This window comes from Pseudomonas poae (assembly GCF_001439785.1).
Taxonomy (GTDB): Bacteria; Pseudomonadota; Gammaproteobacteria; order Pseudomonadales; family Pseudomonadaceae; genus Aquipseudomonas; species Aquipseudomonas poae.
Window position 1 is genome coordinate 1 of record NZ_JYLI01000014.1, and the last position, 115,343, is coordinate 115,343.

Below are 115,343 nucleotides of genomic sequence, written 5' to 3' on the forward strand. Positions count from 1 at the left end.
CAGACCAGGTTGAATTTATTGGGGCTGCCACGCTGCCGAAGGCGAAACCACGACGCCGTTCACTTAAGCGCAGATTCTCTGTGGCGAGCGGGCTTGCCCCGCGTTGGGCTGCGCAGCAGCCCCAAAACCAGGCGCTGAGCCGTATCAGGCAAACCGCGTTTTGCTGGATTGGGGGCGCTTCGCACCCCAACGCGGGGCAAGCCCGCTCGCCACAATAAGCCCACACATTTTCCTTGACTGAACGGCATTAGGGCTTGCCCGCTCGCCACAGGAATGGGATTGGCTGAAATAGCTCACTTCCACATCGGATCTGCCGGCTTACCGAAACATCTGCCACAACGACGCACCCACGCCGGTGATGCTCTCACCGGCTATCAACCCTGCCGCCGCCGTGATCGCAAAGCGCTGCGTCACGCTCGGCCAGCGCAGGCTGACGAGCCAGGTGAGCACCGCGCCCAGCGCCATCATCAGTGACACCGAGGCCGGCAGCACAAATGCCAGGCCCAGAGCGGCCGCACTCGGCAGGTAGCGCGCGCGATGGGCCGGCAAGGTGCTGTCCAGCACGCCCAGCAACACGCCGATCAGGCCCGCGATGCCAATGGCCCAGCGAATACTCGGCGACAATGAATCCAGGCCGAGGGTGAGGGTTTGCGCCACGGCTTTCCAGGTGGCCACGGCCGGTGCCGGCCACTCCTCGGTCAGCAGCATGCCTTGCGGGTCGGGGATCAGCGCAAGGTAGGCGAACACCCCGACGATGCTGCCGACAAAAATCCCCAGGATCTGCGCAATCATCTGCTTGCGTGGCGTCGCCCCAATCGCTTTGCCCACCTTGAAGTCGTTCATCAGGTCGGTGCACTGCCCGGCCGAACCGCCGGCGGTGTTGGCGCTCATCAGGTTGATCGGCACCTGCCCCGGCGCGACGATGCCGAAACTCAACTGGGACAATTGCCCGATGGCCCCGATCGGCGGAATGCCGGTGGCGCCCACTACCCGCGCCGCCACGGCAGCCAGGCAGATCGCCAGAGGGATGGTCAGCAGGGCCATGCCCAGATTGATGCCGAACAGCAGCGCCTGCAGGCTCACCACAAGGATGATCGACAGCGCGAAACCCGCGGCCGGCCCAGGCTTGGGCAAGGTCCAGGGCGTGCCGCCGCCAGCTTTGGTCGAAGCGTGCAACGCCCACAGACGGATCGCCAGCGAAGCCAGGGTCGAGCACACCATCAGGCTCACCCCCGGCCACAGCAGCCATTCCACCAGCGCGGCGAACTGCGGGCCGCTGCTGCCTTCGGGCAGGCTCACCAGATGCTGCGCCAGCAGCCAAGGCCCCAGCCCGCCCCAGGCGAGCAGCGCACCGAGCAACAGCGTCAGGCCCACGCGCAGGCCGATGATGCCGCCAAAGCCGAGCAGCAACAGCGACGGGTCGGCGGTAAAGGTGAGACGTTCGAGCTGCGCGCTTGGCGACCAGCGCGGGAACGCCCACAGGAAAGTGTCCACCCACTTGACCAGCCCGGACAGCAACGCGGCGCCGAGCAACACTTGCAAGCGCGTCGCGGCTTCGCGGCCATGGTTGTAGATGTGCAACAACGTCTCCAGGGTGGCCATGCCTTCGGGAAATTTCAGCGCCTTGTCATTGAGCAGCGAGGGCCGCAGGTACCAGGCGATCCAGATGCCGAGAAAACTCACCGAAAACACCCAGGCGATCATCGGGATCGGGTCCAACTGGTGGCCGGTCAACAAGGTGTAGGCCGGGATCGGTGCCACCAGCCCGCCGGAAATGATCGACGCCGCCGCCGAAGCGACGGTCTGGTTGATGTTGCTCTCGTGCAATGTCCACGGCAGTTGGGTGGTGGAGCGCCTGGCGAGGCCTTGCCAGATCGCGTAACCGACCAGCAAGGCGATGATCGACATGTTGAATGACCAGCCGATCTTCAGGCCGGCGTAGACATTGGAGGGGGTCAACAGGATGCCGAGCACCACCCCGGTGATGACCGCACGCGGGCTGAGTTCACGTTCGACGGGGCCGTGCAGCGGGGATGTGGGCGGGGTTGAAGGCATGCGGATTCCTTTCGGCAAGGGCACAGGGCGACTTAACAAGTGAGCCCCGTAACCCCCGAAGGTTCATCCGCAGGCTCAGCCCAGACGGAACCGCGCGGTGTTGTCGCTCAAGGCGCGGCTGCCTCTGCTCAAGGTATCCGCCGCCTGGTTCACCGCCCGTGCGCCGTCGAGCAAGCGCCCGGCGGCCTGGTCCACCTGCTGGATATTGCCGCTCACTTCATCCGCGGTGGTGGCTTGTTCTTCCACCGCGGCCGCAATCTGCGCCAGGGTGTCGGTGACGTTCTGCACGGCACCTGCAATCTCGCCCAGGCGCGCGCCCAGGCCGGTAACCGACTCAGCGTCGGTGAGTGCCTGCTCGCAGGCGGCGCCCATCAGGCTGACGGCTTGGCTGACCGTGGCGCGCAGGCTGTCCACCGTGCTCGCGATTTGCGCGGTGGAGGCCTGGGTGCGTTGCGACAGGCTGCGCACTTCGTCGGCCACCACGGCAAAGCCCCTGCCCTGCTCGCCCGCGCGGGCGGCTTCGATGGCGGCGTTGAGCGCCAGCAGATTGGTCTGTTCGGCGATGCCACGAATGGTATCGACCACCGACTGAATCTGCTGGCCCTGCTGGCTCACCTGTTCCAGCGCGTTGGCGGTGTCGGTGAGACGCTGGTTGAGCTGCTGAATGCTGGCCGTTGTGCGCTGGCTGTCGCGGCTGCTGTCTTCGGCAATGCGCCGGGTGTGCTGGGCACTGCCGGACGCCTGTTCGCAGCTTCTGGCCACGCCCATCGAGGTGGCCGCCAGCTGGGTGGCGGCGGCGGCGATCTGGCTGATCTGGTGCTGCTGGTCTTCAACCTCGTTGAGGGTGCTGCCCGACTGGGTATTGAGGGTGAGCACGGCCGAACCGAGCTGCTCAGTCTCGTGGTTGACCCCGAGCAGGCTGGTGCGCAACTGCGCCACGGCAACGTTGAGCGCAGCGCTGATGGCGGCCAGTTCGTCACGGCCTTGCACCGACACTTCCACGCACAGGTTGCCGTCGCGCAACGACTCGGCCAGCGTGGTGATGCCGCTGGCACTGCGTTGAATCGCGGCCTGCAGGCACATGAACAGGTACAGCGCCGCCAGGGCCAGCAGGCTGAACGTGGCTGCCACCGGCACGAATTGCTCCAGGGAGCGGGCGTGGTAATAGCTCAGGCGTGCGTCCAGCGAGTTGAGCGACTGGTTGCGCAGCGCCCCCAGGCTGCCAAGCATGGCGTCAACGCTGCGGTCGAAGGCGGCGCTGTCGAGCTTGATGGTGCCGCCGAACACGCCGTCGTCGAGGATCTTGAGCTCACTGTCGAGCAGTTGCAGGCTGTTGTCGTACTGCGCGCTCCAGGATTCCAGGCCCGGATACGGCTTGGCCTTGAGCGAGGCGGCGGCCTTGATCAACTGATCCCGCGCGTCGCCGATGCGGCTACGCAGGTCGCGCATCTGCAAGCGGCTTTGCAGGGTGAACTGCCCGGATGCGATGGACGACTGACCCACGCTGGCCATGCGCCCCACTCGTTCGATCAGGTCCGGCGTCTGCTGGGTGGAAATCTGCATCAGCAGGTAGGTTTCCAGCCACGGGTCGAGAATCAGGCCGGTGTCGAGGGCGATTTGCTCGCGCAGGCCCTGCATCGCGGTCAGCGCCGAGGTGAAGCGGTCGTAGCCGTCCGGCCACCAGCCGACGGTGCGCAGCGATTGCGTGTCCATGCCCTTGACCGTCGCCTGCAACGCCGTAAAACGGGCCAGGGTTTCGGCGCTGGCCTGCTGGGCAGCGAGCGTGTCGCCCAGGGCTTGCAGGCTTTGCTGGATCATGGGGTTCAAGGCGTCGACCTTGTCCATCGCCGCCTTGGCCGCGGGCGTCGGTTCGCGCAGCAGGTCCACTGCCTTCCATCGCGCGGCGAGGTTACGCTGGGCGGTGAGCTGGCTGTCGAGGGAGTCCATGGCCAACAGTTGCTGAACGCCGGACTTTTCGCTGGAGATGACCGCACTTTTCTCGCGATAGTCCGCCGCGATCATCCACAGGCTGCCGACCAGCGGCAGCATGAACAGGAGGAACAGAATCTGGAACTTGCGCGCGAAACCGAAGCGCCCGAGCAGGCGCATACCGGGTGATAACAGACTGTGCATTGCCGACAACTCCTGGAACAACCCACACCGTGCACGGCGAGGCGAAGCCTTGAAACGACTAACGGCAAAATGCCATGTCATTGATTAGCCTGGCACAAGCAAGATATGGGCCGTTGGCTACAGGCCCGTAATTGGCGATGCGGCGAGACGCTGTGCAGTGGGCGGTGCGTAAAAATGGGGCAAAAGCACTCAGTGTGTGGCGCAAACTGTAACCGGGCACCCAATCGGTGCAGTGCCCTGTAGAGATCCGCTCTTAGTGGCCAGGTATTACTCCAGCAAAGCGGTGATCCAGCCAACCTGCCGCTGGAGTCCTCGCAGCCGATCTTCAGGCCCCCCTTGCAACGCTCGTTCGAAGCCTGCCAGGGTACGCTGCTTCAGGCGCAACAGGCGCTGCCACTTGGCAAAAAACACCGGGCTGCGCACCTGCAGGTTCAGCGGGCCGAAGTACAGTTGCTCGGGCGTATAAGTAAACGGCCCGGTGCGTTCGGCCACGATGATTTCGTAGTAGAAACGGTTCTCGTGTAACAGCTCCTCATGAAGAATGCGGTAGCCGTTGTCCATCAGCCACTGACGCAGCGGTTGCTCACCGCCGTTGGGCTGCAGGATCAGGCGTTCCTGGCCGGACAGACGCGCCTTGCCAGCCTCAAGAATGTCGCGAATCGTCTCCCCGCCCATGCCGCACACGCTGATGGCGGTTATCCCGTCGTCTGGTTCGATAGCCGCCAACCCGCTGGCCAGGCGCACCCTGATCAGGTGCTGCAGACCATTCTCACGCACGCTGCGCGTGGCCGCCCGAAACGGCGTCTCGGCCACCTCCCCCGCCACCGCCGCCGTGATCACCCCGCGGCGCACCAGCGCCACCGGCAGGTAACCGTGATCGGAACCGATATCCGCCAGGCGCGCCCCGGCCGGAACCTGCGCCGCCACGCGCTCAAGGCGTCGGGATAATGTGTGTTCGTTCAACTGTGGATCCTTCGAATCATGAATCGCCAGCAACGGCGCGTTTGGCCCCTGCGGTTTTTTGACTGGCAGGCGCAGCCATTGGCCGCACCGTCAGCTCGACGCTCAGCGTCGCCATCAATTTCTGGACAGTCTCATAGCGCCTTCATCAGCACTGCCGTCAGCGGTCACGCCAACTGCTATCATCCGCGCCTGCACACATCCGGGCTGGAAACCATGAACCGTCAAAAGAAACTGCAGCAACTCTTCAAGGCCAAGGCCAAGAAAGCCAACGCGAAATTGGCGCCCAAAAGCAAAGACAAATACATCAGCAAGGCCGAGCGGGAAAGGCTGGCGAACGAAGCGGCTCAAACACCCGACGCTTCCCCACAGAGCTGACTCAGCAACCGTTCAACGCCACCTGCGGTCTTTCACCTGCGAAGAAAAACGGCCGCAGGCGCACACCGACGCCGTTGCCGATAAACGCCGCCACCAGCCACACCCAGCCATGCAGGCTGCCTGAGGCGATGCCACTGAAGTACGCGCCGATGTTGCAACCGTAGGCCAGGCGCGAGCCGTAGCCGAGCAGCAGCCCGCCGATCACTGCGGCTATCAGCGAACGCGTGGGGATTTTCAGGCTGGGGGCGAAACGTCCGGCCAGGCCTGCGGCCAGCAGCGCGCCGAGGACAATGCCGATGTCCATCACGCTGGTGATGTCTTCCCACACTGGCGCGGCCAGGGCCTTGGCATTGCCCGGCATCTGCCAGAACGCCCAGCTGGACACGTCCACACCCAGCCCGCTCGCCACCTTGGCGCCCCACAGCGCGAACGCCGAGGTGATGCCCCAGGGTCGGCCGGCCAGGGCCAGGGTCGCGTAGTTGAGCAGCGCCAGGCCAATCGCTCCCCACACCAGCGGCCACGGCCCGCGCAGAAAGCGGCGCAGCCCCTGGTGCTCGCTGGTCACACCTTTTTCAAGCTGGCCGTGGCGGGCTTTTTCCAGGCGCACAGTCAGCAACGCAATGGCCGCAAACACCCCCAGGCTCAGGACCAATGCCGGGACCACGCCAAAATGCTTGACGATGGACACCGCCGGCAACGCCGGCAGCGCAAACCACCAATCCACATGGTGCGTGGCGATCAGCGAACCGCAGATAAAGAACAGCAGCGTCACCAGCATGCGCGCATTGCCGCCGCCCACGGTGAACAAGGTGCCTGATGCACAGCCGCCCCCCAGTTGCATGCCGATGCCGAAGATAAAAGCGCCAAACACCACCGACACCCCAGCCGGCGCCACCAGTCCCACCACTGGCTCGCCGAACAGCGTGCCCGCCCCCAGGGCCGGGAAAAACAGCAGCACCGCCACCGCGAGCATCACCATCTGCGCGCGCAGTCCGGCACCGCGCCGGTCCTTGATGAACACGCGCCAGGCTGAGGTGAAACCGAAGGCGGCGTGGTAGAGGGTCAGGCCCAGGGCGGCGCCGACCACCAGCAACAGCACCTGGCGCGCGCCAACCGTGTTTTGCAGGAACAGCGCGCCGGCGATCAGCAGGATAAAGGCCAGCAACGGCGCCACGGGCTTGCGCGTGGGCGTGAGAGAAAGGGAGGTGCTCATGGGGATCTCGTTTGGCATTGATTGCAGGACGGCAAGTATGCCGTTTTTCGTAGCAGCCGGCTCACTCGCTCCTACAGTGGGGCGGTCGATCAGCCACGGCCTATCGAACCGCTCACCGGCAGGTTACCCAACAACTTCAGCCCGGTGGTTTTCACGAAGCTGTCGTAATCCATCGGCCGTTGAATGCGGGTTTCCGTATTGGGCAGCACATAGGCCCAGGCACGTTTGGAAGAGGCGTCGTACACCAGTTTGAACAGCCGCGTCGGCACCCACACCTTATTGCGGCCAATGGTGGCGTAGCCCGCGTCGAACAATGGCCCGGTGAACACGAACACATCGCCGCCCGCGCGTGCGGCGAACTTGCGCACGTCGGACTCGACTTTGCTCCAGATCTTGCGATTGTTGGTGGGGTCTTGCGGCACCATGTTCGATAGCGCGAACGACTGCGCCATGGCATGCGCGTTTGGCGCGTCGGCGGCCGGGGACTGGTGGCCACGGTCCACCGCTGGGTGCTGGGCATGGTAGTCGCTCAGTTCCGCACGACCGTCTTTGGGGATGCGCGGGTCGGCGTAGAACTGGTTGGTACGCTCTTCGCCTTTCGCATCTTTCAACAACGCGGCGTTGAGGCGTTCGACCACCACCAGCGGCGTCTTGCTGGTTTGCGAGTAGAGCACGGCAAAGTTGTCGGAACACAGCGCCAGCGGTTTCAGGCTGGCGGGTACGGTGGCGGTGTTGATCGGTGCGGCGGGGAACAGATCGGCGCAGCTGTCAAAGGACAGGCGCTTCTCGTCGTTCGAGTAGAGGGCTGACAGGTTGCGGGCCTGGGTGACAGGCGCGAGAAAAACCAGGGCAGAGAGGGCGACGGCAATAATACGTAAGTGCATGTTTCATATCTTGAAAGTGGGGGCCTGTTGACCGCCCTTTTTCACTTTAGTGCCTGCCCGGTCTGATCAGTTAACGACGGCAAATCCCGGGCGAAAAAAAGCCTGCATCGCTGCAGGCTTTTCTTTATCTGGCTCCACGACCTGGACTCGAACCAGGGACCCAATGATTAACAGTCATTTGCTCTACCAACTGAGCTATCGCGGAATGCGCCGTATGTTACTGATTAAAAAGAAGAAGTCAACCCTGCCCTGCTGACTGCCAGGTTTGCAGCGAGTGGCCTTTACAAAGCTGCTGTTCCTCGGCCAGATCCAGCCAGGCCCGCGCCGCCGGCGGCAGGTGTGCGCTGGTGCGCCAGGCCAGGGCGATGTGCCAGTCCGTGAGCGGTTCGTCGAGGTGGACCAGGGCAATGCCGGCGTGCTGGTGCTTGCGCGCGAGCATGCGTGGAAGGAAGGCAACACCGAGCCCGGCCGCTACCAGGTCAACGATGAAGTCGATCTGGCCGCTGCGCGCGGTGACCTTGGGTGTCACGCCTTTGTGCTCGCAGGCAGCGAGGATCTTGGCGTTCAGCGCGAAACCGGCTTCAAAGAGGATGAACGGTGAGTCGGCCAGATCCGTGAAATCGAGGCGCTGGCGCAGCGCCAGGGGGTGGCCGACCGGCAAGACGGCGATCAGGGGTTCATTGCGCACCGGCTGATAGTCGAAGCCTTCATCCACGGGCAACAGCAGGGCCGCGAGGTCGACTTCACCGGCCTGCAGGCATTCGCGCAGCTTTTTGCTGCCGTATTCGGTCAGCTCAATCTCGATGTCCGGGTAGCGACTGCGGTAAATCGCGAACATGCTCGCAAACAGCAGGCCGCAGCCCACCGGCGGCAAGCCGATACGCAATAGGCCGCGCTTGAGGCCGCGCAGGTCGTGAATCTCGGCCACGAGGTTGGCGTGCTCGGCGAGCAGCACCAGCGCGTGACGGTAGGTCATTTCGCCGGCGGCGGTGAGTTCGTTCCTGTGACCGAGCCTGTTGAGCAGCGGCATGCCCAACTCCTCTTCCAGGGTCCTGACCGCCTTGCTCACCGTGGACTGGGTAAGGGACACCACCTCGGCCGCCTGGGAGAACCCTCCCTGGCGCACCACTTCAACAAAAGCCCGCAGTGTGCGCAGGTTCATCAGCATTCCTTTTGCGACTTGGATGTAGTGATAAAAGTTGTTTTTATCATGCCAGATCTTTGCCTATGGTTATCTCATCCTGCCGGAGACATTGCCCATGATCATCTCGTCCGCTTCCGATTACCGCACCGCCGCCAAGCGAAAGTTGCCGCGCTTTCTGTTCGACTACATCGACGGCGGTGCGTACGCCGAACACACACTGCGTGCCAACTGCTCGGACTTGACCGAAATCGGCCTGCGTCAGCGGGTGCTGCGCAATGTCGACAACCTGAGCCTCACCACCTCGTTGTTCGGCCAGACACATGCCCTGCCGGTGATCTTGAGCCCGGTGGGGCTGACCGGCATGTTCGCGCGGCGCGGTGAGGTACAAGCGGCCAGCGCGGCGGCCAACAAGGGCATTCCCTTCTGCCTGTCGACGGTGTCGGTGTGTTCGATCGAGGAAGTGGCGTCGCAAAGCGCGCAGCCCATCTGGTTTCAACTGTATGTGCTCAAGGACCGTGGCTTCATGCGCAATGCTCTGGAGCGTGCGCAGGCTGCCGGTGTGACGACCCTGGTGTTTACCGTCGACATGCCGACACCCGGTGCCCGCTACCGTGACGCGCACTCGGGCATGTCCGGGCCATACGCCGCTCAGCGCAGGATGCTGCAAGCCATCACCAGGCCGCAGTGGGCCTTCGATGTGGGGTTGATGGGCCGCCCCCACGACCTGGGCAACATCTCCAGATACCTGGGCAAACCCACGCACCTGGAGGATTACATTGGCTGGTTGGCCAACAACTTCGACCCGTCGATCAGTTGGAAAGACCTGGAGTGGATCCGCGATTTCTGGAAGGGCCCGATGATCATCAAGGGCATCCTCGAGCCGCAGGATGCCAGAGACGCGGTGAGTTTCGGCGCGGACGGCATCGTGGTGTCCAACCATGGCGGGCGCCAGCTCGATGGCGTGCTGTCCACCGCCAGGGCGCTGCCACCGATTGCCGACGCGGTGGGCGATGAGCTGACCGTGCTGGTGGACTCGGGCATTCGCTCCGGGCTTGACGTGGTGCGCATGCTGGCATTGGGTGCCAAGGCCTGTCTGCTGGGGCGTGCCACTGCCTATGCGCTGGCCGCCGCTGGTCAGCAGGGCGTGGAAAACCTGCTGGATATCTTCGCCAGGGAAATGCGCGTGGCCATGACGCTGACCGGCGTGACGTCGATTGAGCAGATTGATCACAGCATTCTCGTGCATCAGCCAAATAACCGGCGTGATAGTTAGGCGGGTGTTTTCGCCTGTAGCAGCCCCCATTGATTTGTAAGACGTTTTTTTTAATTAAACGAATTGGCATGAATCTCGCTCTAACACTCCCCAAGCAGGTCAAGTAATGGCACTCGCCACGCTGGCTTAGCCCGTACGATGTTCAAGCGCACAGAGGCCGATTGCTGATGAAGACACCTGACAAGACCCACGCAATCGACTTCGACAGCGCCAAACTGCAACGCCTGGGCTTCGGTCAATCTTCGGCACTGCCGCATCGCCCCGTGACCCTGGCGCAACTGCGCCAGCAACTGGGGCAGCATCTGCAAACCAGCCTGGAGCCGGAGCGCATCCTGGGTCTGTTCTTTCGCGAGATTCAGCGTCTGGTGCCCCTCGATGCGATGGTCTACAGCCATCAAGCCAGCGATCTTCGTCTGGAGTTCGGCCAACGCGGGCATCACTCGGTGAGTTATAGCCTCAGCCATGAGGGCGAGCCGCTGGGCGAACTGGTGTTGCGCCGCAACCAACGCCTGGCCGAGGAAGAGCTGGGGCAGCTCGAATCGCTGCTGTCCACCCTGCTCTACCCGATGCGCAACGCCCTGCTCTACCGCGCCGCCACCCGCAGTGCACTGCGCGACCCGCTGACCGAGACGGGTAACCGCATCGCCATGGACCAGACCCTGCAACGCGAAATCGACATGGCGCGCCGGCATCTGCATCCTTTGTCGCTGCTGATGCTGGACATCGATCATTTCAAGCACATCAACGACACCCACGGCCACAGCGCTGGCGACAAAGTGCTGCGTGCCGTGGCGGCCTCGATAAAGGGCCAGTTGCGTAATGTGGACATGGTGTTCAGGTATGGCGGGGAAGAGTTTCTGATCCTGCTCTCCAACACCAGCCGGGAGGCGGCGCAAATGGTCGGTGAGCGACTGCGCCAGGCGGCACAGGCTGAGGATTACTGGGCGGACGACACGCGAATCGAGCTAACGGTGAGCCTGGGTTGCTCCACGCTGCTGACGGCAGAATCGCCCGAAAGCCTGCTGCGTCGCGCCGACAACGCCTTGTACGTGGCCAAACGCGAAGGTCGCAATCGTCTGGCAATGGCGGGGTAAGTCCCCCGCCACCGCGATTTACATCAGGCCTGGCTGGCCACGCGTACCGGGCGTTCGCGGGCGACTACCGGCGCTGTTTCCTGCTCCAGGCGCATGCAGCTTTCCAGGAACAGGTACATGTAGTCGTAGCTCTTGCACACCGCCTGGCGCAGCTCTTCCTGCAGCGCCCTGGTCGGGTTCATGCCGGCCAGGGTGCAGATGATTTCGAGCGCTTCCCATGGGTGAGCATCGTCGTACTGGGCATGCATCTTCAGCCACTTCATCGCCCGCTTGCGGTCTTCCTCAGGGAAGGCCGCCGCATAGACGCCGGTTGAACACACCACAGCGGACCACTCCCCGGTCGCCCCCTCGATCGCATAGTTGGTGGCGGCAATCGCGACGATCAACGCGTCGGAGGAACTGGTGTGCCAGCACCAATGGCTCAGTGCGTGCAACTCCGGCGGTACGTTTTGCGCCTGCAGCTCTTCAAGACTGACGCCATGGGCACGCGCCCAGTGAACCCAATAGTCGGCGTGGTTAAGCTCCACACGAATATTGCGCATCAGCCAACGTCGCGCCATATCCTCCCCAGGATGGCGCGCGAACTTGGTTTTGGTGAGGTTTTGTGCCATGTACAAGGCAAACTGTTCCACCACGGGCCAGCCACCAATCAGGTAGTGACGCATGGTTTTGGCGCTGAGCGTATTGTCGCGCATGCGCTGATACAGTTCGTGTTCGACAACCCGGCGCTTGCTCTCGCTACAGTCCTGGATCAGTTGTTGCGCCCAGGCGGGGTAACTTGAGGCTTCCATAAGCGGGCCGGTTCGGTTGAATGTGTCGATCACTGTAGGGCTCCTTTTTAAGTGTGATTGTACAGACCAGCAAATGTTTCAGCGGAATGTGCCGGGCGCCTTGAATAACAGTGGCTGCGGCCGCGCGGGTCGGCACTGCAAGCTATCGAAGGTAAACAATTGCGGGCGTTCAATCAGGTAGCCCTGAGCGTAATCCACACCAATCTCCAGTAACGCCTGTTCGATCTGGGGTGTCTCCACAAACTCGGCAATTGTGCGCTTACCCATGACATGGCCAATATGGTTGATCACTTCGACCATGGCACGGTTAATCGGGTCGTCCAGCATATCCTTTACGAAACTTCCATCGATCTTCAGGAAGTCTACAGGTAAATGTTTCAGATAAGCGAATGAGGACATTCCGGCGCAAAAGTCGTCCAGGGAAAAGTGGCAACCTAAGGCTTTGAGTTCATTAATAAAGCGGATGGCACTGCCCAAATTGGCGATAGCGCTGGTCTCGGTTATTTCAAAACAAATCATTTCCGGTGGAACACTGTAAGTGTTGAATTTCTCACGTAAAAAGCCGAGAAAATCATCATCGCCAATGGTAATGCCTGACAGATTGATCGCACACATCGCCATGGGCCGGCCCGGGCGCTCATGCAGGCAGCGGGCGATAATCTTGAACACGTTTTCCACCACCCAACGGTCCAGGGACGTCATGAGCCCGTAACGTTCTGCCGCCGGAATGAAACTGTCCGGCAGGATGATGCGACCGGTTTCATCGTGCAGGCGCAGCAGGATTTCGATGTGGCCGCTGCCACCCTCCGTCTGACCCAGCGGCGCGATTTCCTGGGCATACAGGCAAAAGCGATCCTCTTCCAGGGCCATATGCAGACGCTGCACCCAGGCCATTTCACCAAAGCGCATGGACAGCTCGGAGTCGTCGGCGTGGTAGACCTGCACGCGGTTGCGGCCTTTTTCCTTGGCCATGTAGCAAGCCATGTCGGCAGTGCGCAACGAGGTCTCCAGGGTGGTGGGCGTGCTGGTGATGTGCACCAGGCCGATGCTCACGGTGGTCATGAAAGGCCGGCCCTTCCACACGAAATGCAGACTTTGCACGGTGTGACGCAGGCTTTCGGCGATTTTTTCCGCCACCGGTGCCGGGCAGTTCTCCAGCAGGATGCCGAACTCGTCGCCACCCAGTCGCGCCAGGGTGTCCTCTTCACGCAGGTCCGATTGCAGCAACGCGCAGATATGCCGCAGCAGTTCGTCGCCGGCCGCATGCCCGCAGGTGTCGTTGACCAGCTTGAACTGGTCCAGGTCGAGGAACATCAGGGCATGCCGTGCATGGGGTTGGCGCCCCGATTGCTGCAACACCTGCTCCAGGCGGTACTCGAACTCGCGGCGGTTGGCCAGGCCGGTCAAGGCATCGTGGGTCGCCTGCCACGACAGGTTGGCGATGTATTGGCGCTCCTGGGTCATGTCGTGCAGCACCAGCACCGCGCCACTGACTTTGCCGGCGCTACGGATCGGCGCCCCCACCAGAGTCACCGAAACAGTGCTGCCGTCCAGGCGCTGGATCAAGGTGGAATGATCACTGCCGCCACTGAGCTGGCCCTTGATGATGTGTTCGATCAAGGTAAAACCATCTGGCTCCGGATTTTCATCCAGCAGCTTGAACAACGCCGCCAGCGGCAAGCCCTGGGCCTTGGCCGAGGTCCAGTGAGTGAGTGCTTCGGCAGCCGGATTGAGGTAGGTGATCGCGCCATCGACATCGGTGGTGATGACGCCGTCGCCGATCGACTCCAAGGTGATCTGCGCGCGCTCCCTTTCCAGTTGCAGCGCATCGGCGAACGCGTGACGCTGGGTCAGCAGCTTGTGCGTGCGCAGCAGCGCCAGCGCGATCAATACCAGGGCCGTGGCCAGGTTGGTGATCAACAGCAGCCGCAGGATCATCCGCGACCCTTCGCCCAAGGCATCACTGAAGGCCATGGCCGCTGGCGTCACACCATCGTTGATCGCAAAAATATGCGCCTTCCAGCGCCGCACATCGTCCTCGCTGACCTGGCCGCTGCTGATCGCGCCGTGCATCGAGCGGGCCAGATCATCCAACTGCAGCAGGTAGCCATCGCCCACCGTCCACAGCTCGATGGCTTTTTCCAGGTAGCTGAAATGACGAAAGTTGAGGTACAGCCATATCAGGCTGGACACGTCATCCGGGTGATTGCCACCCTTGAGGATACCCTGGCGGGCAGCCTCGACGTCCGGCACGGGCTGGTCGAGCGCGATGCGCAGTTCATGCCCGCCTTGAGGCACGGCAAAGGCTTGCTGATATTTGAGGTAGGTGGCTGCGTCACGGTTATCGGCGTAGAGCGTCAGGTAATAGATGGCGTCCTTCTGGCCCTTGGACCACAAGCTTTCACCTGCCACATAGCCACGCACCGCCGACAGCACATACAGACTGAGACAGCCTAACAGTGCCTGAAACAGTACAACGGCGATGAAGGGCCAGACGATGCCCAATAGCCGTGGCGTTCCTAAAGTCCGCTTTTGCTTCATGAAGTCCCTTGCACATGCACTGCTGGGTAAGCACGCGAAAATTCGCTTCCGATAGCTCAGCCTAGGCCAATTCAACGCACTTGTTGCAGGTGCCCGTAAAGTTTGGCGTAAAGCCCGCCATCAGCGATCAGTTGCTGGTGGTCGCCATCTTCGGCAATGTGACCGCCATCAAAGACCAATACTCGATCAGCTTGTTTCACCGCCGACAGACGGTGGGCGATGATCAGTGTAGTACGCCCGCTGAGAAACCGCGCCAGCGCCTGATGCAGGTTGTACTCGGTCGCCGCGTCCAGCGCCGAGGTGGCCTCGTCGAGTATCACCACCTTGGGTTCGGCCAGCACCATGCGCGCGATTGCCAGCCGCTGGCGCTGCCCGCCGGAAAAGCGCACGCCAGAGCGCCCCACCACACTGTCCAGGCCCAGGGGCAGCGCCTTGACGGTCACGTCCAGTTGAGCAATTTCCAGGGCCTGCCAGCAGGCCTCATCGCTGCGCTCGCGGCCCATGGTCAGGTTGGCGCGCACCGTATCGTTGAACAGTGCCGGATGCTGCAGCACCACTGCGACGTTTTCGCGGATGGTTTCAAGGCCAATGGCCTGCTGGGCTGCACCGCCGAATCGGATACTGCCGGCCTGCGCCGTATAGAGCCCGAGCAGCAGTTGCACCAGGGTGCTTTTACCGCCGCCGCTGGCGCCGACAATCGCGACTTTTTCACCGGGTGCGATGGTCAGGTTCAACTGGTTCAACACAAGGTCTTCGCCATAGCCAAAATCAAGGTCGCGCACCTCGATACCGACCGTCTCGCGCCCGCTGAACGGGTCTTCGCCACCGGCATACTGCGGCTCGTCGGCACGCGCCAGCAACTCGTTGATCCGCGTCAGCGCACCGCCCGCCGCATAGTAGGCGTATTGCAGGTTCAGCAACTGTTCCACCGGGCCGATCATGAACCACAGGTAGCTGAACACCGCCAGCATCTGGCCGATGGACAGGTCGGAAAACAGCACCGTGAGCATCGCCGCTGCGCGGAAAATATCGATGCCGAACTGGAACAACAGGCCACTGGCGCGGCTGGAGGCATCAGTTTTCCATTGCGAGTGGATCGCGTAGTCACGCACTTCCCGGGCACGCTGGCCCAGGCGCCCAAGGAAGAAGCCCTGGCGATTGCCGGCGCGCACTTCCTGGATGGCATCCAGGGTTTCGGTCAGCGCCTGGGTGAAGCGCGAGGTGCTGTCGTTTTCCAGCTTCTTGAGATGCTTGACGCGCTTGCCCAACTGCACCGTGAAGTAGATCACCAGCGGGTTGAACAGCAGGATCAACAGCGCCAGTTGCCAATGCATCCACACCAGGATCGCCGAAGTGCCCACCAGCGTCAGCATGGCCACCAGAAAGCGGCTGAGGGTTTCGCCGACAAATTTGTCCAGCGTATCCAGATCGGTGACCAGGTGCGTGGTCACGGTGCCGCTGCCCAGGCTTTCATACTCACCGAGGGAGATGCGCTTGAGCCGTTCGATCAGGCGCACGCGGATGCGGTACACGATGTCCTTGGCCAACCGCGCAAACAGGCGCGCCTGCACCACGTTGAACACCAGTGCGCCGCAGCGCAGGGTCAGGGTCACCAGCAGCATCAGGCCGATGTAGCCTGCCGCTTTTTGCCAACCCAAAGGCAATGCGTGGTTCATCACCTTGAGTGCGGCATCGCCGCTGCCCAGCAGCACTTCGTCCACCAGCAGCGGCAGCAGCAAGGGAATCGGCACGCTGCACAGGGTCGCCAGCACAGCGACGCCATTGGCGATCCACAGGGATTTCTTGTGACGCAGGGCCAGGCGGCGGATTTCCGCCCAGGTCAGGCGGTCGATGCGGGCAGACAGCTCAGGCACTGGCGGCTCGCTCAAGCCATCGGCTCAACAACGGCGAAAGCTCGGACAACGGCTGGTAGCCGTTGGTCAGCAAGGCCAGTTGACCGTCGCGCTCGGCCAGCAGCGTCGGGAAACCGGCGATGCCCAGGTCTTGCACCCAACTGAAATCCGCTGCCGTCGCCGCATGCTGCTCGGCGCGGTCGAAGGCACCGGCAAATTCGATGCGCGGGATGCCCGCCTGCTCGGCCAACTCCACCAGCACGCTGGCAAGGGTCACATCGCGGCCCTCGACATAAAACGCGCGCTGGATCAGCCCCAGCAGGGTCCACGCGCAATCGGCCGCCAGGCTGCGCGCGGTGACGATGGCGCGGCAAGCGGGTTCGGTGTCGTAGACAAAGCCATCGGGCAACGCGCCTTCGCGCTTGAACGGCTGGCCGGTGGCGTCGGTGACGGCCTGCCAGTGTTCAAGGATGTAGCGCCGGGTGGTCGGCTCCAGCGCCGCGCCACTGCCGGTGCGCAGCCCGCCCACCACCAGGTGCACATCCACGCCGGCCGCCTGGGCCTGCTCAACCAGCGCCTGCGCCACCGGCGCAAAGCCCCAGCACCAGGAACACATCGGGTCCATCACATAGAGCAGGCGCGCGGACATGGGTCAGGCCTCGGAAGGGGTTTGCTTGTAGTTGAAGCCAATCGGGTGCGGCAGGTTGCGGGCCTTGGCCAGCTCGATCTGCTTCTGCCGGTCGATGGCACTGCGACGGGTTTTCTCCGGCAGCTTATCCCAGCAATGTGGACAACTGATGCCGGCCACGTAGTGTTCGGATGCGCGGTCTTCAACGCTGACCGGTGTGCGGCAGGCGTGACACTGATCGTAGTCGCCCTCGCTCAAGTCGTGGCGCACGGTCACCCGGTTGTCGAACACAAAGCAGTCGCCCTGCCATTTGGTCTCTGCCTGCGGCACCTCTTCGAGGTACTTGAGGATGCCGCCCTTGAGGTGATAGACCTCATCGAAGCCCTCGCTGAGCATGAAGCTTGAGGCCTTCTCGCAGCGAATGCCGCCGGTGCAGAACATGGCGACCTTCTTGTGTATCGCCGGGTCGAAGTGGGCCTTGATGTAGTCGGGAAACTCGCGAAAGCTGGTGGTCTTCGGGTCAATCGCGCCTTCGAAGGTACCGATGGACACTTCGTAATCGTTGCGGGTGTCGATCAACAGTACTTCGGGGTCGCTGATCAGCGCGTTCCAGTCCTGCGGTTCAACGTAGGTGCCGACCTTTTTGTTCGGGTCGACGCCTTCGACACCCAGGGTCACGATCTCTTTCTTGAGCTTGACCTTGGTGCGGTAGAACGGCTGGTCGTCGCAGTAGGACTCCTTGTGGTCAATGTCGACCATGCGCGGGTCCTTTTTCAGCCAGGCGATCAGGCCGTCGATCCCTTCGCGGCTGCCAGACACGGTGCCGTTGATGCCTTCTTCGGCAATCAGCAGGGTGCCCTTGATGCCGTTGTCGACCATTGCCTGCAGCAGTGGCTCGCGCAGAGCGACGTAATCTTCGAGGGTGACGAACTTGTACAGTGCCGCCACGACAATCGGTTGGGTCATGGATGTTCTCTCCAGGTGGCTACCCTCGTAAGGGGTGAACCGGATGCAAAAGGACGCCGGTGACCGGCGCGGCGCGCAGTCTAACAAAACCGCAGCGTCACCGCATCGACACTCAACCGCTGACAATTCTCCTGCGCCCTGTCGGCACTGGCCGACCTCGTTGCGAACAATCGCAGTGATAGCGTCTTGCGTCGCCCAATGGATCCACTTTTGGGCTTACTGGAAGATCGTCGACATGGAAACTTCGAACAGTCCCTTACTGGACAGGCTGATGGAAAAGCCCGTCACACCTGGCCCAGGCAGGCTCGACTTCATCACCGCCTTGAAGCGCCTCAACATTACCGATGTCGTTGCAATCGCTGCTTTACCCAAAGCCCAATTCATCAAGGAACTGGCCAGGTTCAATGATGACGATGGCGCTCAGGCTTACGACAAAGCGCTGTCCTTCACCACGCAGTTGCAGTGGCTGTGCGACCAACAGCAATTCACCGTCGACCCCGCGCTTAAACGCAGTAAACGCGAGCTTGGGTCGCCCTATTCCAGCCTGTTGGAAGAGAACTGGGAAGATGTTTGCGACCCGCACGCCATCGCCGCCGTCGACTCGCCGGTGGCCTACTTGCGCACCCTGTACCTGTTCGCGATACATCTGGAGAACAAGGGCGCCCCAAACGAGAAGAGAATCCCCCTGGGCGTGCGGCGCCCGGATCTGCAAAACCTGCTCATCGACCACGACGCAACGTTTCGCCAGCGCCCGATGCTGTCGATTATCGATGACGTGCTACGCGAGCAGATCCGCCAGCATCAGCCTGGGCAGGACCTGCACCTGCTGCTTAGCGAGCAGCACTACCCGCTGACGCAGCCCTATCACCATCATCACTATCAATGCCGCCTCGGCCTGTCGGGCACCGGTTATGGGCCGGGAGAATTGAACCATCGAATCGGCAAACGAGCGCCGCTCAATGCAGCCGACAGCGCGATCCAAGCCGATGTCGTCAGCCGTAACGATGACGCGCAGTGCCTGCTGAGCGAATTGAACCCGACACAACAGAGCTTGTTGCGGCAACCTCCGCTCGACGCTGTGGCACTGCTCGCCACGCACTTCAACTGGTCACAGCCACCCGGGGCCGGCGAGACGATTTTTCCCACCCGGATCGACCCACTCCTGCGCTGCACGGGCTTGGACAGCGTTCAGTTGCAAGCGCTTCTGGCCCAGAACAGCTTCGCCCCCCACGCCTCCCCTTCGGCCAAGGGTCAGACCCTGGCGAACTTTGGCGCCCGCTACATCAACGGCAGCGGCGCTATCCCGATGGCCGTCGCCACCGTCGACAACGTCACGACGCTGCTGCATGGGTCAGCCGAACGGTTCGATCGCATGCAACGGATGATCCGACTGCACAACGGGTGCGGTCTGTCTTTCTGCGAACTGGACACCCTGATCGTCAGCGCCAGGACCTGTGAAGCAAATACCGCAAACCCATCGTCACTCAACCACAACACCCTGCGTGTGCTGGGCGTCTATCGCTACCTCAGCCGACGCTACAGCCTGTCGCCGCTGGAATTCTGCGCATGGCTGGATCAGTTGCCGGTGCAGGCCAGCGCCAACGAACAGCCCTTGTTCGATCAAGTGTTCAACCGCAATCCGGTGGCCGAGCAGCCGCTGCCGCTGGATGGCAAGCCCTTCGATGCACCGACGCGCCAGCATCTTTGCCAGGCGCTGGGATTAACCGATACGCCGGATTCCCTGGAATTGTTGTTGGGTGCGGCCCCTCCCAGAAGAGACCTTGCCACTTACTCCTCTATCTACCGGCAAGCCCATATCCCGAAGGTTTTCGGCTTGTCTGCGCTGCATTGCAAACAACTGGCCGATCTGCTCGGACCTGCCACCTGGAGCCTGCTGACCACCCCCAGATTGCGTGCGAACGGTGAAGCGTCGATAGACGTGCTCGACGTACTCATGCAGTTGGACTGGGCGGTCACCTGGCTCAAGGACAACCACATCAGCGTGCCGCAATTGCGTCAACAACTGCTGGCGGAGCCGATCATTGACAACCCGACGCTGGCGCGGTTGACCGACTCGCTGCAGGCCTCGCTCAGTAAGCTGCCACCGACCGACGGCGATAGCCCAACGACCGAGCAGTGGATACAACTGCAGACAAGCCCGGTGCCAGCGCGCGATGCCCACGCACTGTTTCTGATGTACTCCAGCTTTTTGAAGATCACCGCCGCGGCTCCCCTGCAGCGTCTCACGCTCCACCACTTGATCCTGCTGGGCAAGGATATCGCCAGCCTGTTGGCGTTACCGGTGAGCAACGCCACCTTGCATGCGTTGCTGCTCAATCCGCGCTGGCTTGACAGCAAAAATCCACCCAACGGCGTAATCGAGTTGAACCTCGGCACCGTCTATTTTCTACGGCGTTTCAGGGACTTCTGCGACAACCATGACCTGGCGCAAGAGACGCTTCTGGAATACTTCCGGCACGCCAATGCCAAAGCCGCCGGTGCGCGCACTCCGTCGCTTACAGCCCAATTGAGCCATTGGCTGGGCTGGAGCGAAACAGAACTGGAAGCGCTCGCCATGACCCTCCCCCACGGCATGGTCCGGTCCATGGATGAACTGGATTGGATCATGCGTTGCCGACAAGCCTGTGCGCGCACTCGGCTCTCCAGCCAGACACTGCTCGACGCCTGCGAACTGAACATTGCCAGTCCATTCAGCCAGTGGAAGTCCGTGGGCGAAGCCGTGATCGGCGCACGCCAATGATGTTTTTTCAACCTGCATATTCAGGGAATGACTATGTCCGAGATCCAATCACACCTCAATGAGGCCCGCCGCGATGCCATGCTCAGTTACTACCTGACTCGCTGCATCAGCGCGCCGCTGAAAAACTCACTGCGCACCCTCAACGACCTGCACGACTATTGGCTGCTGGATGTGCAGGTCAGCCAGGCGGTGCCAAGCAGTCCGGTGGCCAGTGCCATAGCGAGCCTGCAGCAGTACATCAATCGGATTCACCTGGGCCTTGAACCCGGTTATGAAACCCAGGGCATGTCGCCCGACGAAGCCCGCGACTGGCAGGAGTCCCTGAGTACTTACCCCGTTTGGAGCGCCAGGCAGCAGTTGCGTTATCACCCGCACAACTTCCTGGACCCCACGCTGCGCGAGGACAAAAGCGCGAGCTTCGAACAACTGGAGAATGACCTCAACCAGAACCGAATGCAGCCCGACACCGTGCGCAATGCGGTACAAAACTACCTGTCGCGCTTTGAGCGCATCGCCAGTATCCAGACCCTCAACGGTTACATTGACGGGGACACACGGGCCCTGGAAGCCAGCACTTATTACTTCGTCGGCAAGGCCGCCACGGATGACCTCTATTACTGGCGCTCACTGGACCTGTCGCAACGCTCCAGCATCAACCCGAAGGCACCCTCGCCCCTGGCCTGGAGCGACTGGGAAAAAATCAACCTGACGTTTTCCGCCGACACGCCCACTCACAGCATTCGCCCGGTGCTGTGCGATAAACGCCTGTTCATCGTGTGGGCCGAGTGCGTAAAACCTGCGCCCCATAATGCATTCCAGACCGCTGATGACGTGGATCCCGACGCTCAGGATGAGGGCGAAAAACACCGCATGGCGGAGTGGCTGAACAGCCGGTTCGTGAAATTCCGTCTTTGCTTTTCCTACAAAAAACTCGACGGCAGTTGGAGTCTTCCGCACACGGGTCTGGAAACACACTGCGTGACCCAGGACATCAATGCGCTGTCCCTCACGCAACTCAAGCACATCACGCACACCGTGGCGGTGATGGACAGTCGCTCCCCGCCTTCATTGTTTCTCGGTATACAAGCCAGTTCCCGCAATGACGGTGCCTCGCTCCTGGGGGCATTCTTCCAGGCCATTTCCGTGGATCAGTCCCTGAACATCCAGACCGTCGCCTCCGGCGCCAGCCCGGACAGATACACACTAGTGCCGGGCTCGGCGGTTGCACGGGAAACCATACGCCTGCTGGAAGCGTTTGACGCCTCGGTAAAAAACCCCTTGCAGACGGCCTTGCTGGGGGGGCCTGACAAGGACAATATCTTTTCAAGCACCGTGTTGCCCCCGTTTGCCAGTCGGTACTTCACGTTGTTTCTGGACATCAACAAACACAACCTGCAGTTCCAGGTGCAGCCTGCGGGCGAGCAAGATAACAAGGTAATCAATCTGGCACCCGTGCTGCATCCGCCCGGCACCATGCAAAGCTGGGACTTTGAAACCAGGAGCCAGGCGATAGCGCCTGCAGATACCACCGGCACCACGTATGACGCCAGCACCGGCGAGATTGTGTTTACTTCAAAAACGTCAACCAGCTTTCAGCAGACTTACACGCTCACCTTCAAACAAGAATCCGGTCAAGCAAGCATTACCCTGGTCACCAACTCGGCATTGCACGATCCAGCCACCACCGAAATTGAACTGGCCAGAGGCTCGCACCTGACCCTGCAGGCTGAGGTGGCGAGCGCCGAAGCCGTAACGCACCATGCAATGTTTTTTAAATCCATCAGGACGGGCAAGAGCTTTTCCAACGCGCTTTATGACAGTGGCTCGGTCCTGTTGACCCTTACCCATCAGTCCAAACAGATACCGGACCCAAGACCCGGGCACGATGCAAACGCCACCGTCAACGTCTTTGAATACGCTCTGGAAGGCAAGCGCCTTAACCGAAACCTGTTCATTTACTTATATGACCACCCTCAGGAAAAGTTCCTGATGGTTCTTGACCGCTATAGCGGTTATCACCTGCCCGGCGATGACAAGGCGATTAAGAAGCTGCACTTCATGAGTGACCTGAGGGTCGAGTTCGAATCGGCAAGGTCCAATACTCGCGCCTACAAACACGTCATTCTGCAGTCCAAGCTGGCTGATATCCCGGCGCCCGAAGCCATTAACAACAACACCGCCCTTATCCTCAATCTCTCCAACAGCGAACATGAAAGCGAGGCGGACTCCGCACCGGAATTGCCGCCCGGACACAGTGCAACGGCGCGGATAAAACTACCCAACGGGAGAGACCTGTCATCCGTCACGGTTATCCATGGCGTCATCACGCTGGAGAGTGCCGGCAACGGGATGACAGTGCTTGGCTACGCACTCAAGGCCGTCACCTGCACGTTGAGCACCGTCCATGCCGACTCCGAGCCGCCGCAGGCACCCGGCATTCGTCGCCAGCAAAGCCTGGGTGCCGGCAACATCGAGTTCCTGGAGTTTCCCGCGCGCACCAGCCCGAGGATCCCGGCGATCCGGCTCAACACCTGCTTTGCGCGACAGTTGGTCGAGTCGGCCACGCCGAGCCTTGATCCGCTGTTTTCCAAGCCCCTCGCCGCCTGGACAGAACCGCCGCTGTCTGCAGACCTTGCGCCCCACCCCCTGGACTTGCAGGGTGCACACGGCAAATACTTTCGTGAACTGTTTATCTACCTGCCCTGGACCATCGCCCATTACTTCAACCAGCAACAGCAATACGCGCACGCACGAACATGGCTGCATTACCTGCTCGATCCCAGCCATCCCCAAGCCGGCACGCTGCACGGGCTGAACAGCCAGCCGCCTGAACTGAGCTACACCTGCCAGCACCCCGACAGTGCACATTACAAGGCGCTCAGTTTCCCGTTGTACCTGCGCAAGGCCCTGAGCCTGCTCCATGTGGACATACTGCTCAACCGCGGCGACGCCGCCTATCGACAATTGAGTCCTGACCATCTGGTCGAAGCCAGGCTCTGGTACAGGCAGGCCAGCAACCTGATGGGCATGCGCGCAACTGTTACCCGTGCCGATACCTGGACCCCACTTTCACTGGATGAACTGGCCAGCGCCGCCTCAAAGACACTACGTGCGCTTGAACGTGACCCGGCCCACACCAAGACGCTTCTCCCACACTGCAAAACACCGGGCCAGCGCACTTGGCTCAAAGACAGCCCGCACCTCTACCGTCCTCTGAACACACACCTGGTTACCCGCTGGGACGCCCTCGAAAGTCGCCTGCACGGGCTGCGCAATCACCTGGACATCAACGGCAAGCCCATACGCCAGTCGCTGTTTGCCCCGCCGCTGGACCCCGCAGCATTGTTGGCGCGACATGCGCAGAGTGGCGCCGCTGGCGACAGCACCCTGCAACTGCTGCGCCCGGAAGTCGGTCACTACCGTTTCCAGACCCTGGCAAGCCATGCCCAGAGCGCGGTAGACAGCCTGGCGCAGTTCGGCAGTACCTTGCTCACGCTGATCGAACGCAAGGAGCAGGCGCAATTGCTCGAGCTGCAACAGCAGCACGCCTGGGAACTCGCAGAAGGGGTCGTGACCCAGCAAATCCAGGCGCTGGCCATTGATGAGAAAAACCGCGAAGCATTGCGCCGCAGCCGCGAGGTGATCAAGGCGCGCCTGGACTTCCTGACGCTGAGGCTGCACGACGGCATCAGCGCTGGCGAAACCGCCGCTGGCCAGCATTATCTGGACAGCGCCGCGTGGGAACGAAAAGTCGCCATTGCCGGCGTAGGCGCCGGCGCAGCGATGCTGGCGCCGAATATCTTCGGCACCTCGAGCGGCGGCATGCGCTGGGAAGGCGCGTTTCATGCCTTCCAGGCCTTCGCTCAGGGTGAGGCCAACGCTGCGCGCGCCATCGGCAATGATCTGGACCGTGCCGAGCAATTCAATCGCCGCGCCCAGGAGTGGAGCCACGCCGAGCAACAGGCGCAGCTGGAATTGGCTCAGATCGATGCCCTGCTACAGACCCAGGCAGAACAGGAAAAAGCCACCCGCCTGCAATTGCGCAGTGCCCGCAGCGCACTGGCACAGGCCAGGACGACCTACCAGGCGCTCGGCCGACGTTTTTCCCAGGCCCAGCTTTATCAATGGCTCAATGCTCGGTTGGGCACTTTCTATTACGCGCTTTACGACAGCGTGCAATCACTGTGTCTGGCCGCCGAGGCCTGCTGGCAATATGAGACCGCTGACAACCGACAGTTTTTCAAGGGCGATAGCTGGCACCACGCCTCCCGCGGACTGCTGAGCGCAGAATCGCTGAAATTGAATCTGGTACGCATGAGCACGGCGTACCTGCAACACACCCCACGGGAACTGGAAATCAGCAAGACCGTATCGCTGCGTCACCGCCTGATCGAGACGGCGGCCAGCCCTGACGATGCCGAAAAACAACCGCCTTCGGGCAAAACCTGGGCAGATCACAAGGCAACATTGGTCGCCAACGGCACCTTGTACTTTGATCTCACCCCTGCCCTGTTCGACGAGGACTACCCAGGCCACACACTGCGCCGCATCAAGCACATCAGTGTGTCGCTGCCCGCGACCCTCGGCCCTTATGAAGACATCAAGGCGATGCTGACCCAGACCAGCAACGAACTGCACATGCCCGATGGAAGCTTCAGGAAAGACTGGCGGGCGCACCAGCAAATCGCCTTGTCACGGGGCCTGGATGACAACGGCCTGCTGACCCTCAATTTCGATAACGACCCGCGCTACCTGCCCTTTGAATACACCGGTGCGGTGTCGTCCTGGAGCCTGAGTTTCCCCCAACCCGCACTACAAAAGCGCCTGTTGGAATCGATCAGCGACATCATCCTCCATGTGCGCTACACCGCACGTCCCGGCAGGAGCACGCCATGAAGACACCAGAGGCGACCCCGTCGCCCCTCAGCGTGCCGTCGCTGCCCGACGCCGGCAGCGCTGTCAAAGCCAGAAGCAGCGACTGGGGTTCTGTCGGCGCCAACGGTACGGCAACCCTGGCAATCCCCCTGCCCGTTTCCGCCGGCAGGGGTTATGCGCCGACGTTGGCCTTGCGCTACCGCAGCGGCGCAGGCAACAGCCCGTACGGGTTCGGTTGGGAGCTGAACCTGGGCGCCATCACCCGCTGCACCCGGCGCGGCGTGCCGAGCTATACCGCAGCCGATAGCATCCTGGGACCCGACGCGCAGACCTGGATGCCCGAATGCGACGCCAACGGCACGCCACTGCAGCGCCGGCGCGAGCGCTTCAACCAATTACCGCTGCCTGCGCCCTGCACCGTCACCCGCTACTTCCCCGCAGTCGAAAGCGACTTCGCGCGCATCGAACACTGGCGCACAGCCGCTGACGCCGTGGGTTTCTGGCTGATACAGGCGCGCGATGGCAGTCAGCATGTGTATGGCAAGACGGCCTCGGCACGCATTGCCAATCCCGATGCGCCCGATCAAGTGGCGCAATGGTCGCTGGAGGAAAGTCTCAATCGCCACGGCGAACATATCGGCTACCACTACCTGCGCGAAACCGAGGCTCACACCTTTCCCTACGATTGCCGGGCGCAGCACTACCTGCACGCGGTGTATTACGGCAACGTCAAGGCCAGGGAAAAGGAGACGCTGTATCTGCTGCATGCCGATGACCTCTCACGTCAGGACTGGCACTTTCACCTGCTGCTCGACTACGGGCAACGCAGCACGGCCATGGATCAGGTGCCGCCCTACGCCTCGCCCGGTCTCTGGCCTGTACGCCAGGATGCATTTTCCAGCTACGCCTACGGCTTTGAACTGCGCACCCAACGCCTGTGTCGGCAAATCCTGATGTTCCACTGCTTTCCCGCCGAATCGGCCATGGGCCCGGCCCCGGTGCTGGTCAAGCGACTGTTGCTCGAGCATCAACCCGCCGCCCCCTGCCGACTGATTGCCGTACACGAGCAAGCCGTCGATAGCCAGGGCCAGCTCGCGTCCTTGCCGCCCCAGGAGTTTCATTATCAAAGTGCCCGGCTGAAGCTGAACAAAGGTCGCTATCAACGCCTTGAGGATTTCCCAGGTCTCAATGACGGGCAACGCTATCAAGTGGTGGACCTGTACGGCGAAGGGTTACCGGGGCTGTTTTACCGGGGCGATAACGCCTGGTTTTACCGCGCCCCGCAACGAGATGAAAACCGCGCAAACGCAGACGAAATCACCTACGCGCCGCCTGAGGCGATACCCATCAGCGCCATGGCCGACATGCTGCGGCCCGTCTATCAGACCCTGCTGGATGTGGACGGCGATGGCCGGCTGGAGTGGGTCTTGGCGCGACCCGGCCTGAGTGGCTTTTTCAGGTTGGGCGCGCAATCGGACGCCGCCGGCTTCGTGCCGTTTGACGCGTTTCCAGCAGAGTACTTGCACGCGGACGCGATGTTTGCCGACCTGTTGGGCAGCGGCTTTGCCGACATGGCCCTGGTAGGCCCGCGCAGCGTGCGTTTGTATGCCAATCAACAGGCGGGCGGGTTTGCCGCAGGCATCGACCTGCCACACCGCATCGACGGTGACGATTTGCCCACCGTGACATCGTCTGCGCGTGACTGGGTCGGTTTCAGCGACATACTGGGCAGTGGTCAGCAACACCTGGTGCGCATCCGCCATGACGAGATCAAGTATTGGCCCAATCTGGGGCGCGGCAGGTTCGGCAAAGGGCGAGTGCTGACGTCCCTGCCCTTTCGCGAAGCAACGTTCAACGCGGCCAATATCGTGCTGGCCGACCTGAACGGCTACGGCGGCGCCGACCTTCTTTACCTGTCTCACGACGCGCTCAGCATCTACCTCAACAAGGGCAGCAAGGGCTTTGCCGGCAACCCGTTGAAATTGCCCTGGCCATCCGGTGTGGCGTATGACGCTTTGTGTCAGGTCAGTGTGGTGGATATACGCGGGCAGGGCCTGGTCAGCCTGATCATCAGTGTCATGCATCCACGCCCACAGCATTGGCGCTACGACTTTTTCAATAAAAGACCCGGCTTGCTTCGCTACCTCTACAACAACCTCGGCGCAAAAGCCCGCATCACCTACCGCAGCAGTGCCCAGGAATGGCTCGACGAAAAACAGGAACTTCTTCACCAGGGCAAACCTGCCGTCAGCCGACTGCCGTTCGCACTCGACCTGGTGAAAACCCATGAACAGCGCGACGAGACCACCGGCGGTGCGCTGATCCAGCGGTATCAGTACCGACGGGCGTATTACGACCCTGACGAGCGAACCTTTAACGGCTTCGGCCTTTTGCTGCAAAGCGATCGCGAAACCGCCTACCACGCAAGTCACACGCGTAGCCTGTTGAGCAAGCGCTGGTTTCACACCGGCCAGTTCCTTGACAGCCCCGGTGACGGCTACAGCGCCCACGACCGGCACAGCGTCACCTTGGGGCCCACGCTGTTGGCAAGCTATGAGGCCGGCGCCGGAGCGGCCGAGCCCACCGCTCATCACGACCGCTTGATCACCCGCCCTTCATCCCAGGCCGTGCGTGACGCAACCCGCGCCCTCAGAGGTTTGCCATTGCGAGTGGAAGTATTCGCCCTCGATCCGCCAGGCGCCGTGCCGTACTCCGTGCAACACCATCGTTACCTGGTGCGTCAATTGGCACCGGTATCCGGCGCGCTGCAACGGGCGCGCATGCTGCCCCTTGAAGTGGAAACGGTGACATCTCTCTATGAACAGGTCGCAGACGATCCGGTTTGCGAGCATCGGCTCAATTTGCGCTGGGATGCCTATGGCAGCCTGGTGCATGGCGTCACGGTCCATCATGCCCGCCGCAAGACACCGGACGATCCGCCGCCTGATGTGCTGACCGACGCCCACCCGCAGCAATGGTGGCGCGATACCCACGACACGGCGCAACAACAGTATTACCTGAGCGAAACCCTGGCGCAGTGGATTCACCATACCCAGGAGGATCAATGGCAGCTGGCCCTGCCCTACCGGCAACGCAGTAATGCCTGGACATTGCCCAAGGGCCTGCCACCGTCAGGCTTGAACACTCAGGCCATCAGCTATGAAGGGTTTATCCAGGCGCAATCAGGGCCAATGGGGCCGCGGGCGCCCCGGCAACTGAGCGGCTTGTCGGTGCAGCACTACCGCGAGCCTGGCGGCAAAGGCCAGGTGCTTGAACCAGGCGTGGCCACGTTCCAGGCACTGACCAGTTACCTGGAAACCGCTGAACTGGACGCCGCCGCGTTGCAGGCTCTGCAAGCCATCCCTCGCATGCCGGGCCAACTCGCCTGGGACCTGCCGCAGCGCTTGAAGGAAATCGGCTATCAGGCCATGACGGTGTTTTTTTGCGCCAATGATGAGGAACGCCAAACGCCGCCCACCCTCTGGTCCATCCGCCGACAGTTCCCCCGCTATCGCAACGCCAAGCATTTTTATCGCCTGCACGCCTGGCGCCTGACCCAGGCCGAGGATGAGACCAGCGTGACCCACGACCCTTACGACTGTCAGGTCATTGAAGTCAAACAGGCCGACGGCTGCGTGACGCAACTGCACCATGACTATCGCCTGTTGCAACCGGTCAAGCTGACCGACGCCAACGGCACAGTGCAGCAAGCGCTGCTGGATGCGTTCGGACGCGTGATTGCCAGAAGCATCATGGGCAATGAGTCTGGCACGCAGGTCGGCTTCGGCGCATTGACGGCCCCCGACGCGGCTTTGCACACCTCTGTCGAAGACGCTATCCAGAGGCCTGAAACCGTACTGGGCCACGCAGCCCGCGCCGCCTGTTACGCAGTGTTCTGTTGGATGGGCAGCATCGCCAGGCAGCAGATACGCCCCGAGTGGATCAAGCGGCGTTACTTGCTGCCCGATGGGCACATCCGCAGCGCCGCCCGCCCTTACCTCAAAGCCAGGTCGCGCCAGTTGACCGAGTCCGAGCGGGCCTTATCGGCGTTGATCAAGCAAGCGCGCCGCACGCCGGTGCACAGCCTGGAACTGGCAGCGGACCGTTACCCGGGCGACGAGGCGCGAATCATCCACATGACGCTGGCGTTCCAGGACGGTGCTGGCCGCACCTTGCAGCGCACGCAAAAAGCCGAGCCCGGGCCCGCGTATGTGATGGCGGACAATGGCGACCCGGCGATTCAAAACAGTGCGCTGCAAACCGCACACGCCGACCCGCGCTGGTGCGTCAGTGAACGCACCGACTACAGCCTCGAAGGCCGTATCGTGCGTATTTACCGGCCGTTCTTCAGCGATCGCCATCACTTCGTCAACGCTGAACCCTTGCGTAAGCTTTGGCACAGCGACACCCAGCTGTACGACCCTCTGGGCCGACCTGTACGCACCCTGACCGCCAACGCAACGGTACGACAAACCACTTACTGGACCTGGTACACCATCAGCGAGGATGAAAACGACACCGGGTCGCCGGAGCCGACGCCACCATTGCCCCCGGCGTGAGACGTGGCGCCACCGTGGCGGCGCTGGCACCGCCACGGTGATTCACTCACTTACCGGCGCGCCCGCACACCGGCCACGCGCGTGCTTCTGGGCGTATAACGGCGCCACAGGCCTGCGTCAGTCTCCCAAGGCGCATCAACCCTGATCTGGCCTTGATAGAAGTTCACCCTGCCGGCCAGTTGCGTTCGGTGCCGATATAGCCAGCGCAACTCCGATGCGGTGATCGATGAGCGCGACTTGTCGACCACCGCCTCTATGTCCAGATCATCGAGGGCAAAATGAACCACTGCGCTGCTCTGCTCACCGGTCAAGGTGCGCAACGCGGATTTGCTGCTGCGACTGACCATTTTTTTCTGGATATCCGAGAGGCCGCTGCCGATGTAGTGAATAGCCGTCGCCTCGAGTGAATAGGCACCTGCCTTGAGGTCCCTGACAAAGGCTCTGGCAAACTGCTGGTTGCATGCCGTGGCCGCACATCCGGAATACCGCGACACAACGCCCTCGTAAAACGGTTGGACACTGGTGGATATTTCCCCAATGAGCTCGCGCTTGAGACGGGTATAGACAGGGTCTTCATGACGGACCGGCGTTAGCAGGTTCCGGAAGTGCTCAGGCGCCACTTGTCTGAAGCTGCTAAAGGCTCTGACCTGGGACGCCAGACCGGCAGTCCAGGCTTGCAACTGCGAACCCGAGAAGTAAGCCGCCATCGTGTCGCCTCTCCCGCTTAGCAGCGACCACCAGCTCCTGTAGGTAAAAACGGTCGCGGACAAGCCAAAAATAATATCCCCTCGCCCCGGCTGGAATTGCTCGCCAAAGGTGGCCTGCCCGCCGTCGGCATCCCTGAACCGCAATGGATTGCCTCGGGCCATTGCATACAGGTTCAAACCGTCCACGTCGCCCAGCGGGTCCGGGCTGATCCAGCGTTGCAACCACGGCGCGTAATAGCGCGCCCCGTAGTAGTAAAGACCCGTCGCGTCGCGCTCCTTGTCCGAATAACGACGCACCTTGTGGTAGCCGCGCACAGTATTTTGCACGGCCCACCACGCTGTGGCGCCATAGGGATAGTAGTGCTCCTGACTCAATAGCCGAGCCTGTTCGTCCAACGTGAGCGAACAACTCTTGAGGTGATCCTGGAGGCAGAAATGCAGTGGGTGCGTGTCCAGGTAAGCGGGTTTGCCAGAGTGCCATTGCACCACGGTGACTCGCCCACCGCCCGTGTCGATATCCAGCAGATTGAAGCGCTTGCCTCTTTGCTTGTGGACTTGCAGACCGGGCAGGTAATACGTCAATCGTGTCTCCTTTGCGTCACCCTCGCCTTTGCTGCGAAGTTTCAGGGCCCGCTGACCTTGACTGTCATACACGTAGCTTTCCCCATCGGAATCACCGCTCTGACGTTGCACCTGCACCAGCTGGTTGCGCACATTCCAGACCGTCAGTTTGCCGGAACCCAGTGACTGTAGATTGCCATTGGCATCGAAGGCGTCTGCCAGTCGAGCCGACCTGTCTTGAGCGGCAGGCAAGGCGCGGTTGCTCAGCGCAGCGATCTGCAGCTCTCGGGTATAGCCCGTGCCGCGGGAAGGCAGATGTTGGAGCCGCGTCAGATTGCCGGCCTCATCGTGCTCATAGTGCTGAGTGTAATTGCGCCATAGCCCTTGCTCCGTTGCACCCAATTGCACGGCTGGCGGGAGTGCCGGGCCACCTGTGGCGACGGCGCTCTCCCTGCCGCTGGCCTGGATCAACCGATACAACGTGTCATACCGGTACGTGCTGACCGCCTCGATCCGCGCATTGCTGTGCCACCGCGTCGGCTGGGCCAGGTCGCTGATGCTGAGAATATTGCCCACCGGGTCATATTGATAAGCAAGCTGCTGCAGCGGCGTGCCAGCCTCGCCTTGACGATAGGCTTTCAGTTGCACCAGACGACCATCGCGTTCGGAATAGTCGGCCACCTTGATCACACCATTGCCCGCCCGCTCGGACATGACCTGGCCACTGGCGTTGTACACCCGCTGATCCATCAATACCTGGCGGTTCTCGTCCTTGAGGGTCAACGCCATTTCCAGCAGCCGTCCCTGTTGCCCGTAGCGCCGATGTTGAGCGTTGCCCCTGGCGTCGACCTGCTCCAGCAAGGCACCCAGCGCGTCGTAGCGCCAAGTGGTGGTATAGGCGTGGCTTTCCACCTGAGCGTATTGAGCGGCATCGCTTTGTGGCCAATCGACAGGCGAGAGGTCAGTACGAAATTGCCGGGTTTGTCTGATCACCTGTTGTTCGATCGAGTACGCCTCTATCTGCAGCACGCCGGCCGGGTCCGTATGACGAATCAACCGACCGCAGCGTCTGGCGACTGCGTCGGAGGGGCTCGCGGCCGCGTACTGCATGCGCTCGACACAACGAGGCGAAGCATCGCCTGCCGATTGCTCGAACACCGCAGTCGGGCGCAGCAGGCGGTCGTAATGAAACGACTGCTGTGCACCGCGCGAATCCCAATCATGCAGCCGTTGCCCCGCAGTGCCACGCAGGACCAGTCGCCAGCCGGCATCCCCGGTTTCGGTGCGCACGGTTTCGCCGGACAAGCTATAGAGATTGGATTGCGCAGCCACCCCGCTCTCGCCACGGGCAAACTGGCGGGGATCCCATTGTTCAAGCAGCAGGCCACTGGCGCCAAACACCTGGCGATTGACCCGTGGCTGCGGCGGGTCCGTCGGCTGGGTGCGCAAATATTGCACGGTGCGTACCGCCAATCCACGTGGGTCGACAGCGGTCAAAGTGGGCGTGTTTCGATGAAGAGCAGCAGACATGAGCGTTGACCTGTTTTGCACTAAGGTCAAAAAAGACTAGGGGGGGTGATAGTGAGGGAGGGGGTAATGCACCTCGGTTTAATGTAACCGGATTCTCAAAATGCGCACCGACATCCGCAGGCATTGCGCCTGCGGGTGTCGGTCAGGCTCAGTGCCCGCCGGCGCAGGTCGGCGAAGCCGGGGCTGCGTCGATGGTCGCCCATTCCTGCGGCGTGTAGGTATGCAGCGCCAACGCATGAAACTCGGTCATCAGGTCACCCAAAGCGGCGTAGACCTTCTGGTGGCGCTTGACGCGGTTGAGCCCCTCGAACTGCTGGCTGACCAGCACGGCCTTGAAGTGGGTCTGCAACCCACGGCTGTGCATGTGGCTTTCATCCAGCACGCTCAAGTGTTCCGGGCTCAAGGCGCCAAGCGCCGTTTCGATACGCGGTTGCATGGTCATCGCTGCTTACTTCTTCTTGGCCGGTGCGGCGGCTTTGGGCGTCAGCTCGTTGGTCATGTCTTCCAACAGCTTGTTGACCACCGGCACGGCGCTTTCCAGTTTGGCCTGGGTCATCTGGGCCGATTGCTGGGTCAGCTGCGGCATTTTTTCCAGGACCTTCTTGCCCAGCGGGGACTGGTAGAACGCAACCAGGTCCTTGAGCTCCGACTCGCTGAAGTTGGTGGTGTAAAGCTTGACCATGTCCGGCTTCAGCTTCGGCCAGCCAATGGCCTGGTCGAGCGCGGCGTTGGCCTTGGCCTGGTAGCTGTCCAGTACGGACTGCTTGGCGGCCGGCGCCTTGGTTTGTTCGAAGCGCTGGGCAAACATTTGCTGCACTTGCATGTACACCGGGGTTCCCAGCTTGTCGGCATGGGCCAGGGTAAGGAAGGCTTCGGCACTGGCGTTGTGGCTGGCGGTATCGGCAAAAACCTGGCCGCTGGCGCAAACCAGAGCAACCGCGGTACAGATGGCACGAAGACGAGTCATCGAGTTTCCTTTTCTACAGGCGAGGTAAAACCCCAAGGGCGACCATTCTGCGCCTAAAAAACCTCGCGGCTCAACCCCAGGCCTTGTCGGACAAGGTTCAGCGCCGCGTTAATCCGATGAAAAGTCTTTTATGGAACCCCCCTGGCCCATCACGGCCTAAACTGCGCTGACTGACTTCAAGGAGAGTGCCCGAATGAGCCGTATCGAAACCGACAGCCTGGGAGACGTCCACGTCCCGGATGACGCGTACTGGGGCGCCCAGACCCAACGTTCGCTGGTTAATTTCGCCATCGGCGAGCAACGCATGCCGCTGGCGGTGTTGCATGCCCTGGCCCTGATCAAAAAGGCCGCCGCGCGGGTCAACGACCGCAACGGCGACTTGCCCGCCGACATCGCCCGCCTGATCGAACAGGCCGCCGACGAAGTGCTCGACGGCACCCACGACGACCAGTTCCCACTGGTGGTGTGGCAGACCGGCAGCGGCACCCAGAGCAACATGAACGCCAACGAAGTGATCGCCGGGCGTGCCAACGAACTGGCGGGCAACAACCGTGGCGGCAAGAGCCCGGTGCATCCCAACGACCATGTGAACCGATCCCAGAGTTCCAACGACTGCTTCCCCACTGCCATGAGCATCGCCACGGTAAAGGCTGTGCACGAGCAGTTGCTGCCGGCAATCACCGTGTTGTCCGGCGGCCTGGCCGAGCTGGCGGCGCGGCACATGAAGCTGGTCAAGACCGGCCGCACCCACATGATGGACGCCACGCCGATTACCTTCGGCCAGGAAGTGTCGGCCTTCATCGCCCAGCTCGATTATGCCGAGCGCGCCATCCGCAGCGCCCTGCCGGCCGTGTGCGAGCTGGCCCAGGGCGGCACCGCCGTGGGCACCGGGCTCAACTCGCCGCACGGTTTTGGCGAAGCGATCGCCGCCGAACTGGCGGCCCTTTCCGGCTTGCCGTTCGTGACCGCCCCGAACAAATTCGCCGCCCTCTCCGGCCACGAACCGCTGGTCACCTTGCACGGCGCACTCAAAACCCTGGCCGTGGCCCTGATGAAAATCGCCAACGACCTGCGCCTGCTCGGCTCCGGCCCGCGCGCAGGCCTGGCCGAAGTCAAACTGCCGGCCAACGAACCGGGCAGTTCGATCATGCCCGGCAAGGTCAACCCCACCCAGTGCGAAGCCCTGTCGATGCTGGCCTGCCAGGTGCTGGGCAACGACGTCACCATCGGCATCGCCGCCAGCCAGGGCCACCTGCAGCTCAACGTGTACAAACCGGTGATCATCCACAACCTGCTCGAATCCATCCGCCTGCTGGCCGACGGCTGCAACAACTTCCAGGAGCACTGCATCGCAGGTCTGGAACCGGACGCCGACCAAATGGCCGAGCACCTCGAACGCGGCCTGATGCTGGTGACGGCGCTGAATCCGCACATCGGCTACGACAAGTCTGCGCAGATCGCAAAAAAAGCCTATGCCGAAGGCCTGACGCTGCGGCAGGCCGCACTGGACCTGGGCTACCTCACCGACGAAGAATTCGACAAATGGGTACGCCCTGAAAACATGCTGGAAGCCGGCCATTAAAAAGCGCTTGATCTGCTTTTGATCTTGCTCTTGATCTTGATCTTGATCTTGATCTCAGGCGCCCCGTCAACCACGCTGGCCGAACGCAGGCTTGAATCCGTGGGCAACCCGGCAGGACGCCGGGTTAGCCGCGCTGGGCCAAGGATGGCCCATCGCGGCGGCCCACGGATTCAAGCCTGTGTTCGGGAACACCGAGCCCAAGCGAGGTGCCGAGTGGTGGGGCGAAGCGTTTTTGGTTACTTTTTGCGCTCTTCAAAAAGTGACCCGCCGTAAGGGCGGAACCAATAGCCGCCATAACCGCAGCAACGGATATGTACACAACCAAAACCACCATCGGGAGCAAGCCCCCTCCCACATTTGAACCGCGTAAGCCCTAAGAAGCCAGTCGCACCCGACGAGCCCTGAGCCCCGCAATCAACGAAGGCGCCAAGGCGACCATCGCCGACCCCATCACCACCACCAACGCCCCAAAATAACCCAACGCATTAATCTCCTCAGCCTGCACAAACCCAGGCCACCACCACGCCGCCAGCGCCACCGCCACAAAAGTCACCAACGGCGTCAACGCCAGCGTCGCACTCACCCGCGAAGCCTCCCAGTGCGCCAGCGCCTCCGCAAACGCCCCATACGCCACCAACGTATTCATGCAACACGCCAGCAATAACCACCCCTGCAACGGACTCAACGCCAATGCCTCCAGCGGCTGCGCCCACGGCGTCAATAACGCCGCGCAAAACAGATAAATCACCATCATCACCTGCAGCGAATTCCACACCGTCAGCAGCTGCTTCTGTCCCAACGCGTAAAACACCCAGATCGTGGTCGCCAGCAGCACCGTCAAGACCCCGGCCGTGTAGGCGCCCATGGAAGTCAGCAGTTCAGCCAGGCGCTGGTTGAAGAACAACCCAAAGCCCACAATCAACACCACCAACCCCAGGCCCTGCCCCAGGCTGAAGCGCTCCTTGAACACAAACACACTGGTGACCATCAAAAAGATCGGCCCCATCTGCACCACCAGTTGCGCGGTGCCGGGGCTGAGCATCTTCAAGCCCACCAGGTACAGCACGTAGTTGCCCACCAGTCCACAGACGGCCATCGCCACCAACCCGGCCCCCCTGGGGCCCAGCACTTTCAAACTGGGCAAACGCCGGGTCGTCGCCAGATAGACGAACAGGCAACCGCCGGCCACCGTCAGGCGAAACCAGGTGACGGTGATCGGGTCCATCACCTGCAATACCTGTTTGAGCTTGACCGGGAGAATGCCCCAGAGCAGCGCGGTCAACAGGGTCAGGAGAAAACCGTAGACCCAGCGACCGGAAGAGATGTGCATGAGGAGCCCCGAATGCCTGAGATAGAAGAGCCTGCATTCTAGGGGCAAGCAAACAGATCGGGCTATGCACTAATGCCGTTCAGTCAAGCGCAGATCCCCTGTGGCGAGCAGGCTTGTCCTGCGTTGGACTGCGCAGCAGCCCCAAAACCAGGCGCTGCCGTATCAGGTACACCGCGTTTTGCTGAATTGGGGGCGCTTCGCACCCCAACGCGGGGCAAGCCCGCTCGCCACAGAGGCTCCAGTTTGCTGCGCGACAGCGCTAAGTCGAAGACTTGGCGGAGCCTCCCGCATGGCTTCAGCGCACGGCTTCAAAGAGTCCGCTCGCACCCATGCCGCCGCCCACGCACATGGTCACGATGCCGTAGCGCAGATTGCGCCGTTGCAGCTCGCGCACCAGGTGCCCCACCTGCCTCGAACCGGTCATGCCGAACGGGTGACCGATAGCGATAGCGCCGCCGTTGACGTTGTACCTGGCATTGTCGATCTCCAGCCGGTCACGCGCATACAGGCACTGGGACGCGAATGCCTCGTTGAGTTCCCACAGGTCGATATCCGCCACCTGCAAGCCCTTTGCCTTGAGCAGTTTGGGCACCGAAAACACCGGCCCGATGCCCATCTCGTCGGGCTCGCACCCGGCCACCGTAAAGCCACGAAAAAACGCCTTGGGCTTGAGCCCCAGGGCCAGCGCTTTTTCCAGGCTCATCACCAGCGTCATCGAGGCGCCATCGGACAACTGCGAGGCGTTGCCCGCCGTCACCGAGCCGTCCTCGGCAAACACCGGTTTCAGGCTGCTGAGGCTGGCCAGGGTGGTGTCGGGGCGGTTGCAATCGTCGCGGTCGACCACACCGTCGAGCATCTGCACGGTGCCCGTGTCTTTGTCCTCAACGCGGTACTTGACCGCCATGGGCACAATTTCATCATCGAACAGGCCAGCCGCCTGCGCCTGCGCGGTGCGCTGCTGGCTCTGCAGCGCATACGCGTCCTGCGCCTGACGGCTGACGTGGTAACGGCGCGCGACGATTTCGGCGGTCTGGCCCATGGGGAAATAGATGCCCGGCACCTGCTCCTTGAGCAAGGGGTTGATCAGGTGATCGGTGTTGATGCTCTTCAACGTCAGACTGATGGACTCGACGCCGCCGGCGACAATGATATCGCTGCAGCCCGAGGCAATCTGGTTGGCCGCCATGGCAATCGCCTGCAGGCCCGATGAACAGAAGCGGTTGAGCGTCATCCCCGCCGTACCGGTGCCCAACTGCGACAGCACCGCCACATTGCGCCCGATGTTCTGACCCTGGGCACCTTCGTTGGAGGCGGCACCGACGATGCAATCCTCCACCGTCGCCGGGTCAATGCCGTTGCGGGTGAGCAGCGCATTGACGCAGTGAGCCGCCATGTCATCCGGTCGGGTCTGGTTGAACTTGCCGCGAAACGACTTGGCCAGGCCGGTTCGCACGCTGTCGACGATCACAACTTCACGCATGGGCTACCTCGATCTTGTTGTTGGAAGATCGAGCGAGCATAGATTCAACCCGGCCCACCCGCGATGATCATTCACCCGGCCTATACAAAAACATGGTGATCGGACTGCCATTGGCAAGGCGCCCGATGGCAAGCAAGCGCTTAAGCAGCAAGCAGTCCTGTGATGACAGCAGGCTTTTAATCGTGGCGAGCGGGCTTGCCCCGCGTTGGGGTGCGAAGCGCCCTCAATTCAAGCAAAACGCGGCGTACCTGACACTGCGCAGAGCATGGTTTTGGGCTGCTGCGCAGCTCAACGCAGGACAAGCCTGCTCGCCACAGGGAATCTGCGCTTGAATGAACGGCATTGAGGCTTGCCACAAAAAACGCGGCGACCGTTTATTTCTTCTTCTCGCGCTTGCCGGAGCGATCGAACGCCTCTTCCAGCGCGCGGTTGATGGTGCGCAGCACCTTGACCCGCGCCCAGCGCTTGTCGTTGGCCTCTACCAGCGTCCATGACGCGACGTCGGTGCTGGTGCGGTCGACCATGTCGCCGACGGCGGTGCGGTAGGCGTCCCATTTGTCGCGGTTGCGCCAGTCGTCTTCGGTGATCTTGAAGCGCTTGAACGGAATGTCCTCGCGCGCCTGGAAGCGTTCGAGCTGGGTCTGCTTGTCGATGGCCAGCCAGAACTTGACCACGATCACGCCTGCGTCGCGCAGTTGCTCTTCGAAGTCATTGATCTCGCCATAGGCACGCATCCAGTCGGCGGGGGTGCAGAACCCTTCGACCCGCTCCACCAGTACACGCCCGTACCACGAACGGTCGAACACGGTGAACATGCCGCGCGCCGGAATTTTCTGCCAGAACCGCCACAGGTATGGCTGGGCACGCTCGTCTTCGCTGGGCGCGGCGATCGGCACGATGTGGTACTGGCGCGGGTCCAGCGCGGCGGCGACCCGGCGGATGGCGCCGCCCTTGCCCGCCGCGTCATTGCCTTCGAACACGGTGACCAGGGCGTGCCTGCGCATGCGCTTGTCGCGCATCAGGCCCGAGAAGCGTGCCTGCTCGGTAATCAGCTGTTCTTCGTAGTCGTCCTTGTCCAGGTGCAGCGTCATGTCGAGGCTGTCGAGCAGGCTCTTCTGATCGACCGAGGCCGGCAGCGGCGCCGGGTTCATGCCGCTGGTTTTCGCCTTGGGCAGTTTCAGGGCATTTTGCAGACCGTCGAGCAGGATCTTGCCCACGGTGAGGCTGCGATAGTGCGCGTCGACCCCTTCGATCACATGCCACGGCGCATAGTCGCGACTGGTGCGACGCAGAATGCGCTCACCAAAATGCACGAACTTGTCGTAGGTTTTGGACTGCTGCCAGTCCAGCGGGCTGATGCGCCAGCTGTGCAGCGGGTCGTCGGCCAGCGACTTGAGCCGCGCCTTCATTTGTTTTTTGGACAGGTGAAACCAGAACTTGAAGATCAGCGCGCCTTCGTCGCAGAGCATCTGCTCCAGACGCTCGGCACCGGCAATGGCCTGGTCCAGGCGTGCATCCTTGATGCGCCCGTGCACCCGATTCTGCAACATCTGGCTGTACCAGTTGCCGAAGAAAATACCCATGCGGCCCTTGGCCGGCAGCTGGCGCCAATAACGCCAGGCCGGCGGGCGGGCCAGTTCTTCATCGGTCTGCTGGTCGAAGGTGCGCACCTCGATCAGGCGCGGATCCATCCATTCGTTGAGCAGCTTGACGGTTTCGCCCTTGCCGGCGCCTTCGATGCCGTTGATGAGGATGATCACCGGGAAGCGCTTCTGCTGATGCAGCTCGTACTGCACCTCCAGCAGCGCTTCACGCAGCGCGGGAACCTCTGCCTCGTAGGTGTCTTTGTCGATGGCGTGACCGATTTCGGCGGATTCGAACATGGGCAGCTCCATTTCAAGATGGCTCAAGACTAGCGGATTGGGCAACGCCACGCGGGAGGAAATTCCACAGGCGTCTGTCATGGGACCAATCATTGCCGGTCGATCAGCTAGAATGGCCGCCTTGCCCTTGCCGAGTCGCCCATGAACCCCGTAACCCACGCCCAGCTCGACTGGGACGATCAAGGTCGCCCGCACTCGCGGGTCTTCGACGACGTGTACTTCTCCGACCAGTCGGGTCTTGAAGAAACCCGCTATGTGTTCCTTGAGCAGAACCGTTTGCAGGAGCGCTTTGCCGCCTTGCCCGCGGGCGGGCGGCTGGTGATCGGCGAGACCGGCTTCGGCACCGGGCTGAATTTTCTATGCGCCTGGCAACTGTTCGAACAGCACGCCGTGGCTGGCGCGCGCCTGCACTTTGTCAGCGTCGAGAAATACCCGCTGAGCCACGCCGACCTGCAACGCGCCCTCGCCCTCTGGCCGCAACTGGCGCCGTTCGCCGAACAACTGCTGGCGCACTACGTTGCTATCCATCAGGGTTTCCAGCGCCTGGTGCTGGACAACGGTCGCGTGACCCTGACCCTGTTGATCGGCGACGCGCTGGAGCAATTGCCGCAACTGGATGCGCAGATCGATGCGTGGTTTCTCGACGGGTTTGCCCCGGCGAAAAACCCCGACATGTGGACCGCCGAGCTGTTCGCCGAACTGGCACGCCTGGCCGCGCCGGGGTCGACCATCAGCACCTTTACCAGCACCGGCTGGGTGCGCCGGCTGATCAATGCCGCCGGGTTCAAGATGAAACGCACGCCGGGCATCGGCCACAAATGGGAAATCCTGCGCGGCGAGTTTCTTGGCTGGCCGTTGGAAACCCCGGCGGCGCCCGGCATCAAGCCCTGGTTCGCGCGCCCTGCTCCCGTGCTCGGTGAGCGCAAGGCCCTGGTGATCGGCGCCGGCCTGGCCGGCTGCGCCACGGCCGCGAGCCTCGCGGCGCGGGGTTGGCAGGTGAGCCTGCTGGAGCGTCATGATGCCCTGGCCCAGGAAGCCTCGGGCAATCCACAAGGGGTGCTGTACCTCAAACTTTCAGCTCATGGCACGGCGCTGTCACAGATGATTCTGGCCGGGTTCGGCTACACGCGACGTGTGCTTGAGCACCTTCAGCGTGGCGTGGCATGGGACGGCTGCGGCGTGCTGCAGTTGGCCTTCGATGCCAGGGAAACCGAGCGCCAGGCACAACTGGCCGAGGCCTTTGACCCAGGCTTGCTGCACCTGCTCAGCCGTGAACAGGCCCAGGCTCGCGCCGGTGTCGCACTGGCCCATGGCGGGCTGTTTTTCCCGGCGGGCGGCTGGGTGCACCCGCCGGCCTTGTGCGCCTGGCAGGCACGGCGCGAAGGGGTCAGCGTACTGACCCATCACGAGGTGCTGGACCTGCGCCAGGTCGACGGACGCTGGCAAGCCTGGGCAGGCGAACGCCTGCTCGACGAGGCGCAGGTGGTCGTCCTGGCCGGTGCCGCCGAGGTGCAACGCTTCGCCGACCTGCCACTCAAGCGCATCCGTGGGCAGATCACGTCCCTTGCCCAAACCGCCGAGAGCCAGTCCCTGGCGACGGTGGTGTGCGCCGAAGGCTACGTCGCCCCGCCCCGCCTGGGTGAGCACACCCTCGGCGCCAGCTTTGACTTCAAGAGCGATGACCTCACACCCACCGCCGCCGAACACGCCGGCAACCTGGAACTGCTCAAGGGTATTTCCGTGGACCTGGCTCAGCGCCTGCACGTCGACAGCCTCGACCCGGCGACGGTGCAGGGCCGTGCGGCCTTTCGCTGCACCAGCCCGGACTACCTGCCGATCGTCGGACCACTGGCCGATGCGGCACGGTTTGACCAGGCATACGCCAGCTTGCGCAAGGATGCGCGCCAGGTGCCTGACGTCGCCTGCCCCTGGCTCGACGGTTTGTACGTCAACAGCGGCCATGGCTCGCGCGGCCTGATCACCGCGCCCTTGTCCGCCGAGCTGCTCGCCGCCTGGCTGGACAACGAGCCCTTGCCACTGCCGCGCAACGTCGCCGAAGCCTGCCACCCCAATCGCTTTGCCCTGCGCAACCTGATCCGCAGCACTACGCGCAAGCCCTGACGCAGGCCGTCAGTCGAGGGGCACCTCCAGACAACCGCCCACCTCGGCGTACTTCAACGCGCTCTGGGTCTGGGTTTCCAGCTCGGCCTGTTCTGCCTGGGCCTGCTCCTTGTGGATGGTGGACACCTGCTTATGGTAGGCGGCGTCATCCAGGGTCTCGCGCGTGTCGAACACGCGCTGCAGGCGCCTGTCGAAGGGCTGGTTGATCCGCTCGAAGCGCCCGGCAAAGGTGCGCTTGAGATAGGCGCTCCAGAACGGCAGTTCCACCAGGTACTGCAACAGCTTGGGCGACAGTTCGGCGGTGCGCACCGCGTTCGCCGCATCGGTTAGATCACTGGGGGTGACGCCAGCCAGGCTGGCAAAGCGCATGTGCCGGGGCTGCCCTGGCAATTGCAGGGTATTGGCCAGCCCGGAACGAAACGCCAGGCTGACCTCCAACGGATCGGCCGCCGGATGCGCGAGGCTGTGGTTGTACGCCAGGCGCTCCAGTTGATCGAGGCGAAACAGGCTTTTGGCAAGGTCCAACAACGGCTTGGCGGTCAGCTTGCCGTCCTCGACCAGACGCTCGGCTTCACGAATTTCCACCAGCACTTCCAGGTTGCTGAAACTGACGGCCGCCGCGTCGTCGCAGTTAAGCGGCGTGGCGGCACGCTCGTAAACCTGTTCACGCAGTTGCGCGTCGTTGCCGACCGCCTCCAGCACCCGCCACACGCGGCGGTCCATGTCTTCGCGCACCAGGGCGGCATCCGCCGTGCCGCCCAATTCGGCGAGCAGATTGAACAGGCCATCCGAAGTCGGTTCATCCTTGAATCCGTTCCACAACCGCAGTTTCTCGGTGTAACGGTTTACCCGGTCATCGGCCAGCCAGAGTTCGCGGGCCTTTTGCTCGGTCAGGCGGGCAATGTCATCTTCCAGGTAGCCCATGCCCAGGCCCTTGTCGTTACGGTAATTGCGCAGCGTCTGCCGGCTGCTCGTATCCAGCGGGTTATGCCGCAGGTTGAAGGCCTGGGCAGACGCACGCGGCAATTGAAACAGCCAGCCGGGCAGCACTTTTATATCGTTTTCGCGCAGGTCGACGTAGTGGAGATAAGGCAGGCGGGCGGCGCCCGGGGGAATGCTGGTGAGCCGGCAATCGCGCAGCAACAACTCGCGCAAATCGAACAGGCTCCCCACATCAGGCGGGTCGCGCAGCGGGTTCTGGCTCAGGTTGAGGGTGTGCAGAGTGCGCATTGCGCCCAGGGTCTTGCGCGTGTATTCGGTCAATTGCAGGTTGTTGTTGGCCAGGCACAGCTCCTCCAGCCGAGGTATTTTCGACAGCACCTCGGGCAGGCGGCTGATCTGGTTGTCAGCCAGGTCCACGGCGTGCAGGCCGGGAAAGTGTTTGAGAAAATAGGCGACGTCATCGGTCTGCCCGGTGTTGCGCAAGGTCAACTGTTCGACATGGGCAAAGCTGACGCCCGCCGGCAGCATCGGCAAGGGCGCGCGCAACATGCCGTTGAGCGACAGGCCCGGCACGTTGACCCGGGCCTTGTTCGGCAACACCGTCATGCGCCGCCAGCAGCGCTCCAGCGCCGTGGCCACCTGCGCGCGGCTCAAGCGAAAGTCCTGACGCGTGCCCAGCATGAGGTTGTAGGCCGAGAGGTCGTTGCGCCAGGTTTTCAAGGCTCGGTGCAGGCTGTCAAATTGCTGTTCAAGCGCCTGCACCGCCTTGGCCCGGGACAGGTGGTCCGTGCCGGCCTCCTCCAACAGAGTGGAGAGCTGAACGTCGGTCAATGACGGATAGAGTTTGCGCAGCTTGCGCACCAATTCGCGTGCAAAGGAGGTGAGGCTCGGGGGCGCAGCTTGTACACAAAAATGCTCCTCGCTGGCGACCTTGGCCCGCTCCGGCCACAGATAGCCCGCCAAACGCGGCCGCTCTTCGCGCGCTGCCGCCGGTGTCAGGGCGCGCAAACGTGCGGCGCCCGACGGCCCATCCAGGTTCAACGCCGCACGCTGACGCGCGGACAATGCATTGAGCACTGCGGTATAGAACCCTTCAGGCCCCGTCGCCGTGGCACCCAGGGACTGGCCTTGCGCATCGAGTGCCTGATAGCCCGCCGCCGTCTTGAGCACGGTGCGCTGCACGGCAGGCTCACCCGGCGGGGCCGAGACTTGTTCGCCTGCACGGCCTTCACGCAGGTACAGCAACAGCTCCCGGGGCCATCCGGGCAGTCGTCGCATCACGCCAAGCGCAACACGGTGGCTGGCGTCGGTGGCCAGTTCCGGCGCGTGCAGGCCCATCACTGCCTGGTCCTGCGCCAGCTCATCGAGGGTCTCGCGTGCACGCTGGGCCAGGGTCAGGGGCACGCGACCGGTCTGGGCGAGCAGCCGACGCTCGGCATCCGTGGCCTGGGCCATCAGTTCGCGCACCAGCGGCGACGGCATCTCGGGAAACGCTCGCTTGAGCGGCATCTGCGCGACGGCGCCCTGGTATTCCTGGCTCAGGTAAAGCTGCTCATACACCGGGCGCGGGTTCGCCTTGAGCGAGTCCAGCAAGCGCTGTTGCAACAGGGCTTTGGCCTGCGCAGGCCGGGCCGCTTGTCCCAGCAGCGAGGCTTGCTCCTGCTCATCCAGTTCCTCCAGCAGTGTCTCCATCAGTTGTCCGTCATCGAGCTGCTGGCGGGTGATGTGGATACTCTGGTCTTCGTAATCGAAAGGCGCCAGGTCCGGATGGCTCTCCAGCACGTCGCCCTGCTCATCCAGCAACTCAAAGAAGCGCCCCTTGGGCCAACCCGGCACCAGCGGCAGCGCGAGTAGCTGGGTGTAAGCGGTCTGCGGGGTGGAGGGTTGTTGCCGCTCCATTTGGGCGATCAGGTCGACAATTTTCTGCTGTTGCTTGAAGCGCAGCACGCTGTCATTGAAGCGCGCCGGCAAAGGCTGGTGGTCCAGCGCCAGACGCTGAGCCTTGGGCAAAGACATATCGCTGACCGCGGCAATCGACTCCACTTGCTCATGCTCCAGCGCCCTGAGGCTGGGGTCCAGACGATTCAGGGTGTAGCGCAGGTCCTGCCACTGCTCGGGCTGCTCGTAAATGTGCAGCCAGCCGCCGCGCTTGTTATGTTCCAGGGGCGGGCGAAACGCCGTCGGACGTGTCGGGTGGTTGATCCGCCACTTGCCGAGCGCAGGATCGAAGCCAATGGCGTACGCCTCGCCGTCGATCCTGATATAGGACTGGCCCTGGGCCTGGTAGATACCGTAGGGATTGGTCACCCACTTGTCATCGAGGCTCGACGTTTGTCTGTAGGGCCCCAGGCTCCGCCGCCACAGGCCGGGCTGGCCATTCTGGCGGGTGACCGCTTCGACCTGATCGAAAAAGTCCGATGACCGCGCGCCGCGCCAGAGCGCACCGACGACGCGCCCTCCCACGGCAAACGCCGCCATCGAGGCGAGACTTTGCCCGACATTGCTCAGGTGCTTGAGCGCATCGGCCGTCCGGTGGTGCGCCCAGTCCTCCACGCCGTCGAAGACTTCGCCGAGCAGTTGCCCGACGGCCACGCCCGCCATCAGTTGACCAAGTACCGGCACCACAAAACCGGCGACATTCAACAGCGTCAGGCCCGCCGACAGGTACGTTTGCAGACGTTCCTCGCTGGCTTGCGCGTCCACCTCGGCCACCGGCACCGCCAACACTTGAGCGTCACGCTGGATCTTGCTGAGACAGGCGTGGAAAAAAAACGCCGAGAACCGCACCTTGACCACCACGGTCGCCAGACTGCCCAGCGCCTGCGCCTTGTCGAACCGCGCGAGAAACCCCGGGCGCTGTTCCTCGTCCAGATAGCGCTGGAAAAACCTGCGGTACTCGCTCTCTTGCAGTTTGCGCGTCAGGTACTGCTGGAAATCCTGCAAGGATGAATACTCGTACCAGGCCCGCTCCGGCTCATTGGGCATGTACAGCAAAAACGCACCGCCGGGCAGGCTGCCGGGCGTGTCTGTCGACAGCAGGAGCACGCTCCACAGCGTCGCCCCGTCGATCTCCAGGCTTTGCCAGATCATCGCGGCGTCCTCGGGCGCCAGATGCTCCACTTCACTGGCCGGCCAATCCGTACGGATCAGCTCGAGCACGCGGGTGTAACTCGCCGTGCTGATGTGCTGCCGGGCGCGGGCCAGGTGCAAGTCGACTTCCATGTCCAGGCATTTGGCCGTGCCGACCGTCATCGCCGCCGAGTTCGCGCTCAGGCTCTGCTCCTGGGTGTGATCGGTGCGTGCCGGCAACTTGAACACCTCGCACAGGTGCCGCTGATAGGCCTGGCCCAGGTCCAGCTCGCGGCAATAGGTGACGAAGTCGAGCACGCTGAGGTCCTGCAGCGGTTTGCCGCTGGCGGCGGAGCGAATCAGCGCCGACTCCGGCACGCCGCCCACGGTGGCCTGGGACGCGGGAAAGTTCTGCATGGCGGCCTGCAGCAACGTGGCCTTGTGCACGCTGGGGGTTTGCTTTTGCGCCCAGGTCAGATCCGGCATGACGCTTCTGAAGGCGTACCTGGACACTTCGAGCACATCATGCTGCACGTCGACGCAGTCCACGCCCTTGCTCGCCAGGTACGCGTGCAGGCGCTCGGCGCAGTATTCATCCAGTGGCCGCAGGCGCTCGAGCAGTGCGTTGAGTCGGGCACGGGGCCGCTCACTGGCCCGATGAGCCTGCTCCAGTGCCGCGAGCACATCGGCGTCAGCCGTCACCATCCACGGCGGCAACTGCGTGCGCAGCACGGCGGCTTTATCCAGGTCACCGCTTAAATCCAGCAGGCCTGCCTGTAGTTGGGTTTCGGTGAGCGGTACGACGACTTCAATCAAATCGAGGGTTTGGGTCATTGACATCACTCCTTGATGCTTGGAAATAACCATCCACGATAAGGCGCGTCGGCGCAGAAACGGATTCGAATATCCGTGGAGTTACCCGTCGGAATCAGTGGTTATTCCCATGTTTCGTGCACTTATCTAAGCCCCCGCAGGCACAGGCCACGCCGGGCAAGGCTTGCGGTTTTCACGCTAGCGGCGTTTTGCCTTATAACTTATTGTTCTAAAACTCCACGTATAGCACCGGGTCAGTTTCTGGGTACGCGCCCTCCCGGGCGTATTGAGTGTTGACCCTCCCCAACGGAAAAACCGGTAAGGAATTTATGTGCGGATTAGCTGGAGAATTACGTTTCGATGCCCAACCTGCCGACCTGGCAGCGATTGAGCGCATCACCCATCACCTGGCCCCGCGTGGCCCCGACGCCTGGGGCTTTCATGCCCAGGGGCCGGTTGCGCTGGGCCATCGCCGCCTGAAGATCATGGACCTGTCGGACGGCTCGGCACAGCCGATGATCGACGCCCAACTGGGGTTGTCCCTGGCGTTCAACGGCGCGATCTACAACTTTCCGGAATTGCGAAAAGAGCTGGAAGCCCTGGGCTACGCCTTTTATTCCGGCGGTGACACCGAGGTGCTGCTCAAGGGCTATCACGCCTGGGGCGAAGCCTTGCTGCCCAAGCTCAACGGCATGTTCGCCTTCGCCATCTGGGAGCGTGACGCCCAGCGCCTGTTCATCGCCCGTGACCGTCTCGGCGTCAAGCCGCTGTACCTGTCGCGCACCGGCCAGCGCCTGCGCTTTGCGTCGGCCTTGCCGGCGCTGCTCAAAGGCGGCGATATCAACCCGATTCTCGATCCCGTGGCGCTGAACCATTACCTTAACTTCCACGCGGTGGTGCCTGCGCCGCGTACCTTGCTGGCGGGCATCGAAAAACTGCCGCCGGCAAGCTGGATGCGCATCGACGCCAACGGCAACACCGAACAGAAAACCTGGTGGACCCTGCCCTACGGTCCCCATGACGATGAGAAAAACCTGACACTGCAGGACTGGACCGACCGCGTGCTCGACAGCACCCGCGAAGCCGTCGCCATTCGTCAACGGGCGGCGGTGGATGTCGGCGTGCTGCTCTCCGGCGGGGTCGACTCGAGCATGCTCGTCGGCCTGCTGCGCGAAGTGGGCGTGCAGGACCTGTCGACCTTCTCCATCGGTTTTGAAGACGCCGGTGGCGAGACTGGCAACGAGTTCCAGTACTCCGACCTGATCGCCAAGCATTACGGCACCCAACACCATCAATTGCGCATTGCCGAACGCGAGATCATCGAACAATTGCCGGCCGCCTTCCGCGCCATGAGCGAGCCGATGGTCAGCCACGATTGCATCGCCTTCTACCTGCTGTCGCGGGAAGTGGCCAAGCATTGCAAGGTGGTGCAGAGCGGCCAGGGCGCAGACGAACTGTTTGCCGGTTACCACTGGTACCCGCAGGTCGACGGCGCCAGCGACCCGTATGCGGCCTATCGCGATGCGTTCTTCGACCGCAGCTACGACGACTACGCCGCCACCGTCGCGCCGAAATGGCTGACCGCCAACGACGCCGCCGGAGATTTTGTGCGTGAACACTTTGCCATGCCCGGTGCCGATGCCGCCGTGGACAAGGCCCTGCGCCTGGACAGCACGGTGATGCTGGTGGACGACCCGGTCAAGCGCGTCGACAACATGACCATGGCCTGGGGCCTGGAAGCGCGCACGCCGTTTCTGGACTACCGCCTGGTGGAGCTGTCGGCACGGGTGCCAGGCAAATTCAAGCTGCCCGACGGCGGCAAGCAGGTGTTGAAAGAGGCGGCGCGCCGGGTGATCCCGAGCGAAGTGATCGACCGCAAGAAAGGCTATTTCCCGGTGCCGGGCCTCAAGCATTTGCAGGGCGACACCCTGAACTGGGTGCGCGAACTGCTGCTGGACCCGAGCCAGGATCGCGGCCTGTTCAACCCGGCCATGCTCGACCGCCTGCTGACTGACCCGCAAGGCCAACTGACCCCGCTGCGCGGCTCCAAGCTGTGGCAACTGGCGGCGCTGAACCTGTGGCTCAGCGAACAAGGAATCTGATTGATGAAACAGAATGCCGCGGCTTACAGCCAACGCTTGCTCAAGGGCCAGGCGCCGACCTACGAGCGCCTGCAGGCCCGACTGGCCGAGGACGGCAACCCGCAGAGCCCCGGCCGTATCGCGGTGCATTGCGGCTGGGGGCGGCTGTTGATCGGCCATACCTTCCCGGACCCGGCGAGCCTGGCCGAAGAGCTGCTCAACGAACAAGCCGGTGAGCGCGATATTGCGCTGTATGTGGCCGCGCCCCAGCAGATCCTCGGGATTGATCCACAGCAGTTGTTCCTCGACCCATCTGACACCTTGCGCCTGTGGTTCAGCGACTATCGCCCGGCCACTCGGGTGTTTCGCGGCTTTCGCATTCGTCGGGTGCAGAGCGAGGCGGACTGGCAGGCGATCAACCGCCTGTATCAGGGGCGCGGCATGTTGCCGGTCGATACCGAACGCCTGACGCCGCGCCATCAGGGCGGCCCGGTGTACTGGCTGGCCGAGGACGAAGACAGCGGCGCGGTGATCGGCAGCGTCATGGGCCTCAATCACCAGAAAGCCTTCAACGACCCGGAGAACGGTTGCAGCCTGTGGTGCCTGGCGGTCGACCCGCAGTGCACGCGGCCAGGCGTGGGCGAGGTGCTGGTGCGCCACCTGGTGGAGCACTTCATGAGCCGTGGCCTGAGCTACCTCGACCTGTCGGTGCTGCACGATAACCGCCAGGCCAAGAGCCTGTACGCCAAGCTGGGCTTTCGTGCGCTGACCACTTTTGCGATCAAGCACAAAAACGGCATCAACCAGCCGCTGTTTCTCGGCCCGGGCCCGCAGGCGGGGTTCAACCCTTATGCGCGGATCATTGTCGAAGAGGCGCATAGGCGCGGTATCGATGTGCAGGTGGACGACGCCGATGCCGGCCTGTTCACCCTCAGCCACGGCGGGCGCCGCGTGCGTTGCCGCGAATCGCTGAGCGACCTGACCAGCGCCATCAGCATGACCCTGTGCCAGGACAAGAGCCTGACCCACAAGGTGCTCAACGCCGCAGGCCTGAACGTGCCCTCGCAACAACTGGCGGGCAGTGCCGATGACAACCTGGAGTTTCTCGATGAGCACCAGCGCATCGTGGTCAAGCCGCTGGACGGCGAACAGGGCCACGGCGTGGCGGTGGACCTGCGCACCATCGAGGAGGTGCAGCAGGCCATCGAAGCGGCACGCGCGTTCGACAGCCGCGTGCTGCTCGAAAGCTTTCACGAAGGCCTGGACCTGCGCATCCTGGTGATCGGTTTTGAAGTGGTGGCCGCAGCGATCCGCCGCCCTGCCGAAGTCACCGGCGATGGTCAGCATTCCATCGGTGCGCTGATCGAAGCGCAGAGCCGGCGGCGTCAGGCGGCTACCGATGGCGAAAGCAAGATCCCCGTGGATGCGGAAACCGAACGCACCCTGCACGCTGCCGGTTACGACTACGGCAGCATCCTGCCACGCGGCCAGACCCTAGCCGTGCGCCGCACCGCCAACCTGCACACCGGGGGATGCCTGGAAGATGTCACGGCGATCCTGCACCCGACACTGGTGGACGCAGCCGTGCGTGCGGCCCGTGCCCTGGATATCCCCATGGTCGGCCTGGACCTGATGGTGCCTGCGGCCGATCAGCCGGAGTATGTGTTTATCGAAGCCAACGAAAGGGCTGGCCTGGCCAACCATGAACCGCAACCCACGGCTGAGAAGTTTGTGGATTTGTTGTTTCCGCACAGTCAGCCGGCGACTTAAGTGATGTGTCGCCTGTACCGGCGCTATCGCGGGCATGCCGGACTCCCACAGTTGGCCGCATTCCAATGTGGGAGCCGGGCTTGCCCGCGATGAGGCCGGGCCAGGCGAAGACGCTCGAGCCCCTCATCGAAACCATCGATGCCCTCAACTCATCAGGAGTTTCCATGACCCGAACCATTCCCGAACCGGATCTCGCGTACCTGCAGAAAGTGCTGCTGGAAATGCTCGCCATTCCCAGCCCCACCGGCTTTACCGACACCATCGTGCGCTACGTCGCCGAGCGCCTGGAAGAACTCGGCATTCCGTTTGAGATGACCCGGCGCGGCACTATTCGCGCCACCCTCAAGGGCCAGAAAAACAGCCCCGACCGCGCGGTCTCCGCGCACCTGGACACCATCGGCGCCGCCGTGCGGGCGATCAAGGACAACGGCCGCCTGACCCTGGCCCCGGTGGGCTGCTGGTCGAGCCGATTCGCCGAAGGCAGCCGTGTCAGCCTGTTCACCGATAACGGCGTGATCCGTGGCAGCGTGTTGCCGTTGATGGCCTCCGGGCACGCGTTCAACACCGCCGTCGACGAAATGCCGGTGAGCTGGGACCACGTGGAACTGCGCCTGGATGCCTACTGCGCAACCCGCGCCGATTGCGATTCGCTGGGCATCAGCGTGGGCGACTACGTGGCCTTCGATCCGCTGCCCGAGTTCACCGAGAGCGGGCATATCAGCGCGCGACACCTGGACGACAAGGCTGGCGTGGCCGCCCTGCTCGCGGCACTCAAGGCGATCATCGACAGCGGCGAGCCGTTGCTGATCGATTGCCACCCGCTGTTCACCATCACCGAGGAAACCGGCAGCGGTGCCGCCGCTGCCCTGCCGTGGGACGTGAGTGAGTTCGTCGGCATCGATATCGCCCCGGTCGCGCCCGGGCAGCACTCCAGCGAGCACGCGGTGAGCGTGGCGATGCAGGATTCCGGCGGGCCGTATGACTATCACCTGTCGCGTCACCTGCTGCGCCTGGCGGCGGACAACGACCTGCCGGTACGCCGCGACCTGTTCCGCTATTACTTCAGCGATGCGCACTCGGCGGTCACCGCCGGCCACGACATTCGTACCGCTTTGCTGGCGTTTGGTTGCGACGCGACCCACGGTTATGAGCGCACCCACATCGACAGCCTGGCCGCGCTGAGCCGTCTGCTGGGCGCTTACATTCTCAGCCCGCCGGTGTTCGCCAGCGATGCGCAACCGGCCCAGGGTTCACTGGACCGGTTCAGTCATCAGATCGAGCATGAAACGCAGATGGAGAGCGACACGCGCGTGCCGTCGGTGGACAGTCTGGTCGGGAACAAGGCCTGATACTGGCAACTCGGGGCCCGGCACAGTAGCATCGCCGGGACCCGCTACCTGAGGCTTGTATGCTGATTCCTTACGATGCACTTGAAGTCGACACCCTGACCCGCCTCATCGAAGATTTCGTGACCCGCGACGGCACCGACAACGGTGACGACACGCCCCTGGAAACCCGCGTATTGCGCGTGCGCCAGGCGCTGACCAAGGGCCAGGCGCTGATCGTGTTCGACCCCGACAGCGAGCAATGCCAGTTGATGCTCAAGCACGATGTGCCCAAGCATCTGTTTGACTGACACCGCGCAATCAGGGATTGGGCACCGGCACCGGATGGGTGTTGGCGTCCTGGCTGCGCAGGATTTTCTGGTAGACCTCGGCGCGATGGACGTTGACGCCTGCCGGCGCCGCGACGCCAAACTTCACCTGGCTTCCATTGAGTTCAAGAATGTGCAGGGCGATGTCATCGCCGATGGCAATGATTTCGCCCACAGCGCGGCTTAATACCAGCATGTCGGTTGTCCTTTTCGAATGACAGGGCCTCGACCATGCGCGCTTGGGTGGTGTTGCGACAATGGCGCGCGACCAAATCAGGCTTTACCTACATCGGCGGGTAATTTGCCTGACAGACCGCGCTCAAATCAGCCTTTAACGGCTTGCGCCTTGGCGCGCATCTTGTCGGCCATGGTGGTCATTTCGTCATACAGCAACTGGGGATTTTTTTGCTTCAACGCCCAGGCCATGCGCCCCTGCTCATGGGGCAGGATCATGAACTCGCCTGCGGCCACGCGCTGATAGATGTAGTCGGCGATGTCCGCCGCCGAAATCGGTGAGCTTTCGAGCAACTTGCCGACCTGCGCTTTCATCGCCGGGGTCGGCCCACGGAACGAATCCAGCAGGTTGGTCTGGAAAAACGACGGGCATACCACATGCACCCCCACTTCCTGCTGCTTGAGCTCCACCAGCAGGCTTTCCGACAGCGCCACCACGCCGGCCTTGGCCACGTTGTAGTTGCTCATGGCCGGGCCCTGCATCAAGGCGGCCATGGACGCGATATTGATGATGCGGCCCTTGCTCTTTTCCAGTAGCGGCAGGAACGCCTTGCAGCCCTTGACCACGCCCATGAGATTGATCGCGATCTGCCAGTCCCAGTCTTCCAGAGACAGCTCGGCGAAGAAGCCACCCGAGGCCACGCCGGCATTGTTGACGATCACATCGATGCCACCCAGCTTGACCTCGCACGCCTGGGCGAAAGCGGTGAGCTGACTGTAGTCGCGCACGTCGCAGCGCTGGGTAAAGCCGTCACCGCCCGCCTCGCGCACCTTTTTCAGGGTTTCCTGCAGGCCCGACTCGCTGACATCCGACAAGGCCAGCTGCCATCCCTCACGGGCCCAGCGCAGAGCGATTTCACGACCCAGGCCGGACCCGGCGCCAGTGATCATCATGCGATTTTGCATAGGAGAGCTGCCTTGTGGTTCACAGAAGAAGTGAGCGGCAGTGTAGCGAAGGATTTTGCGCCAACCACGCACCATCAGGGTGATGAATGCCCCAGGCAAACCCTCGGCTCGGTCGGGCGCCGATCTAACGTTCAAAGGTCATTTTTTCAACTAACGGGAAGGGACTTTGTGCAGTAAAAAAGAAATAAGCGACTGATCGAAATACTTTAAAAAATTTCTGAATTTTTTCTCACACCCTCTAGTCCGAGTTGTTAAGGCGTACGCAATTAAAGGTGCGAGCCTATTGTTAAATAACCGGTCTCGCTGAAGGCCTATAAGGAAATAAAACCATGAGCCTCATTCTGATCATTATCCTGATTCTGCTGCTGGTCGGCGGTCTGCCAGTGTTCCCGCACTCGCGTAACTGGGGTTACGGCCCGTCGGGCATCCTCGGCGTTGTGCTGGTAGTGCTGGTGGTGTTGTTGTTGCTCGGCCGCATCTAAAAGCCGGACAAAAAAAGAGGCCTTTTAAAAGGCCTCTTTTTTATTGCCCGTCAATTAGTCGGGCTTGCCGTCCACTACGCCGGCGGTGTTATCCAACAGGCTCTTGGTGGCCGTTTGCAGGAACGATTCAAGTTTCTGCTTCAGTGCGGCTTCGTCCGGCGATTCAGAGATCACTTTGCCGGTGGGGTTGGCGCCCAGTTCGTATTGCCACAACTTCGGCGGCATCTCCTTGGGCAATACCAGCACGCGGTCGCCGGTGAGCAGGGCCACGGTCTGGTCGCTGCCCGAAGGCTTGATCACGCCAAAGCCCTTGTCGCCTTCCGGCAGGTTCAGCAGGTCGCGGCCCCAGCACTGGTGCAGGGTGTCGCCACCGAGGCGGCCCATGATGGTCGGCACGATGTCGATCTGGGTGCCCACGGTGTGATCGCGCTCGCCGAACTTTTCCTGCATGCCGGGTGCGATCATCAGCATCGGCACGTTGAAACGGCCCAGGTCCATTTCGGTGATCTGCTGCTCGTTGCCAAACCCGTGGTCACCCACGATCACGAACAGGGTTTCCTTGAAGTAAGGCTCCTTGCGCGCCTTCTCGAAGAACTGGCCCAGCGCCCAATCGGAGTAACGCATTGCCGTGAGATGCTCGTCGAGGCTGCCACGGCCGGTGACTCTGTCCACGGGCAGAGGGTTGGGCAACGCGTACGGCGTGTGGTTGGACAGGGTTTGCAGCAGCGCATAGAACGGCTTGCCGCCTTCACGGGCTTTGAGCTCTTCCAGACCACGGTTGAACATGTCCTGGTCAGACACGCCCCAGGTCGGGTCGGAGAACACCGGGTTGACGAAGTCGTTGCGCCCGATGAAGTTGGTCATGCCCTGGTTGCTGAAGAAGCCCGACTGGTTGTCCCAGGCGAAATCGCCGTTGTAGACATACACGTCGTTGAAGTCACGCGCGCTGAGCAACTGCGGCAGGCCCGACAGTTTGTGGCTGCCTTCCGGGGTCTGCATCAGGTATTCGAAGCCCGGCAGGTTCGGGAAGCAGGCCATGGTGGCGAACATGCCCTGGTGGGTGTGGGTGCCGTTGGAGAAGAAGCGGTCGAACAGCAGGCCTTCCTTGGACAGCTTGTCAAAGTACGGCGTGATGTTGCCCGGACGGCCCAGTGCACCCACCGAGTGACCGGCGAAGCTTTCCATCAGGATCACCACGACGTTCTTGATCGGCAGGGTCTTCTCGGCCGGTGGCGTGTAGTCGCGGCGCACGGCGGCGGTGTCGGTATCCACCAGTTTTTCGCTTGGCAGCACCAGCATGTCGCGAACGGTCTGGGTGGCCAGCGGTTGTTCCAGGGTGGCCTTCCACACGTTATCGCGGTGCTCGGAAAAACGTGCCTTGGCCGCGCCGATCAACGACAGCGTACCGTTGAGGCCCAACTGGTTGGCGAAGTTGGAATCGGTGGTGTACACGTCACCCCAGCGCAGCGGCGGGCCCTGACGCAGGGTGCCACGGGCGGCAACCACGGCGATCAACAGGCACACCACGAATACGGCGATGCGGCTGTACCATGGCGCCACCTGGCGGGTGCCGATACTGCCGCCGCTGAACGGGCCGCGTGGACGCGTGGCGCGGTCGGCGCCCTTGAACGCCATGCTCAGGACCAGCGTGCCCACAGCCCAGGCCAGCAGGTAGCGCACCACCGGAAAACCGTACCAGAGCATGCTGACTACGGTCTTGGGGTCTTCCTTTACGTACTGGAACACCAGACCGTTGAGGCGCTGGTGGAACTCGCGGTAGAAGTCCATCTCCATCAGGCCCAGGAACAGCGCGATGCTCGACGCAACGGTGAGCCAGAAACGGAAGAACCCGCGCGCCGCCATGGCTCGCACGCTGAACAACGCCAGCAACAGCGGAATCAGCAGGTACACCACCAGGCGCAGATCCAGACGCAGGCCATTGGCGAACGCTTCGAGGAAGGTCGCGGCCGGTGTGTCGAGGATCATCTCGCGGTTGTAGACCAGCAGCGCCAGGCGCAGCAGGGAGAACATCACCATCATGACCAGTGCACAGAGCAGCGTGTAAGCCAGATGGGATTTGACGGTCGGTTGCAGCAGGCGATTCGAAGCTCGCTGCTGACTCAGGGCGTCCGGGTTTGCCATGTCGTTTTCAGGACCCATTGGAAGTTAAGTGACGAAGCATTGCAGTGGCGCGAATGGTGCCCGATCAGTGCCGGCAAGGCTATTAATTACTGAACGAGTACCGCTACCCCGCCTTTAAAGGCGCCCAAGGCAGACCCTTGGCCGAGAGATTAAAGCCGGCGAATTCTCTTAAATGAAATGTGAAAATTCTGTGCAGCGAATATTTCGACACACAAATATCCCCAGGTGCCGTCATGCAAATGTGGGAGGGGGCCTGCTCCCGATAGCGCAGTTTCAGTACCAGATTGACTGGCTGATACACCGCTATCGGGAGCAAGCCCCCTCCCACAATTACCGTACCCACTCTATATAGAGGGTGTCAGATCCGCACGTTGCCCCGTGGCCCGGCGATTGCCCAGATGATCAGGCCAAGCACTGGCAGCAGCAGGATCAACAGGATCCACAACACTTTGGCGCCGGTACTTGCGCCGCTTTTGAACACGTTGATGATCGCCCAGATATCCAACGCCAGGATGATCAGGCCAATCAGGCCATTAAAGGTGGAACCCATGGTGTCGCTCCTTAAGTGAGGTCATGCCTGCTTAGGATAGGCGTGACCGGCCATCGTTCCGTTTTAATTCAGACGTGCACCGCCACACGCAGCGCTTCCAGGGCGGGTTCGGCCTGGATGCCGACCTCGGCGCAGCGTTGCAACAGGCCCGGCAGGTGATTGCCATGCACCAGCACCACCTGAATGGCGTCATCGAGCAACTGGCTGAAATTCACCAGCACATAGCCACCGTCTTCGGCGCTCAACGCGCTCATCTGGATCTGGATGCGATTGAGCGCCGTGAGGTCGTCGGCCTTGGCCAGTTGCTTGGGCTTGAGGTTGAACGCCACGCCCGGGCCGAACGAGGCAACGATCTGCGCGAAGAGGTCGCCGTAAGTGTCCGCCTGGAACAGCACAGTGTCCGGCAGGCTGCCGACCACCACCCACTCGCCCAACGGGATCGTAAAGCTGTCGTCGTAGTTGATGTCCGGGTTCGCCGCCAAAAACGCTGCCGGGTCGGCATACGCCTGGGCGGCTTCATCGGCGATGCGCGCCACCTCGTCTTCGCCCATGACGCCGGCGCTGATGTGGCTGATGAGTTCGACGAGGGCGGTTTTCATGAGGCAATCCTGTGGCGGGCGGGTTTTCGAGGGCGCAAAGCCTACACCAGTTTCTGCAACTTCGCCGCCGCGTCCACCGCGCCCATGGTCTGCGCGGCCGCCAGCGCCGTCGCGCCCTGGGCATCGGTCACCTTGGGGTTGGCGCCCTGCTCCAGCAGGTAGTCGAGCATTTCGAGACGGTTGAACATCGCGGCCATCATCAATGCGGTACGGCCATCGGAGGATGCAGCCTCCACTGGCGTGCCGCCCTCGATGAGCGCCTTGACCACGGCCATGTGGCCCTTGAACGCCGCGCCGGCGATTGGCAACTGGTTCTTGTCGTTGGCAATCAGTGGGTCGGCCTTGAATTCGAGCAGCACTTTTACCGCTTCGGCGTGGCCGTGGTAGGCGGCAAGCATCAGCAGGGTGTCGCCATTGTGATTGCGAAAGTTGGCGGGCAACCCCTTGGCGAGCAGCGCGGCAAGCATGGCGGCGTCGCCTTTGCGGGCAACATCGAAGACCTGCTCGGCAAATTCAGCGGCTTCGTCGTCGGTCATCTGTTTGGGTTGGTCTGACATAGGGGGCTCCTTGATCGGTAGTGAATAGGCGCCAGTGTTGCGAGGGAGTTCCCGCCTGTCATGGCTTTTTTGTCAAAAGCCGTCATAGCCACACTCAATCAATGGTTCAGACAGGTTGCACTGACCAAAGGGAATTTAACCGTATGTTTCGAGTCTTTTAGCTTAAGGCCCTTGCAGCCGCCGCCGACCAGACAGCGCAAAATGCAGGGGTGCACGACGACCCTTCATGCAATTTGCACGAAACCGAAAATGTCACATAAATTCAACTTATTGATTTATAAGGATATTTTCAATAGCCAATAGCTGGCACAATCACTGCACCTATCACTCCATGCTTGCCAACTTGAGCCAACGGAGCTGATAGACATGAGCCTGATCCAAGATAAATTCGCTTCAGTATTCTCCCAGTACGACGTCACCACTCAGCCCCGTCCGGACGGTGGCATCCTGTTGACCCTGCGCAACGGCGAAGGCAAACAGGTCAAACGCTCGATCTCTTATCAGCAGTTGCACACTGCCGACCAACTGACTTGGGTCATCAGCGCGATCCGCCGCGACCTCGCCGAACAAGCCAGTGATCTGCCGCAGATTTCGATGCTGCAAAGCCAAAACCGCTTCGCCCTGCCGACCTACCACTCGGCTTAAGCAACGAATTTCACAAAAAGGGCCGCGACGTCGTTGAACGTCGCGGCCCTTTTTCGTGTGTTCAATACAGGCGCTGGCGCACCGCCTCATTGACCGCCTGCACGCGATTGCTCACCTGAAGCTTGCCGTAGATATTGCGCAGATGAAATTTGACCGCCGCCTGGGAGGTCGCGCGAATTTTACTGATTTCCCAGACGGTCTTGCCCTCCGAGGCCCAGCGCAGGATTTCCAGCTCCGTCGGGGTCAAGGGTTTGCCGGACAGGCTTAAGCGACGTCGCACCACTCGGGGCGGGTCGCAAGGTGCTTGATACAACTCATCTGGGCCGCTCATGTGTCGCTCTCCTTTTTATTTGCGCTTGGCGAATGCCCATACCGATCTTCGGATTTCTCCCATTGACAGGCGGCATACACACCGAAGCACGAGAGCGTTACACAACCCGCTGAGCCATCCCCCCAGACCCAACATAAATAGTCATGACCTACGCACTAATACGGTTATTCCTACAAAAATTTCCAGCACTCAGGATCACCACCCGCCTAATTCACTACTTCACTGCGGATGGCTTGGGTCACGATGCTCGCCAGGCGCTCGGTCAACTGATCAGGGCTGGCCTCCCGACGATGCAGCGTCAGCGCAATGCTGGGCAGCGCAGGCAAGCCTCGCTCTTCGGCCGCGAGCACCGCAGTACCCGTCTGCATGCCCAGCGAGGTGCGGATGGTATAGCCCAAGCCCGCCTCCGTCGCAGCAGAAAGACCGTTGAGACTGGAGCTGGTAAATGACAACAGCCATGCAATGCCCTTTTCGCTGAGCGCCTGAGTGGCCATCGAATGAAACGGGCACGGCGCATCAAACGCGATGATCGGCAGCGGCTCGCCGGAAACCGCATTCCAGTTCAAATACTCGTGGCTTGATCCGATCCATTGCATCGGCAGCTCTGCCACGAGTTCCTGGTACCCGGCCCTGTGGCCGCTGCCCCACACCACCGCCAGGTCGAGCGAACCGTTATCGATGCGGCTGAGCAGGTCAGCGTTGCGCGCGATCCTCGCCTCCACCCGCACGTCCGGATGGGCCCTGGCAAACCGGCCCAACACCGTCGGCAGAAAACCGCTCAAGTCCTCCTGCAACCCTAGGCGCACCCAGCCCTTGAGCTTGAGCTCGGAGACCGCGGCGATCGTTTCGTCGTTCAGACTGAGCAAGCGCTTTGAGTAGTTGAGCAGCACCTCCCCTGTGTCCGTGAGAGCCAGCCGTCTTCCAGCCTTGGTGAACAGCGGCGAACCCGCCTGCGCCTCAAGCTTTTTCAGTTGAGCGCTGATTGCCGACGTGGAGCGCGCGAGTTTCTGCGCGGCCTTGGCAAAGCTGCCCATTTCCACGCCTGTCACAAAGCTGCGCATCACATCCAGATCAAAATTAACCGGCCGCATAATCATCCTGTTTTTTGGGACTAACACGCTAAATTATTTGATATTCGAAACGATGCGCCCATGAGAGCCTTTTGCCAACAAATATTGAACTTTTTTTGGAGTGCTTATGCCCGTGGATAATGGTCACCGCTGGAAAGTGCTGGGGGTAGGCGTCGCCGCCAACGCCAGCTTTTCCGCCGTCGTTGGGGGGCTGCCCGCGACAGCTGTGTACATGCGCGCCACCTACCAGCTCGACAACACGCAGTTGGGCCTGGTGCTGGGCGTGCTGGGCCTGGGCATCGCCATCAGTGAAATCCCTTGGGGGCTGCTGACTGACCGGTGGGGCGACCGCCCGGTATTGCTGACCGGGCTGCTGAGCTCCGGCATCGCCCTATTGGTATTGGCGATGCTGGCACTTTACGCACCCACGCTGATATTGCTGGCCATCGGCCTGTTCGTTGTCGGCCTGCTCGGCAGCAGCGTCAACGGTGCCAGCGGCCGAGCCATCATGGCTTGGTTCAAGGAGGGCGAGCGAGGTCTGGCCATGAGCATTCGGCAAACCGCCGTGCCAGGTGGCTACGCCCTCGGCGCATTGATACTGCCCTACTTGGCCCACAGCTATGGCTTCGTCCAGGTATTTGGCGCCAGCGCGCTGTTCTGCCTGATAGCCAGCTTCTTCGCCTGGATGTGGTTGTATGAGCCGGACTTCGATGGGACAGCCGCCAAGAAGCACAACGCCACGCCCAGCAACAGCCCGCTGAGCGATCTGCGGGTATGGCGCATCGTACTGGCCATCGGCCTGCTCTGTGCCCCGCAGTTTGCGATTCTCACGTACGCCGCGGTGTTCTTCCACGACTTCAGCCACCTGGATATCACCCTGGTTTCCGCAACACTGGCGGTGATCCAGGTCGGCGCCATCGTCAGCCGCATCTGGAGCGGGCGCTGGACCGACAAAAACAAAAATCGGCGCAGCTATCTCAAAGGCTGCGCATGGCTAAGTACCGTGACCTTCCTGCTGCTGGGAGTCACCGTCTCGCTTGCCAGTGCATACGGGATCAACGCAACCCCGCTGGCCAGCGGCCTGATCATTGCAGCGATGGTGATCGCCGGCATCAGCGTATCGGCATGGCACGGCGTGGCCTACACCGAGCTGGCCACAATGGCGGGCGCCAGCCGCGCCGGCACGGCACTGGCAATGGGTAATACCTGCGTGTTCGTCGTGTTGTTCGCCACCCCCATCGCGGCGTCCGCACTGATGACTCACTTCTCCTGGGGCACGGTATGGCTGGCCGCGGCCTTCTGCGCGCTGCTGACCGTACCGTTGTTTCCACGGGTAGAAAAGCACTTCGCCCTGGAACTTGGCTCAGTCTGAACCGCCAGTGAACCCTTTTTGCCCCGAAGAAAAATCGTAGTACCCGTCGCAGCAACCTGAATCAGGGCCGACTCGTTCGGCCCTGATTCACCTGGACTTACATCATTCCATTGGAGGAAACCATGACACCTCGATTTATCTTTGCGCCTGATGAAAAGACTCAGCTATTCCAATTGCTGGAACGCTCAAGTACTTCACCCTACACCCACTATCCCGCGTTCTCCCAAGAGATAAACGAACTGCTTCACCTGGTGCCGCCGCGTTTTATCAAGCTGTGCCAGGATATTCGTCATGAACGTGCGACCCAGCAGCAACGCATCCACGTGATTCGCAACTGCCCGATGGACCTCGTGATTCCGGAGCTCGATCCTGACGATCCGGTGCGCGATAAATACCTTAAGAAAACCCGATTCATCAGCGAAGCGTTTCTTGAATTATTTGCCCAACTGACGGTAACGCCCCTGTTGTCCTATGAAACCAGAAACCAGGGCGACTTCTTTACCGATGTCATCGCCATCAAGAAATACAGTGGTCAATTGACCGGTTTCAGCGACAGTGAACTGGTGTTCCACAATGATCGCACCGCGCATAAAGTCAGGGCTGATTACATCACCCTGCTTGGACTGCGCTGCCCGGATGACGACCTCATCTATACCGGTTATATCGACGGAGTGGATATCGTCAACAACCTGGACCCGGTGCACGCTGATTACTTGCGCCACCCGCACTTCCTGACCACGTTCGATGTGTTCTCCCGAGACATGAACAAACAACTGAGCACTTCGGAGAAACATCCGATTCTCAGCAACACACACTCCATCCGTTACTTGGACACCATGACCTATGTGGCATCCGAAGCGCCCGTCGAGGCGCGGGATGCGTTCATTGCCTTTAAAAATGCCATGACTCGTTCCCAGTGCAAACGACACCGGATTCTCACGGGCGATCTATTGACCTTTGCTAATCAGGACGGACTACATAACCGCGAAAAAATCGACATTCTCAACCCACACAGCGCCGCCTCGCGCTGGTTGCTCAAAACCTATGCGTTCAAGGATTCGCCGACCGCCGAAAGTTTCAAGCCGTTCTGGTCCAACAACCGCACCGGCTGCGTCATCGACTGAACACTGCGCACCACACCTCCTCATTGATGACAAGTTACACACAACTCTATCAAGGTGATTTAAATGCGTTTACGCGCACTCTCCAAACGGGTTCAACAATTAGAACTTTCGGAAACATATGCGATTTTGGACACCGTGCGTAAATTGCGGCAACAGGGTGAAGACGTCGTCGATCTCGGCGGTGGTGAACCTGACTTCAGGACACCTGACCATATAGTCCACGCTGCCGTGAATGCGCTCGCAGAAGGCGAGACACACTACACCGCCAGCCGCGGAACCCAAGCGTTACTTGAAGCCGTAGCCCATAAATATAAAAAAGAGCACGGACTCGATCTGGACGCCAACCGAAACATCATTATTACGCCCTCAGCCAAACATGCCCTGTTCATCACACTGATGACTTTGCTCGATGACGGCGATGAGTTAATAGTCCCCACGCCCAGTTGGGTCAGTTATAAAGCCATGGCGGCGATGGCCGGCGCTACCGTCAAGGCCGTGCCGCTGGACGGCGCAACAGGTTTCCGACTGGAGCCCGAGCAACTGGAACGGGCGATCACGCCGCGTACCAAGGCTATTTTGATCAATAACCCGAACAACCCCACCGGCCGCGTACTGAGCCGTGAAGAAGCACAGGGCGTGGTCCAGGTCGCGCTGAAGCATGGCCTGTATATCGTCAGCGATGAAATCTACGAAAAGGTCCTCTACGACCAGTCACGCCATATCAGCATGGCCAGCCTCGAAGGCGCTGCGCCGATTACCGTGACGATCAGCGGGTTTTCCAAGGCCTACGCGATGACAGGTTGGCGCCTGGGTTATGTGGTCGGCAGCGAAGACATCTGCGGACAGTTGCTCAAGGTGCAGCAGCACACGGTCGGCTGCGCCGGTTCCTTTATCCAGCGCGGCGGCGTCGCGGCGCTTGAAGGTTGTCAGCAGCGGATCGCTGAAATGGTGGTGGCCTATAAACGGCGTCGCGACAGGCTCATCAGCGGGCTCGAACATATTCCAGGCATCACCTGCAGGGCACCCGAAGGCGCTTTGTATGTGTTCGCCTCAATCTCGGATCTCGGGTTCGAAAACTCCATGGCCTTCACACGCTGGCTACTGGAAACGGTGAAGGTCGCCGTCACACCTGGCACCGCGTTCGGCGAAGGCGGCGAAGGCTATGTGCGGCTGTCCTTTGCGGGCAGTGACGAAGACATCGACGAAGCAATTAGACGACTGCACTACGCGTTCCAGTAAAAGCTCGATTATTTCGACGGTTTCACACATACCCACAGGATTGAGTATGCCCCCCATGAAAACTGCACCTGTTTGCTCCCCACATCGCATTGCGATCATTGGCAGCGGCCCTCGCGGCTTGTCGGTGCTCGAACGTCTGGCCGCACTGATGCTCGCACAGCCGCCGGCGCGCAAGGTGGTCATTCATCTGATCGACAGCGCACCGATCGGCACCGGCCGAATCTGGCGAACCGACCAGCCGCACCACTATGTAATGAACACCGTGGCGGAAGAAGTCTCGTCCTTCTCCGGCCCTCTGGATGGCGGCCCGCCCAGGCCCGGTGCCGGTCCGTCGCTGGCGCAATGGTGGAGCGCGGTAGACTCTGGCTACCCTGGGGCGAACGCGTACGCGCCGCGCGCCATACATGGCCAGTACATGCAGTTCGTGCTCTCCACTATTGAAGAAAGCTTCAGTCCGGGTATCTCGTTGCAGCGCATCAGTGCCCAGGTGCTGGACCTGATCGACACCCCACACACGCGAACCCTGGCTCTGGACAACGGCCAGTCACTGAATGTGGACAAAGTCGTCATTGCAACCGGGCATCCGACCCCTGAGCTGACCGGCTGGGAAAAACAACTGCAACAATTCGCCGACCAGACCCAGGGCCTGGCGTTTATCCGCGGCGACTCCGCAGCAGACATGCCGCTGGAGCGGATTAAAGCGCACCATCATGTGGGCATCGTTGGCCTGGGCCTGGCGTTCCACGACATTGTCGCGGCCTTGACAGTGGGACGCGGCGGCAGATTTACCGAGGTCGATGGCGTCACCGTTTACCTTGCATCAAACCGAGAGCCGAGGCTGTACGCTGGCTCACGTAGCGGCATGTTGATTCCCGCACGTGGGCGCAACCAGAAGGAACCCAACTTCCAGTACCAGCCGCTGTGCATCACCCGCGAAAAAATCGACGCACTGCAACAACGTGGCGAGATCGACTTTGCCGCTGAAGTGCTGCCGCTGTTGCTGGTCGAAATCAATATCGTGTATTTCGCCACGGCCATCGGCCTGCAGAGCGGCCCGACCGCCGCGGCGCAGTTCAAGGCCCGCGTGAGCCAGTTGCAGGCGTTCTCGCTGCCGGCACTGATCGCTCAGGCCGAGCAGTTCGGCGTAAGCAACCTGCCGGTATTGGACCTTGATCGCCTAGCCCGCCCGTTCCAATCACAGACGTTCGAAAGCCCTGCAGCCTTTGCCCAGGCCCTTGATCGCGTGCTGCTTGATGACCTGCATAACGCACTCGAAGGCAACGTAAATAACCCGCTCAAGGCCGCACTCGACACCATTCGTGACACTCGCGCGCTGATAAGAAGCGTGGTGGATTTCGGCAGGCTCACCCCGGGTACCCACCGCAAAGATTTTCTGCAGGCGTATGCCCCCACCAGCCTGTTCCTGACTGCCGGGCCGCCGCTCTATCGCACCGAACAAATACGTGCGCTGATGACAGCGGGCGTGCTGACGCTGGTCGGCCCCGAGACCATTTATGGCACCGACGCCGAGCAGCAGAAGCTGACGATCGAGTCACCTCGCGTCAGTCAGTCGCGACAATTGCTCGATGTGGTCATCGATGGACGCATCCCCTCCCCCGACCTGCTCAGGGATCCTTCAGTATTGACACGCAACCTGGTGCGGCGCGGGTACTGGAACCCGTACGTCAACCAGAACGCCACCGAGCGTTTTGTCACGGGCGGTGTCAACGTCACCCCCGGTCCTTACCATCCGATCGACCAGCACGGCCAGCCTTTGCAGCATCTATATGTGCTCGGCCTGCCTTCCGAACACACTCGCTGGTTCATGCAGGCCGGAAGCAGTCGGCCCGGCTTCTGGACGGACTTCGCCCAAGACGCTCATCACGTGGCTCACCATGCCATCCAGCCGGCCTGGATCACCGTCGCCGTCCCGCTCGCCGAAACGGCCTGAACACCGCATTTTAAGGAAGAAACAATGTCTGCCAAAAAAGCCTTGATGGTGATGGACTTCATCAATGAAATCGTCCACCCCGACGGCGTGTATGCACGAGAGGGTTACCATCGGCAAGCCAGCGCGCGCGGTGCTTGAACGAGCGGGCGCAGCGCTCGAACACGCGCGGGCGCAGCAGTTGCCCATCATCTTCGTCGTGGTCGGATTCAACGCCCAATACGACGGGTTTCCCGAACATTCGCGGGTGTTCGCCCCGGCGCGCGAACACGGCGTGCTTAAGCTCGATACCTGGTCAACCCAGGTACACGCCTCGCTCGCCCCACGCGAGGGAGAAATCGTCATCGCCAAAAGCCGCGTCAGTCCGTTTTACCGGACCCACCTTGACGCCATTTTGCGCGACCTGGGCGTGCAGGAAGTGGTGCTGACCGGCGTATCCACCGAACACGTGATACTCGCCACGACGCTGGACGCTCACGACCGTGACCTGGCTGTCACCGTGCTCGAGGACGCCTGCTGCGCCGTCAGCCAGGAACGCCATCTCGCGGCAATCGAAAGAATTTCGCGCACGGCCGACATCCGCTCTACCTCCGACTTTCTTGCTTCATCCATGTATTAAGGCCGCGACCATGACCCCTACCGTTTTCAACCTATTGAATGTTGCAAACCAGCCGGACTCGATCGACTGGTCGGCGCACACCCAGCTCAACCGCAACGGCGCGCGCATCCATACGCTGTTCGAATGCACCGAGAGTGCCCAGCGTATCGCCTTGATCCGCTGCGACGCCGGCGCCAGCGCTGCGGCTCATCATCACAACGGTCATGAGACTTTCCTGATCCTGGACGGTGACTTCGAAGACGAAAATGGCCTTTACCATAAGGGCGACCTGGTGATTTATCCGCCGGGCAGCACCCACGCCTGGAAATCATCAACCGGTGCGCTGATTTACGCGACCTGGGGCGGTACGGTGACTTCGCAGCAGGACCTCATGCAGCACGTGTCAACTGCGCCGGAATATAACAACAGCTTCTATGATGGCAGGCACCTGGTATGAATGAACCGTTGAAAGCCGGTGGCTTGCTGTTCCTGAGCCAGGATCCGCTGAGCATAGCCCGACAGTTGGGTGGAGAGCGCCTTACCCTGGAACAGGCCTCACCGCTGCGCGAGGATATTTCCACGGACGAGATAACACCGATTCCAGTCCTCGCGTATTTCGATGATCGCCTGGCCTCCTACCCTTATGTAGGCCTGAAGACAGGCGCCGTGCTGCCCATTGGCAAGGACGATGTGGTCTCGCGTGGGTATCAGGTGACGGTGGCCGGCAAGCGCTACGGAAAAGGTTCTTCGCGCGAACACAGCCCACTGGCGGAAAAGAAAGCGGGGGTTCGCCTGGTGATTGCCGAGAGCTTCGAGCGCATCTACCGGCAAAATGCCGACAATATCGGCTTGCTCACCTCCACCGACCTTTCATTGGTACCTCGCTTGCAGGCCGGCGAGGTGATCACGCTCGATGAGCTGATTGGCAGCCGTGACGCGCTGTCTACTGCCATCCTGAAAAGCGGCGGCCTGCTGCATTACGGCCGCGAGCATCTGAGCCACGCCACCCAACCGGTCGACCACGGCGCCAGGGATTTGCCGAGCCGACCGCTGACCTTTGCCGAAAAAATCATCCATCGGCATTTGCTCACTGCGCCGGGAGCCGAACGCGTGGACTACGGCGCCGGCATCTTGATGCGTACCGATTGGCGGTTTATCCACGAGTATTACACCGGCCTGTGCGCACACTTGCTGGACGACTGCTTCGGCCCCTCTTACGCGCTGCATCAACCGCACTCGATCCTGGCCTTTGAAGATCACCTCTCCTACAAGCGCCGCAGCCCGGCGCACCTGGGCCAGAACCTGGTGGGAGAACTTGACGCCTTGTCTCAAGCGCACCGCGGGTTCGCGCAACACCATGGGCTGAAAAACCATGGTTACCTGCCGGACGAAGGCAGCGAGGGCATCTCCCACGCCATGATGGCCGAGTCCTACGCACTGCCCGGCCAGATTGTCATCGGCACCGATTCACACACTCCGCACAGCGGCGCACTGGGTTGCCTGGCATTTGGCGTGGGCACCACCGACATGGCCAATGCGTTCATGACCGGCTCGGTGCGGGCCGCATACCCCGAAAGCCTGAAGATCTCTCTGCTGGGGCAATTGGCGCCTGGGGTGACCGCCAAGGACCTGGTGCTGGCACTGCTCGCCAATAGTCAGATCAAGGCCGGTCTGGGTGTGGGCAAGATCTTTGAATTCGGCGGCCCCGCCTTGGCGCACCTGTCAACCGATGAACGCACCACGTTGACCAATATGACCGCAGAGCTGGGAGGCTTTACCGGAATTGTCGTACCTGACGAAGAAACCGTGCGATTCATCAAGGAACGTCGTGGTCATGACTTGCGGCTCGATGCATGGATGTGCAGCGATGAGGGCGCGGTATATGCCCACACCCTTGAGCTGGACTGCAGCCTTGTCGCACCCATGATCGCTGCGCCAGGCGACCCAGGCAATGGACAAAGCCTCACAGACCTGAGCGAGCGCGTCATCATCGACATCGCCTACGGCGGCTCGTGCACCGCCGGTAAGCGCGATGATTTCGACCACTATTTCAGCGTGATTCGTTGGGCGTTGGATCAGGGATTGAAATGCCATCCGAGGGTGCAGTTATTCCTGCAGTTCGGCACGGTCGATGTGCGCGAATATTGCGAACGCATGAATTACCTGCCGGCGTTTCGCGCGTTTGGCGCAGAGCTGCTGCAGCCCGCCTGCGGTGCCTGCGCCAACTGCGGACCCGGGTCGTCGGTGGACACGCAGCAGGTGACCGTCAGCGCCATCAACCGCAATTTCCCCGGGCGATCGGGGCCAGGCCAAGTGTGGCTGGCCAGCCCCCCCACCGTGGTTGCCAGTGCGGTCACGGGATATATCACCTCGTTCAGCGCGCTGCGTTCAGGCACCGCCGTGAACGAGGGGCTCTGCGCCTGAGCTGATGGAGCCGCAAAGGTCGCTTGCGGCTTGATCAACGCCTACGGATCAATCATCCAATCCCGGAAAGCCTGCGCCGCCTGCGACGCACTCAGGCGTCAGTCCCCGCACACTATTGGACAGGCACAACGTCACGCAGTAAGGGTTCTCGCCGATGTCGAACCCGTGTGACAAGCCTGCCGGGATCACCAGCAGGTCGTTTTTTTCACAACGCACGGCATACAGGTAGTCACCCACCTGCAGGGTGTACAAGCCCTGCCCTGCGATGAACAAGCGCGCGTGATCTTCGCTGTAGCGCCGCATCTTCTGGTGCATGGCGCGTAACTCATCCTTGTGCGGCTGATCGCTGCCGACGCTGAACACCTCGACCGCGCTGTAGCCCAGGGCGTCGATCTGCGTCTGGCTCGCGGCAATCATCTGCGCCTCGCTGGCGCCCTTCTCCAGCGGGCCGGGCTGCCAGCGTTCGAAACGCACGCCGTGCTCGGCCAGGATCGACGCGATGTCTTCGGCGTGGGTGAGGACTTTGTTCGGGGTATCCAGTGTGGCTAGGGCGTAGACGGCGACATGGCTCATGGGACGGTTCCTTGGTTCTGCTCGTGCAAGTGAAGGCCGATGATGACGGCGGCGGCCAGGGCGGCGGCGCTGGCGATGCCGAACGTGAGGGGCGGGCCCAGCAGGTTCCAGCTGTAGCCCGAATACAGGGCGCCGAGGGTGCCACCGATGCCGGCCAGCGCGGCGTACAGCGCCTGGCCCTGGCCTTGTTGTTTATCGCCGAAGCTGCGTTGCACAAAGGCAATCGCTGCGGCGTGAAAGCTGCCGAAGGTCGCGGCGTGCATCACTTGCGACAACAGCAGCACCCAGAAGAATTCGGCAAAGGTGCCCAGCAGCAGCCAGCGCAGCGCCGCCAACAGGAAACTGGCCAGCAGCACTCGGTGCAACGAAAAGCGCGCGAGGATGCGGCTCATCGCCAAAAACATCAGCACCTCGGCCACCACGCCCAGGGCCCACAAAAGGCCGATCACGCCCCGGCTGTAGCCCAGGTGTTCGAGGTGCAAGGTGAGAAAGGTGTAATACGGGCCGTGGCTCAATTGCATCAGCGCCACACAGCCATAAAAAGCCAGCACGCCGGGGCGGCGCAGCTGTTTGAGGAAACCGTCGCCGGCCAGGCGATTGCCATGGCCGGCGGGTTGCGCGTTCGGCACCCACAGGCTGGCGACGATGATCCCGGCCATGATCACCACGACTACCACCGGGTAGATGTCCAGGCTGAGCCAGTCGAACAGGCGCCCCATGAGCACCACGGTAAGCATAAAGCCGATGGAACCCCACAACCGCAGCTGGCTGTAGCGTGCGGTCTGCTCGCGCAGGTGCGCCAGGGTGATGACCTCGAACTGTGGCAATACCGCGTGCCAGAAGAACGCATGCAGGGCCATGACCAGCGCCAGCCAGGCGTAGGTTTTGCTCACGAAAATCAGTGCAAAACTGGCCAGGGTGCACACCGCGCCGATGCGCACGATAGCCAGGCGCCGGCCGGTGTAATCGCCGAGCCAGCCCCACAGGTTGGGCGCGATGCAGCGCATCAGCATGGGGATGGCCACCAGTTCGCCGATGCGCGCGCTGGAGAAGCCCAGATGATCGAAGTACAGCGCCAGGAACGGCGCGGTGGCCCCCAGCAGGGCGAAGTAGAACAGGTAGAAGCTGGAGAGGCGCCAGTATGGGAGCGTTGAAGTCATGGATTACAGGGGCCGCTTCACAGCCCAACTCGAGCAAGCTCGCTCGCCACAGCAGACCCGCTCGCCACAACAGACCGTCACAGCTGGCCCAGCACCGGTGTGTTCACCTGCACATCGGCGTTCTGCCCACGATGGCGCAACAGGTGGTCCATCAGCACGATGGCCATCATCGCTTCGGCAATCGGTGTGGCGCGAATGCCCACGCACGGGTCATGGCGGCCCTTGGTGATGATGTCCACCGGGTTGCCGTGCACGTCGATCGAGCGGCCCGGCGTGGTGATGCTGGACGTGGCCTTGAGCGCCAGGTGCGCCACGATGGGCTGGCCCGAGGAGATGCCCCCGAGGATGCCGCCTGCATTGTTGCTGAGGAAACCCTGCGGGGTCATCTCGTCACGGTGCTCGGTGCCGCGCTGGGACACGCAAGCGAAACCCGCACCGATTTCCACGCCCTTCACCGCGTTGATGCTCATCAGCGCGTGCGCCAGTTCGGCGTCCAGGCGGTCGAAGATCGGCTCGCCCAGGCCAGGCTTGACCCCTTCGGCCACCACGGTGATGCGCGCGCCGACCGAGTCCTGGTCGCGGCGCAACTGGTCCATGTAGGCTTCCAGTTCCGGCACCTTGTCCGGGTCGGGGCAGAAGAAGGCGTTGTCTTCGACGCTGTCCCAGGTCTTGAAGGGGATGTCGATGGGACCCAGTTGGCTCATGTAGCCGCGGATCACGATGCCCTGGGTTGCCAGGTATTTCTTGGCGATGGCGCCAGCAGCCACGCGCATCGCGGTCTCGCGGGCCGAGCTGCGGCCGCCGCCACGGTAGTCGCGTTCACCGTATTTGTGATGGTAGGTGTAGTCGGCATGGGCCGGGCGGAACAGGTCCTTGATCGCCGAGTAGTCCTTGGACTTCTGGTCGGTGTTGCGGATCAGCAGGCCAATGGCGCACCCGGTGGTGCGGCCTTCGAATACGCCGGAGAGGATCTCGACTTCGTCGGGCTCCTGGCGCTGGGTGGTGTGACGACTGGTGCCGGGCTTGCGACGGTCGAGGTCACGCTGCAGGTCGTCCAGGGACAGCTCAAGGCCGGGCGGACAGCCGTCGACAATGGCGACCAACGCCGGGCCATGGCTTTCGCCCGCGGTGGTGACAGTGAACAGCTTGCCGAAGGTATTGCCGGACATGCAGGGCGCTCCGTGAAATCAGTTGAATCAAGTCAACCGTAATAACTTAAGGCGGCCAGTATACGCAGGCTAACCGACTAGTTCATCCTCGAAACCTTACCGGTAGACACGGGTCCAACCGGCACCTTCCCATGATGGCGCGATGATGCTTCGAGTTCTGCTGTTAGCCCTTACCCTCTTTACAAGCCTGGCCCATGCCGCCTCTGCAGTGGTGCTGCAACGCCCTGTCAGCCTGGACACCGGCAGCGGCGAGCTGTTTGGCTCGCTGTTGTTGCCGCAATCGGACAAACCGGTGCCGGTGGTGCTGATCATCGCCGGCTCCGGCCCAACCGACCGCAACGGCAACAGTGCCGACGGCGCACGCAACGACAGCCTCAAACGTCTGGCCTGGGTGCTCGCGCGGCATAACATCGCCAGCGTGCGCTACGACAAGCGAGGCGTGGCCGCAAGCCTTGCAGCCACGCCCGACGAACGCAATCTCACCCTCGACGCCTATGTGGCCGACGCCGTGGCCTGGGGCAAGCTGCTCAAGGCAGATAAACGCATGGGCCCGCTGATTGTGCTGGGCCACAGTGAAGGCGCCTTGGTCGCCGCCCTCGCAGCGCCGCAACTGGACCCGGCCGGGGTGGTGTCGCTCTCCGGCAGCGCGCGCCCGGTCGACCAAGTGATCCGCCAGCAACTGGCCGACCATCTGCCTCCTGCCCTGTTGCTGCGCAGCAATGAAATCCTCGACCACCTCAAGGCCGGCCAGGTGGATGCCGATGTGCCAACTCCCCTGGAAGGGATTTTCCGACCCAGCGTGCAGCCTTACCTGATCAGCCTGTTTCGCGCCGACCCATCGGCCGCCTTTGCCAAACTGCGTATGCCGGCACTGATCATCCAGGGCACCAACGACATCCAGGTCGGTGTGGGCGATGCGCGGCAACTGCAACAGGCCAAGCCCGACGCGCAGTTGACCATTATCGAAGGCATGAACCACGTGATGCGCATCGTGCCCAATAACGTCAAGCAACAACTGGCCTCCTACAACGACCCGAAACTGCCGCTGGCCGCCGAGCTGGGCGAGCGCCTGGTGCGCTTTATCGACGGTCTGCGAGCGCGTTAAGCGCATATTGGCCTCCAGTCCTGGCAAAAACGGCCGATAGCCCAGGGTCGACGGTAAAAAGACTGTCGGCTCGCACGGCTTGGACAGGATCGCGCCGCATGACAATCACTGAAGCAACACCGGAACCGACCACCGACACCCCGGCCGACGCACCCGAGGCTGTCGAGGCCGCGGCCCTGCCGTGGGCGGACGTGCAGGCCGAACATTTCAAGATGCTGCGCCTGGCGCCGCTGGCCATCGACCGAGCCACCGGAGCCCGACCCTTGCGCTTTGTGCAGTTCGGCTACGCCGAGCGGCATGACCCGCATCGCAGCCTGTTGCGCATGGTCATCGAATTGCCGGGCCAGCGCGTGCGGCGTGAACAGAACCAGCTCGATGTCTGGGTGGACCACGATACACACCGCGTGCACTTCGGTCCGGGCAACAGCCTGGAGATCGAACCGGTCAACCGTGGCCTCGGCCGCTTTCTGGTGGCACAGGCCGCCGCCTGGACGAAAAAGAAGTGGTCACACTACCGCGTCGACGGCGTGAGCCTGGCCAACAAGGATGCGCTCAACGAAGCCACGCGCCTGCGCCGTGATCACTTCCTGCGCATCCAGGGCTTTGATGTGGCCTACGCCGACGTGCAGCATTTGAAAGGCAATGTGCAGCCGGGCACGGCCAGCGGCGTACTGGACAGCTGGAACACCGAGAAGGTGCAGTTTGTGCAGATTCTGGAAGCGGCGCAGATGCTGCAACAGGCCGAGCAGAACCTGCTGGAGCAGGAAATAAAGCTGCGCAAGGAGGAAGAAAAGGTCACCAAATTCAAGCGCGAGGACAGCGGATTGCGCTTTACCATTACCTGTCTGGTGGCGTTTACGGTGTTTCAGGCGGGGCTGTTGATCTGGATTGCCACGCACCGCTGATCAATTGCAACGCAAGCAAAATGTGGGAGGGGGAGCAAGCCCCCTCCCACATTTATCTTATTTCTTCAGTCAGACCCGGGCAGCAAAGACAGCCTGATGCTCGCGGCACTGTTCAGCCGTGAGCATGAACACACCATGCCCGCCGCGCTGGAAGTCCAGCCAGGCAAAATCCACTTCCGGGTACAGCGCCTCGACATGCACCTGGCTGTTACCCACCTCAACGATCAGCAAGCCCTTCTCGGTCAAGTGATCCGCCGCCTCGGCGAGCATGCGCCGCACCAGGTTCAAGCCGTCGTCGCCACAAGCCAGGCCCAGCTCCGGCTCGTGCTGATATTCGTCGGGCATGTCGGCAAAGTCTTCGGCATCGACGTAGGGCGGATTGGACACGATCAGGTCAAAACGCTGACCCGGCAGGCCATCGAAGCCATCGCCCTGCACGGTGTACACGCGCTGGTCCACGCCGTGGCGCTCGATGTTCTGGTTGGCCACTTCCAGCGCTTCGAAGGACACGTCACCCAGCACCACTTCGGCCTCCTGGAACTCGTAGGCGCAGGCAATGCCGATGCAACCGGAGCCGGTGCACAGGTCGAGAATGCGCGCAGGCGGCTGGGCCAGCCAGGGTTCGAAGCGATTTTCGATGAGTTCGCCAATCGGTGAACGCGGGATCAGCACGCGCTCGTCGACGATAAACGACAGGCCGCAGAACCAGGCTTCCTTCAACAGGTACGCCGTGGGCACCCGCTCATGGATGCGGCGATGCAGCAAACGCTGCACGTGGGAGACTTCCTCTTCTTCGAGGTTGCAGTCCAGGTAGCTGTCGGCAATTTCCCAAGGCAGATGCAGGGCGCCAAGCACCAGTTGCCGGGCTTCGTCCCAGGCATTGTCGGTGCCGTGGCCAAAAAACAGGTCTTCCCCGTGGAAACGGCTGACAGCACAACGGATATGGTCGCGCAAAGTGCGCAGGCGGGAAGTGATCACGGGGCAAGCTCCTGGAAAAAACGACTGGCGATTCTAACAGCCTTCGCCGGCACCGACGATGCGTGCAGAGCTTGCGCCACCTGTCGGATTTCATCCAAATGGCTGCCCCCAGGTTAAACAAGGCAGTCCCTTGACAGGGCTGCACCCCAGCAACGACGCAGCTTGCGATGGTAGCGATTCACAGAACCGCTCTGCCAGTGGACAATGTCGCAAACGCCCCCCTGACAGGAGCCCCAGAATGTCCGTTCCAAAGACGATGTTTCAACTCAGCGGTCGTGGTTACGCAGCAGCGAACCTTGCCCATGCGACCCTCGTGATCATCGACGCCCAGAAGGAATACCTCAGCGGCCCGCTCGCCCTTTCGGGCATGGACGCAGCCGTCGCCAACATCAGGCAACTGGTGACATCGGCGCGCAATGCCGGCCGCCCGATTGTGCATGTGCGTCACCTCGGCACCGTCGGCGGCCTGTTTGACCCCCAGGGCGAGCGCGGCGAGTTCATCCCCGGCCTTGAGCCTGAGGGTGACGAAACCATCATCGGCAAGCTGTTGCCAAGCGCCTTCCACGGCACCGGCCTGGAAAAACACCTGCAGGACCTGGGCTCGCTGGACCTGATCGTCTGCGGTTTCATGAGCCATTCCAGCGTCAGCACCACCGTGCGCGCCGCCAAGAACCTGGGCTTTCGCTGCACGCTGGTGGAGGACGCCTGCGCCACCCGCGACTTGCCTTGCAAAAGCGGGGTCCTGAGTGCCGAGCACGTGCAGCAGACCGAAATGGCCATCATGGCCGACAACTTTGCGACCCTCGCACTGACCAAAGATCTGGTCTGATCGACCTGCGGGTGAGCGGCGTGTTTAAACCCCACTCATCCGCAAAGTCCTTTCATTTGGCGCATTTACCCCTCTACCCGGAACAACCTGTGTATCTTCCGGTCGAAGGGCCGATACCCTGGAGGAAAGGTCGGAATGAAGATATCCGATGGTTTTGATGCTCGTCGCTTGCGCCCCAAGGGCCCGAGCAACTGGCGTCTGCGTCTGGTGGCGTGTTTTGCCGCGCTGCTGACGATGTGTGGTCTGTTGTTGGCCGGCGCTGGTGGCGCCGGTTTGTTTGGCCACTCACCGGCCCTTGGCGAACTGAACGCCAGCCCCGGTGGCTCGGCGATTCTGTTGGTCAGCGGCCTGTTGGTGCTGTGGTTGGGCGTATGGTTGTGGCGCCGCAGCCGTCGGAAAATGCGCCAGACATCGTCATTGAATATCGCCTCGCACCTGATGAAAAAGCACGACTGATGGCGCCTGGATAGCGTTTCCTGCGCCCTGGCCGCCGCGATTAGGTAAACTGCCCGCCCTTCGCGGAGGCTGACATGCAAGACGACGACTTTTCCCTGTTCAAAAACGAGCTGCGCGGCGTCAAGCCGATCAAGCATGACCGCGCCGACACGGGCAAACCCAAGGCTGACCGCGCGCAGATCGCCAAACTGCGCCAGGCCGCCACCGTGCGCACCGATGCCACCACCGTGGATGGCCTGTCAGACCAGTTCGTGATCGATGTAGGCCCCGAGGACGAGTTGATGTGGGCCCGCGACGGCGTGCAGGAAAGCCAGATGCGCAAGCTCAAGCTCGGCCAAATCCCCTTCGAAGGCAGCCTCGACCTGCATGGCATGAACGTGGAGAAAGCCCGGGAAACCCTGTGGGCCTTTCTTGCCGAAGCCACGAAATTCGAAATCCGCTGCGTGCGCGTCACTCACGGCAAGGCGGTGCGCCTGGACGGCAAGCGGCCGATGATCAAGAGCCACGTCAACACCTGGCTGCGCCAGCACACCCAGGTGCTCGGCTTTACCTCCTGCCAGGCCCGCCACGGCGGTGCCGGTGCCGTGTATGTGATGCTCAAGCGCACCATGATGGAAGGCCGCGACGAGTAACAAGTGCCATCGTCAGGCTTGCAGCGATGTGTCCGCCCCCGTAACCTTGCGCTTTGCGAAAATCCAACAGGTAGTTTCATGTCCCTGGAACAGAATTACACCGCGATCCTCGGCCAGATCGGCGAGGACGTCTCCCGTGAGGGTCTGCTCGACACGCCCAAGCGTGCCGCCAAGGCGATGCAGTACCTTTGCCGCGGTTATGAACAGACACTTGAAGAAGTCACCAACGGTGCCTTGTTCAGCTCCGACAACAGCGAAATGGTGCTGGTCAAGGACATCGAGCTGTACTCGTTGTGCGAACACCACCTGCTGCCCTTTATCGGCAAGGCGCATGTCGCCTATATCCCGAGTGGCAAGGTGCTGGGCCTATCGAAGGTTGCGCGGATTGTCGACATGTATGCGCGCCGCCTGCAAATCCAGGAAAACCTCAGCCGTCAGATCGCCGACGCGGTACTGCAAGTGACCGGTGCGCTGGGCGTGGCGGTTGTGATCGAAGCCAAGCACATGTGCATGATGATGCGCGGCGTGGAGAAACAGAATTCGTCGATGATCACTTCGGTGATGCTCGGTGAGTTCCGCGAAAACGCGGCCACCCGCAGCGAATTTCTCAGCTTGATCAAGTAACGGGCTGCTTCGATAAAAGCCGGCGTTCATCGCCGGTTTTTTTTCGCCTGCAGAATTCAGGTAAGCTGCCACCCCTTACGTTTAGGGCAAGAGGTTTCAGCCATGTTCGTCAAAGCACTTCGAGTGGGCCTGGGCCAACTCATCATCGCGGGCGACTTTGTTACCCGCCCGCGCAAGAAACAGCGCCCCGCCGAGCAACAGGCCAAGGTGAATGCGGCGGCCAGGGACCTGACCCTGTACCAGTTCCACGCCTGCCCGTTCTGCGTGAAAACCCGTCGCACCCTGCACCGCCTCAATGTGCCGGTGGCCTTGAAGGACGCGAAGAACAACGAACACGACCGCCAGACGCTGCTGGAGCAAGGCGGCAGGATCAAGGTGCCGTGCCTGCGCATCGAAGAGAATGGTCAGACCACCTGGATGTATGACTCCAAGGTGATCATCGACTACCTCGACAAGCGGTTTGCTTCTATCTGACAGACCTGCGATCCCTGTGGCGAGCAGGCTTGTCCTGCGTTGGGCTGCGCAGCAGCCCCAAAACCAGGCGCTGCGTATCAGGTACACCGCGTTTTGCTGGATTGGGGGCGCTTCGCACCCCAACGCGGGGCAAGCCCGCTCGCCACAACATGCCCGCTCGCCACTGTTCGAAGATTGGGTCACCTTCATTCAAATATTGTTAGCTCCAACAACGCCGAACCCAGGCACTTGCCGTGCGCGTCCAGCGCCAGCGAACGGGTCACGCCGCCACGCAGAATTCCCGGCAGCACGAAGTTCAGCGCCTGCACGTTGGGCAGTTCATAGCGCCGCACTGGCGCAGCGCCCGGTTCGCGCAAACCCTCGAAAAACTGCGCCACGCGTTCGGCGGTCAGCTGTTCGGCCAACAATGGGTAATCCTCGGCGCGGTAGGCAATGATCGAGATGTTCGACGTGTCGCCCTTGTCCCCGGTACGGGCGTGGGCCAGTTCATGCAGTTTCATGCTTGGATCCTCGCGTTGACCTGGTCACGGGGCAGCATCAACGAGGCCACCGCCACCACCTGGCGTACGCTTTTGCTCGCACCGCCGCCGCCGGCCGGGCCGTTGGTGTAAAGGGTCTCCACTTCATTGCCGATGCGCACCGCGTCGCTGCGCTCGTCACAGCGCGCCGCCACGCGCAGGCGTACTTCCCACGGTTCGACGCTGCTGCGCGGGCCGTGCAGCGCGTCCATGCCGATCAACTCGGCGCGCACCTCCTGCAGCTTTACGCCCGTCAACGCCAGGCGCTTGAGTACGATGTCCCGCGCCAATTGCGCGCGCGCAACCGCTCCCGGCCCGCCGTAAGACATTTGCCCCTCGCCGATCCAGCCATCCAGATAACCGACGCTGACTTTCAGTTGCTCCGGCCGCGCCCGACCCGCCGCCCCCTTGGCGCGTACCCGGTCGGCGCCCTCTTGGGTAAATGCCACCCGGGAAAAGTCCGCCGTCACGTCCGGGGTCAGATACGCCGCCGGGTCATGCACTTCGTAGATCAACTGTTCGGTGCAGGTGGCGGGGCTGACGAGACCACCCGAGCCTGCCACTTTGGTGATCACCGCGGCGCCGTCCGCATCGATCTCGGCCAGCGGAAAGCCCAGCCGCGCCAAGTCATCCACATCCTTCAAACCAGGCTCGGCGAAGTAGCCACCGCTGACCTGCCCCGCACATTCAAGCAGATGCCCGACCAGGGTGCCGCGCCCCAGCAGCGTCCAATCGCTCGCTGCCCAGCCGAATTCAAACATCTGTGGCGCCAAAAACAACGAAGGGTCGGCCACCCGCCCGGTGATCACCACATCAGCATCCTCGCGCAGGGCGTCAAGAATGCCATCGACGCCCAGGTAGGCATTTGCCGAAACCAGCCGCGTTCCCAGCGAGCCGAGTGTCTGGCCGTTATCCAGCACATGTTCGGGACCCAGTTGCGCAAGTACATCATCCCCCACCACGGCAACGACCTTGCAGTTCAGGCCCAACTCACTGGCGATGCGCCGCACTTCGGCGGCCGCCGACACGGGGTTGGCCGCGCCCATGTTGGTGATCACGCGCAGGCGGCGCTTGCCCCGGTGATGGCCGACAAACGGCAACACTCGGCGCATGCGTTCGGCCAACAATGGGTCGTAACCGCCCGCCGGGTCATCGATGCGCGCCTGCTGAGCCAGGGCGATGGTGCGTTCGGCCAGGCATTCGAATACCAGGTAATCCAAATCGCCCTGTTCGGCCAATTCCACGGCCGGTTCGATACGGTCGCCGGAATAGCCGGCGCCGGAGCCAATGCGCAAGGTTTTCATCTCAGATAACTCCCAGGAGCAACGCGGTCAGGGTCATCAACACCGACGCGGCAAACAGAAAAGGAATGGTGAAACGCTGGTGATCGGCCAGTTCGATCTTGCACAGACCCACCAGCAGGAAGGTCGCCGGAGTCAGCGGGCTCACCGGAAAACCGGTGGTGTGTACGCCGAGCAACGAGGCCTGGGCCACTTGCAACGGGTCGACGCCCAGAGCCTTGCCGACTTCAGCGATCACCGGCATCACGCCGAAGTAATAGGAGTCGGGGTCGAACAGCATGCTCAACGGCATGGAGATAAAGCCCACCACCGCTGGAATCAGCTTGCCGTGACCGGCCGGAATCTGCGCCACCGCCACTTCGGCAATCGCCTTGAGCATGCCGGTGCCTTGCATGATGCCGGTGAATACCCCGGCGGCGAGCAGGATACTGGCCATGGTCAGGGCCGTCTTGGCATGTGCGTCGATGCGCGCGCGCTGGGCATCGACGTTGGGGTAGTTGATACACAGCGCCACCACCGTGCCGAGCATGAACATCACCACCGGATCGACCCAACCGGCGATCATCACAACCATGACCGCGAGGGTCAGCACCAGGTTGACCCAGAACAGCCGGGGGCGGCGCAGCTTGAGGTCGTCGTCGCTGAGCACCCGTTGCGGCACCGCATCCACCGTGGAGCCGGCGCCCAGGCCCAGGCGTTTTTCTTCACGCCGGCCCAGCCACCAGGCGCAGGCGAACACAAACATCAGGCCGACGAGTTGCACCGGGATCAGCGGCTGGAACAGGTCTGCCACCGGCACATGCAGCGCCGCCGACGAGCGCAGCACGGGGCCGGTCCAGGGCAGAAAGTTGACACCGGCGGCCATGGCGCATACGCACGCCAGGATGCGCTTGTCGATGCCCAGGCGGGTATACAACGGCAGCATTGCCGGCACCGTCACCAGGAACGTCACCGCGCCGGAGCCGTCCAGATGCACCAGCAGCGCCAGGGTCGCGGTGCCCACCACAATGCGCGTAGGACGCGTGCCGACCGTGCGCAGGATGCGATCGATGATGGGGTCGAGCATGCCGGCATCGGTCATGATCCCGAAAAACAGAATCGCGAACACAAACATGCCCACCACGGGGGCGACGTTCTTGATACCCGTGATGATAAAAGCGCTGGTTTGCAGACCGAACCCGCCGAGCAGCGCGGCGATGATCGGCAATGCGATCAGGGCGACAAGGGGCGAGAGGCGTTTGCTCATGACGGCAGCGAGCAGGCACAGAATGGTGATGACACCCAGGGTGGCGAGCATGGGTTACTCCAGAGCGGCCTTGGTGGCCGGTTATTGTTTTACCCGGAGTATCAAAAGCACGCCTACCTTTGTAAATTGGAATATTCAGCCCCGTATGTTCGGAAAAACAAAATGAAAAACTCAGTCCAGCATATCCAGGCCTTCCTCGCCGTGGCGCGCCTGGGCAGCTTCGTCAAGGCCGCCAACGAACTGAACCTGTCGCCCTCGGCCCTCACCGTGCAGGTGCAACAACTGGAGGACTGGCTGGGCGTCGCCCTCCTCGACCGCAGCCCGCGCCACTTGAGCCTCACCGCTGCGGGCCGGGAGGCGCGTGTTCCCATGGAAAAACTGCTGCTGGACCTGGACAACATTGTCACCGGCTCGCGCGATCTCGCGGCGCTGCGCCGGGGCGTGGTCACCCTCGCCGCCCTGCCCTCGGTGTGCGCCGACACCCTGCCCCCGGCCCTGCGCCTGTTTCGCGAGCGCTTCGCCGGCATTGAAGTGCGCCTGCATGACCTGGTGGCCCAGCGCATTCACGCCGAGGTCCGCGCCGGCGTGGTGGACTTCGGTATCGGCGTGCGCGCCAGGCTCAGCCATGGCCTGGATTTCGTGCCAGTGCTCAATGACCGACTGTGCGCGTTCGTGCCGCTGGATCACTGCCTCAGTCGCCATCGTCGGGTGACGCTGGCGCAACTGGCGGAGCATCCGATCATCCTCACCGGGCGCGACAGCAGCGTGCGCGAGCAAGTGGACAGGCTGTTCGATGAGACGCGGTTGACGATGAACGCGGGAATTGAGGCCAACTACATGTCGACGGTGCTGGCACTGGTGCGCCAGGGGTTGGGGATCAGCGTATTGCCAGAGTCGGCGGCGGACAGCCTGGAGGGATTACAGCGCGTTGATATCGATCATCCCGGCGTCAACCGGGAGATCGGATTGATCAGCCGCACAGGAATCGCATTAAGCCCGGCGGCACAGCGCTGCTTCGAACTGCTGCATGACCAGTTATCTGAATCACGCTCGAACTGAATGCAGGAACGAGCGCATCGATCAATCCAGCATTGCCACATGCCCGGGGTGGCCGGCCACGCGCGCCAGCCAAGCCTGCACGCCCGGATAGGCGTCCAGCTCAAACCCGCCCTCATTGGCCACGTGGGTGTAGGCATACAACGCCACATCGGCAATCGAGAACTGCTCTCCCACCAGGTATGGCGTCAGTTGCAGTTGGCGTTCCATCACCTTGAGCGCCTTGTACCCGCCTTTGTGCAACTTCTTGTATTCCTCTTGACGGTCCTGGGGCAGCCCCAGGTAAAACTGGATAAACCGCGCCACCGCAATGTAAGGCTCGTGGCTGTATTGCTCGAAAAATTGCCACTGCAACACCTGGGTACGCAGGCGCGGCTCGCTGGGCAGGAACTCGCTGCCGTCGGCAAGGAAGTTGAGGATCGCGTTGGATTCCCACAGGCAAGTGCCGTCTTCGAGTTCCAGCACGGGGATCTTGCCATTGGGGTTCTTCGCCAGAAACTCGGGGGTCTCGGTGTCGCCGTTGAGAATATCCACATCGATCCATTGATACGGGATGCCCAGCAGGCTGAGCATCAATTTGACCTTGTAGCAGTTGCCCGACTTGTAATCGCCATAAACCTTGTACATGGAACTCCCCTTGTGCCGATGACGCGTGCTGAGCCAATGCTGGCGCCAACAAGGTGCGGGTGTCGAGCAGTTGTTTCAAGACGGCGGAACGAATAAACCCCGGACACGACAGGCGAGCGCAAAATAGAAAACACTGTTTGCTTTATTTGTATACAAAAGCATAATCCATTTCGTGCGAGTTCCTGACTAAACGGTCAACAAACTCGTCACTCCCTCACTGCGCTCCAGCCCCTTCAGGCATGCAGCGCTGGACATAACAATAAAACGCTTGAGGAGTACACGCAGTGGATAGCCGCAAACCCGACGCTTCTACGCTCGACCTCGCCGCGCCGCGAGGCGGCTTGCTGGAACGCCTGTTCAAACTGCGCGTGCATCGCACCACGGTGAAGACCGAATTGCTCGCCGGCCTGACCACCTTCATCACCATGGCCTACATTATCTTCGTCAACCCCAACATCATGGCCGACGCCGGCATCGATCACGGCGCGGCCTTCGTCGCCACCTGCATCGCCGCCGCGCTGGGCTGCCTGCTGATGGGCCTGTACGCCAACTGGCCGGTGGGCCTGGCGCCCGGCATGGGGCTCAATGCGTTCTTCACCTACACCGTGGTCGGTACCATGGGCTACAGCTGGGAAACCGCACTCGGCGCGGTGTTCGTTTCCGGCGTGCTGTTCATGATTCTCACCTTGTCGCGCATCCGGGAATGGCTGCTCAACAGCATTCCAGTGAGCCTGCGCCACGCGATGGGCGCTGGAGTTGGCCTGTTCCTCGGGGTGATCGGCCTGAAAACCGCCGGCATTATCGTCGACAGCCCGGCCACCCTGATCAGACTCGGCTCGCTGCATGAGCCGGCGCCGCTGCTGGCGGCGGTGTGCTTCCTGCTGATTGCGATCCTGAGCTATCACCGGGTGTTCGGCGCGATCCTGATCAGCATCATCGCCGTAACCCTGGCCGGCTGGGGCCTGGGCCTGGTGCACTACAACGGCATTCTCGCCGCCCCACCAAGCCTGGCACCGACCTGGATGGCAATGGACGTGATGGGTGTGTTCAATGTGAGCATGATCAGCGTGGTATTTGCCTTTCTGTTTGTACACATGTTCGACACTGCCGGTACACTGATGGGCGTTGCGCAACGGGCAGGCCTGGTGAAAGCCGACGGCAGGATCGACAACCTGTCCCGCGCCCTGAAGGCCGACAGCGCATCCAGCGTGTTCGGCGCCATGGTCGGCGTGCCGCCGGTCACCAGTTATGTGGAAAGCGCTGCGGGCGTCGCGGCGGGCGGGCGCACCGGGCTGACGGCGGTGACCGTGGGTATCCTGTTCGTGGCGGCGATGTTTTTTGCGCCATTGGCGGGCATGATCCCGGCGTATGCCACCGCCGGCGCGCTGATCTACGTGGCGATGCTGATGATGGGCAGCATGGCCCATATCAATTGGGACGAGGCCACCGACAGCATTCCGGCGATTGTCACCGCGATCATGATGCCGCTGACGTTTTCGGTTGCCGACGGGATTGCCCTGGGTTTTATTACGTACGTGGCGCTCAAGGCCGGCACCGGCAAGTCCCGGGAGATTTCGGTCAGCCTGTGGGTGCTGTGTGCGATCTTTATCGCCAAGTTCGTGTGGTTATGAAAACGTGCAGTCGCCAAACTCTGGAGCAATGAAATGACGCTTGAAACCTGGCTGCTGTTCAGCGGCGCCGCCTTGATCGTGATCCTGATTCCCGGCCCGCTGTCGCTGCTGATGATCAGCAACAGCCTCAACTACGGCTTGCGGCGCTCGTACCCGGCGTTTCTCGGCGGGGTGTTCGCTTCGATCTGCCTGTTGAGTGCTTCGGCGCTGGGCCTGGGCGCGTTGTTATTGGCGTCGGAGCAGGTGTTCAACGCGCTGAAAATCGTCGGTGCGCTGTACCTCTTCTACCTCGCCTGGCAAAGCTGGCAGCAGTCGCGCCTGCCGGCCCAGGCGGCCAATGTGCCACAGGCGCCGGCCGTGCCGCGCTTTCGTGCGTTGTTTGGCCGCGCCTTCGTGCTGGGCGCGAGCAACCCCAAGGACATCCTGTTTTTCGCCGCTTTCCTGCCGCAGTTTCTCAGCGCTCAGCAACCGTTCCTGCCGCAACTGCTGATCATGATCGCGACCTGGACAGTACTCGACCTGCTATGCAAGCTGGCCTACGGCCTGGGCGCCCATGGCGCGGCGCGCTACCTGCGCAGCGGTGCCGGCCAGAGCTGGTTCAACAAAGTCAGTGCCGCCCTGTTTTCCTGCGCAGGCGCGGCCTCGTTGATCAGTCGGTAGCCGCAGCTTGCAGGTGGCGGCAGATTCATCACAGATCTGCCGGCCGCAGGAAATACACAGTAGCCGGGTCAGTACTTTGAATACCCGCAAACAATTTGACCAGGCGCCCCTCTTTCAAAGCCGCCATGACCGGCCTTAGCAGGCGGGGGTATATAGCGCTCTTGTCCTGCAACCAGGCATCGGAGAGTAATCGTTCTCTACCGTACTTCATGGTCAGGGTCCTGGCATCCATCCATTTGGGTACGATGTAGTACAGGTGTGTGGATGAGGGGTGTGTAGCCAGCAACTGGGGAAATTTAGGCGTATAGGTGAAGTCCAGAGGCTCAACCTGAAAGCCCATGCTCTGCAGAACGCGCTTGGCCGCGTCTGCCGACGCATTGGAGCGCCCAAGTGTGAGGGTGCTCCGGCCTTTTGGCTTGCTGAACAAGGATGCATCGAGGGCCTGGGGCAGGTAAAAATCAATGCGCTCAAAACCGCCAGCCTCACCGTCCACCCCAACGTACAGACTGCTCATGCGCCGCGGACGCATTGGTCGAAGCATTTTCAGTAAATCATCAGTCTGTGCCATGAGCCCCGCAGCCACGGGCGTCCACCTGTCCAGCGCGGCGCGTATGTTCAACAAGCGCGTGGTCGTCAGGGGCTGACGGCCTGAATCGGCCAATTCCACCAGCCTGTAGGCTGCCTGTTGAGCGCTGAAACTCGTCATGTCCGGGAAACCGGTTTTTATGGACGTGGACAACGGCTCACTGAACAGCGGTGCCCGCGAGGTCCACCGCAAGTCTTCGCTGAAGGTAAACAGTACCGGTTGCGCAACGGTCGTATCGCCCAGGCGCAAACCAACACCCTCTACACTGTCAAAAAGTGATCCCGGCGGATTGATGAACACCACATTGGGGTGGGCCTGTGAACCGGACGGAAGGGTTTCATAAAAACGCTCGCCTATTTTCAGGCTCGGATTGGCAGCACCCTGGACGTTGTAGAGTTTGCTGCCTGGGGATACCGGCGTTGCGTTATCCACATCGAGCACTCGACCCCATTCGCGCCAGGCACTCGTCGGGTGTCGCGCCCTTCTGGCCAGCTGTATGGCCGAAGCGGCGGGTGGCGCGCTCCAACTGACGGGAGTCGCCAGCGGGGTGGGCGGCGCTTGCCAGAGAGGAGTGCTGCGGGAACTTGGACCGGGCGTCGGCTCCGGGGCATCAGCCTCCAACAACCATTCCCGTGGTTCCTCAATGAACAAAAACAGCTCGTTCTCCCCAGGGGTTTGCCTGTTTTTCAAGCGAAGCTGTTGCTCCCCTTTACGCTGATACACACCGTAACGCGCGCCCTTGGCGTCGACCACAAACTGTTCTGCGTTTTTGATCAGCGAGCCTTTATGGTGTGGCCTTTTCAGCTCGATTGCATCGCTGACGGCACCGGAAATCCTGTAAGGCTCCAACCCTTTGCCGGTCATGGGTGACGAGGGCCGTCGCACGGCCCCTTCACCCTGGCGTCGATGATGGCGTCGCAACTGCCTGAGGCCCTTGTTCAGCAAACTTGCAGAGGCCTGTGCCCCGACCTTGCCCGGCTGCGCAGACTTTGCGGACATGAACGTCATGGCCATTTCCAGGAGGACTTGATGCAGGGTAATCACCAAGTCCAACGCATTTTCGGCAGTGCCACTGTGATAAAGACGCCGAGCGGCGAGCAGCGCTTCGTAGGACAGCACGCCGATAGACACGAAGGGTATCAGCGACAAAAAACCTCTGACCCTGCGATCTGCCTGCTCGCCCAATCGCCACTCACGATAAGCGTCCAGATAGGCCTGGGCATTGGATTCTGCACGGCCCTGGCGCTGCACCTGCATGACCTGCGCGTGCGCCAACGCGCCCACCATATTGCCGGCGTCGGTTTCGGTCAGCGCCAGCCATCCAGAGGGCGCAACCTTCTGCTGCTCAAGGATCTCCGCTTGAATCTCAGGCAATGCCGTCGCCGGAAACACGCGGTGCGATTCAAACCATCGGTAGAGACGCCTGGCCGATAACACTGCGCGCGCGCCTTCAAACGAGTGCAATGCAAAGAGGTTCAACTGCTCCAGTGTGCTGCGCCAGCGTCCCTGCGGCTCAACCACCGGCGTGAGCCCGCCCGGATAACCGGCAAGTGCCTTGAACTCGGAATCGGGCGCGATGTGTCTGGCCAGCTCGACGGCTTTTTCCGGTGGCTGCAGGTGCATCATCAGCGCTGCCAGCAGCGCGTCGCGGTTGGGGTATTCCGACAACGCCGGGTAATCGGACTGGCCTGGCCAATAAAGAAGGCATTGCTCACCCTCGCGGTCCTGAATCGCCACAATCCCGGCAACATGCCGCGCCCACGGCACGGTCAGCGCCTCAAGCCTCAGGAAACACAAGCGCAAAGCCTTTTTCGCCTTCACCGCGCGCTTGAACAGCAGCACGCCATATTCGCTCAGGTTCAGGTGCTCGGCACTGATCAGATCCAGCCTGGTTTGCCGCTGAACAGGCCTGCGCAGCAGTTCGTGCAGCAGCGGCGCGGTGCGCGCAGTCGCCTCGACATCGCCCTCACCGTAGCAAACGCTGAGCACCTTGCGATCATACTGCCCCCCTATGTCCAACGCCGAAATCGTCTTGATCAGGTAGTCCACGTTCAAACGCGTGCTCCAGGCCGGATCGAGGTAGCGCGTGTGATTCAGCCGCCACCGCGTCCAGGGTGCCTGCGGGTCGAGGTTGCTCAATGCAAGCTGCATAAAGCTGAACGTGCTGCGCTCCTTGCTGACCACGATTTTAGGACCCGACTCACCTGCAGTGCGCTCAGGGTGACTGGCCCACACGCTGCTCACATCATCTGGAATGTCGAACAGAGGTTTGTCGATATCCAATTCGGGATAAAAACCGTCGGCGGTCAACTGCCGGATCAGCAAGGGACGAGCGAAGGTTTCCACGTCCCCCAGTTGGGTGATCAGGTAACGCTGCAAATTGAGTTCACTGCGGTGCAGATGACGCATGTGCCGCTGGTAGCTTCTGCGCTTGGACGCCGGCAAACGGGTATGCCACGCCGGCAGTTTGGTTGCGAGCCCTGCGGCGATCATCACCGTCTGCACCTGGGCCAACGCCACCTCCCTGGCCTCGCTGGCCGGCACCTGCAGGCTTTGCACGAACTCGGCCGACAAGAGGGTTGTCGCCAGGGCAGCGTCTGTGATCTCGGTAAATACCTGCGCGCCCTGCTGCACTTTCTGCCGGGCATCAGTGAAACCGTTGATCTGTTCATTCAATCCGCTCAGCAACACCTCGCCTTCAATGTCTTCAAAGGTCAGCACCATCGGCTCGTCCGCCTTGAGCCCTCGGGCCCAGGCTCGCGCAGCGTTACGCTCGCTGCGCCCCATGCATTGCCACAGCCCCCCTGGTTCGGCGGATTTGAAACTGGCCTGCACGCAGCGCTCCAATAGCGCCAGGGTCCTGAACCGCTGCAGTCCGCCTGCCACCCCGGGTACGTAAAGCACGACCGCCTGACGAGTGTTTATGGTTGAGGGAACCGCATCACTGGCCAGCACGAACGCAGCCTGCAATCGGTAGCGCGGCTGCCTCTCGGCGCCCACGGTGATCGACAACACCCTGAAGCCGCAATTGCGCCATTGCAGGGGTTTATCAACCAGCAGGCTGAGCCAATCCAGCAGCATTTTGTCGATGAACTGCAATCGATACTGCAGTTGGGCCTCTTTGATGAGCGCGGCGCCCCGGATCGATAGCAGACGCCGTTGAAGGCTCGCCTGGTCGGCGCCATTACCGTCCCAGAATGCCTGGTCATGCAGGCTGTCCTCGCTGCCTTCAAGCAAGGCCGATCCCTGGGCACGCAACGCCAGCCATTGACTGTGCTCGGCGGTGAAGGCCACATAGTCCGCGTTTTGCACCTCGGGTTTGTGCGGGTCGAGCAAGGCTCCCAATGCCCTTTCATACAGGCGCTGCTTCATTTCACGGATGCGCAATGGCAGATGCCTGGAGAGGCTGGCGAAGCTGATTTCCAGATGTCGCTGTTTTTGATCCAGCACCAGTAGCTGCGCCAGCGCCGACTTCAAGCCGGGGGTGACGCCGATCTGGCTGCGCCCTCGCTCCACCACCAGCAACCGCTGCGAGGGGCTCATATAAGCCCCCTTGATCGCATTGCCGGGAAACAGAAACGCGATGTTGATATCCATCAAGGCCGCCAGTTCGTTATCCCATTGCACGTCCAAAAGCGCCGTGGCGCTGTGCTTGATGGCGTCTTCGACGATCAACGGGCCCACCTGCCCCGCCACGAAAGGCAGCAATGACGATGCCGTCACATCGGGCAGCTCATGGCGCCTGCGCAACGCCAGCAACGGCCACAATGTCTGCACGTGAGCACTCACCAGCGCGGGAAATTGCTGCTGCCACTGCGCCCGTGTTTCGAACTCGTAAAACACCGGCGTCAGGCCCGGCAAAAACAGCACCTGGCGCGCATCGTCCTGCGCCTTGTCGTAGTAAAGATGCAGGGCGCCACTGAAGGGAATCGAGCCCTGCAACTGGCCCGGACAGACGACCTGTGCAACGCGTAAATGGGCCCATTCGCCGCCTGCGCGTGCGCGCTGCGCAGGGGTCGGCGCTTCAACCATCGCCATGATCATCGCCAATCCAGCATCGGATAACTGATTCAAGCCATGCACCAGCACAGCCTGGTCAGCGATGAACAACCCATGCAACTCACACCAGCGGTCCCTGCGGGAAATGAAGCCGCTGCTGGACAGCGCTTGCCACGCGGCCGGCACCGAGGATTCGATGCGCTTCAGCAGATCCACATCCAGTACACGCCCCAGAACATCATCGGCCAGTTGCCTGGCCTGGCACGCCTGCTCGCTCAATTGGCCCTTGCTGATGCACGCACGCTCAGCCAGCAGCCTCATCACCGTATCGGTCAAATTGCGGTTCCACCGGGGCGCATCGGGAGACAGCGGCACATTGAGCAGCAAGGCGTCGGGGTCCATTTGGAATGTGTCGCGCAGGGTCTGGCGGATCAGCCGGCTGATCCTCGGCGAAACCCGCTGCGCCTGCTGCAGCAAATGGATATGACGCTCGCAACGGGAGTTGGCCAGGTAAAGCTCATTGAGCTGCCGGCTGGATCTGGGGATGGCCATGAGATGGTCAAGCATCAGGCTGCTGCCTTGCTCACCCCCTCGTTGCCGTGGCGTGTGCTCGTCGGCCGCTACCTGATGTCCGGATTCCATATCTACATCCACTTTTTTGCTTGAAAAAAGCAGGGTAGATAGCCAGCAAGGGGTTCAGGCGTTAATTAAATAACCAGGCGTGGGGCTCAGCTGCCGCGATAGGTGGAGTAGCTGTAAGGCGAAATCAACAAGGGAACATGGTAGTGATCCTGTTCGGCACTGATACCAAAACGTAGCACCACCACATCCAGAAAAGCCGGCTCGGGCAACTGCACACCCCGTGCGCGATAGTAATCGCCGGCACTGAACTGCAACTGGTACACGCCGCTGCGATAGTCGTCGCCCTGCAGCAGTGGCGCGTCGCAACGTCCGTCGCTGTTGGTCAGCGCCGTGGCCACCCGCACCAGTTGCGCACCCTCGACGCGGTACAGCTCGACCTGAATATGGCTGCCGGGGCAGCCGTGTGCGGCGTCCAAAACGTGCGTGGTCAAGCGTCCCATGGCGGTGTGCGCCTCCCGAAGTCAGTGAAAGAAGGGGCCGCACTTTTTCAGGGCAGCAAAAAGTCGGCGATGACCGATTAAGACACTTTTTAAAAAAACTGTACACAATAATTTCAACATGCGCCGCCCCTTGCAGCAGCGAGCTTGCTCGCGAAAAACCTCAGCGATAACGCGCTCTTTCAGTTTAAAAGTGGCGCAGTGGAGATCTTCGCCAGCAAGCGCTCTTCTGCCCTAGCATTTTTGTGGATTAGCTGACCAGTCAGGCAAGTTTCTTGCAGTGATTTACCCAGGAAAAAATGCAGAAACGCAGGCTTACAAATTTCGCGGCAAGTTGTATACAATCACTTATTGCCGTGACGCCGCCCGCGTTTTCACGGCCCTGGCCGCCACACACCTGCTACCACGCACAAAGAAGGAAGACTGCAGTGAGCGCTGACTACCCACGCGACCTGATCGGTTACGGCAGTAACCCGCCTCACCCCCATTGGCCGGGCGAGGCACGTATCGCGCTGTCGTTCGTGCTCAACTACGAAGAAGGTGGCGAGCGCAACCTTCTGCACGGCGATAAAGAGTCCGAAGCCTTCCTTTCGGAGATGGTCTCGGCCCAGCCGCTGCAGGGCGCGCGCAACATGAGCATGGAGTCGCTGTACGAATACGGCAGCCGTGCCGGTGTGTGGCGCATCCTCAAGTTGTTCAAGCAGTTCGATATCCCGCTGACCGTCTTCGCCGTGGCCATGGCCGCCCAGCGCCACCCGGACGTGATCCGTGCGATGGTCGACGCCGGCCACGAAATCTGCAGCCACGGCTACCGCTGGATCGACTATCAGTACATGGACGAGGCCCAGGAGCGCGAGCACATGCGCGAAGCGATCCGCATCCTTACCGAGCTGACCGGCGAACGACCGCTGGGCTGGTACACCGGCCGTACCGGCCCCAATACCCGGCGGCTGGTGATGGAAGAAGGCGGTTTCCTGTACGACTGCGACACCTACGACGATGACCTGCCCTACTGGGAACCGAACACCCCCAACGGTAAACCGCACCTGGTGATCCCCTACACTCTCGACACCAACGACATGCGCTTCACCCAGGTGCAAGGGTTCAACAAGGGCGATGACTTTTTCGAATACCTCAAGGACGCCTTCGACGTGCTCTACGCCGAAGGCGCCGAGGCACCGAAGATGCTTTCGATCGGCCTGCATTGCCGCCTGATCGGCCGCCCGGCACGCCTGGCCTCGCTCAAGCGCTTCATTGAGTACGCCAAAGGCCATGAACAGGTGTGGTTCACCCGTCGCGTCGATATCGCGCGACACTGGCACCAAACCCACCCCTGCACGGGAGCGGCGAAATGACTGCGTTCCAAACCCTGAAACCCTCGACCCTGAGCCGCGACGCCTTCGTCCAGGCCTTTGCCGATATTTACGAACACTCACCATGGGTAGCCGAAAAGGCCTACGACCTGGGCCAGGATGTTTCCATCGACCAGATCGAAACCCTGCACCAGCGCATGAGCGATATCCTGTTGAGCGCTGATTATCAAAGCCAGTTGGCCCTGATCAATGCTCACCCGGACCTGGCAGGCCGTGCCGCCGTCCAGGGCCAACTGACCCAGGCCAGCACCCATGAACAAGCGGGCGCGGGTATTCACCAGTGCACGGCCGAAGAGTTTTTGCGCTTCACCAAGCTGAACGACGCCTACAAGGCCAAATTCAAATTTCCCTTCATCATGGCGGTAAAGGGCAGCAACCGGCACCAGATCCTCGAGGCGTTCGAAACGCGCATTCATCATTCGGTCGACACCGAATTCAAATGCGCACTGGACGAGATCAACAAGATCGCGTTGTTCCGTTTACTCACCCTCTGAAGACCCGCCCCAGCCACTCAACTCAAGGCAGACAAGAAGAATGAAAGCTTACGCCGCACCTTTCGAGAAGTTCGTCAACCTGGCCGATGCCCGCCTGGGCACCAAGATCATCTCCGTGACAGATGACTGGTTCGCCGACGCCAACCGCCTGTTCCAACCGACTCCGGCCGTGTGGAAGGAAGGCGTGTTCGATGACAACGGCAAGTGGATGGACGGCTGGGAATCGCGCCGCAAGCGCTTCGAAGGCTACGACAGCGCGGTAATTCAGTTGGGCGTGCCCGGCTCGATCAAGGGCGTGGACATCGACACCTCATTCTTCACCGGCAACTACCCGCCGTCGGCGTCCCTCGAAGCGTGCTTCCTGGCAAGCGGCGAGCCGGATGACGACACCCAGTGGGTTGAAGTGCTGTCGGCCGTCGAGCTGCAGGGCAACAGCCATCACTTCCACGAGATCAACAACGACCAGGCGTTCAGCCATCTGCGCTTCAATATCTACCCGGATGGCGGCGTGGCCCGTCTGCGGGTGTACGGCGTGCCGTTCCGCGACTGGTCGGCGGTGGGCGACAACGAACAGCTCGACCTGGCCGCGGCCTTGAATGGCGGTCGTGCGCTGGCCTGCTCCGATGAACATTTCGGACGCATGAGCAACATCCTCAACCCGGGCCGTGGCGTCAACATGGGCGATGGCTGGGAAACCGCGCGTCGCCGCACGCCCGGCAATGACTGGGTGATCGTCGCTCTGGGCCATGCCGGCGTGGTCGAAAAAATCGTTGTCGACACCCTGCACTTCAAGGGCAACTACCCGGACACCTGCTCGATCCAGGGTGCTTTCGTGAAGGGCGGCACTGACAGTCAGATCGAAACCCAGTCGCTGTTCTGGCGCGAACTGCTGCCGGCGCAGAAGCTGGAAATGCACGCCGAGCATACGTTTGCCGAGCAGATCAAGGCGCTGGGGCCGATTACCCATATCCGCTTGAATGTGTTCCCGGATGGTGGGGTGAGTCGCCTGCGCGTACTGGGCAAGGTCGCCAAGTAAGCGGTGACCCCATCGCAGGCAAGCCAGCTCCCACAGGGGAATGCATTGCAACTGTGGGAGCCGGGCTTGCCCGCGATAGCGCCAGAACCAACAACACAGAATCCGGATAAGAGACAGCCATGCGCACACTGATGATCGAACCCCTGACCAAAGAAGCCTTCGCCCCTTTCGGTGACGTGATCGAAACCGACGGCAGCGATCACTTCATGATCAACAACGGGTCGACCATGCGCTTTCACAAGCTGGCAACGGTAGAAACCGCCCAGCCTGAAGACCACGCCATCATCAGCATCTTCCGCGCCGACGCGCAGGACATGCCCATGACCGTGTGCATGCTGGAACGACACCCGCTGGGCAGCCAGGCTTTCATTCCGCTGCTCGGCAACCCCTTTCTGATCGTGGTCGCGCCACTTGGCGATGCACCGGTATCAGGCTTGGTCCGCGCCTTCGTCACCAACGGCAGGCAGGGCATCAATTACCATCGCGGCGTCTGGCACCACCCGGTGCTGACGATCGAAAAGCGGGATGACTTCCTGGTGGTTGATCGCAGTGGCACAGGCAATAACTGCGATGAGCATTTTTTCAAAGAGGATGAGCGGTTGATCCTCGCCCCCCACCAATAAGAGAAGGCCGGATCACCCGACAACAAGGGTGACAGGCGAGAGGTAAAGACTGTGGAAGCACATCTGTTGGAATGGCTGAACCTCAGCGTGCGCTGGGTTCACATGATCACCGGCGTCGCCTGGATCGGCGCTTCTTTCTACTTTGTCTGGCTGGAAAACAACCTCAACCGCGTCAACCCCAAAAGCGGCCTGGCCGGTGACTTGTGGGCGATCCACGGTGGCGGCATCTATCACCTGGAAAAATACAAACTGGCCCCGCCGACCATGCCGGACAACCTGCACTGGTTCAAATGGGAGGCCTACTTCACCTGGATGTCGGGCGTTGCGTTGCTGTGCGTGGTGTTCTACTGGAACCCCACCTTGTACCTGCTGGCCCCGGGCAGCAGCCTCAGCGGCACCGAAGGCGTGTTGCTGGGCATCGGCTCGCTGTTTGCAGGCTGGTTCATCTACTCGTTTCTCTGCGACTCGGCCCTGGGAAAGCGCCCCGCCCTGCTCGGCCTGATCCTGTTCGTGCTGTTGATTGCCGCAGCCTACGGCTTCAGCAGGGTGTTCAGCGGCCGTGGCGCCTACCTGCACGTGGGTGCGGTGATCGGCACGATCATGGTGGGCAACGTGTTCCGCATCATCATGCCGGCCCAGCGTGCGCTGGTGGCGGCCATCGCGGAAAACCGCACACCGGATCCTTCGCTGCCGGCCAAGGGCTTGCTGCGTTCACGCCACAATAACTACTTCACCTTGCCGGTGCTGTTCATCATGATCAGCAACCACTTCCCGAGTACCTACGGCAGCCAATACAACTGGCTGATCCTGGCGGGCATCGCGGTGGTGGCGGTGCTGGTGCGGCATTACTTCAACACCCGACACAACAGCCAGAAGTACGCATGGACCTTACCAGTGGGCGCCTTGGCGATGATTTGCCTGGCGTACGTGACCGGGCCCAGGCAGCCGGTGGATGTGGCCAAGGCGCCGGCCGCCATCGAGTACCAGCCGTTGCCGGAAACCGCGCTGGGGGGCGGCTTGAAACCCGCCGCTCCCGCCGCACCGCCTGCCGACCCCACACCGGCCCAGGCCGCCATCGATTTCGGCCAGGTGCACAGCGTGATCGAACAGCGCTGCACCGTGTGCCATTCGGCCAAGCCTACCAGCCCGTTGTTCAGCACCGCGCCGGCCGGCGTGATGTTCGACACCCCGGCGCAGATCCAGCAGCAGGCCGCGCGCATCCAGGCACAGGCCATTGCCAGCCCGATCATGCCGCTGGGCAACATTACCCAGATGACCCAGCAGGAGCGGGACTTGATCGGCACCTGGATCAGCCAGGGCGCACACATCAACTGACGGGCTGACGCACATCCAATTGTGGAAGGGAGCTTGCTCCCTTCCACAGGGAAAAGTGATGTGTTCGCTCATGAAGCGCAGTGAGTGACCCGTGCGCCGCAACGGCGCACTTGAGCCGGCGTGCTGGAGTCAGTATTCTCCGCGCCCGCTCGAATTGATTGCCGCTGCCTGCCTTGGCGCGGCTCTTGCTATCAGTATCAAAGCTGACCGATCAGACGATTTTTTCAGCGAACCCAAAGGCGCCACACCAGAGCGCCATGAGAAGAAAAACACCACCTTAAACTCGGGAGCACCGAATGAAACCTATGTTCAAAGGCCTGATGCTGGCAGGATCCCTGCTGGCCGGCGGCCAGGCCGTGGCCGATGATTTGCTGCAGTGGCAGAACAACAGCCTGACGTACCTGTGGGGCAAAAACTTTACGGTCAATCCGCAGATCCAGCAAACCGTGACCTTCGAACATGCCGACGCCTGGAAGTACGGCGACAACTTCTTTTTCCTCGATCGCATCTTCTACAACGGCAAGGAAGACGGCAACGTCGGCCCGAACACGTACTACGGCGAGTTCAGCCCGCGCCTGTCATTCGGCAAGATTCTGGACAAGGACCTGTCGCTCGGCCCGATCAAGGACGTGTTGCTCGCCTTCACCTACGAGTTCGGCGAAGGCGATAACGAGTCCTACCTGCTCGGCCCGGCCTTTGATTTGAACATCCCCGGTTTTGACTATTTCCAGCTGAACTTCTACCAGCGCCAGACCGAAGGCAATCGCCCGGGCGACGGTGTGTGGCAGATCACGCCGGTGTGGGCCTACACCCTGCCGGTGGGCAATTCGAACATCCTGATCGATGGTTTCATCGACTGGGTGGTGGACAACGACCGTAACGCCCGTGGCACTTACCACGCCAACCTGCACTTCAACCCGCAGGTTAAATACGACCTGGGCAAGGCGCTGCATTGGGGCGAGAAACAGCTATACGTCGGTTTCGAGTATGACTACTGGAAGAACAAGTACGGTATCGAAGATTCCGGCGCGTTCAAGACCACCCAGGACACGGCGAGCTTTTTGGTCAAATACCACTTCTAAGCGCTGATTGAGGGCAGGCCGAGGAAGCGCGTGATTTCCTCGCGCTTGGCCAATGCATCGCGCCTGCCCAACTCAATCAACTCGCCGCAATACCCCGCCTCGAACAACAAGTAACTCAACACCCCCGCCCCGCTCGTCTTCGTCGCCCCCGGCCCCTTCAGAAACACCCGCAGCGCCGCCGGCAACTCCTGGCGATGCCGTGCGGCAATTTCATCGAGCGGCTGGCTGGGCGCGATCACCAGCACATCCACCGCTGCAACACCGGGCGCGCAATGGCTGAACGTGTTCAGACGCTCCAGCAGCTCGATATCGCTCTCCAGGCTGTCGATGAACGTGCTGTTGAGCATATGCCCGCCGATCTGCGCCAGGGTCGGTTGCTGGCCGGTAAAGCTGCGCGGCATCGACGGTTCATGACGGCGTGGATTGCCGCTGACACCGACCACCAGCACCCGACTGGCGCCCAGGTGCAGCGCCGGACTGATCGGGGCGGATTGACGCACCGCGCCGTCGCCGAAGTATTCCTCGTCGAGCTTTACCGGAGCGAACAGCAAGGGGATCGCGGAGCTTGCCAACAGGTGCTCGACGGTCAGTTGCGTGGGGACGCCGATGCGCCGATGGCGCAACCAGGCCTCAATGGTGCCGCCGCCCTGATAGAAGGTCACCGCCTGCCCGGATTCATAGCCAAAGGCTGTGACCGCGACGGCATGCAGGTGCTGGTTGCGGATCGCCTCATCGATGCCCGGCAAGTGCAGTTTGTCCTGCAACAAATCGCGCAGAGGCAAGCTGTCGAGCAGCGCCACCGGAAATTGCCGTCCAATGCCGAGCAGGCTGTGGATGAAAAACCGACTGGCCTGGCGAATCACCCCGGGCCAGTCGCTGCGCACCACCTGATGGCTGCCAATACCCTGCCAGAACGCCGTAAGCCGTTGGATCGCCGCGCGAAAATCCATCGCACCACTGGCCAGGCTCACGGCATTGATCGCCCCGGCCGAGGTGCCGACGATCACCGGAAACGGATTGGGCGCCCCGGGCGGCAACAGCTCGGCAATCGCCGCCAGTACCCCCACCTGATAGGCCGCTCGCGCTCCACCGCCGGAAAGAATCAAGCCTGTGACCGGTTCGGCTGGGCGCATTGCGTCACTCCATGTGGGGAAAACGGCGGTTATCGACGGCGTTTTTCGTACAGTTTGGGCTCGCCCGGTGGCCGGCTCTTGAAGCGGCGGTGGGTCCACAAATATTGCTCGGGGCATTCCCGCACTGCAGCTTCGACCCACTGATTGATCCGCAGGCCGTCGGCTTCATCGCTCTCGCCGGGGAAGTCGGTGAGTGGCGCGTGGATCACCAGGCGATAGCCGCTGCCGTCGGCCAGGCGCTGCTGGGTGAACGGCACCACCAGCGCCTTGCCGAGTTTGGCGAACTTGCTGGTGGCGGTGACGGTGGCGGCCTGGATGCCGAACAGCGGCACGAAAACGCTCTGCTTGGCGCCATAGTCCTGATCCGGTGCGTACCAGATAGCGCGCCCGGCGCGCAGCAGCTTGAGCATGCCGCGCACGTCTTCTCGCTCAACCGCCAGCGAGTCGAGGTTGTGCCGCTCGCGGCCACGGCGCTGGATATAGTCGAACAGCGGGTTGCCGTGCTCGCGGTACATGCCGTCGATGGTGTGCTTCTGACCAAGCAGGGCGGCGCCGATTTCCAGGGTGGTGAAGTGCAGGGCCATGAGGATCACGCCCTTGCCGTCCAGTTGCGCCTGCTTGAGGTGTTCAAGCCCTTCGACGTGCGCCAGGCGCGCCAGGCGCTGGCGCGACCACCACCAGCTCATGGCCATTTCGAAGAAGGCGATGCCAGTGGAGGCGAAGTTTTCCTTGAGCAGGCGCTTGCGCTCCTGGGCGCTCTTCTGCGGGAAGCACAGCTCGAGGTTGCGCGCGGCGATACGGCGACGCTCGCCGGCCACGCGGTACATGCCCGCGCCAAGCAGGCGACCAATGGTCAGCAGCGCGCGGTACGGCAATTGGGTGACCAGCCACAGCAGGCCGAGCCCCAGCCATAACAGCCAAAAACGCGGATGAAAAAATGCAGCTCGAAAACGCGGGCGATCCATTACAGATTCCGGTAAAGACAGGGCCGCGCATTCTACAACGGTTCGACTCGGCTTGCGGCCAGTGGATGTTCTCGTTATAAGTCTCGACACTTTTCGTGACAAGCCGCTTTGCCGACCATGAGCCAAACCGAACCGCTAGACCAAGATCCCGTGTTCCAGCTGAAAGGCAGCATGCTCGCCATCACCGTGCTGGAACTGGCCCGCAACGACCTCGACGCCCTGGACCGCCAGCTCGCCGCCAAGGTCGCCCTCGCGCCGAACTTCTTCAACAATGCCCCGCTGGTGCTGGCCCTGGACAAATTACCCGCCGGCCAGGGCGCCGTCGACCTGCCCGGCCTGATGCGCGTGTGCCGCTCCCACGGCCTGCGCACCTTGGCGATTCGCGCCAGTCGGATCGAAGACATTGCCGCAGCCATCGCAATCGAACTGCCCGTACTACCGCCGTCCGGCGCGCGCGAGCGTCCGATCGATCCAGGCGAAGGCGAGGTGAAGAAAAAACCGGAAAAACCGGCGGAACCGCTGATCAAGCCTACAAAGATCATCACCACGCCCGTACGCGGCGGTCAGCAGATTTACGCCCAGGGTGGCGACCTGGTGGTGGTCTCCTCGGTCAGCCCCGGTGCGGAACTTCTCGCCGATGGCAATATCCATGTATACGGTCCGATGCGCGGCCGTGCACTCGCCGGCATCAAGGGTGATACCAGGGCCCGTATTTTCTGCCAGCAGTTGACCGCCGAGCTGGTCTCCATCGCGGGTCAGTACAAGGTTGCCGAAGATTTACGCCGCGACCCGCTGTGGGGGGCCGGGGTCCAAGTCAGCCTGTCGGGCGATGTGTTGAACATCACCCGTCTTTAACGGATACTGCCGCATTTTCCAAGCATCTCTAGACTCTGATAGCAAAGCGAAACCGGCAATACTTGCGTAGGAATAACTGAAAGTTGGCGTCCCCCGTGGAAACCGAGTCTTTTTCCTGCACAGGCTGTCCGCCTGCAGCGAGTTTCAAGAGATGTTTTTCAGGGGCTGAAAAGTCCTTTTTCCTTAAGGGTGAAACACCTTGGCCAAGATTCTCGTGGTTACATCCGGCAAGGGTGGTGTGGGTAAGACCACCACCAGCGCCGCTATCGGTACCGGCCTCGCACTGCGCGGCCACAAGACAGTCATCGTCGACTTCGACGTCGGTTTGCGTAACCTTGACCTGATCATGGGTTGCGAGCGCCGCGTGGTGTACGACTTCGTCAACGTGGTAAACGGCGAAGCCAACCTGCAGCAGGCCCTGATCAAGGACAAGCGTCTTGAGAACCTGTACGTGCTGGCCGCCAGCCAGACCCGTGACAAGGACGCGCTGACCAAGGAAGGCGTGGGCAAAGTCCTCGCCGAACTGAAGGAAACCTTCGAATACGTGGTGTGCGACTCCCCGGCCGGTATCGAAACCGGTGCTCACCTGGCGATGTACTTCGCCGATGAAGCCATTGTCGTCACCAACCCGGAAGTGTCGTCGGTACGTGACTCGGACCGCATGCTCGGCCTGCTGGCCAGCAAGTCCCAGCGCGCCGAGAAAGGCGAAGAGCCGATCAAGGAACACCTGCTGCTCACCCGCTACAACCCTGAGCGCGTCAATAATGGCGAAATGCTCGGCGTGGAAGACGTCAAGGACATCCTCGCGGTGACCCTGCTGGGTGTGATCCCGGAATCCCAGGCGGTGCTCAAGGCCTCCAACCAGGGCGTGCCGGTGATTCTCGATGACCAGAGCGACGCCGGCCAGGCCTACAGCGATGCGGTTGATCGCCTGCTGGGCAAGACCGTTGACCATCGCTTCCTCGACGTCAAGAAGAAGGGATTCTTCGAGCGTATCTTTGGAGGCAATTGAACAATGAAATTTCTCGACTTCTTTCGCGCCAACAAAAAGCCAAGTACCGCGTCGGTCGCGAAAGAGCGTCTACAGATCATCGTGGCGCACGAACGCGGCCAACGCAGCACCCCGGATTACCTGCCCGCCTTGCAGAAGGAACTGGTCGAAGTGATCCGCAAGTACGTCAATATCGGCAACGATGACGTGCATGTCGCCCTGGAAAATGACGGCAGCTGCTCGATTCTGGAACTCAATATCACCCTGCCTGATCGTTGATCGAACAGGCGGCCGCCACGGCGGCTCGTTCACCTTGATCCCTGTGCGGGAACCGGGTGGCCGAGCCGCCGTTGGCGTTTGTTACGAGGCTGTTTAATGCCGCTGTCCAATATCCATATCCTGCATCAGGACGCCGCCGTTCTGGTGGTGAACAAGCCGACCCTGCTGCTCTCGGTGCCCGGTCGGGCCGACGACAACAAGGACTGCCTGATCACCCGCCTGCAGGAAAACGGCTACCCCGAAGCACGCATCGTGCATCGCCTGGACTGGGAGACCTCGGGGATCATCCTGCTGGCGCGGGACGCGGACTCCCATCGCGAACTGTCCCGCCAGTTTCACGACCGCGAAACCGAAAAAGCCTACACCGCACTGGCCTGGGGCCAGCCGGAACTGGACAGCGGCAGTATCGATTTGCCCTTGCGCTACGACCCGCCGACCAAGCCGCGCCACGTGGTGGACCACGAATTCGGCAAGCACGCGCTGACCTTCTGGAAGGTGCTGGAACGTTGCGGCGACTGGTGCCGGGTGGAACTGACGCCAATCACCGGACGCTCGCATCAGTTGCGCGTGCACATGCTGTCCATTGGTCATCCGCTGTTGGGGGACGGTTTGTATGCCCATGAACAAGCCCTGGCCGCCTGGCCGCGCCTGTGCCTGCATGCGAGCATGTTGAGCTTTACCCATCCGCAAAGCGGCGAGCGCCTGCGCTTCGAGTGCGCGGCGCCGTTCTGAACTGCAAATACCGCTACATGTGGGAGCTGGCTTGCCTGCGATAGCGGTATATCAGCACCACATTTTTTTCCTGACAGACCGCTATCGCAGGCAAGCCAGCTCCCACAGAGGGTTGTGTTGTTCTCAGCCATGCAGGTTCGCTCCAAATACGTGACCAATACGGTAAACTCCGCGCACTGCTGTCTGGAGCTATTTATGCGCGAAGCGTTGAATCAAGGCCTGATCGACTTTCTCAAGGCCTCCCCTACTCCCTTTCATGCCACTGCCGCCCTCGCCCAGCGGCTGGAAGCGGCCGGTTACCAGCGTCTCGACGAGCGCGACACCTGGACCACCGAGGCCAACGGTCGTTACTACGTCACCCGTAACGACTCCTCGATCATCGCCTTCAAGCTCGGCCGTCAGTCGCCGCTGCAGGACGGTATCCGCATGGTCGGCGCCCACACCGACAGCCCGTGTCTGCGTGTCAAGCCTCAGCCCGAGCTGCAGCGCCAGGGCTTCTGGCAGCTGGGCGTTGAAGTCTACGGCGGCGCACTGCTGGCGCCGTGGTTCGACCGCGACCTGTCGCTGGCCGGCCGCGTGACCTTCCGCCGCGACGGCAAGGTCGAAAGCCAACTGATCGACTTCAAACTGCCGATTGCCATCATTCCCAACCTGGCCATTCACCTGAACCGTGAAGCCAACCAGGGTTGGGCGATCAATGCACAGACCGAACTGCCGCCGATCCTTGCGCAGTTTGCCGGTGATGAGCGTGTCGACTTCCGCGCCGTACTCACCGATCAACTGGCCCGCGAACATGGGTTGAACGCCGATGTAGTACTCGACTACGAGCTGAGTTTCTACGACACCCAAAGCGCGGCCGTGATTGGCCTGCACGGTGACTTCATCGCCGGCGCGCGCCTGGACAACCTGCTGTCGTGCTACGCCGGCCTGCAGGCCCTGCTCACCAGCGACAGCGACGAAACCTGCGTGCTGGTGTGCAACGACCACGAAGAAGTCGGCTCCTGCTCGGCCTGCGGTGCCGATGGCCCGATGCTTGAACAAACCCTGCGTCGCCTGTTGCCTGAAGGCGAAGAGTTCGTGCGCACCATCCAGAAATCCCTGCTGGTGTCTGCGGACAACGCCCACGGCGTGCACCCCAACTATGCGGAAAAGCACGATGCCAACCACGGTCCCAAGCTCAATGCCGGCCCGGTGATCAAGGTCAACAGCAACCAGCGCTACGCCACCAACAGCGAAACCGCGGGGTTCTTCCGCCATCTGTGCATGGCTCAGGAAGTGCCGGTGCAGAGCTTCGTGGTGCGCAGCGACATGGGCTGCGGCTCGACCATCGGCCCGATCACCGCCAGCCACCTGGGCGTGCGCACCGTGGACATCGGCCTGCCGACGTTCGCCATGCATTCGATCCGCGAGCTATGCGGCAGCCATGACCTCGCGCATCTGGTGAAGGTACTCGGCGCGTTCTACGCCAGTCGCGACCTGCCCTGATTTTTGCGTCACAGGCAATCAAACAGGTGGAAGGGGGCTTGCTCCCTCCCACAACTGGCCGAATGCGGCGTGCAACCGTACACTCGGTCCACTCGTCGTTTTCAAGGTTGACCGCCTCGTGCTTTCCCGCCTGCTTACCCTGCCCTGCTACCTGCTGATCGCCCTGCTCACCCTGCTGCCGCTTTCACCCGCGCAAGCCGTGGGCCTGCCCGGCCTGCTGGGCAGCAGCACCAAAACCCAACCCCAGGCAGAAGTGCCGTTGGGCCAGTCGCTGGACGAGGTCATCAAGACCCTGGAAAACGACCAGCAACGCACCCAACTGCTGAGCGATCTGAAAAAGCTGCGTGCCGCCACGCAAAAGGCCCAGCCGGCGGCCGAGCAAGGCGTGCTGGGTTTGATCGGCAGTACGTTGACGGGCCTCGAATCACAATTCTCCGGAGCCGACAGCCCACTGGGGCGCTGGTCCAATGAAGTCGACCAGGCCAAGGACGAATTGAGCGCCCTGATGCTGCCGGCCGCTGAATGGCTGCCGATCATCTTCGGTTTTGCCTTGATTCTCGCGGTGTGGAGCCTGCTGGCTGCCGCACTGATCTGGCTGAGCCACCGGTTGCGCGAGCGTTTTGGCCTGCCCGAGGAACTGCCGCAACACCCACGCACCTGGGACATGCTGCGCTTCGCCCTGCGCAAGCTCGGCCCTTGGCTGATCGCGCTGGTGATCACCGTGTACCTGAGCTACGCGCTGCCCTCATCGTTGGGTAAATCCCTGGCGATGGTGCTGGCCTATGCGTTGGTGGTGGGCACCTGTTTCTCGGCGATCTGCGTGATTGCCTTTTCCCTGCTCGACGGCCCGCATCGTCATCGCGCGCTCTACATCCTGCGCCACCAGGCGTTTCGCCCGCTGTGGCTGATCGGCAGTTTCGCCGCCTTCGGCGAAGCCCTGAGCGACCCGCGCATGATGCAGGCCCTCGGACAGCATCTGGCACACACCGCCGCGACCGTAGCCAATGTGATGGCCGCACTGTCCACCGGGGTATTTATCCTGCGCTTTCGCCGGCCGATTGCGCACCTGATCCGCAACCAGCCGCTGTCGCGCCGCCTCAATCGCCGCGCCATCAGCGACACCCTATCGATCATCGGCTCGTTCTGGTATCTCCCGGCACTGCTGCTGGTGGGCATCTCGCTGTTCGCCACGTTCCTGTCCGCCGGCGACACCAGTACCGCCCTGCGCCAATCACTGCTGTGCACGGTGTTGCTGGTGTTGTGCATGGTCATCAACGGGCTGGTGCGCCGTCACGCCCTCAAGCCGCTGCGTGGGCACAAGCGCCACGCGCTGTACTCAGAACGCCTGAAAAACTTCCTCTACACCCTGGCCCACCTGGCCGTGTGGCTGGTGTTCATCGAACTGGGCCTGCGGGTGTGGGGCTTGTCGCTGATTCGCTTTACCGAAGGCGACGGCCATGAAATCAGCGTCAAACTGTTCGGCCTGGGTGGCACGCTGCTGTTTGCCTGGCTGATCTGGATCCTCAGCGACACCGCGATCCACCACGCTCTGACCCGCTCGCGCAAGGGCCTGGCCAATGCACGTGCGCAGACCATGATGCCGTTGATCCGCAACGTGCTGTTCGTGACCATCTTCATCATCGCCGCCATCGTCGCCCTGGCGAACATGGGCATGAACGTCACACCACTGCTGGCCGGTGCCGGCGTGATCGGCCTGGCCATCGGTTTTGGCGCGCAGTCGCTGGTGGCGGATCTGATCACCGGCCTGTTCATCATCATCGAAGACTCCCTGGCCATCGATGACTACGTGGACGTCGGCGGCCACCTCGGCACCGTCGAAGGTCTGACCATCCGCACCGTGCGCCTGCGCGACATCGACGGCATCGTGCACACCATTCCGTTCAGCGAAATCAAGAGCATCAAGAACTACTCGCGGGAGTTCGGCTATGCGATCTTCCGCGTCGCGATCCCCTACAACATGGAAATCGACGACGCGATCAAGCTGATGCGCGATGTCGGCCAGAAGATGCGCAACGACCCGCTGCAACGGCGCAATATCTGGTCGCCGCTGGAGATTCAGGGGGTGGAGAGTTTCGAGTCGGGCAGCGCGATTCTGCGGGCTCGCTTCAAGACCGCGCCGATCAAGCAATGGGAAGTGTCACGGGCGTTCAACCTGGCGCTCAAGCGTCAACTGGACGAGGCCGGCATGGATCTGGCGACACCGCGTTTGAGCGTGCAGGTGGTGACGGCGGGACTGGAAAAAGACACGTCGGAAGGCAGCACGAATTAAAGGGTGGGAGGGGGCTTGCTCCCGATGGCTGAGTGTCAGCCGCTGTATGCATTGCTGACCCACCGCTATCGGAGCAAGCCCCCCCCACATGTTGACCCGGGGTGCCTAGACCGACGCGACGCCATCCATTTTCTGGCGCAGGCTCAACGGACGCATGTCGGTCCAGGTTTCTTCGATGTAGGCCAGGCACTCTTTCTTGAAGCCGCTCTTGCCCACGGTGCGCCAGCCTTCCGGTACGGCTTTGTAGTCAGGCCAGATGGAATACTGTTCTTCGTGGTTGACCACTACCTGAAACAGGATGTCGTCGCGGTCAAATACTGAGGTCATTGCTGTTCTCCATCGCTCAAAGGCTGGCTGCGCACCACGCGCAGCGCTGATATCTGTAGAAACGTACCGCGCACGGGAAAAATTAGAGGCCGGCGACGGCTGCTGCCAGGGCACGGCCGAAGATGTCGGCTACGCGGTCGATTTCGGCGGCGGTGATCACCAGCGGCGGCAGAAAGCGCACCACGCTGCCATGGCGCCCGCCCAGCTCCAGGATCAGCCCGCGCTTGAGGCATTCGCGCTGCACCAGCGGCGCCAACTGGCGATGCACCGGCGGGTGACCCTGGCTATCGAGCGCACCGTGCGGGTCGACCAATTCCACCCCCAGCATCAGCCCGCGACCGCGAATATCGCCCAGATGCGGGTAATCACGCTGCAGGATGCGCAGGTGTTCGCCGAGGCGCTCGCCCATGGCCGTCGCGTGGGCCGGCAGGTCGTGTTCCTTGAGGTAGCGCATCACCGCCGACCCCGCCGCCATGGCCATCTGATTGCCGCGAAACGTACCGGCATGGGCACCCGGCAGCCAAGTGTCGAGCCAGTCGCGATACACCACCACCGCCAGCGGCAGGCTGCCGCCGATGGCCTTGGACAGCACCACCACGTCGGGGATGATGCCTGCGTGCTCAAAGGCGAACATCTTGCCGGTGCGGCCAAAACCGCTCTGGATTTCATCGACAATCAACGCGACACCCGCCTGCTGAGTGATGCGGCGCAGGCCACGCAGCCAGTCGAGATCGGCCGGAATCACGCCGCCTTCGCCCTGCACCACTTCGACAATCACTGCCGCCGGTAACAGCACCCCGGCTTCGGGATCGCTGAGCAGGTTTTCCAGGTAATGCAGGTTGACCTGCACCCCCTGCGCGCCGCCCAGTCCGAACGGGCAACGATAGTCATAGGGATAAGGCAGAAATTGCACGCCATTGCCGAGCAATGCACCCAAGGGTTTTTTCGGCCCCAGGCTGCCCATCAGGCTCAGCGCGCCCTGGCTCATGCCGTGGTAACCGCCCTGGAATGACAGCACCGTGCTGCGCCCGGTGGCGGTGCGCACCAACTTCAACGCCGCTTCCACCGCATCGGTGCCGGTGGGGCCGCAAAACTGGATTTTCGCTTCCCGCGCCAGCTCGGGCGGCAACAGGCCGAACAGGTCCTGCACGAACTGATCCTTGACCGGCGTGGTGAGGTCCAGGGTGTGCAATGGCAACTCATCGGCCAGCACCTGCTGGATCGCCTCGATCACCACCGGGTGGTTATGCCCCAACGCCAGCGTACCGGCGCCAGCCAGGCAATCGATGAAGCTGCGGCCCTCGACGTCTTCCACATAGATGCCCTTGGCCCGCTTGAGCGCCAGGGGGATGCGCCGGGGGTAGCTGCGGGCGTTGGATTCCTGCTGGCGCTGGCGGGCCAGCAGTGGCGTTTCGTCGAACTGGTAGAGCGTTTCGGCGGTGTGCGCCGGGGTGGTTTCGATACGGCTGGTAGCGACTGACATCTTTCGAATCCCTCAATACGCTGTTTGGTTGCTTGCATCTGGAGACGCTTGAGGGTGGGGGGGATTTAGGGAAGGTGGTCGGTTAGTTGGGTGCTTGTCCGTTATTCAGGTAACGGCGGCTGGCGGTTTTGCCCTTACAACGGGTCACGTTGGAAAAGAGCCGGAATGCCAGCCCAGCCCACAGTAACCAAAGGCTCTTGCCCACCACTCGGCACCTCGCTCAGGCTCGGTGTGCGCGCATCAGACAAATGGAGATCAAAATGTGGGAGGGGGCTTGCTCCCACATGTTGTACAGCGTTGGGCAGATAATCCGGGGCTGCGCCAGGGCCAATCAAAGGCCCCGATATTTCTCATTCAGGGCATACAAAATCGCACACGTCTCGGCATCTAAAACCCCACCATAATCGCGCCTTCGAAAATGCATCTGAAACGCTCGCGTGCGAAGCTCAAACGTCCGCCGATTCGACGCCGCCTTATACCCATACCGCTGAAACGCCCGCTCCACCTCGACCTCCGGCGGCAACCCCAGGCTAAAGCGTCGCTGATACATCATCCGGGTCGTCTCATCAAACCAGGCCCCCACCCCCGCCTCGAACAGACACCGCCACGGCAGTTGCGGCCCCGGGTCACTCTTGCGCCAGTACGCCACATCCGAATGCCCGAGAATGTCGGTCGGCCCCACGTGCGGGTACCGCCCAAGCACATCGCGCAGCAACGCAATCAATACATCGACCTGCTGCGGGGCATAGGCAGGAAATGTGAACACGCCCTTGTCATCACGCGCCTGGTTGACGATCTCCACGCCAATCGAACGACTGTTGAGGTTGTCCCGCCCACCCCACTGACTCACCCCGGCATGCCACGCACGCTGGTCTTCCTTCACCAGACGAAACACGCGCAGCTCGTCATACCCGGCAGCGCGATAGCCAGGTTCATGCGGGTCGGGCAACAGGTAGTGTGCACTCACCCCATCCCGGGTAAGGGTGCGCAACGAGGATGCAAACGGCGCGGCGGTGTAGTGCAGGATCACCTGCTGTACTTGCTCGCCGTTGCGCTGGTTGAAACCCATAGCGGGAAAACTGCTGTCAATAACCAACATAAGAACCGTCCTTTTCAATACAGGCCGAATCGTTCAGCCCGTTCAAGCACAAAAAAATTACCGCCATCCTGAAGACTTGCACCTCAGGATGGCGGTAACTATCTGGCACCTGAAAAGAATCAGCGCCGTAGCGGCATGCCCAGTTCGACGCGCAAACCATCCGGCTGGCTGTCGAATGTCAATGAGCAGGAACAACGCTGCACGATGGCCTGCACGATTGCCAAGCCCAGGCCACAGCCTTCGCTGTTGCCATTGCGCCAGAAGCGCTGGGTCAGGTATTGCAGGTCTTCGCTGGAGATCTGCTTGCCATGGTCGCGCACGCGGAAGATCACGCGGTCGGCGGCGGTCAGCACGCTGAGTTCCACACGGGTATCAGCCGGGGTATGGCGCAGGGCATTGTCGAGCAGGTTGCGCAGCGCGGCGACCGCCAGGCCCACCGGCATTTCCACCGGTGCGGCCGAGAGGTTGTCCGGCAGGATCAGGTCGATGCGACTGTTGTCACCGGCATTCGCATCCTGGATCGCCAGCCTGGCGACGTCTTCGGCACTGGACTGCACGCCATCGTCAAACGACAGGCTGCCCTCCACCCGCGCCAGCAGCAGCAATTGCTCGAGGGTGCGGTGCAGGCGGTCGGCACCCGCCTCGGCATGGGCCAGCGACTGGTCGCGGGCCGCGCCGTCAGTCATGCGGGCCACCTGCAGATGGGTCTTGATCGCCGTCAGCGGGCTGCGCAGCTCGTGGGCGGCGTCGCCGGTGAGCCGGCGCTCGCGCTCGATGGTCTTGGCAATGCGCTGCAACAGTTGGTTCTGTGTGTCGAGCAGCGGTTTGAGTTCGCTGGGCAGCGGATGAATCTGCAGCGGTTCGAGGGAGTCGGCACTGCGTCGTTTCAAGGCATCGCGCATGCGATTGAGCGGCAGCAGGCTCTGACCGATGCCCAGCCACAACAGGCACAGGCACCCCAGCATCGCCACCCCTACCGGCACCGAGGCGGCCAGCAAAATCGAGGTATTCAAGGCTTCGCGTTCGGCATGGCGATCGGCGGTGGTGATCAACAGGTCGCCGCGGCTGAGGGTAAAGCTGCGCCAGGCCACGCCGTCTATCACCTGGTCACGAAAGCCGCTCTGGTGCGACTCCAGGCCTTCGTCGGGGGTGGTGTGGCTGCGCGCGAGGACTTCCCCGCGCAAGGAGCTGACCTGACAGGCCATGCCACCGGGCACGTGCAGGTGTTCGTCGCTGAAACGCGCACCGCCGGTGGCGCTGGCCAGCCCGGGCATCTGTTCGATCAGCCCCGCCACCATGCGCGCCGACGCGACCAGGCGCTGGTCGAGGGAAAACATCATCTGGTTGCGCAGGTCGTTGAGCATCCAGGTCGCCGCCAGCGCCCAGATCAGCACGAAAGCGGCCCCCAGCTTGAACGTCAGGCGCAGGCGCAGGCTTTTCACGAAGCCTTCTCTCCCTCATCAGGGCGACCCTCATCGGCAGCGCCGAGGCGATAACCGAGGCCGCGTACGGTCTCGACGATGCCATTGCCCAATTTGCGCCGCAGGTGGTGGATATGCACATTGAGCGCGTTGCTTTCCAGTTCGTCGCTGAAGCCGTAGACGCTGTCCTTGAGTTGTTCGCTGGAGAGTACTCGGCCCTTGTTGTGCAGCAGAGCCTGCAACAACGCCTGCTCACGACGCGACAGATCCACCGGCTGGCCACCGAGGAAGGTCTCACGGCTGCTGGGATCGTAGGCCAGACGGCCGTGCTCGATCAGGTTGACGCTGCGTCCCGCCACCCGGCGCAGCAGGGTTTGCAGGCGGGCGGCGAGTTCGCGCAGGTCGAAGGGTTTGAGCAGGTAGTCGTCGGCACCGGCTTGCAGGCCGTCGACACGGTTGGTTACCGAATCCCGCGCGGTGAGGATCAGCACCGGGATTTCCAGGCCCTGGCTGCGCTGTTGCTGCAGCAGCTTGAGGCCGTCTTCGTCGGGCAGGCCGAGGTCGAGCACCATGATGTCGAACGCCGCCGCCTTGAGCATCGCCCGTGCCGCGCCGGCGCTCGCCACGCGCTCCACGGTGAAGCCCTGGGCGGTGAGGCCGGCCACGATGCCGCTGGCGATCAGTTCATCGTCTTCACAGACCAGTACGTGCATGCTGAACCCTTCATGAAAGATGGCGTGATTAGAGAATGCAGGGATTAAGCGCGCATTATGCCGCCAATGTTCGCAACACCCGCTGATCCGTACACTCTAGAATAGCGCCCGGTTAATCATCGGTTAATCAACGCCACACATTGTGTGCCTCAACTTGTACTGGATTAAGGTTTGAAGCATGCGGCATCTGTTTACCTTTCTATTGGTAATGCTCGCGGGATTCGCCCAGGCCGCGCCTGGCAACCCTTTCGACACCAAACCCGATTTTCTTCCGGTGGGCAAAGCGTTCACCTTTACCTCCGAACGTCTTGAAAGTGGCGAGATGCAGCTGTATTGGCAGATTGCCGACGGTTATTACCTGTACCAGCAACGCATGAAGTTCGAGGGCCTGGCCGAAAAGCCAACGCTGCCCAAGGGCGAGGCCCATAGCGACGAGTTCTTCGGCGAGCAGGAGGTGTATCGCCAGGGCCTGGAAGTGAAGATCCCCGCCGGTGCCACCGGCCAGCTCAAGCTGGGCTGGCAGGGCTGCGCCGATGCGGGCCTGTGCTACCCGCCGCAATCGATCACCGTCGACCTGGGTGGCAGCCCGGCCGCCGCCACCGCCCAGGCACAGGACCAGAACCTGGCCAGCGGCCTGCAACAGCGCAGCCTGGGCTGGAGTTTGCTGGTGTTCTTCGGCCTGGGTTTGCTGCTGGCATTTGCCCCGTGTTCATTGCCGATGCTACCGATTCTCGCCGGTCTGGTGGTGGGCAGTGGCGCCAGCCCGCGTCGCGGCCTGGCCCTGGCCGGCAGCTACGTAGTGTGCATGGCGCTGGTGTATGCCGCGCTGGGCGTGCTGGCCGCCCTGGCCGGCGCCAACCTCGCCGCGCTGCTGCAAACCCCGTGGATTCTCGGTAGCTTCGCCGCTCTGTTTGTGGTCCTCGCCCTGCCGATGTTCGGCTTCTTCGAACTGCAACTGCCGACCTTCCTGCGCGACCGCCTGGACAACGTCAGCCGCCAGCAAAGCGGCGGCAGCCTGCTGGGCGCAGGCATCCTCGGCGCCTTGTCCGGCCTGCTGGTGGGCCCCTGCATGACCGCACCGCTGGCCGGCGCGCTGCTGTATATCGCCCAGAGCGGCAATGCGCTGCACGGTGGTCTGATCCTGTTCGCCATGGGCATCGGCATCGGCGTACCACTGTTGCTGCTGGTGACCGTGGGCAACCGCTTCCTGCCCAAGCCGGGCACCTGGATGAATGTGCTCAAGGGCGTTTTCGGTTTCCTGTTCCTCGGCACGGCCGTGCTGATGATTCGTCCGGTGGTTGGCGACAGCCTGTGGCTAGGCCTGTGGGGCGCACTGGCGTTGGTCATGGCGTACTGCGGCTGGGGCCTGGCCCGTGAATACGGCCTGGCCGCCAAGGTATTTGGCGCCGGTTCACTGGTGCTGGGCCTGTGGGGCGCGGTGCTGGTGGTGGGCGCAGCCGGTGGCAGCGATGAGCTGTGGCAGCCGTTGAAGGTCTACAGCGGCTCGCGTATCGCCACCGCTGACGCACATGACGCCTTCACCACGATCAACGACCCTGCGGCCCTGCAAGATCAGCTCGACAGCGCCAAGGCTCAGGGTCAGTGGGTGCTAGTGGACTACTACGCCGATTGGTGCGTGTCGTGCAAGATCATGGAAAAACAGGTATTCGGTAACCCGCAGGTGATGCAAGCCCTCAAGGACGTGCGCCTGCTGCGCCTGGACGTCACCGCCGACAACGTCGCCAGCCGCGAACTGCTCGGGCGCTACAAAGTGCCGGGGCCACCCAGCTTCGTCTGGATCGGCCCAGACGGTGAGGAGCGCCGCGCCCAACGCATCACCGGCGAGGTGGATGCAGACACCTTCCTGCAACGCTGGACTCAGACCCGGGACGCCCGCTGATGCTGACCCTGACCATTGGCACGTTTGCCATCGCGCTGAATCACATTCTGCTGATCAGCGCGCTGATTCTCGCCACGCTGGTGGGCTGGCGCGTGGCCAAGCGTGGCGGTGAGAACCCCGAGTCTGTGCTGTTCAGCCTGTTCCTGCTGGGCATGTTCGTGGCGCGGGTGAGCTTCGTGCTGATGTACTGGAGTGACTATCGCAACGACTGGCTGCAGGTGATTGACCTGCGCGACGGCGGCTTTCTCGCCTGGCCCGGCATTATCGCGCTGGTGCTCGCCGCTCTGGCGTACGGCTGGCGCCGCCCGCCCCTGCGCAAGCCGCTGAGCGCGGGCGTCATCACCGGTCTGCTGTTCTGGGGCATCACCAGCCTGTCGCTGAACCTCTACGACAAGGGCTCGCAACTGCCGTCAATCACCCTGCGCACTGCCGATGGCCAGGAGGTGCAACTTGCCGATTACAAGGGCGGCCCCCTGGTGATCAACCTGTGGGCCACCTGGTGCCCGCCGTGCCGCCGCGAAATGCCGGTGCTGGAACGCGCGCAACACCAACGACCCGACGTGACATTCCTGTTCGTCAACCAGGCCGAAAGCATGCAGAGCGTCAGCACCTACCTCGCCACTCAGGGCCTGACCCTCGACAACGTGCTGTTCGACGCTGGCGGCAGCCTCGGGCAGGCCGTGGGCTCCATGGCCTTGCCGACCACCTTGTTCTACCAGGCCGACGGACGCCTGATCAACAGCCACCTCGGCGAACTGTCCCAGGCCAGCCTGGCCCGCGCCCTGGAACCCTTCGACACCGCCCCACAAAGGAAACCCACATGCCAAGCCTCCGCCACCTGCTGACCCTGTTGCCGTTGACGCTCGCCGCCGCCCTGGCCCAGGCCGAGGACTGGCCGGCACCGATCAAGCAGATCGAAGCCAAGGGCGCCAAAATCCTCGGCACATTCGACGCCCCCAGCGGCCTCACCGGCTATGCCGCGCAATACCAGAACCGTGGCATGGCGCTGTACCTGACAGCCGACGGCAAGAGCGTGATCGCCGGCAACCTGTACGACGCCCAGGGCAACGACCTGAGCAGCGCCCCCCTGGAAAAACTGGTGTATGCGCCGATGGCCAAGGAAGTCTGGGCCAAAATGGAAAAAAGCAGCTGGATACAGGACGGCGACACAAACGCGCCACGCATCGTCTACCTGTTCAGCGACCCCAACTGCCCCTACTGCAACATGTTCTGGGAGCAGGCGCGTCCTTGGGTGAAGGCCGGCAAAGTGCAGTTGCGCCACATCATGGTCGGCATCATCCGCGAGGACAGCGCCGCCAAGTCCGCCGCGCTGTTTGCCGCCAAAGACCCGCAAAAGGCCCTGGAAGAACACGAAGCCGCCGGCAAGGGCAGCAAGTTGCAGCCGCTGGACAAGATCCCGGCAGCTATCGAAGCCAAGCTCGATGGGAACATGAAGTTGATGCAAGCGCTGGAGTTGTCGGCGACGCCAGCGATTTTCTACCTGGACGACAAGGGCGGCCTGCAGCAACAACAAGGCGCACCTTCGCCGGATAAGCTGGTGAAGATACTGGGGCCAAAATAAGGCATTCGGTCGTTCCCCGTACGAGGGAACGACCCTTTAGCATCAGTTCATCGTCACCCGTAATAGCGCATCGTGAAGTTATCAAAAAACGACCAATCGCGAACTTCCACTACCATTGAAGAAACCGTTTTGCCAAGGGGTGGAATATATTCAAGCCATATACCTACAAAGTCATCTGCGGGATACACCAGGCGCTGAAGCAGATTATTATCCTCATCAAAATAAGTTACTGCGCCCAGCAGTTGCTTGGATGTCCATGCGTACTTCAAATAAACCAACGCATGTTTAAACACGAAGCGATGGATTTGCGGTGAGGGCAGTTCGTGCATACCCAGCGCCATCCCGTAGTGGTTACCCGACGCCAGTGAGAGGTCCTTATGAAACTGAACAATGCCTGCAGTCTCTTCACCGTGCTCAAAGGTAATCGTCATCGTCGGTGTATCCACAACGCCCTTGGCGGGAAACGTGCTTAGGGTCTGCGCTTCAAATCGCTCCTCGATTTCTATCAGATGCAGTTTGACCATAAGCGTCAACTCAGGAAAAACCACCACCGGCCCCTCTTCACAACACGCATCCACTGAGGTCTTGAATACGACGACCAACTGGCTATTGTCAGCCAACTTCGCCAACTCGGTGCGTGGGATAACGCGCGACAGCCCTTTTTCTACGTCGTCCGCCGTGATCGGCTCATCCGCCATCAAGGTGATGGTGTAGGGAGAGCCATTTTTCAAGGTGCCCTTGCATTCCAGCCAGCCCTTCTGCCCCGCCGCCATAAAACTCCATTGTTTTACCTTGGCAGTGGCGTCACCCGTCAGTTTGCACAGGTCCAATACACCTTCTACGGCCTCGAAGACTTCAGGTGTCGACAACGTCGAGGGCACCCTGAGGTTTAGATCGGTAAATACTTCACAGACCCGGGTCACGGTACTTCTGGTGGTCACCGTTCTGGTGATTTCAGGACGGTCTAACTCCAGCGGTGCATGACCGCATTGAACTGCACTTTTCGACGTTAATTGTTGAGTCACGATAAGCCTCCGGCACCCGCCAAATAGTCACCTGCCACAAGACGAGGTCGTTAAAAGGAGTGCTCGCTTGGTGCGCGCACTCTATTTGCGACCTCCGTTAAACTTCCTCGACGAGCAGGTAATCAATAAGGTAGTCATTACCCGCTATACCGGGATCACGCTCATGGCTATGGAGAACCAGCAGCGCGAAATTGCTGCTCGCCACAAAGGTGCCAGCGAGCGTCACCCACGTATTGGGATCAGTAAGCACTTCTATACTGGTGATGGCTACGTTGTCTGCTTTCAGCGACAGCTTTGGCGTTGGATCAGAAGTGTTATACCGGCGAACACGCGCGGAAAAGGCATATGTTGTGCCGCTTTCCAAATCATCAAATTCCCGATGCAAAATCACCCCGAGATTTTTACCTGTATGGGTGAAGTTTTTAACGGAGTACTGCTCGTTACCATCGCTTGCTACGCCCAATGATTCAAAAGTGAGATCCCGTGGGTCCGGAGCCCCCGGGCCTCTTTCCCACCGTCCAAATGTCCGGTCATTGAAATCCGTCAGGTCTCGGTAATACTTGCGGAGCGTGTATTTCGACTCCGGAAACGTAATCACCGGCCCGTCTTCACAACAGGCATCCACCGTGGTTCTGAATACAACAGTCAACTCGGCCTTGTTAGGAAATTTATTCAGCTCTTTACGCAGAAGTG

At 61.7% G+C, this 115,343-nt stretch carries 91 protein-coding genes and 1 tRNA gene (1 of these 92 running past the window's edge); 46 read left to right on the forward strand and 46 right to left on the reverse strand.

Annotated elements, in window-relative coordinates:
• Positions 1 to 318: 318 nt before the first annotated feature.
• The 3 genes from TU75_RS17145 to TU75_RS17155 all read right to left on the reverse strand — a co-directional run bounded on the left by TU75_RS17145 (position 319) and on the right by TU75_RS17155 (position 5,151).
• On the reverse strand, positions 319 to 2,055 hold the full coding sequence (locus TU75_RS17145) for an OPT family oligopeptide transporter (RefSeq protein ID WP_060549588.1): 1,737 nt from the start codon (positions 2,053 to 2,055) through the stop codon (positions 319 to 321).
• Positions 2,056 to 2,130: 75 nt separating this feature from the next.
• The gene (locus tag TU75_RS17150; protein ID WP_060549589.1) at positions 2,131 to 4,188 is read right to left on the reverse strand and encodes a methyl-accepting chemotaxis protein; all 2,058 of its coding nucleotides are present in this window, start codon (positions 4,186 to 4,188) and stop codon (positions 2,131 to 2,133) included.
• Between the two features lie 267 nt (positions 4,189 to 4,455).
• Positions 4,456 to 5,151 (reverse strand): tRNA (adenine(22)-N(1))-methyltransferase, encoded by a 696-nt coding sequence (locus TU75_RS17155; protein ID WP_060549590.1) that lies wholly within the window; start codon positions 5,149 to 5,151, stop codon positions 4,456 to 4,458.
• A gap of 213 nt (positions 5,152 to 5,364) precedes the next feature.
• Here TU75_RS17155 and TU75_RS26745 point away from each other — a divergent pair, with 213 nt between their 5' ends.
• Entirely contained in the window at positions 5,365 to 5,526 is a 162-nt protein-coding gene (locus TU75_RS26745; protein WP_015372537.1) for a DUF2986 domain-containing protein, read from the forward strand.
• Between the two features lies 1 nt (position 5,527).
• Here TU75_RS26745 and TU75_RS17160 read toward each other — a convergent pair whose 3' ends face one another.
• The 4 genes from TU75_RS17160 to TU75_RS17175 form a co-directional block, all read right to left on the reverse strand.
• Positions 5,528 to 6,739: a YeeE/YedE family protein gene (locus TU75_RS17160; RefSeq protein WP_015372538.1), complete on the reverse strand. Its 1,212-nt coding sequence runs from the start codon at positions 6,737 to 6,739 to the stop codon at positions 5,528 to 5,530.
• Positions 6,740 to 6,828: 89 nt separating this feature from the next.
• Positions 6,829 to 7,623 carry a DNA/RNA non-specific endonuclease gene (locus TU75_RS17165; RefSeq protein WP_060549591.1) on the reverse strand — a complete coding sequence of 265 codons (795 nt, stop codon included), beginning with the start codon at positions 7,621 to 7,623 and terminating at the stop codon, positions 6,829 to 6,831.
• Between the two features lie 129 nt (positions 7,624 to 7,752).
• Positions 7,753 to 7,828, reverse strand: a tRNA-Asn gene (locus tag TU75_RS17170).
• 33 nt (positions 7,829 to 7,861) lie between these two features.
• Positions 7,862 to 8,785, reverse strand: coding sequence for a LysR family transcriptional regulator (locus tag TU75_RS17175; protein ID WP_060549592.1), 924 nt, complete (start codon positions 8,783 to 8,785; stop codon positions 7,862 to 7,864).
• Between the two features lie 97 nt (positions 8,786 to 8,882).
• Here TU75_RS17175 and lldD point away from each other — a divergent pair, with 97 nt between their 5' ends.
• The gene (lldD, locus tag TU75_RS17180; RefSeq protein WP_003236678.1) at positions 8,883 to 10,040 is read left to right on the forward strand and encodes an FMN-dependent L-lactate dehydrogenase LldD; all 1,158 of its coding nucleotides are present in this window, start codon (positions 8,883 to 8,885) and stop codon (positions 10,038 to 10,040) included.
• A gap of 167 nt (positions 10,041 to 10,207) precedes the next feature.
• Complete coding sequence (locus TU75_RS17185) at positions 10,208 to 11,134, forward strand: GGDEF domain-containing protein (protein ID WP_060549593.1); 927 nt, start codon at positions 10,208 to 10,210, stop codon at positions 11,132 to 11,134.
• 23 nt (positions 11,135 to 11,157) lie between these two features.
• Here TU75_RS17185 and TU75_RS17190 read toward each other — a convergent pair whose 3' ends face one another.
• The 5 genes from TU75_RS17190 to trhO all read right to left on the reverse strand — a co-directional run bounded on the left by TU75_RS17190 (position 11,158) and on the right by trhO (position 17,913).
• Positions 11,158 to 11,925 (reverse strand): iron-containing redox enzyme family protein, encoded by a 768-nt coding sequence (locus TU75_RS17190; RefSeq protein WP_186351050.1) that lies wholly within the window; start codon positions 11,923 to 11,925, stop codon positions 11,158 to 11,160.
• A 78-nt stretch (positions 11,926 to 12,003) separates the two neighbouring features.
• Positions 12,004 to 14,466: an EAL domain-containing protein gene (locus TU75_RS17195; protein WP_060549594.1), complete on the reverse strand. Its 2,463-nt coding sequence runs from the start codon at positions 14,464 to 14,466 to the stop codon at positions 12,004 to 12,006.
• A 71-nt stretch (positions 14,467 to 14,537) separates the two neighbouring features.
• The gene (locus tag TU75_RS17200) at positions 14,538 to 16,331 is read right to left on the reverse strand and encodes an ABC transporter ATP-binding protein (protein WP_162276134.1); all 1,794 of its coding nucleotides are present in this window, start codon (positions 16,329 to 16,331) and stop codon (positions 14,538 to 14,540) included.
• A gap of 1 nt (position 16,332) precedes the next feature.
• A complete protein-coding gene (locus TU75_RS17205) occupies positions 16,333 to 16,968 on the reverse strand; it encodes a DsbA family protein (protein ID WP_003236683.1) in 636 nt (211 codons plus the stop codon).
• 3 nt (positions 16,969 to 16,971) lie between these two features.
• Complete coding sequence (trhO, locus tag TU75_RS17210; protein ID WP_060549596.1) at positions 16,972 to 17,913, reverse strand: oxygen-dependent tRNA uridine(34) hydroxylase TrhO; 942 nt, start codon at positions 17,911 to 17,913, stop codon at positions 16,972 to 16,974.
• 235 nt (positions 17,914 to 18,148) lie between these two features.
• Between trhO and TU75_RS17215 the strand changes: the two genes are divergently transcribed.
• Genes TU75_RS17215 through TU75_RS17225 form a run of 3 tightly spaced genes read left to right on the forward strand, consistent with a single transcriptional unit; the run spans position 18,149 to position 30,108 of the window.
• Positions 18,149 to 20,674: a Tc toxin subunit A gene (locus TU75_RS17215; RefSeq protein ID WP_060549597.1), complete on the forward strand. Its 2,526-nt coding sequence runs from the start codon at positions 18,149 to 18,151 to the stop codon at positions 20,672 to 20,674.
• 33 nt (positions 20,675 to 20,707) lie between these two features.
• Positions 20,708 to 25,570: a Tc toxin subunit A-related protein gene (locus tag TU75_RS17220; protein ID WP_060549598.1), complete on the forward strand. Its 4,863-nt coding sequence runs from the start codon at positions 20,708 to 20,710 to the stop codon at positions 25,568 to 25,570.
• On the forward strand, positions 25,567 to 30,108 hold the full coding sequence (locus tag TU75_RS17225) for a SpvB/TcaC N-terminal domain-containing protein (protein WP_060549599.1): 4,542 nt from the start codon (positions 25,567 to 25,569) through the stop codon (positions 30,106 to 30,108). The genes TU75_RS17220 and TU75_RS17225 overlap by 4 nt, the downstream gene beginning before the upstream one ends.
• A gap of 50 nt (positions 30,109 to 30,158) precedes the next feature.
• On the opposite strand, the gene TU75_RS17230 is transcribed toward TU75_RS17225, so the two are convergent.
• The 3 genes from TU75_RS17230 to TU75_RS17240 form a co-directional block, all read right to left on the reverse strand.
• A complete protein-coding gene (locus tag TU75_RS17230) occupies positions 30,159 to 32,906 on the reverse strand; it encodes an RHS repeat-associated core domain-containing protein (RefSeq protein WP_231981930.1) in 2,748 nt (915 codons plus the stop codon).
• A gap of 148 nt (positions 32,907 to 33,054) precedes the next feature.
• The gene (locus TU75_RS17235) at positions 33,055 to 33,348 is read right to left on the reverse strand and encodes a BolA family protein (RefSeq protein ID WP_003236689.1); all 294 of its coding nucleotides are present in this window, start codon (positions 33,346 to 33,348) and stop codon (positions 33,055 to 33,057) included.
• Positions 33,349 to 33,354: 6 nt separating this feature from the next.
• The gene (locus tag TU75_RS17240; RefSeq protein WP_003236690.1) at positions 33,355 to 33,873 is read right to left on the reverse strand and encodes a DUF2059 domain-containing protein; all 519 of its coding nucleotides are present in this window, start codon (positions 33,871 to 33,873) and stop codon (positions 33,355 to 33,357) included.
• 193 nt (positions 33,874 to 34,066) lie between these two features.
• Here TU75_RS17240 and TU75_RS17245 point away from each other — a divergent pair, with 193 nt between their 5' ends.
• Positions 34,067 to 35,455: a class II fumarate hydratase gene (locus TU75_RS17245; RefSeq protein WP_003236691.1), complete on the forward strand. Its 1,389-nt coding sequence runs from the start codon at positions 34,067 to 34,069 to the stop codon at positions 35,453 to 35,455.
• Positions 35,456 to 35,828: 373 nt separating this feature from the next.
• Here the strand turns inward: TU75_RS17245 and TU75_RS17250 are convergent, their stop codons facing one another.
• From TU75_RS17250 to pap, 3 genes are all read right to left on the reverse strand, one after another.
• Entirely contained in the window at positions 35,829 to 36,785 is a 957-nt protein-coding gene (locus TU75_RS17250) for a DMT family transporter (RefSeq protein ID WP_060549601.1), read from the reverse strand.
• Positions 36,786 to 37,080: 295 nt separating this feature from the next.
• Positions 37,081 to 38,265 (reverse strand): thiolase family protein, encoded by a 1,185-nt coding sequence (locus TU75_RS17255; RefSeq protein ID WP_003236693.1) that lies wholly within the window; start codon positions 38,263 to 38,265, stop codon positions 37,081 to 37,083.
• 374 nt (positions 38,266 to 38,639) lie between these two features.
• The gene (gene pap, locus TU75_RS17260; RefSeq protein WP_003236694.1) at positions 38,640 to 40,148 is read right to left on the reverse strand and encodes a polyphosphate:AMP phosphotransferase; all 1,509 of its coding nucleotides are present in this window, start codon (positions 40,146 to 40,148) and stop codon (positions 38,640 to 38,642) included.
• 141 nt (positions 40,149 to 40,289) lie between these two features.
• On the opposite strand from pap, the gene mnmC reads away from it, so the two are divergent.
• Positions 40,290 to 42,269 (forward strand): bifunctional tRNA (5-methylaminomethyl-2-thiouridine)(34)-methyltransferase MnmC2/FAD-dependent 5-carboxymethylaminomethyl-2-thiouridine(34) oxidoreductase MnmC1, encoded by a 1,980-nt coding sequence (mnmC, locus tag TU75_RS17265; RefSeq protein WP_060549602.1) that lies wholly within the window; start codon positions 40,290 to 40,292, stop codon positions 42,267 to 42,269.
• Between the two features lie 9 nt (positions 42,270 to 42,278).
• Here the strand turns inward: mnmC and TU75_RS17270 are convergent, their stop codons facing one another.
• Positions 42,279 to 47,114, reverse strand: coding sequence for an NEL-type E3 ubiquitin ligase domain-containing protein (locus tag TU75_RS17270; RefSeq protein WP_069665413.1), 4,836 nt, complete (start codon positions 47,112 to 47,114; stop codon positions 42,279 to 42,281).
• Between the two features lie 308 nt (positions 47,115 to 47,422).
• Between TU75_RS17270 and TU75_RS17275 the strand changes: the two genes are divergently transcribed.
• From TU75_RS17275 to TU75_RS17290, 4 genes are all read left to right on the forward strand, one after another.
• Positions 47,423 to 49,195, forward strand: a complete 1,773-nt coding sequence (locus tag TU75_RS17275) for an N-acetylglutaminylglutamine amidotransferase (RefSeq protein WP_060549603.1) — start codon at positions 47,423 to 47,425, stop codon at positions 49,193 to 49,195.
• A 3-nt stretch (positions 49,196 to 49,198) separates the two neighbouring features.
• On the forward strand, positions 49,199 to 50,944 hold the full coding sequence (gene ngg / locus TU75_RS17280) for an N-acetylglutaminylglutamine synthetase (RefSeq protein WP_060549604.1): 1,746 nt from the start codon (positions 49,199 to 49,201) through the stop codon (positions 50,942 to 50,944).
• Positions 50,945 to 51,108: 164 nt separating this feature from the next.
• The gene (locus TU75_RS17285) at positions 51,109 to 52,293 is read left to right on the forward strand and encodes an osmoprotectant NAGGN system M42 family peptidase (protein ID WP_060549605.1); all 1,185 of its coding nucleotides are present in this window, start codon (positions 51,109 to 51,111) and stop codon (positions 52,291 to 52,293) included.
• Between the two features lie 59 nt (positions 52,294 to 52,352).
• The gene (locus TU75_RS17290; RefSeq protein WP_003236706.1) at positions 52,353 to 52,580 is read left to right on the forward strand and encodes a YheU family protein; all 228 of its coding nucleotides are present in this window, start codon (positions 52,353 to 52,355) and stop codon (positions 52,578 to 52,580) included.
• A 10-nt stretch (positions 52,581 to 52,590) separates the two neighbouring features.
• Here the strand turns inward: TU75_RS17290 and csrA are convergent, their stop codons facing one another.
• Together csrA and TU75_RS17300 are read right to left on the reverse strand one after the other, a co-directional pair.
• Positions 52,591 to 52,794, reverse strand: a complete 204-nt coding sequence (gene csrA / locus TU75_RS17295) for a carbon storage regulator CsrA (protein WP_003236708.1) — start codon at positions 52,792 to 52,794, stop codon at positions 52,591 to 52,593.
• A gap of 128 nt (positions 52,795 to 52,922) precedes the next feature.
• Positions 52,923 to 53,738 (reverse strand): SDR family oxidoreductase, encoded by an 816-nt coding sequence (locus TU75_RS17300; RefSeq protein WP_060549606.1) that lies wholly within the window; start codon positions 53,736 to 53,738, stop codon positions 52,923 to 52,925.
• Between the two features lie 329 nt (positions 53,739 to 54,067).
• Between TU75_RS17300 and TU75_RS26755 the strand changes: the two genes are divergently transcribed.
• Positions 54,068 to 54,220, forward strand: coding sequence for a DUF3309 family protein (locus TU75_RS26755; RefSeq protein ID WP_003236711.1), 153 nt, complete (start codon positions 54,068 to 54,070; stop codon positions 54,218 to 54,220).
• A gap of 54 nt (positions 54,221 to 54,274) precedes the next feature.
• On the opposite strand, the gene TU75_RS17305 is transcribed toward TU75_RS26755, so the two are convergent.
• The 4 genes from TU75_RS17305 to TU75_RS17320 all read right to left on the reverse strand — a co-directional run bounded on the left by TU75_RS17305 (position 54,275) and on the right by TU75_RS17320 (position 58,068).
• Entirely contained in the window at positions 54,275 to 56,362 is a 2,088-nt protein-coding gene (locus TU75_RS17305; protein ID WP_060549607.1) for an LTA synthase family protein, read from the reverse strand.
• A 358-nt stretch (positions 56,363 to 56,720) separates the two neighbouring features.
• Positions 56,721 to 56,912 carry a PLDc N-terminal domain-containing protein gene (locus tag TU75_RS17310; protein WP_003172956.1) on the reverse strand — a complete coding sequence of 64 codons (192 nt, stop codon included), beginning with the start codon at positions 56,910 to 56,912 and terminating at the stop codon, positions 56,721 to 56,723.
• A gap of 68 nt (positions 56,913 to 56,980) precedes the next feature.
• Entirely contained in the window at positions 56,981 to 57,511 is a 531-nt protein-coding gene (locus tag TU75_RS17315) for a hypothetical protein (protein WP_060549608.1), read from the reverse strand.
• A 41-nt stretch (positions 57,512 to 57,552) separates the two neighbouring features.
• Positions 57,553 to 58,068 carry an ankyrin repeat domain-containing protein gene (locus TU75_RS17320; RefSeq protein WP_003236717.1) on the reverse strand — a complete coding sequence of 172 codons (516 nt, stop codon included), beginning with the start codon at positions 58,066 to 58,068 and terminating at the stop codon, positions 57,553 to 57,555.
• A gap of 366 nt (positions 58,069 to 58,434) precedes the next feature.
• Between TU75_RS17320 and TU75_RS17325 the strand changes: the two genes are divergently transcribed.
• Entirely contained in the window at positions 58,435 to 58,713 is a 279-nt protein-coding gene (locus tag TU75_RS17325; protein ID WP_003236719.1) for a DUF3509 domain-containing protein, read from the forward strand.
• Between the two features lie 61 nt (positions 58,714 to 58,774).
• Here TU75_RS17325 and TU75_RS17330 read toward each other — a convergent pair whose 3' ends face one another.
• Together TU75_RS17330 and TU75_RS17335 are read right to left on the reverse strand one after the other, a co-directional pair.
• On the reverse strand, positions 58,775 to 59,044 hold the full coding sequence (locus TU75_RS17330) for a response regulator transcription factor (RefSeq protein ID WP_003236721.1): 270 nt from the start codon (positions 59,042 to 59,044) through the stop codon (positions 58,775 to 58,777).
• Positions 59,045 to 59,250: 206 nt separating this feature from the next.
• Positions 59,251 to 60,141 carry a LysR substrate-binding domain-containing protein gene (locus TU75_RS17335; RefSeq protein ID WP_338515043.1) on the reverse strand — a complete coding sequence of 297 codons (891 nt, stop codon included), beginning with the start codon at positions 60,139 to 60,141 and terminating at the stop codon, positions 59,251 to 59,253.
• Positions 60,142 to 60,241: 100 nt separating this feature from the next.
• On the opposite strand from TU75_RS17335, the gene TU75_RS17340 reads away from it, so the two are divergent.
• The 7 genes from TU75_RS17340 (at position 60,242) to TU75_RS17370 (ending at position 68,819) form a co-directional block, all read left to right on the forward strand.
• The gene (locus tag TU75_RS17340; RefSeq protein ID WP_060549610.1) at positions 60,242 to 61,486 is read left to right on the forward strand and encodes an MFS transporter; all 1,245 of its coding nucleotides are present in this window, start codon (positions 60,242 to 60,244) and stop codon (positions 61,484 to 61,486) included.
• 122 nt (positions 61,487 to 61,608) lie between these two features.
• Positions 61,609 to 62,610, forward strand: coding sequence for a Fe(II)-2OG oxygenase family protein (locus TU75_RS17345; protein WP_060549611.1), 1,002 nt, complete (start codon positions 61,609 to 61,611; stop codon positions 62,608 to 62,610).
• Between the two features lie 63 nt (positions 62,611 to 62,673).
• The gene (locus tag TU75_RS17350) at positions 62,674 to 63,849 is read left to right on the forward strand and encodes a pyridoxal phosphate-dependent aminotransferase (protein ID WP_069665414.1); all 1,176 of its coding nucleotides are present in this window, start codon (positions 62,674 to 62,676) and stop codon (positions 63,847 to 63,849) included.
• A gap of 55 nt (positions 63,850 to 63,904) precedes the next feature.
• Positions 63,905 to 65,800, forward strand: coding sequence for an FAD/NAD(P)-binding protein (locus TU75_RS17355; protein WP_060549613.1), 1,896 nt, complete (start codon positions 63,905 to 63,907; stop codon positions 65,798 to 65,800).
• Between the two features lie 64 nt (positions 65,801 to 65,864).
• Positions 65,865 to 66,416 carry a cysteine hydrolase family protein gene (locus TU75_RS17360; RefSeq protein WP_082630452.1) on the forward strand — a complete coding sequence of 184 codons (552 nt, stop codon included), beginning with the start codon at positions 65,865 to 65,867 and terminating at the stop codon, positions 66,414 to 66,416.
• A 10-nt stretch (positions 66,417 to 66,426) separates the two neighbouring features.
• Positions 66,427 to 66,852 carry a cupin domain-containing protein gene (locus TU75_RS17365; RefSeq protein WP_060549615.1) on the forward strand — a complete coding sequence of 142 codons (426 nt, stop codon included), beginning with the start codon at positions 66,427 to 66,429 and terminating at the stop codon, positions 66,850 to 66,852.
• Positions 66,849 to 68,819: an aconitase family protein gene (locus tag TU75_RS17370; RefSeq protein ID WP_060549616.1), complete on the forward strand. Its 1,971-nt coding sequence runs from the start codon at positions 66,849 to 66,851 to the stop codon at positions 68,817 to 68,819. The genes TU75_RS17365 and TU75_RS17370 overlap by 4 nt, the downstream gene beginning before the upstream one ends.
• Positions 68,820 to 68,867: 48 nt before the next feature.
• Here TU75_RS17370 and TU75_RS17375 read toward each other — a convergent pair whose 3' ends face one another.
• The 3 genes from TU75_RS17375 to aroC form a co-directional block, all read right to left on the reverse strand.
• The gene (locus tag TU75_RS17375) at positions 68,868 to 69,392 is read right to left on the reverse strand and encodes a 1,2-dihydroxy-3-keto-5-methylthiopentene dioxygenase (protein ID WP_060549617.1); all 525 of its coding nucleotides are present in this window, start codon (positions 69,390 to 69,392) and stop codon (positions 68,868 to 68,870) included.
• Complete coding sequence (locus tag TU75_RS17380; RefSeq protein ID WP_060549618.1) at positions 69,389 to 70,552, reverse strand: MFS transporter; 1,164 nt, start codon at positions 70,550 to 70,552, stop codon at positions 69,389 to 69,391. The genes TU75_RS17375 and TU75_RS17380 overlap by 4 nt, the downstream gene beginning before the upstream one ends.
• A gap of 77 nt (positions 70,553 to 70,629) precedes the next feature.
• Positions 70,630 to 71,721 (reverse strand): chorismate synthase, encoded by a 1,092-nt coding sequence (gene aroC, locus TU75_RS17385; protein ID WP_003236726.1) that lies wholly within the window; start codon positions 71,719 to 71,721, stop codon positions 70,630 to 70,632.
• A 142-nt stretch (positions 71,722 to 71,863) separates the two neighbouring features.
• On the opposite strand from aroC, the gene TU75_RS17390 reads away from it, so the two are divergent.
• Together TU75_RS17390 and TU75_RS17395 are read left to right on the forward strand one after the other, a co-directional pair.
• Complete coding sequence (locus TU75_RS17390) at positions 71,864 to 72,826, forward strand: alpha/beta hydrolase (protein WP_060549619.1); 963 nt, start codon at positions 71,864 to 71,866, stop codon at positions 72,824 to 72,826.
• A 98-nt stretch (positions 72,827 to 72,924) separates the two neighbouring features.
• Positions 72,925 to 73,731 (forward strand): hypothetical protein, encoded by an 807-nt coding sequence (locus TU75_RS17395; RefSeq protein WP_060549620.1) that lies wholly within the window; start codon positions 72,925 to 72,927, stop codon positions 73,729 to 73,731.
• A 69-nt stretch (positions 73,732 to 73,800) separates the two neighbouring features.
• On the opposite strand, the gene prmB is transcribed toward TU75_RS17395, so the two are convergent.
• Positions 73,801 to 74,709: a 50S ribosomal protein L3 N(5)-glutamine methyltransferase gene (gene prmB / locus TU75_RS17400; protein WP_060549621.1), complete on the reverse strand. Its 909-nt coding sequence runs from the start codon at positions 74,707 to 74,709 to the stop codon at positions 73,801 to 73,803.
• Positions 74,710 to 74,947: 238 nt separating this feature from the next.
• Between prmB and TU75_RS17405 the strand changes: the two genes are divergently transcribed.
• The 5 genes from TU75_RS17405 (at position 74,948) to TU75_RS17425 (ending at position 77,724) form a co-directional block, all read left to right on the forward strand.
• Positions 74,948 to 75,538 (forward strand): cysteine hydrolase family protein, encoded by a 591-nt coding sequence (locus TU75_RS17405; protein ID WP_060549622.1) that lies wholly within the window; start codon positions 74,948 to 74,950, stop codon positions 75,536 to 75,538.
• A gap of 135 nt (positions 75,539 to 75,673) precedes the next feature.
• Positions 75,674 to 75,994, forward strand: a complete 321-nt coding sequence (locus TU75_RS17410) for a hypothetical protein (RefSeq protein ID WP_003236736.1) — start codon at positions 75,674 to 75,676, stop codon at positions 75,992 to 75,994.
• A gap of 74 nt (positions 75,995 to 76,068) precedes the next feature.
• Positions 76,069 to 76,626 carry a Smr/MutS family protein gene (locus tag TU75_RS17415; RefSeq protein WP_003236737.1) on the forward strand — a complete coding sequence of 186 codons (558 nt, stop codon included), beginning with the start codon at positions 76,069 to 76,071 and terminating at the stop codon, positions 76,624 to 76,626.
• A gap of 78 nt (positions 76,627 to 76,704) precedes the next feature.
• Entirely contained in the window at positions 76,705 to 77,250 is a 546-nt protein-coding gene (gene folE / locus TU75_RS17420) for a GTP cyclohydrolase I FolE (RefSeq protein WP_015372560.1), read from the forward strand.
• 102 nt (positions 77,251 to 77,352) lie between these two features.
• Positions 77,353 to 77,724: a glutaredoxin family protein gene (locus tag TU75_RS17425; RefSeq protein WP_003236740.1), complete on the forward strand. Its 372-nt coding sequence runs from the start codon at positions 77,353 to 77,355 to the stop codon at positions 77,722 to 77,724.
• A gap of 185 nt (positions 77,725 to 77,909) precedes the next feature.
• Here the strand turns inward: TU75_RS17425 and TU75_RS17430 are convergent, their stop codons facing one another.
• The 3 genes from TU75_RS17430 to TU75_RS17440 are packed head-to-tail and all read right to left on the reverse strand — an operon-like array spanning position 77,910 to position 80,840.
• Positions 77,910 to 78,224 carry an AtuA-related protein gene (locus TU75_RS17430; RefSeq protein WP_003236742.1) on the reverse strand — a complete coding sequence of 105 codons (315 nt, stop codon included), beginning with the start codon at positions 78,222 to 78,224 and terminating at the stop codon, positions 77,910 to 77,912.
• Positions 78,221 to 79,546: an acyclic terpene utilization AtuA family protein gene (locus tag TU75_RS17435; protein ID WP_003236744.1), complete on the reverse strand. Its 1,326-nt coding sequence runs from the start codon at positions 79,544 to 79,546 to the stop codon at positions 78,221 to 78,223. Before TU75_RS17435 ends, TU75_RS17430 begins: the two co-directional genes overlap by 4 nt.
• A 1-nt stretch (position 79,547) precedes the next feature.
• The gene (locus TU75_RS17440) at positions 79,548 to 80,840 is read right to left on the reverse strand and encodes a CitMHS family transporter (protein WP_060549623.1); all 1,293 of its coding nucleotides are present in this window, start codon (positions 80,838 to 80,840) and stop codon (positions 79,548 to 79,550) included.
• Between the two features lie 111 nt (positions 80,841 to 80,951).
• On the opposite strand from TU75_RS17440, the gene TU75_RS17445 reads away from it, so the two are divergent.
• On the forward strand, positions 80,952 to 81,848 hold the full coding sequence (locus TU75_RS17445) for a LysR family transcriptional regulator (RefSeq protein WP_060549624.1): 897 nt from the start codon (positions 80,952 to 80,954) through the stop codon (positions 81,846 to 81,848).
• Positions 81,849 to 81,869: 21 nt separating this feature from the next.
• Here the strand turns inward: TU75_RS17445 and TU75_RS17450 are convergent, their stop codons facing one another.
• Positions 81,870 to 82,472, reverse strand: a complete 603-nt coding sequence (locus TU75_RS17450) for a glutathione S-transferase family protein (RefSeq protein ID WP_060549625.1) — start codon at positions 82,470 to 82,472, stop codon at positions 81,870 to 81,872.
• Between the two features lie 284 nt (positions 82,473 to 82,756).
• On the opposite strand from TU75_RS17450, the gene TU75_RS17455 reads away from it, so the two are divergent.
• Positions 82,757 to 84,103 (forward strand): NCS2 family permease, encoded by a 1,347-nt coding sequence (locus TU75_RS17455; protein ID WP_032871262.1) that lies wholly within the window; start codon positions 82,757 to 82,759, stop codon positions 84,101 to 84,103.
• A 33-nt stretch (positions 84,104 to 84,136) separates the two neighbouring features.
• A complete protein-coding gene (locus tag TU75_RS17460) occupies positions 84,137 to 84,763 on the forward strand; it encodes a LysE family translocator (RefSeq protein WP_003236756.1) in 627 nt (208 codons plus the stop codon).
• Between the two features lie 28 nt (positions 84,764 to 84,791).
• Here the strand turns inward: TU75_RS17460 and TU75_RS17465 are convergent, their stop codons facing one another.
• Both TU75_RS17465 and uraH read right to left on the reverse strand, forming a co-directional pair.
• Positions 84,792 to 89,990 (reverse strand): dermonecrotic toxin domain-containing protein, encoded by a 5,199-nt coding sequence (locus tag TU75_RS17465; protein WP_231981926.1) that lies wholly within the window; start codon positions 89,988 to 89,990, stop codon positions 84,792 to 84,794.
• A gap of 86 nt (positions 89,991 to 90,076) precedes the next feature.
• Positions 90,077 to 90,430, reverse strand: coding sequence for a hydroxyisourate hydrolase (uraH, locus tag TU75_RS17470; RefSeq protein ID WP_003236761.1), 354 nt, complete (start codon positions 90,428 to 90,430; stop codon positions 90,077 to 90,079).
• Between the two features lie 425 nt (positions 90,431 to 90,855).
• Here uraH and puuE point away from each other — a divergent pair, with 425 nt between their 5' ends.
• From puuE to TU75_RS17500, 6 genes are all read left to right on the forward strand, one after another.
• Positions 90,856 to 91,782, forward strand: coding sequence for an allantoinase PuuE (gene puuE, locus TU75_RS17475; protein WP_003236773.1), 927 nt, complete (start codon positions 90,856 to 90,858; stop codon positions 91,780 to 91,782).
• Positions 91,779 to 92,294: a 2-oxo-4-hydroxy-4-carboxy-5-ureidoimidazoline decarboxylase gene (gene uraD, locus TU75_RS17480; protein WP_060549627.1), complete on the forward strand. Its 516-nt coding sequence runs from the start codon at positions 91,779 to 91,781 to the stop codon at positions 92,292 to 92,294. Before puuE ends, uraD begins: the two co-directional genes overlap by 4 nt.
• A gap of 40 nt (positions 92,295 to 92,334) precedes the next feature.
• A complete protein-coding gene (gene alc / locus TU75_RS17485; protein ID WP_060549628.1) occupies positions 92,335 to 93,330 on the forward strand; it encodes an allantoicase in 996 nt (331 codons plus the stop codon).
• A gap of 119 nt (positions 93,331 to 93,449) precedes the next feature.
• Complete coding sequence (locus tag TU75_RS17490; RefSeq protein ID WP_060549629.1) at positions 93,450 to 93,953, forward strand: ureidoglycolate lyase; 504 nt, start codon at positions 93,450 to 93,452, stop codon at positions 93,951 to 93,953.
• 51 nt (positions 93,954 to 94,004) lie between these two features.
• Positions 94,005 to 95,288, forward strand: a complete 1,284-nt coding sequence (locus TU75_RS17495; protein ID WP_060549630.1) for a urate hydroxylase PuuD — start codon at positions 94,005 to 94,007, stop codon at positions 95,286 to 95,288.
• A gap of 296 nt (positions 95,289 to 95,584) precedes the next feature.
• Positions 95,585 to 96,370, forward strand: a complete 786-nt coding sequence (locus tag TU75_RS17500) for an outer membrane protein OmpK (RefSeq protein WP_015372569.1) — start codon at positions 95,585 to 95,587, stop codon at positions 96,368 to 96,370.
• On the opposite strand, the gene TU75_RS17505 is transcribed toward TU75_RS17500, so the two are convergent.
• Both TU75_RS17505 and TU75_RS17510 read right to left on the reverse strand, forming a co-directional pair.
• A complete protein-coding gene (locus TU75_RS17505; protein ID WP_060549631.1) occupies positions 96,367 to 97,503 on the reverse strand; it encodes a patatin-like phospholipase family protein in 1,137 nt (378 codons plus the stop codon). The genes TU75_RS17500 and TU75_RS17505 overlap by 4 nt on opposite strands.
• Positions 97,504 to 97,532: 29 nt before the next feature.
• The gene (locus TU75_RS17510; protein ID WP_060549632.1) at positions 97,533 to 98,468 is read right to left on the reverse strand and encodes a lipid A biosynthesis lauroyl acyltransferase; all 936 of its coding nucleotides are present in this window, start codon (positions 98,466 to 98,468) and stop codon (positions 97,533 to 97,535) included.
• A gap of 117 nt (positions 98,469 to 98,585) precedes the next feature.
• Between TU75_RS17510 and minC the strand changes: the two genes are divergently transcribed.
• The 6 genes from minC (at position 98,586) to TU75_RS17540 (ending at position 105,100) form a co-directional block, all read left to right on the forward strand.
• Entirely contained in the window at positions 98,586 to 99,323 is a 738-nt protein-coding gene (gene minC, locus TU75_RS17515) for a septum site-determining protein MinC (protein ID WP_003236787.1), read from the forward strand.
• A gap of 199 nt (positions 99,324 to 99,522) precedes the next feature.
• Positions 99,523 to 100,335 carry a septum site-determining protein MinD gene (gene minD / locus TU75_RS17520; protein WP_003236789.1) on the forward strand — a complete coding sequence of 271 codons (813 nt, stop codon included), beginning with the start codon at positions 99,523 to 99,525 and terminating at the stop codon, positions 100,333 to 100,335.
• Positions 100,336 to 100,338: 3 nt separating this feature from the next.
• A complete protein-coding gene (gene minE, locus TU75_RS17525; RefSeq protein WP_003175252.1) occupies positions 100,339 to 100,593 on the forward strand; it encodes a cell division topological specificity factor MinE in 255 nt (84 codons plus the stop codon).
• A gap of 96 nt (positions 100,594 to 100,689) precedes the next feature.
• The gene (locus tag TU75_RS17530) at positions 100,690 to 101,325 is read left to right on the forward strand and encodes an RluA family pseudouridine synthase (RefSeq protein ID WP_015372571.1); all 636 of its coding nucleotides are present in this window, start codon (positions 100,690 to 100,692) and stop codon (positions 101,323 to 101,325) included.
• Between the two features lie 195 nt (positions 101,326 to 101,520).
• Positions 101,521 to 102,810 carry a M18 family aminopeptidase gene (locus TU75_RS17535; protein WP_015372572.1) on the forward strand — a complete coding sequence of 430 codons (1,290 nt, stop codon included), beginning with the start codon at positions 101,521 to 101,523 and terminating at the stop codon, positions 102,808 to 102,810.
• A 118-nt stretch (positions 102,811 to 102,928) separates the two neighbouring features.
• Complete coding sequence (locus tag TU75_RS17540; protein ID WP_060549633.1) at positions 102,929 to 105,100, forward strand: mechanosensitive ion channel family protein; 2,172 nt, start codon at positions 102,929 to 102,931, stop codon at positions 105,098 to 105,100.
• A 105-nt stretch (positions 105,101 to 105,205) separates the two neighbouring features.
• Here TU75_RS17540 and TU75_RS17545 read toward each other — a convergent pair whose 3' ends face one another.
• The 5 genes from TU75_RS17545 to TU75_RS17565 all read right to left on the reverse strand — a co-directional run bounded on the left by TU75_RS17545 (position 105,206) and on the right by TU75_RS17565 (position 110,143).
• A complete protein-coding gene (locus tag TU75_RS17545) occupies positions 105,206 to 105,427 on the reverse strand; it encodes an MbtH family protein (protein WP_003236796.1) in 222 nt (73 codons plus the stop codon).
• 82 nt (positions 105,428 to 105,509) lie between these two features.
• Positions 105,510 to 106,910, reverse strand: coding sequence for an aspartate aminotransferase family protein (locus tag TU75_RS17550; protein WP_060549634.1), 1,401 nt, complete (start codon positions 106,908 to 106,910; stop codon positions 105,510 to 105,512).
• Positions 106,911 to 107,241: 331 nt separating this feature from the next.
• On the reverse strand, positions 107,242 to 108,009 hold the full coding sequence (locus tag TU75_RS17555) for an N-acetylmuramoyl-L-alanine amidase (protein ID WP_060549635.1): 768 nt from the start codon (positions 108,007 to 108,009) through the stop codon (positions 107,242 to 107,244).
• 119 nt (positions 108,010 to 108,128) lie between these two features.
• The gene (locus tag TU75_RS17560) at positions 108,129 to 109,451 is read right to left on the reverse strand and encodes an ATP-binding protein (protein WP_003236803.1); all 1,323 of its coding nucleotides are present in this window, start codon (positions 109,449 to 109,451) and stop codon (positions 108,129 to 108,131) included.
• Positions 109,448 to 110,143 (reverse strand): response regulator, encoded by a 696-nt coding sequence (locus tag TU75_RS17565; protein WP_060549636.1) that lies wholly within the window; start codon positions 110,141 to 110,143, stop codon positions 109,448 to 109,450. The genes TU75_RS17560 and TU75_RS17565 overlap by 4 nt, the downstream gene beginning before the upstream one ends.
• A 178-nt stretch (positions 110,144 to 110,321) precedes the next feature.
• Here TU75_RS17565 and dsbD point away from each other — a divergent pair, with 178 nt between their 5' ends.
• The 3 genes from dsbD to dsbG are packed head-to-tail and all read left to right on the forward strand — an operon-like array spanning position 110,322 to position 113,625.
• Positions 110,322 to 112,043 (forward strand): protein-disulfide reductase DsbD, encoded by a 1,722-nt coding sequence (gene dsbD, locus TU75_RS17570; protein ID WP_060549637.1) that lies wholly within the window; start codon positions 110,322 to 110,324, stop codon positions 112,041 to 112,043.
• Positions 112,043 to 112,888: a TlpA disulfide reductase family protein gene (locus TU75_RS17575; RefSeq protein ID WP_003236810.1), complete on the forward strand. Its 846-nt coding sequence runs from the start codon at positions 112,043 to 112,045 to the stop codon at positions 112,886 to 112,888. Before dsbD ends, TU75_RS17575 begins: the two co-directional genes overlap by 1 nt.
• On the forward strand, positions 112,864 to 113,625 hold the full coding sequence (gene dsbG / locus TU75_RS17580) for a thiol:disulfide interchange protein DsbG (protein ID WP_060549638.1): 762 nt from the start codon (positions 112,864 to 112,866) through the stop codon (positions 113,623 to 113,625). Before TU75_RS17575 ends, dsbG begins: the two co-directional genes overlap by 25 nt.
• Before the next feature lie 53 nt (positions 113,626 to 113,678).
• Here dsbG and TU75_RS17585 read toward each other — a convergent pair whose 3' ends face one another.
• The gene (locus TU75_RS17585) at positions 113,679 to 114,650 is read right to left on the reverse strand and encodes a hypothetical protein (RefSeq protein ID WP_231981924.1); all 972 of its coding nucleotides are present in this window, start codon (positions 114,648 to 114,650) and stop codon (positions 113,679 to 113,681) included.
• A 97-nt stretch (positions 114,651 to 114,747) separates the two neighbouring features.
• Positions 114,748 to 115,343, reverse strand: partial view of a carbohydrate binding domain-containing protein gene (locus TU75_RS17590; RefSeq protein ID WP_060549639.1) — the 3' portion only. It continues 382 nt past the right edge of the window; 596 of the gene's 978 nt are visible here — the last part of the coding sequence; its start codon lies beyond the right edge, outside the window; the stop codon is at positions 114,748 to 114,750.

Excerpts from the sequence above, each read along its gene's own strand:
- TU75_RS17565 (WP_060549636.1), bottom strand. The coding sequence starts at position 110,143 with ATGCACGTACTGGTCTGTGAAGACGATGAACTGATCGCCAGCGGCATC.
- TU75_RS17415 (WP_003236737.1), top strand. The coding sequence starts at position 76,069 with ATGCAAGACGACGACTTTTCCCTGTTCAAAAACGAGCTGCGCGGCGTC.
- TU75_RS17410 (WP_003236736.1), top strand. The coding sequence starts at position 75,674 with ATGAAGATATCCGATGGTTTTGATGCTCGTCGCTTGCGCCCCAAGGGC.
- TU75_RS17160 (WP_015372538.1), bottom strand. The coding sequence starts at position 6,739 with ATGAGCACCTCCCTTTCTCTCACGCCCACGCGCAAGCCCGTGGCGCCG.
- TU75_RS17530 (WP_015372571.1), top strand. The coding sequence starts at position 100,690 with ATGCCGCTGTCCAATATCCATATCCTGCATCAGGACGCCGCCGTTCTG.
- TU75_RS17575 (WP_003236810.1), top strand. The coding sequence starts at position 112,043 with ATGCTGACCCTGACCATTGGCACGTTTGCCATCGCGCTGAATCACATT.
- TU75_RS17310 (WP_003172956.1), bottom strand. The coding sequence starts at position 56,912 with ATGGGTTCCACCTTTAATGGCCTGATTGGCCTGATCATCCTGGCGTTG.
- TU75_RS17440 (WP_060549623.1), bottom strand. The coding sequence starts at position 80,840 with ATGCTCGCCACCCTGGGTGTCATCACCATTCTGTGCCTGCTCGCTGCC.
- TU75_RS17465 (WP_231981926.1), bottom strand. The coding sequence starts at position 89,990 with ATGGAATCCGGACATCAGGTAGCGGCCGACGAGCACACGCCACGGCAA.
- TU75_RS17255 (WP_003236693.1), bottom strand. The coding sequence starts at position 38,265 with ATGCGTGAAGTTGTGATCGTCGACAGCGTGCGAACCGGCCTGGCCAAG.
- TU75_RS17445 (WP_060549624.1), top strand. The coding sequence starts at position 80,952 with ATGAAAAACTCAGTCCAGCATATCCAGGCCTTCCTCGCCGTGGCGCGC.
- TU75_RS17545 (WP_003236796.1), bottom strand. The coding sequence starts at position 105,427 with ATGACCTCAGTATTTGACCGCGACGACATCCTGTTTCAGGTAGTGGTC.
- minE (WP_003175252.1), top strand. The coding sequence starts at position 100,339 with ATGAAATTTCTCGACTTCTTTCGCGCCAACAAAAAGCCAAGTACCGCG.
- TU75_RS17185 (WP_060549593.1), top strand. The coding sequence starts at position 10,208 with ATGAAGACACCTGACAAGACCCACGCAATCGACTTCGACAGCGCCAAA.
- TU75_RS17450 (WP_060549625.1), bottom strand. The coding sequence starts at position 82,472 with ATGTACAAGGTTTATGGCGATTACAAGTCGGGCAACTGCTACAAGGTC.
- TU75_RS17430 (WP_003236742.1), bottom strand. The coding sequence starts at position 78,224 with ATGAAACTGCATGAACTGGCCCACGCCCGTACCGGGGACAAGGGCGAC.
- minC (WP_003236787.1), top strand. The coding sequence starts at position 98,586 with ATGAGCCAAACCGAACCGCTAGACCAAGATCCCGTGTTCCAGCTGAAA.
- TU75_RS17230 (WP_231981930.1), bottom strand. The coding sequence starts at position 32,906 with ATGTCTGCTGCTCTTCATCGAAACACGCCCACTTTGACCGCTGTCGAC.
- TU75_RS17220 (WP_060549598.1), top strand. The coding sequence starts at position 20,708 with ATGTCCGAGATCCAATCACACCTCAATGAGGCCCGCCGCGATGCCATG.
- TU75_RS17225 (WP_060549599.1), top strand. The coding sequence starts at position 25,567 with ATGAAGACACCAGAGGCGACCCCGTCGCCCCTCAGCGTGCCGTCGCTG.
- TU75_RS17190 (WP_186351050.1), bottom strand. The coding sequence starts at position 11,925 with ATGGAAGCCTCAAGTTACCCCGCCTGGGCGCAACAACTGATCCAGGAC.
- TU75_RS17395 (WP_060549620.1), top strand. The coding sequence starts at position 72,925 with ATGACAATCACTGAAGCAACACCGGAACCGACCACCGACACCCCGGCC.
- TU75_RS17505 (WP_060549631.1), bottom strand. The coding sequence starts at position 97,503 with ATGCGCCCAGCCGAACCGGTCACAGGCTTGATTCTTTCCGGCGGTGGA.
- TU75_RS17315 (WP_060549608.1), bottom strand. The coding sequence starts at position 57,511 with ATGAAAACCGCCCTCGTCGAACTCATCAGCCACATCAGCGCCGGCGTC.
- TU75_RS17460 (WP_003236756.1), top strand. The coding sequence starts at position 84,137 with ATGACGCTTGAAACCTGGCTGCTGTTCAGCGGCGCCGCCTTGATCGTG.
- pap (WP_003236694.1), bottom strand. The coding sequence starts at position 40,148 with ATGTTCGAATCCGCCGAAATCGGTCACGCCATCGACAAAGACACCTAC.
- TU75_RS17305 (WP_060549607.1), bottom strand. The coding sequence starts at position 56,362 with ATGGCAAACCCGGACGCCCTGAGTCAGCAGCGAGCTTCGAATCGCCTG.
- TU75_RS17405 (WP_060549622.1), top strand. The coding sequence starts at position 74,948 with ATGTCCGTTCCAAAGACGATGTTTCAACTCAGCGGTCGTGGTTACGCA.
- uraD (WP_060549627.1), top strand. The coding sequence starts at position 91,779 with ATGACTGCGTTCCAAACCCTGAAACCCTCGACCCTGAGCCGCGACGCC.
- TU75_RS17535 (WP_015372572.1), top strand. The coding sequence starts at position 101,521 with ATGCGCGAAGCGTTGAATCAAGGCCTGATCGACTTTCTCAAGGCCTCC.
- TU75_RS17340 (WP_060549610.1), top strand. The coding sequence starts at position 60,242 with ATGCCCGTGGATAATGGTCACCGCTGGAAAGTGCTGGGGGTAGGCGTC.
- TU75_RS17325 (WP_003236719.1), top strand. The coding sequence starts at position 58,435 with ATGAGCCTGATCCAAGATAAATTCGCTTCAGTATTCTCCCAGTACGAC.
- TU75_RS17360 (WP_082630452.1), top strand. The coding sequence starts at position 65,865 with ATGAAATCGTCCACCCCGACGGCGTGTATGCACGAGAGGGTTACCATC.
- TU75_RS17355 (WP_060549613.1), top strand. The coding sequence starts at position 63,905 with ATGAAAACTGCACCTGTTTGCTCCCCACATCGCATTGCGATCATTGGC.
- TU75_RS17500 (WP_015372569.1), top strand. The coding sequence starts at position 95,585 with ATGAAACCTATGTTCAAAGGCCTGATGCTGGCAGGATCCCTGCTGGCC.
- dsbD (WP_060549637.1), top strand. The coding sequence starts at position 110,322 with ATGCGGCATCTGTTTACCTTTCTATTGGTAATGCTCGCGGGATTCGCC.
- TU75_RS17380 (WP_060549618.1), bottom strand. The coding sequence starts at position 70,552 with ATGACTTCAACGCTCCCATACTGGCGCCTCTCCAGCTTCTACCTGTTC.
- TU75_RS17175 (WP_060549592.1), bottom strand. The coding sequence starts at position 8,785 with ATGAACCTGCGCACACTGCGGGCTTTTGTTGAAGTGGTGCGCCAGGGA.
- TU75_RS26755 (WP_003236711.1), top strand. The coding sequence starts at position 54,068 with ATGAGCCTCATTCTGATCATTATCCTGATTCTGCTGCTGGTCGGCGGT.
- TU75_RS17425 (WP_003236740.1), top strand. The coding sequence starts at position 77,353 with ATGTTCGTCAAAGCACTTCGAGTGGGCCTGGGCCAACTCATCATCGCG.
- csrA (WP_003236708.1), bottom strand. The coding sequence starts at position 52,794 with ATGCTGGTATTAAGCCGCGCTGTGGGCGAAATCATTGCCATCGGCGAT.
- uraH (WP_003236761.1), bottom strand. The coding sequence starts at position 90,430 with ATGGGACGCTTGACCACGCACGTTTTGGACGCCGCACACGGCTGCCCC.
- trhO (WP_060549596.1), bottom strand. The coding sequence starts at position 17,913 with ATGACCCAACCGATTGTCGTGGCGGCACTGTACAAGTTCGTCACCCTC.
- TU75_RS17435 (WP_003236744.1), bottom strand. The coding sequence starts at position 79,546 with ATGAAAACCTTGCGCATTGGCTCCGGCGCCGGCTATTCCGGCGACCGT.
- TU75_RS17335 (WP_338515043.1), bottom strand. The coding sequence starts at position 60,141 with ATGATTATGCGGCCGGTTAATTTTGATCTGGATGTGATGCGCAGCTTT.
- TU75_RS17510 (WP_060549632.1), bottom strand. The coding sequence starts at position 98,468 with ATGGATCGCCCGCGTTTTCGAGCTGCATTTTTTCATCCGCGTTTTTGG.
- TU75_RS17285 (WP_060549605.1), top strand. The coding sequence starts at position 51,109 with ATGACCCGAACCATTCCCGAACCGGATCTCGCGTACCTGCAGAAAGTG.
- TU75_RS17290 (WP_003236706.1), top strand. The coding sequence starts at position 52,353 with ATGCTGATTCCTTACGATGCACTTGAAGTCGACACCCTGACCCGCCTC.
- TU75_RS17375 (WP_060549617.1), bottom strand. The coding sequence starts at position 69,392 with ATGAGCCATGTCGCCGTCTACGCCCTAGCCACACTGGATACCCCGAAC.
- TU75_RS17370 (WP_060549616.1), top strand. The coding sequence starts at position 66,849 with ATGAATGAACCGTTGAAAGCCGGTGGCTTGCTGTTCCTGAGCCAGGAT.
- TU75_RS17270 (WP_069665413.1), bottom strand. The coding sequence starts at position 47,114 with ATGACCCAAACCCTCGATTTGATTGAAGTCGTCGTACCGCTCACCGAA.
- TU75_RS17250 (WP_060549601.1), bottom strand. The coding sequence starts at position 36,785 with ATGCACATCTCTTCCGGTCGCTGGGTCTACGGTTTTCTCCTGACCCTG.
- alc (WP_060549628.1), top strand. The coding sequence starts at position 92,335 with ATGAAAGCTTACGCCGCACCTTTCGAGAAGTTCGTCAACCTGGCCGAT.
- TU75_RS17275 (WP_060549603.1), top strand. The coding sequence starts at position 47,423 with ATGTGCGGATTAGCTGGAGAATTACGTTTCGATGCCCAACCTGCCGAC.
- TU75_RS17330 (WP_003236721.1), bottom strand. The coding sequence starts at position 59,044 with ATGAGCGGCCCAGATGAGTTGTATCAAGCACCTTGCGACCCGCCCCGA.
- TU75_RS17350 (WP_069665414.1), top strand. The coding sequence starts at position 62,674 with ATGCGTTTACGCGCACTCTCCAAACGGGTTCAACAATTAGAACTTTCG.
- TU75_RS17245 (WP_003236691.1), top strand. The coding sequence starts at position 34,067 with ATGAGCCGTATCGAAACCGACAGCCTGGGAGACGTCCACGTCCCGGAT.
- TU75_RS17550 (WP_060549634.1), bottom strand. The coding sequence starts at position 106,910 with ATGTCAGTCGCTACCAGCCGTATCGAAACCACCCCGGCGCACACCGCC.
- lldD (WP_003236678.1), top strand. The coding sequence starts at position 8,883 with ATGATCATCTCGTCCGCTTCCGATTACCGCACCGCCGCCAAGCGAAAG.
- folE (WP_015372560.1), top strand. The coding sequence starts at position 76,705 with ATGTCCCTGGAACAGAATTACACCGCGATCCTCGGCCAGATCGGCGAG.
- TU75_RS17345 (WP_060549611.1), top strand. The coding sequence starts at position 61,609 with ATGACACCTCGATTTATCTTTGCGCCTGATGAAAAGACTCAGCTATTC.
- aroC (WP_003236726.1), bottom strand. The coding sequence starts at position 71,721 with ATGTCCGGCAATACCTTCGGCAAGCTGTTCACTGTCACCACCGCGGGC.
- dsbG (WP_060549638.1), top strand. The coding sequence starts at position 112,864 with ATGCCAAGCCTCCGCCACCTGCTGACCCTGTTGCCGTTGACGCTCGCC.
- TU75_RS17300 (WP_060549606.1), bottom strand. The coding sequence starts at position 53,738 with ATGCAAAATCGCATGATGATCACTGGCGCCGGGTCCGGCCTGGGTCGT.
- TU75_RS17195 (WP_060549594.1), bottom strand. The coding sequence starts at position 14,466 with ATGAAGCAAAAGCGGACTTTAGGAACGCCACGGCTATTGGGCATCGTC.
- TU75_RS17320 (WP_003236717.1), bottom strand. The coding sequence starts at position 58,068 with ATGTCAGACCAACCCAAACAGATGACCGACGACGAAGCCGCTGAATTT.
- TU75_RS17205 (WP_003236683.1), bottom strand. The coding sequence starts at position 16,968 with ATGTCCGCGCGCCTGCTCTATGTGATGGACCCGATGTGTTCCTGGTGC.
- ngg (WP_060549604.1), top strand. The coding sequence starts at position 49,199 with ATGAAACAGAATGCCGCGGCTTACAGCCAACGCTTGCTCAAGGGCCAG.
- TU75_RS17390 (WP_060549619.1), top strand. The coding sequence starts at position 71,864 with ATGATGCTTCGAGTTCTGCTGTTAGCCCTTACCCTCTTTACAAGCCTG.
- TU75_RS17555 (WP_060549635.1), bottom strand. The coding sequence starts at position 108,009 with ATGTTGGTTATTGACAGCAGTTTTCCCGCTATGGGTTTCAACCAGCGC.
- TU75_RS17365 (WP_060549615.1), top strand. The coding sequence starts at position 66,427 with ATGACCCCTACCGTTTTCAACCTATTGAATGTTGCAAACCAGCCGGAC.
- TU75_RS17150 (WP_060549589.1), bottom strand. The coding sequence starts at position 4,188 with ATGCACAGTCTGTTATCACCCGGTATGCGCCTGCTCGGGCGCTTCGGT.
- TU75_RS17240 (WP_003236690.1), bottom strand. The coding sequence starts at position 33,873 with ATGACTCGTCTTCGTGCCATCTGTACCGCGGTTGCTCTGGTTTGCGCC.
- TU75_RS26745 (WP_015372537.1), top strand. The coding sequence starts at position 5,365 with ATGAACCGTCAAAAGAAACTGCAGCAACTCTTCAAGGCCAAGGCCAAG.
- TU75_RS17235 (WP_003236689.1), bottom strand. The coding sequence starts at position 33,348 with ATGACCATGCAACCGCGTATCGAAACGGCGCTTGGCGCCTTGAGCCCG.
- mnmC (WP_060549602.1), top strand. The coding sequence starts at position 40,290 with ATGAACCCCGTAACCCACGCCCAGCTCGACTGGGACGATCAAGGTCGC.
- TU75_RS17165 (WP_060549591.1), bottom strand. The coding sequence starts at position 7,623 with ATGCACTTACGTATTATTGCCGTCGCCCTCTCTGCCCTGGTTTTTCTC.
- TU75_RS17215 (WP_060549597.1), top strand. The coding sequence starts at position 18,149 with ATGGAAACTTCGAACAGTCCCTTACTGGACAGGCTGATGGAAAAGCCC.
- TU75_RS17490 (WP_060549629.1), top strand. The coding sequence starts at position 93,450 with ATGCGCACACTGATGATCGAACCCCTGACCAAAGAAGCCTTCGCCCCT.
- TU75_RS17145 (WP_060549588.1), bottom strand. The coding sequence starts at position 2,055 with ATGCCTTCAACCCCGCCCACATCCCCGCTGCACGGCCCCGTCGAACGT.